This is a genomic window from Mycobacterium sp. NGS35, assembly GCF_059812855.1.
The window spans coordinates 1-115,343 of the sequence record NZ_JCALDL010000012.1; the positions used below are offsets into that span (position 1 = coordinate 1).

General features: G+C 66.5%; 98 protein-coding genes, 2 tRNA genes and 1 pseudogene (1 of these 101 running past the window's edge). 63 read left to right on the top strand and 38 right to left on the bottom strand.

What is annotated here, in order from left to right; translation table 11 throughout:
- Positions 1–874: thioesterase domain-containing protein (locus AC5Y4C_RS17675; RefSeq protein ID WP_499964096.1), on the top strand; the 874-nt coding region annotated here is incomplete at its 5' end.
- 104 nt (positions 875–978) lie between these two features.
- On the opposite strand, the gene AC5Y4C_RS17680 is transcribed toward AC5Y4C_RS17675, so the two are convergent.
- Positions 979–1,770 carry a GAP family protein gene (locus tag AC5Y4C_RS17680; RefSeq protein WP_499909888.1) on the bottom strand — a complete coding sequence of 264 codons (792 nt, stop codon included), beginning with the start codon at positions 1,768–1,770 and terminating at the stop codon, positions 979–981.
- Positions 1,771–2,468: 698 nt separating this feature from the next.
- Between AC5Y4C_RS17680 and AC5Y4C_RS17685 the strand changes: the two genes are divergently transcribed.
- Positions 2,469–3,215 (top strand): phthiotriol/phenolphthiotriol dimycocerosates methyltransferase, encoded by a 747-nt coding sequence (locus tag AC5Y4C_RS17685; RefSeq protein WP_499910106.1) that lies wholly within the window; start codon positions 2,469–2,471, stop codon positions 3,213–3,215.
- A 40-nt stretch (positions 3,216–3,255) separates the two neighbouring features.
- Here the strand turns inward: AC5Y4C_RS17685 and pks2 are convergent, their stop codons facing one another.
- Together pks2 and htpG are read right to left on the bottom strand one after the other, a co-directional pair.
- Positions 3,256–9,585, bottom strand: coding sequence for a sulfolipid-1 biosynthesis phthioceranic/hydroxyphthioceranic acid synthase (pks2, locus tag AC5Y4C_RS17690; RefSeq protein ID WP_499964094.1), 6,330 nt, complete (start codon positions 9,583–9,585; stop codon positions 3,256–3,258).
- A 260-nt stretch (positions 9,586–9,845) separates the two neighbouring features.
- Positions 9,846–11,777 carry a molecular chaperone HtpG gene (gene htpG, locus AC5Y4C_RS17695; protein WP_499964092.1) on the bottom strand — a complete coding sequence of 644 codons (1,932 nt, stop codon included), beginning with the start codon at positions 11,775–11,777 and terminating at the stop codon, positions 9,846–9,848.
- Between the two features lie 210 nt (positions 11,778–11,987).
- On the opposite strand from htpG, the gene AC5Y4C_RS17700 reads away from it, so the two are divergent.
- On the top strand, positions 11,988–13,727 hold the full coding sequence (locus AC5Y4C_RS17700; RefSeq protein WP_499964090.1) for an AMP-binding protein: 1,740 nt from the start codon (positions 11,988–11,990) through the stop codon (positions 13,725–13,727).
- An 11-nt stretch (positions 13,728–13,738) separates the two neighbouring features.
- On the opposite strand, the gene AC5Y4C_RS17705 is transcribed toward AC5Y4C_RS17700, so the two are convergent.
- Positions 13,739–14,473: a hypothetical protein gene (locus AC5Y4C_RS17705; RefSeq protein ID WP_499964089.1), complete on the bottom strand. Its 735-nt coding sequence runs from the start codon at positions 14,471–14,473 to the stop codon at positions 13,739–13,741.
- 54 nt (positions 14,474–14,527) lie between these two features.
- Positions 14,528–14,884, bottom strand: a complete 357-nt coding sequence (locus AC5Y4C_RS17710; protein ID WP_499909895.1) for a helix-turn-helix domain-containing protein — start codon at positions 14,882–14,884, stop codon at positions 14,528–14,530.
- Positions 14,885–15,019: 135 nt separating this feature from the next.
- Between AC5Y4C_RS17710 and AC5Y4C_RS17715 the strand changes: the two genes are divergently transcribed.
- The 3 genes from AC5Y4C_RS17715 (at position 15,020) to AC5Y4C_RS17725 (ending at position 20,506) form a co-directional block, all read left to right on the top strand.
- The gene (locus AC5Y4C_RS17715; RefSeq protein ID WP_499909897.1) at positions 15,020–15,658 is read left to right on the top strand and encodes a hypothetical protein; all 639 of its coding nucleotides are present in this window, start codon (positions 15,020–15,022) and stop codon (positions 15,656–15,658) included.
- A gap of 244 nt (positions 15,659–15,902) precedes the next feature.
- Positions 15,903–19,037, top strand: a complete 3,135-nt coding sequence (gene ileS, locus AC5Y4C_RS17720) for an isoleucine--tRNA ligase (protein ID WP_499964088.1) — start codon at positions 15,903–15,905, stop codon at positions 19,035–19,037.
- Between the two features lie 98 nt (positions 19,038–19,135).
- A complete protein-coding gene (locus tag AC5Y4C_RS17725; RefSeq protein WP_499964086.1) occupies positions 19,136–20,506 on the top strand; it encodes a DNA polymerase IV in 1,371 nt (456 codons plus the stop codon).
- Here AC5Y4C_RS17725 and AC5Y4C_RS17730 read toward each other — a convergent pair.
- Positions 20,471–21,409 carry an asparaginase gene (locus AC5Y4C_RS17730; protein ID WP_499964084.1) on the bottom strand — a complete coding sequence of 313 codons (939 nt, stop codon included), beginning with the start codon at positions 21,407–21,409 and terminating at the stop codon, positions 20,471–20,473. The two genes, AC5Y4C_RS17725 and AC5Y4C_RS17730, sit on opposite strands and share 36 nt — an antisense overlap.
- Positions 21,410–21,451: 42 nt before the next feature.
- Here AC5Y4C_RS17730 and lspA point away from each other — a divergent pair, with 42 nt between their 5' ends.
- From lspA to AC5Y4C_RS17755, 5 genes are all read left to right on the top strand, one after another.
- On the top strand, positions 21,452–22,084 hold the full coding sequence (gene lspA, locus AC5Y4C_RS17735; protein WP_499964082.1) for a signal peptidase II: 633 nt from the start codon (positions 21,452–21,454) through the stop codon (positions 22,082–22,084).
- Positions 22,084–23,007, top strand: a complete 924-nt coding sequence (locus AC5Y4C_RS17740) for an RluA family pseudouridine synthase (protein WP_499964081.1) — start codon at positions 22,084–22,086, stop codon at positions 23,005–23,007. The genes lspA and AC5Y4C_RS17740 overlap by 1 nt, the downstream gene beginning before the upstream one ends.
- The gene (gene rarD, locus AC5Y4C_RS17745; RefSeq protein WP_499909908.1) at positions 23,004–23,921 is read left to right on the top strand and encodes an EamA family transporter RarD; all 918 of its coding nucleotides are present in this window, start codon (positions 23,004–23,006) and stop codon (positions 23,919–23,921) included. Before AC5Y4C_RS17740 ends, rarD begins: the two co-directional genes overlap by 4 nt.
- 12 nt (positions 23,922–23,933) lie before the next feature.
- Positions 23,934–27,461 carry a DNA polymerase III subunit alpha gene (dnaE, locus tag AC5Y4C_RS17750; protein WP_499964079.1) on the top strand — a complete coding sequence of 1,176 codons (3,528 nt, stop codon included), beginning with the start codon at positions 23,934–23,936 and terminating at the stop codon, positions 27,459–27,461.
- A gap of 153 nt (positions 27,462–27,614) precedes the next feature.
- A complete protein-coding gene (locus AC5Y4C_RS17755) occupies positions 27,615–28,691 on the top strand; it encodes a GGDEF domain-containing protein (RefSeq protein WP_499964077.1) in 1,077 nt (358 codons plus the stop codon).
- Between the two features lie 8 nt (positions 28,692–28,699).
- On the opposite strand, the gene AC5Y4C_RS17760 is transcribed toward AC5Y4C_RS17755, so the two are convergent.
- Complete coding sequence (locus tag AC5Y4C_RS17760; protein WP_499909914.1) at positions 28,700–29,458, bottom strand: hypothetical protein; 759 nt, start codon at positions 29,456–29,458, stop codon at positions 28,700–28,702.
- A 21-nt stretch (positions 29,459–29,479) separates the two neighbouring features.
- On the opposite strand from AC5Y4C_RS17760, the gene fadD11 reads away from it, so the two are divergent.
- Positions 29,480–31,294: a fatty acid--CoA ligase FadD11 gene (gene fadD11 / locus AC5Y4C_RS17765; RefSeq protein ID WP_499964075.1), complete on the top strand. Its 1,815-nt coding sequence runs from the start codon at positions 29,480–29,482 to the stop codon at positions 31,292–31,294.
- On the opposite strand, the gene AC5Y4C_RS17770 is transcribed toward fadD11, so the two are convergent.
- Entirely contained in the window at positions 31,275–31,505 is a 231-nt protein-coding gene (locus AC5Y4C_RS17770) for a hypothetical protein (RefSeq protein WP_499964073.1), read from the bottom strand. The genes fadD11 and AC5Y4C_RS17770 overlap by 20 nt on opposite strands.
- A gap of 77 nt (positions 31,506–31,582) precedes the next feature.
- Between AC5Y4C_RS17770 and AC5Y4C_RS17775 the strand changes: the two genes are divergently transcribed.
- Complete coding sequence (locus AC5Y4C_RS17775) at positions 31,583–32,020, top strand: nitroreductase family deazaflavin-dependent oxidoreductase (RefSeq protein WP_499909919.1); 438 nt, start codon at positions 31,583–31,585, stop codon at positions 32,018–32,020.
- Between the two features lie 28 nt (positions 32,021–32,048).
- Positions 32,049–33,338, top strand: a complete 1,290-nt coding sequence (ilvA, locus tag AC5Y4C_RS17780) for a threonine ammonia-lyase IlvA (protein ID WP_499964071.1) — start codon at positions 32,049–32,051, stop codon at positions 33,336–33,338.
- A 3-nt stretch (positions 33,339–33,341) separates the two neighbouring features.
- Here ilvA and AC5Y4C_RS17785 read toward each other — a convergent pair whose 3' ends face one another.
- From AC5Y4C_RS17785 to glgX, 5 genes are read right to left on the bottom strand one after another with little or no spacing between them, the layout of a single operon-like run.
- Positions 33,342–33,737 carry a type II toxin-antitoxin system VapC family toxin gene (locus tag AC5Y4C_RS17785; RefSeq protein ID WP_499909923.1) on the bottom strand — a complete coding sequence of 132 codons (396 nt, stop codon included), beginning with the start codon at positions 33,735–33,737 and terminating at the stop codon, positions 33,342–33,344.
- Positions 33,737–34,003, bottom strand: coding sequence for a type II toxin-antitoxin system Phd/YefM family antitoxin (locus AC5Y4C_RS17790; RefSeq protein ID WP_499909925.1), 267 nt, complete (start codon positions 34,001–34,003; stop codon positions 33,737–33,739). Before AC5Y4C_RS17790 ends, AC5Y4C_RS17785 begins: the two co-directional genes overlap by 1 nt.
- Before the next feature lie 53 nt (positions 34,004–34,056).
- Positions 34,057–35,781, bottom strand: a complete 1,725-nt coding sequence (treZ, locus tag AC5Y4C_RS17795; RefSeq protein ID WP_499964069.1) for a malto-oligosyltrehalose trehalohydrolase — start codon at positions 35,779–35,781, stop codon at positions 34,057–34,059.
- A complete protein-coding gene (treY, locus tag AC5Y4C_RS17800; protein WP_499964067.1) occupies positions 35,774–38,080 on the bottom strand; it encodes a malto-oligosyltrehalose synthase in 2,307 nt (768 codons plus the stop codon). The genes treZ and treY overlap by 8 nt, the downstream gene beginning before the upstream one ends.
- On the bottom strand, positions 38,077–40,248 hold the full coding sequence (glgX, locus tag AC5Y4C_RS17805) for a glycogen debranching protein GlgX (protein WP_499948896.1): 2,172 nt from the start codon (positions 40,246–40,248) through the stop codon (positions 38,077–38,079). Before glgX ends, treY begins: the two co-directional genes overlap by 4 nt.
- A gap of 40 nt (positions 40,249–40,288) precedes the next feature.
- On the opposite strand from glgX, the gene AC5Y4C_RS17810 reads away from it, so the two are divergent.
- The gene (locus tag AC5Y4C_RS17810) at positions 40,289–41,578 is read left to right on the top strand and encodes an adenosylmethionine--8-amino-7-oxononanoate transaminase (RefSeq protein WP_499964065.1); all 1,290 of its coding nucleotides are present in this window, start codon (positions 40,289–40,291) and stop codon (positions 41,576–41,578) included.
- Here the strand turns inward: AC5Y4C_RS17810 and AC5Y4C_RS17815 are convergent.
- On the bottom strand, positions 41,571–45,413 hold the full coding sequence (locus tag AC5Y4C_RS17815; protein WP_499964063.1) for an adenylate/guanylate cyclase domain-containing protein: 3,843 nt from the start codon (positions 45,411–45,413) through the stop codon (positions 41,571–41,573). The two genes, AC5Y4C_RS17810 and AC5Y4C_RS17815, sit on opposite strands and share 8 nt — an antisense overlap.
- Before the next feature lie 118 nt (positions 45,414–45,531).
- On the opposite strand from AC5Y4C_RS17815, the gene AC5Y4C_RS17820 reads away from it, so the two are divergent.
- The 3 genes from AC5Y4C_RS17820 to AC5Y4C_RS17830 are packed head-to-tail and all read left to right on the top strand — an operon-like array spanning position 45,532 to position 47,892.
- A complete protein-coding gene (locus AC5Y4C_RS17820) occupies positions 45,532–46,704 on the top strand; it encodes an 8-amino-7-oxononanoate synthase (protein WP_499964061.1) in 1,173 nt (390 codons plus the stop codon).
- The gene (bioD, locus tag AC5Y4C_RS17825; protein ID WP_499964059.1) at positions 46,701–47,381 is read left to right on the top strand and encodes a dethiobiotin synthase; all 681 of its coding nucleotides are present in this window, start codon (positions 46,701–46,703) and stop codon (positions 47,379–47,381) included. Before AC5Y4C_RS17820 ends, bioD begins: the two co-directional genes overlap by 4 nt.
- A gap of 1 nt (position 47,382) precedes the next feature.
- Positions 47,383–47,892, top strand: coding sequence for a 2'-5' RNA ligase family protein (locus AC5Y4C_RS17830; protein ID WP_499909939.1), 510 nt, complete (start codon positions 47,383–47,385; stop codon positions 47,890–47,892).
- Positions 47,893–47,918: 26 nt separating this feature from the next.
- Here AC5Y4C_RS17830 and AC5Y4C_RS17835 read toward each other — a convergent pair whose 3' ends face one another.
- Entirely contained in the window at positions 47,919–48,512 is a 594-nt protein-coding gene (locus tag AC5Y4C_RS17835; protein WP_499909941.1) for a TetR family transcriptional regulator, read from the bottom strand.
- Between the two features lie 90 nt (positions 48,513–48,602).
- Between AC5Y4C_RS17835 and bioB the strand changes: the two genes are divergently transcribed.
- Genes bioB through AC5Y4C_RS17850 form a run of 3 tightly spaced genes read left to right on the top strand, consistent with a single transcriptional unit; the run spans position 48,603 to position 50,366 of the window.
- Positions 48,603–49,598 carry a biotin synthase BioB gene (gene bioB / locus AC5Y4C_RS17840; RefSeq protein WP_499909943.1) on the top strand — a complete coding sequence of 332 codons (996 nt, stop codon included), beginning with the start codon at positions 48,603–48,605 and terminating at the stop codon, positions 49,596–49,598.
- 4 nt (positions 49,599–49,602) lie between these two features.
- On the top strand, positions 49,603–49,803 hold the full coding sequence (gene bsaP, locus AC5Y4C_RS17845) for a biotin synthase auxiliary protein BsaP (RefSeq protein ID WP_499909944.1): 201 nt from the start codon (positions 49,603–49,605) through the stop codon (positions 49,801–49,803).
- Entirely contained in the window at positions 49,800–50,366 is a 567-nt protein-coding gene (locus AC5Y4C_RS17850; protein ID WP_499909945.1) for a DUF2567 domain-containing protein, read from the top strand. The genes bsaP and AC5Y4C_RS17850 overlap by 4 nt, the downstream gene beginning before the upstream one ends.
- Here the strand turns inward: AC5Y4C_RS17850 and AC5Y4C_RS17855 are convergent.
- The 3 genes from AC5Y4C_RS17855 to AC5Y4C_RS17865 form a co-directional block, all read right to left on the bottom strand.
- The gene (locus AC5Y4C_RS17855; protein WP_499964057.1) at positions 50,343–51,464 is read right to left on the bottom strand and encodes an NAD(P)H-dependent flavin oxidoreductase; all 1,122 of its coding nucleotides are present in this window, start codon (positions 51,462–51,464) and stop codon (positions 50,343–50,345) included. The two genes, AC5Y4C_RS17850 and AC5Y4C_RS17855, sit on opposite strands and share 24 nt — an antisense overlap.
- A 96-nt stretch (positions 51,465–51,560) precedes the next feature.
- Complete coding sequence (locus tag AC5Y4C_RS17860) at positions 51,561–52,910, bottom strand: lipase family protein (RefSeq protein ID WP_499909949.1); 1,350 nt, start codon at positions 52,908–52,910, stop codon at positions 51,561–51,563.
- Positions 52,911–52,999: 89 nt separating this feature from the next.
- Positions 53,000–53,692 (bottom strand): NUDIX hydrolase, encoded by a 693-nt coding sequence (locus AC5Y4C_RS17865; RefSeq protein WP_499909951.1) that lies wholly within the window; start codon positions 53,690–53,692, stop codon positions 53,000–53,002.
- Positions 53,693–53,738: 46 nt separating this feature from the next.
- Between AC5Y4C_RS17865 and nadA the strand changes: the two genes are divergently transcribed.
- From nadA to hisI, 11 genes are all read left to right on the top strand, one after another.
- Positions 53,739–54,740, top strand: a complete 1,002-nt coding sequence (gene nadA / locus AC5Y4C_RS17870) for a quinolinate synthase NadA (RefSeq protein ID WP_499909953.1) — start codon at positions 53,739–53,741, stop codon at positions 54,738–54,740.
- Entirely contained in the window at positions 54,737–56,299 is a 1,563-nt protein-coding gene (locus tag AC5Y4C_RS17875; RefSeq protein ID WP_499964055.1) for an L-aspartate oxidase, read from the top strand. The genes nadA and AC5Y4C_RS17875 overlap by 4 nt, the downstream gene beginning before the upstream one ends.
- Positions 56,299–57,156 (top strand): carboxylating nicotinate-nucleotide diphosphorylase, encoded by an 858-nt coding sequence (gene nadC, locus AC5Y4C_RS17880; protein ID WP_499964053.1) that lies wholly within the window; start codon positions 56,299–56,301, stop codon positions 57,154–57,156. The genes AC5Y4C_RS17875 and nadC overlap by 1 nt, the downstream gene beginning before the upstream one ends.
- Before the next feature lie 66 nt (positions 57,157–57,222).
- Positions 57,223–58,536, top strand: a complete 1,314-nt coding sequence (hisD, locus tag AC5Y4C_RS17885; RefSeq protein ID WP_499964116.1) for a histidinol dehydrogenase — start codon at positions 57,223–57,225, stop codon at positions 58,534–58,536.
- On the top strand, positions 58,533–59,669 hold the full coding sequence (locus tag AC5Y4C_RS17890; RefSeq protein ID WP_499964052.1) for a histidinol-phosphate transaminase: 1,137 nt from the start codon (positions 58,533–58,535) through the stop codon (positions 59,667–59,669). The genes hisD and AC5Y4C_RS17890 overlap by 4 nt, the downstream gene beginning before the upstream one ends.
- Complete coding sequence (gene hisB / locus AC5Y4C_RS17895) at positions 59,666–60,280, top strand: imidazoleglycerol-phosphate dehydratase HisB (RefSeq protein ID WP_499909961.1); 615 nt, start codon at positions 59,666–59,668, stop codon at positions 60,278–60,280. Before AC5Y4C_RS17890 ends, hisB begins: the two co-directional genes overlap by 4 nt.
- Entirely contained in the window at positions 60,277–60,897 is a 621-nt protein-coding gene (hisH, locus tag AC5Y4C_RS17900) for an imidazole glycerol phosphate synthase subunit HisH (protein ID WP_499909963.1), read from the top strand. The genes hisB and hisH overlap by 4 nt, the downstream gene beginning before the upstream one ends.
- Positions 60,894–61,631, top strand: coding sequence for a bifunctional 1-(5-phosphoribosyl)-5-((5-phosphoribosylamino)methylideneamino)imidazole-4-carboxamide isomerase/phosphoribosylanthranilate isomerase PriA (priA, locus tag AC5Y4C_RS17905; protein WP_499964050.1), 738 nt, complete (start codon positions 60,894–60,896; stop codon positions 61,629–61,631). Before hisH ends, priA begins: the two co-directional genes overlap by 4 nt.
- 6 nt (positions 61,632–61,637) lie before the next feature.
- A complete protein-coding gene (locus tag AC5Y4C_RS17910) occupies positions 61,638–62,447 on the top strand; it encodes an inositol monophosphatase family protein (RefSeq protein ID WP_499909967.1) in 810 nt (269 codons plus the stop codon).
- The gene (hisF, locus tag AC5Y4C_RS17915; RefSeq protein ID WP_499964049.1) at positions 62,447–63,223 is read left to right on the top strand and encodes an imidazole glycerol phosphate synthase subunit HisF; all 777 of its coding nucleotides are present in this window, start codon (positions 62,447–62,449) and stop codon (positions 63,221–63,223) included. The genes AC5Y4C_RS17910 and hisF overlap by 1 nt, the downstream gene beginning before the upstream one ends.
- A complete protein-coding gene (gene hisI / locus AC5Y4C_RS17920; protein ID WP_499964047.1) occupies positions 63,223–63,576 on the top strand; it encodes a phosphoribosyl-AMP cyclohydrolase in 354 nt (117 codons plus the stop codon). The genes hisF and hisI overlap by 1 nt, the downstream gene beginning before the upstream one ends.
- Here the strand turns inward: hisI and AC5Y4C_RS17925 are convergent.
- Entirely contained in the window at positions 63,573–64,034 is a 462-nt protein-coding gene (locus AC5Y4C_RS17925; protein ID WP_500008506.1) for a peroxiredoxin, read from the bottom strand. The genes hisI and AC5Y4C_RS17925 overlap by 4 nt on opposite strands.
- Positions 64,035–64,243: 209 nt before the next feature.
- On the opposite strand from AC5Y4C_RS17925, the gene AC5Y4C_RS17930 reads away from it, so the two are divergent.
- From AC5Y4C_RS17930 to AC5Y4C_RS17980, 11 genes and pseudogenes are all read left to right on the top strand, one after another.
- Entirely contained in the window at positions 64,244–65,716 is a 1,473-nt protein-coding gene (locus AC5Y4C_RS17930) for an anthranilate synthase component I (protein WP_499964114.1), read from the top strand.
- On the top strand, positions 65,713–66,321 hold the full coding sequence (locus AC5Y4C_RS17935) for a TIGR02234 family membrane protein (protein ID WP_499964045.1): 609 nt from the start codon (positions 65,713–65,715) through the stop codon (positions 66,319–66,321). Before AC5Y4C_RS17930 ends, AC5Y4C_RS17935 begins: the two co-directional genes overlap by 4 nt.
- A gap of 79 nt (positions 66,322–66,400) precedes the next feature.
- A complete protein-coding gene (gene trpC / locus AC5Y4C_RS17940) occupies positions 66,401–67,219 on the top strand; it encodes an indole-3-glycerol phosphate synthase TrpC (protein WP_499909977.1) in 819 nt (272 codons plus the stop codon).
- Positions 67,207–68,478 (top strand): tryptophan synthase subunit beta, encoded by a 1,272-nt coding sequence (gene trpB / locus AC5Y4C_RS17945; protein WP_499964112.1) that lies wholly within the window; start codon positions 67,207–67,209, stop codon positions 68,476–68,478. The genes trpC and trpB overlap by 13 nt, the downstream gene beginning before the upstream one ends.
- Positions 68,471–69,271: a tryptophan synthase subunit alpha gene (trpA, locus tag AC5Y4C_RS17950; protein ID WP_499964043.1), complete on the top strand. Its 801-nt coding sequence runs from the start codon at positions 68,471–68,473 to the stop codon at positions 69,269–69,271. The genes trpB and trpA overlap by 8 nt, the downstream gene beginning before the upstream one ends.
- Positions 69,268–70,123, top strand: a pseudogene (lgt, locus tag AC5Y4C_RS17955) (prolipoprotein diacylglyceryl transferase); the annotation flags it as partial. The gene trpA and the pseudogene lgt, both read left to right, overlap by 4 nt.
- A 1,400-nt stretch (positions 70,124–71,523) precedes the next feature.
- Entirely contained in the window at positions 71,524–71,886 is a 363-nt protein-coding gene (locus AC5Y4C_RS17960; protein WP_499909983.1) for a TM2 domain-containing protein, read from the top strand.
- The gene (locus tag AC5Y4C_RS17965) at positions 71,876–72,289 is read left to right on the top strand and encodes a DUF2752 domain-containing protein (RefSeq protein WP_499964041.1); all 414 of its coding nucleotides are present in this window, start codon (positions 71,876–71,878) and stop codon (positions 72,287–72,289) included. The genes AC5Y4C_RS17960 and AC5Y4C_RS17965 overlap by 11 nt, the downstream gene beginning before the upstream one ends.
- Before the next feature lie 78 nt (positions 72,290–72,367).
- The gene (pyk, locus tag AC5Y4C_RS17970; protein ID WP_499964039.1) at positions 72,368–73,786 is read left to right on the top strand and encodes a pyruvate kinase; all 1,419 of its coding nucleotides are present in this window, start codon (positions 72,368–72,370) and stop codon (positions 73,784–73,786) included.
- A complete protein-coding gene (locus tag AC5Y4C_RS17975) occupies positions 73,782–74,666 on the top strand; it encodes an acyl-CoA thioesterase II (RefSeq protein ID WP_499964110.1) in 885 nt (294 codons plus the stop codon). The genes pyk and AC5Y4C_RS17975 overlap by 5 nt, the downstream gene beginning before the upstream one ends.
- Before the next feature lie 14 nt (positions 74,667–74,680).
- On the top strand, positions 74,681–76,102 hold the full coding sequence (locus AC5Y4C_RS17980; protein ID WP_499964108.1) for a bifunctional lysylphosphatidylglycerol flippase/synthetase MprF: 1,422 nt from the start codon (positions 74,681–74,683) through the stop codon (positions 76,100–76,102).
- Here the strand turns inward: AC5Y4C_RS17980 and AC5Y4C_RS17985 are convergent.
- The 3 genes from AC5Y4C_RS17985 to AC5Y4C_RS17995 all read right to left on the bottom strand — a co-directional run bounded on the left by AC5Y4C_RS17985 (position 76,080) and on the right by AC5Y4C_RS17995 (position 77,698).
- Positions 76,080–76,601: a DUF4190 domain-containing protein gene (locus AC5Y4C_RS17985; protein ID WP_499948920.1), complete on the bottom strand. Its 522-nt coding sequence runs from the start codon at positions 76,599–76,601 to the stop codon at positions 76,080–76,082. The two genes, AC5Y4C_RS17980 and AC5Y4C_RS17985, sit on opposite strands and share 23 nt — an antisense overlap.
- Positions 76,598–77,209, bottom strand: coding sequence for an HdeD family acid-resistance protein (locus tag AC5Y4C_RS17990; RefSeq protein WP_499948924.1), 612 nt, complete (start codon positions 77,207–77,209; stop codon positions 76,598–76,600). The genes AC5Y4C_RS17985 and AC5Y4C_RS17990 overlap by 4 nt, the downstream gene beginning before the upstream one ends.
- 111 nt (positions 77,210–77,320) lie before the next feature.
- Positions 77,321–77,698 carry an Rv1352/Rv1906c domain-containing protein gene (locus tag AC5Y4C_RS17995; RefSeq protein WP_499948927.1) on the bottom strand — a complete coding sequence of 126 codons (378 nt, stop codon included), beginning with the start codon at positions 77,696–77,698 and terminating at the stop codon, positions 77,321–77,323.
- Positions 77,699–77,821: 123 nt separating this feature from the next.
- Here AC5Y4C_RS17995 and AC5Y4C_RS18000 point away from each other — a divergent pair, with 123 nt between their 5' ends.
- From AC5Y4C_RS18000 to AC5Y4C_RS18010, 3 genes are read left to right on the top strand one after another with little or no spacing between them, the layout of a single operon-like run.
- Positions 77,822–78,721, top strand: coding sequence for an ABC transporter substrate-binding protein (locus tag AC5Y4C_RS18000; protein WP_499909994.1), 900 nt, complete (start codon positions 77,822–77,824; stop codon positions 78,719–78,721).
- Positions 78,722–78,723: 2 nt separating this feature from the next.
- Complete coding sequence (locus AC5Y4C_RS18005) at positions 78,724–79,638, top strand: amino acid ABC transporter permease (RefSeq protein ID WP_499964037.1); 915 nt, start codon at positions 78,724–78,726, stop codon at positions 79,636–79,638.
- 5 nt (positions 79,639–79,643) lie between these two features.
- Positions 79,644–80,396 (top strand): amino acid ABC transporter ATP-binding protein, encoded by a 753-nt coding sequence (locus AC5Y4C_RS18010; protein WP_499964106.1) that lies wholly within the window; start codon positions 79,644–79,646, stop codon positions 80,394–80,396.
- 23 nt (positions 80,397–80,419) lie between these two features.
- Here AC5Y4C_RS18010 and AC5Y4C_RS18015 read toward each other — a convergent pair whose 3' ends face one another.
- Entirely contained in the window at positions 80,420–80,950 is a 531-nt protein-coding gene (locus AC5Y4C_RS18015; RefSeq protein WP_500008507.1) for an Rv2240c family protein, read from the bottom strand.
- Between the two features lie 362 nt (positions 80,951–81,312).
- Between AC5Y4C_RS18015 and AC5Y4C_RS18020 the strand changes: the two genes are divergently transcribed.
- From AC5Y4C_RS18020 to AC5Y4C_RS18030, 3 genes are all read left to right on the top strand, one after another.
- On the top strand, positions 81,313–82,029 hold the full coding sequence (locus tag AC5Y4C_RS18020; RefSeq protein WP_499910000.1) for an MspA family porin: 717 nt from the start codon (positions 81,313–81,315) through the stop codon (positions 82,027–82,029).
- A 298-nt stretch (positions 82,030–82,327) separates the two neighbouring features.
- On the top strand, positions 82,328–82,999 hold the full coding sequence (locus tag AC5Y4C_RS18025; protein ID WP_499910001.1) for an MspA family porin: 672 nt from the start codon (positions 82,328–82,330) through the stop codon (positions 82,997–82,999).
- 51 nt (positions 83,000–83,050) lie between these two features.
- Positions 83,051–83,626, top strand: coding sequence for a hypothetical protein (locus tag AC5Y4C_RS18030; protein WP_499964034.1), 576 nt, complete (start codon positions 83,051–83,053; stop codon positions 83,624–83,626).
- Between the two features lie 10 nt (positions 83,627–83,636).
- On the opposite strand, the gene AC5Y4C_RS18035 is transcribed toward AC5Y4C_RS18030, so the two are convergent.
- The 4 genes from AC5Y4C_RS18035 to AC5Y4C_RS18050 form a co-directional block, all read right to left on the bottom strand.
- Positions 83,637–84,959, bottom strand: a complete 1,323-nt coding sequence (locus AC5Y4C_RS18035; protein ID WP_499948935.1) for an adenylate/guanylate cyclase domain-containing protein — start codon at positions 84,957–84,959, stop codon at positions 83,637–83,639.
- Between the two features lie 55 nt (positions 84,960–85,014).
- Entirely contained in the window at positions 85,015–85,395 is a 381-nt protein-coding gene (locus AC5Y4C_RS18040) for a hypothetical protein (protein ID WP_499964032.1), read from the bottom strand.
- Positions 85,396–85,620: 225 nt separating this feature from the next.
- Positions 85,621–85,694: transfer RNA gene (locus AC5Y4C_RS18045), tRNA-Leu, on the bottom strand.
- Between the two features lie 8 nt (positions 85,695–85,702).
- Positions 85,703–86,947 (bottom strand): glycosyltransferase family 87 protein, encoded by a 1,245-nt coding sequence (locus tag AC5Y4C_RS18050; RefSeq protein WP_499964030.1) that lies wholly within the window; start codon positions 86,945–86,947, stop codon positions 85,703–85,705.
- 76 nt (positions 86,948–87,023) lie between these two features.
- On the opposite strand from AC5Y4C_RS18050, the gene AC5Y4C_RS18055 reads away from it, so the two are divergent.
- The 6 genes from AC5Y4C_RS18055 (at position 87,024) to AC5Y4C_RS18080 (ending at position 92,802) form a co-directional block, all read left to right on the top strand.
- Complete coding sequence (locus AC5Y4C_RS18055; RefSeq protein ID WP_499964028.1) at positions 87,024–87,671, top strand: ANTAR domain-containing response regulator; 648 nt, start codon at positions 87,024–87,026, stop codon at positions 87,669–87,671.
- Between the two features lie 100 nt (positions 87,672–87,771).
- On the top strand, positions 87,772–88,977 hold the full coding sequence (locus AC5Y4C_RS18060; RefSeq protein ID WP_499910015.1) for a branched-chain amino acid ABC transporter substrate-binding protein: 1,206 nt from the start codon (positions 87,772–87,774) through the stop codon (positions 88,975–88,977).
- 79 nt (positions 88,978–89,056) lie between these two features.
- Positions 89,057–90,094: a branched-chain amino acid ABC transporter permease gene (locus AC5Y4C_RS18065; RefSeq protein WP_499964026.1), complete on the top strand. Its 1,038-nt coding sequence runs from the start codon at positions 89,057–89,059 to the stop codon at positions 90,092–90,094.
- Positions 90,091–91,254, top strand: coding sequence for a branched-chain amino acid ABC transporter permease (locus AC5Y4C_RS18070; protein WP_499964024.1), 1,164 nt, complete (start codon positions 90,091–90,093; stop codon positions 91,252–91,254). Before AC5Y4C_RS18065 ends, AC5Y4C_RS18070 begins: the two co-directional genes overlap by 4 nt.
- Positions 91,251–92,078 (top strand): ABC transporter ATP-binding protein, encoded by an 828-nt coding sequence (locus tag AC5Y4C_RS18075; RefSeq protein WP_499948948.1) that lies wholly within the window; start codon positions 91,251–91,253, stop codon positions 92,076–92,078. Before AC5Y4C_RS18070 ends, AC5Y4C_RS18075 begins: the two co-directional genes overlap by 4 nt.
- Positions 92,062–92,802: an ABC transporter ATP-binding protein gene (locus tag AC5Y4C_RS18080; RefSeq protein WP_499948950.1), complete on the top strand. Its 741-nt coding sequence runs from the start codon at positions 92,062–92,064 to the stop codon at positions 92,800–92,802. The genes AC5Y4C_RS18075 and AC5Y4C_RS18080 overlap by 17 nt, the downstream gene beginning before the upstream one ends.
- Before the next feature lie 60 nt (positions 92,803–92,862).
- Here the strand turns inward: AC5Y4C_RS18080 and AC5Y4C_RS18085 are convergent, their stop codons facing one another.
- The 4 genes from AC5Y4C_RS18085 to AC5Y4C_RS18100 all read right to left on the bottom strand — a co-directional run bounded on the left by AC5Y4C_RS18085 (position 92,863) and on the right by AC5Y4C_RS18100 (position 95,547).
- The gene (locus AC5Y4C_RS18085; RefSeq protein ID WP_499948954.1) at positions 92,863–93,075 is read right to left on the bottom strand and encodes a hypothetical protein; all 213 of its coding nucleotides are present in this window, start codon (positions 93,073–93,075) and stop codon (positions 92,863–92,865) included.
- 106 nt (positions 93,076–93,181) lie between these two features.
- Complete coding sequence (locus tag AC5Y4C_RS18090) at positions 93,182–94,381, bottom strand: lipid-transfer protein (RefSeq protein ID WP_499910026.1); 1,200 nt, start codon at positions 94,379–94,381, stop codon at positions 93,182–93,184.
- A complete protein-coding gene (locus AC5Y4C_RS18095; RefSeq protein ID WP_499964022.1) occupies positions 94,378–94,815 on the bottom strand; it encodes a Zn-ribbon domain-containing OB-fold protein in 438 nt (145 codons plus the stop codon). The genes AC5Y4C_RS18090 and AC5Y4C_RS18095 overlap by 4 nt, the downstream gene beginning before the upstream one ends.
- Before the next feature lie 57 nt (positions 94,816–94,872).
- Positions 94,873–95,547, bottom strand: coding sequence for an alpha/beta fold hydrolase (locus AC5Y4C_RS18100; RefSeq protein WP_499910030.1), 675 nt, complete (start codon positions 95,545–95,547; stop codon positions 94,873–94,875).
- A 126-nt stretch (positions 95,548–95,673) separates the two neighbouring features.
- Here AC5Y4C_RS18100 and polA point away from each other — a divergent pair, with 126 nt between their 5' ends.
- Positions 95,674–98,337, top strand: a complete 2,664-nt coding sequence (polA, locus tag AC5Y4C_RS18105; protein ID WP_499910123.1) for a DNA polymerase I — start codon at positions 95,674–95,676, stop codon at positions 98,335–98,337.
- On the opposite strand, the gene AC5Y4C_RS18110 is transcribed toward polA, so the two are convergent.
- Together AC5Y4C_RS18110 and AC5Y4C_RS18115 are read right to left on the bottom strand one after the other, a co-directional pair.
- Complete coding sequence (locus AC5Y4C_RS18110; RefSeq protein ID WP_499910032.1) at positions 98,334–99,881, bottom strand: adenylate/guanylate cyclase domain-containing protein; 1,548 nt, start codon at positions 99,879–99,881, stop codon at positions 98,334–98,336. The genes polA and AC5Y4C_RS18110 overlap by 4 nt on opposite strands.
- A gap of 144 nt (positions 99,882–100,025) precedes the next feature.
- Positions 100,026–101,183 carry a PrsW family intramembrane metalloprotease gene (locus AC5Y4C_RS18115; protein WP_499910125.1) on the bottom strand — a complete coding sequence of 386 codons (1,158 nt, stop codon included), beginning with the start codon at positions 101,181–101,183 and terminating at the stop codon, positions 100,026–100,028.
- Between the two features lie 215 nt (positions 101,184–101,398).
- On the opposite strand from AC5Y4C_RS18115, the gene rpsA reads away from it, so the two are divergent.
- Together rpsA and coaE are read left to right on the top strand one after the other, a co-directional pair.
- Positions 101,399–102,841 (top strand): 30S ribosomal protein S1, encoded by a 1,443-nt coding sequence (rpsA, locus tag AC5Y4C_RS18120; protein ID WP_499910034.1) that lies wholly within the window; start codon positions 101,399–101,401, stop codon positions 102,839–102,841.
- 6 nt (positions 102,842–102,847) lie between these two features.
- Positions 102,848–104,044, top strand: coding sequence for a dephospho-CoA kinase (coaE, locus tag AC5Y4C_RS18125; protein WP_499964021.1), 1,197 nt, complete (start codon positions 102,848–102,850; stop codon positions 104,042–104,044).
- 5 nt (positions 104,045–104,049) lie between these two features.
- Here coaE and AC5Y4C_RS18130 read toward each other — a convergent pair whose 3' ends face one another.
- A complete protein-coding gene (locus AC5Y4C_RS18130; protein ID WP_499913878.1) occupies positions 104,050–104,547 on the bottom strand; it encodes a hypothetical protein in 498 nt (165 codons plus the stop codon).
- A 10-nt stretch (positions 104,548–104,557) separates the two neighbouring features.
- Positions 104,558–105,061, bottom strand: a complete 504-nt coding sequence (locus AC5Y4C_RS18135) for a ribonuclease FAU-1 family protein (RefSeq protein ID WP_499910127.1) — start codon at positions 105,059–105,061, stop codon at positions 104,558–104,560.
- An 89-nt stretch (positions 105,062–105,150) separates the two neighbouring features.
- Here AC5Y4C_RS18135 and uvrB point away from each other — a divergent pair, with 89 nt between their 5' ends.
- From uvrB to AC5Y4C_RS18150, 3 genes are all read left to right on the top strand, one after another.
- A complete protein-coding gene (gene uvrB / locus AC5Y4C_RS18140; protein ID WP_499948961.1) occupies positions 105,151–107,319 on the top strand; it encodes an excinuclease ABC subunit UvrB in 2,169 nt (722 codons plus the stop codon).
- A gap of 118 nt (positions 107,320–107,437) precedes the next feature.
- A complete protein-coding gene (locus AC5Y4C_RS18145; RefSeq protein WP_499964019.1) occupies positions 107,438–108,838 on the top strand; it encodes an MFS transporter in 1,401 nt (466 codons plus the stop codon).
- 94 nt (positions 108,839–108,932) lie between these two features.
- Positions 108,933–109,003: transfer RNA gene (locus tag AC5Y4C_RS18150), tRNA-Cys, on the top strand.
- 44 nt (positions 109,004–109,047) lie between these two features.
- On the opposite strand, the gene AC5Y4C_RS18155 is transcribed toward AC5Y4C_RS18150, so the two are convergent.
- Positions 109,048–109,707 (bottom strand): UdgX family uracil-DNA binding protein, encoded by a 660-nt coding sequence (locus AC5Y4C_RS18155; RefSeq protein ID WP_499948968.1) that lies wholly within the window; start codon positions 109,705–109,707, stop codon positions 109,048–109,050.
- 400 nt (positions 109,708–110,107) lie between these two features.
- Between AC5Y4C_RS18155 and AC5Y4C_RS18160 the strand changes: the two genes are divergently transcribed.
- Positions 110,108–110,551, top strand: a complete 444-nt coding sequence (locus AC5Y4C_RS18160; protein WP_499910046.1) for a universal stress protein — start codon at positions 110,108–110,110, stop codon at positions 110,549–110,551.
- On the opposite strand, the gene lnt is transcribed toward AC5Y4C_RS18160, so the two are convergent.
- Both lnt and AC5Y4C_RS18170 read right to left on the bottom strand, forming a co-directional pair.
- Entirely contained in the window at positions 110,539–112,026 is a 1,488-nt protein-coding gene (lnt, locus tag AC5Y4C_RS18165) for an apolipoprotein N-acyltransferase (protein ID WP_499964017.1), read from the bottom strand. The two genes, AC5Y4C_RS18160 and lnt, sit on opposite strands and share 13 nt — an antisense overlap.
- A gap of 52 nt (positions 112,027–112,078) precedes the next feature.
- Positions 112,079–112,750: an MBL fold metallo-hydrolase gene (locus AC5Y4C_RS18170; RefSeq protein WP_499948972.1), complete on the bottom strand. Its 672-nt coding sequence runs from the start codon at positions 112,748–112,750 to the stop codon at positions 112,079–112,081.
- A gap of 185 nt (positions 112,751–112,935) precedes the next feature.
- Here AC5Y4C_RS18170 and uvrA point away from each other — a divergent pair, with 185 nt between their 5' ends.
- Positions 112,936–115,343, top strand: partial view of an excinuclease ABC subunit UvrA gene (gene uvrA, locus AC5Y4C_RS18175; protein ID WP_499964015.1) — the 5' portion only. Its footprint extends 478 nt past the window's final position; the window shows 2,408 of its 2,886 coding nt (coding positions 1–2,408); it begins with the start codon at positions 112,936–112,938; its stop codon lies beyond the right edge, outside the window.

The following is a 115,343-nucleotide window of genomic DNA, read 5'->3' on the forward strand; positions in this document are numbered from 1 at the left end:
GTTTGAAGCGCCGTCCGTTAGAGGCTTGAGCCAACAGCTCAACAGGGACCAGAACACGCTGGCAATTGCTCCTGTCGAGCTTTTTCAGGACGGAACGGGTGTTCCGTTGTGCTGTATCCATGACGGTCTCGGGCTCAGCTGGTCATATGCGTCATTAGGGCGTTATCTGAATTGCCCGATTATCGGGATCAACCAGGTCAATCGTGACGGCGAAGCTGACCCACGATCAATCAACGCCATGGCGGCTCGCTACGCGGACAGGCTACGAGCGGTGCACCCTTCGCCCGCATACAAGCTTCTTGGGTGGTCGTTCGGAGGTGTGGTGGCGCACGCACTTGCCGTTGAGCTGCAACGCCGGGGATGCACGGTCGAACGTCTGGTTCTGCTCGACCCGTCTTTCACGGGCAAACGGATCATGGCAGGGAACCAAGCCGTTGATCAGAGTCGAATTCTGGAACACATCTTGCGAAGTAACGGCATCGCGATCCCGAAGGATGTCCGACCTCTCACTTACGAGAAAGCACAGCAACTACTCTCGGAGCAGGCAGCACTCGAATCCGCACTTCCGCCCCGTCACTTGGTGGAGTTCATGGTCAACAACCTGAAAGCGAATCAACGCTATCTGCTCAGGCACAGACCGCCTCGGTTCGACGGTGACATCGTGATCTTTTCCGCATCGCGCATCCCTAGGGTGAGTGCGAGGTTCCCAGAGCTGCGAGCCAGACTCGCGATGCGTGCCCATCTGCACAGGTGGCGGCGGCATGTTGCCGACGAGATCACGACATACTCTGTCGACTGCACACATTACGAGTTGCTCAGCCCCACAACGCTGACGATGTACGGGGAACAACTCAAACGCGCATTAGAGGCCTAGCGATCGAGCTCAACCCACAAGGGCGAAGGCATTGGCGCTCGATAGGTGGGTCGGGTCTTGCGTACTAGCGGGCTGCTGCCGGAGCGGCACTCACGCTTCGGTGGTCAAAGCTTGCTGATGCCTTGAAGCACTAGGGACACTCCGACCAATAGGCAGATACCAAGAACAATGCGGCTACGGTTCGCCAGCACCCAGTCGTGTACTCGGCGCAGTACTGCTTCTGTTCTTACCGGTGCGATCAGGTATCCGACGAGGATCAGTTCGGCAACCGCATACATCACAAGAGCGAATGCGATTGCGCCGGCGACCTGTGTGCCTATCGCAACTCCGGAGGAGGCGATCAACGCAACGACAAAGAGAGTGCCGTCCAACGGCATGGTCCAAAAGCCGATGAAGAACGCAATCCACAGAGAGCCGTTCTCCCAGGCGTTGCGGGCGCGGCCGAGCAACCGCCGCATAGCAGATGCCCCGTCCAGCGTCTCGTCTTGCGGGCGGCCAAGAATCCGCAGGATCGGAATCTGCCGGTGCGATTCCAGAGTCAGGGTAGAAATGTTGGCTGCATGTGCCGGTACGGTTGTGCGCTGAGCGGCAAGGAAACGCACGATGAGCAGCGCGGTGATCACCAGCGTCACAGATCCCAGGCCGATCTGAATGTGGGGCACAATCGAGCCCTTAGCGGGACTCGACAAATACTGCTCAAACGAGCGAAATGTCGGCATGAAATGCAGCAACATCAGTGGTACAAGCGAGTCGAACAGGCAGACCGTCATGCTGCCCAGCCAGTAGGCGAGCAGGTTCTGCACAGGACGCGGGCGAGAAATCATCAGGAGCACCAGGCCGAGTCGTACTGGATTGAGCGCGGCAAGGCATGCGAACCCCAGCACGGAACCCCACATGTTTAGCACCCTACCGTGTCCGAGGAACCCTTTTGCTGTTTTGGGGCGGGCAGGCGGTTCCCGGCCTGGAGCGGCGGCGGTTCGTGGAGATGGTGAGCGCGGGGCTGGAGCAGCGTATTGGCGCCCGCAGAACCGCACAAGCCGGTGCGGGTGCTGTCGTTGGGTTCGTTTAGCGCTGCCGCGATGAAAGACGCTGTTCGACCAATTGGTACAAAGGCACAGCTAGAACACCTGTAACACCGATCAGCACTGTGTGGCTGCGCCATGTGTGCGGCATGAGCGGCATAAAGGCGGCAACAACACTTGTTGCGGCCTCAATTGAGTCGTACCCTGCACGGACTAGCTTAGGTGCGCCCCTCGCAATAGGCAGAGGTCAACGCTCGCCCTGTGGTGAGTGACCTTTGCTGAAGGTTGAGCCAGAGAGCCGACGCAGCCGCTGCGACACCTACCCGAACCAGGGGGTGTCATTCGCAAACCAGTCGGCCATCGCCACGGTTCACCCCGTTGAGAACACAGCCACACAGGCCCTGCCAACCAATGGCGCCAAGAATGGCCGGTAGTACAAAAAATTACGTTCAAAACTAACCGAACCATCGTTTCCTCCTGCCATACTCCCGTGTATGACAGCAAATGCACGTGTTGCTGGCCGATCGACCGGAAAGTTCCGGGAAAAGGCGGTGACATTGATTCAGAAGGGCATGACCCGCACCCAGAAGTACATCTATCCCATCGTCACCCGCCGGTACGCCGGAGACGACATCTTGTTCATCAACTACGGGTACGAAGAAGACCCGCCCATAAATCTGCCGCTCGATCCTGCCGACGAGCGCAACCGGTACGCGATCCAGATGTACTACGCCACGGCAACGCAGGTCGACATCTCTGGCAAGCGGGTGCTGGAGGTCGGTTGCGGCCACGGGGGAGGCGCCTCGTTCATCATGCGAACCCTGCACCCGGCCTCGTACACGGGCCTCGACCTGAATCCGGCCGGCATCGAGTTCTGTCGGCGGAAACATCAAATCGAGGGCCTCGACTTCGTCCAGGGCGACGCCCAGAACCTGCCGTTCCCCGACGAATCGTTCGACGCGGTCATCAACATCGAATCCTCACAGCACTATCCCGACTTCCCTCGTTTTCTCGCCGAGGTGGCCCGCGTGCTGAAACCCGGTGGGCACCTGCTCTACACCGATGCCCGCGGACCCGTAGGCCTTCCCACTTGGGAGGCCGACCTGGCGGCCGCGCCGCTGCGGATCGTCTCGCAACGAGATATCAGCACCGAGGTCGCGCGCGCCATGGAACGAAACTGGCAGCAGGCGCAGGACGACGTCGACAAGCGGCTGCCGAAGCTTGTCCGCCCCATCAGCCACTCAATGCACCGCAAGATCTACGAAGGCTTCAAGACCGGCCAAACCCCGTACCGCATGTACTGCCTGGCCAAGGACTGAGCAGGCGGTTATCTCGCCGCAGGCGAGAATCCGCATCTGCTCACCCGGTTTTCGCGGGCGCAAGCTTCTCGCACAGTTGCCCCGCCAAGTCCCGAATCGTCGTCGACATGTCGGTGGCACTGATGCGCACGCCCGTCTCGGTCTCGATGCGGGTACGTAGCTCCAGCGCGCCCAGTGAGTCCATCCCGTACTCCGCGAGCGGACGGTCCGGGTCGATGCTGCGACGCAGGATCAGGCTCACCTGATCGGAGATCAAACGCCGCAGCCGGGTCGGCCACTCGTCGAGAGGCAGCTCGTCCAGCTCAGCGCGCAGTTTGCTTGTGCCCGAACCTTTTTGGCCGGTGTCGCGGAACGCCTCGGCGAACGGGCTCTGCGCAGCGAACGCCGCCAACCACGGCGCGTCGGTGATCGGCGCATACCCGGTGTAGGCGCGCTCGTGGCGCAACAGCGTTTCGAACGCGTACGCACCCTCGTCGGGCGTGATCGCCGTACCCATTCCCTCGGCCAGCGCCGTGCCTGCCCCGATCTGGCCCCAGGCGCCCCACGCGATCGCGGTGGCCGGAAGACCTCGAGCCCGCCGCCACAACGTGAAAGCGTCCAGCCAGCTGTTGGCCGCCGCGTACGCGCCCTGTCCCGGGGAGCCCACCAGTGCGGCCGCCGAGGAGAATGCACAGAACCAGTCCAACGGCTGGTCGGCGGTGGCGGTGTGCAGATTCCAGGCACCGTACACCTTTGGCGCCCAGTCTCTTTCGACCAGCTCGTCGGTGATGTTGGCCAGGGTGGCGTCCTCGATCACCGCGGCTGCGTGCAGCACGCCCCGCAGCGGAAGACCCGTGTCCGTCGCCACCGACACCAAGCGCTCCGCCGTCGCCGGTTCGGCGATATCGCCGCACTCCACCACCACGTCAGAGCCCATCGAGCGGATCATGTCGATGGTCTCCTGCGTCTTCTCATCCGGCTGGGAACGCGACGACAGCACGATCCGACCGGCACCGCCCGAGGCCATCTTCTCGGCGAGGAACAAACCCAAGCCACCCAAGCCGCCGGTGACGATGTAGGAACCGTCGGTGCGGAACACCGGAACCTGCTCCGGCGGCACCACAACGGTGCTCTGCCCCGAACGCGGAATGTCCAGGATCAGCTTCCCGGTGTGCTGGGCGCCGCTCATCATCCGAATCGCGGTGGCGGCGTCGGCAAGCGGATAGTGCGTGGTCTCCGGCATCGGCAGCTTGCCCTCCGCAGTGAGCTCATACACCGTCTTGAGCAGCTCCCGCACCCGATCGGGATGGCTCACCGACATCAACGCCAGGTCGACGGCATAGAACGACAGATTGCGCCGGAACGGGAACAAGCCCAACCGGCTGTCGCCGTAGATGTCGCGCTTACCGATCTCGATGAATCGCCCACCGAATGCCAGCAGCTCCAGGCCCGCGCGCTGGGCGGCACCAGTCACCGAGTTCAGCACGATGTCCACGCCGTACCCGTCGGTGTCGCGGCGGATCCCGTCGGCGAACTCGAGGCTTCGCGAATCGTAGACATGCTCGATTCCCATGTCCCGCAGCAACTGTCGACGCTGTTCGCTGCCGGCGGTGGCGAAGATCTCTGCACCGGCGGCGCGTGCAATCGCAATCGCCGCCTTGCCCACACCGCCGGTGGCGGAATGGATCAGCACCTTGTCGCCGGCCCTGATGCGGGCCATATCGTTCAGCCCGTACCAGGCCGTGGCGGTCGCGATCGTCAGCGCAGCCGCCTCAGCGTCGCCCAGACCGTCCGGCAGAGTGACGGCGAGGTTCGCGTCGCACGTGATGAACGTGCCCCAGCAGCCGTTGGCGGACAGACCGCCGACGCGGTCACCGACCTTGTGGTCGGTCACGTCGGGCCCGACCGCCGTCACGACTCCGGCGAAGTCGATGCCAAGCTGTGGCAGACGACCGTCGAAAGCGGGGTAACGGCCGAACGCCACCAGCACGTCGGCGAAGTTGATGCTCGACGCGGTGACCGCAACTTCGATCTCACCCGACCCGGGCGGAACGCGGTCGCAGGCCACGAGTTCCAGCGATTCCAAGTCACCCGGCGTGCGGATCTGCAGCCGCATCCCGTCGCGTTCGTTGTCGGCGACCGCCGTCTTACGCTCCTCCGGGGACAGAGGAGTGGGGTACAGCCGCGCGGTGAACCACTCACCGCCACGCCAGGCGGTCTCGTCTTCTTCAGACTCGCTGATCAGCTGGTGCGCCAGTTGCTCGGCGTCGCTCTCGTCGTCCAGGTCGATCTGAGTGGGACGCAAGTGCGCCTGCTCGGTGCCCATCACCCGGATCAACCCGCGCAGTCCCGCCTGCTCGAGGTTGGGCTGCTCGCCGGGCAGCACAGCTTGGGCATTTCGGGTAACGACGAACAAGCGGGGCGGCTCACCTGCAATCTCCGGCAGTTCACGCATGATGCGCACCAGATGCTGCACATATTCACGCCCGAGTGAAGGCGATTCACCGTCTGCGTCGCCGTTCTTCGGTCCGGTGAGCACCACCACCCCGGTGAAGCCGCCGCCACGCAGATGCGCCGCGAGTTGCTCGGTGTTGGCGCCGTGGTCGGCATGCAACGGCCAGCACATCGACGTGCATTGCGCCCCAAGGTTTTTCAGCGCATCGGTCAAGGCGGTGGCCACCTGGTCGGTGTTGACGGTGCTGATCAGCAACCACGATCCGGCCTCGGCGTGCTCGATCTCCGGCAGCTGACGGTGCTGCCATTCGGTGGTCAGCAACCGCTCGGCGAGCACCCGGTCACGGCGGCCCTCCTCGGACACCGAGGTACCCAAGCGCAGCCCCTGCACCGACAGCAGCACGGCGCCGTGTTCGTCGAGCACGTCGATGTCGGCCTCGATACCGGAAGCGTCCGCCTTCGTCACCCGCGTGCAGCAGTAGTGCGCGTTGCGGGCAGCGGTGTAGGACCGCAGCCGGCGAATTCCCAACGGCAAGCCCAGCACCCCTTCACCCAACGCGCGAACCGCCGGATGCGCCTCGACCGACTGGAAGCAGGCATCCAGGAGCGCGGGGTGCACGGTGTAGGCGTCTTGCTGCGAGCGGATCTGGCGCGGCAGAGCGACCTCGGCGAGCACCACGTCGGTCTGGTCGTCGCCGGTGTGGACCGCACCCAGACCGCTGAACGCCTGGCCGTATTGCATACCCCGCTCGTCCATGCGCCGGCGGACCTCGTCGCCGTCTTCGCGTTCGGGGTTCTTCGCGAGCAGAGCAGCGATGTCGTGCGCAGGAGGCTGCTGGTCTTCGGCGACCGTGAGGGTCGCGCTGGCCTGCCGCGCAGTCTCCCCACCCTGACTTGTCTCCACCGTGAACTCGACGACACCGGGTGCCGACGATGACGCCGACGCGCCGACAGTGGTCTGCTCGTCGAGCAGCAGCGCCTGCTCGAAACGGATGTTGCGAACCTCGGACGACTCGCCCAGCACCGCTCGTGCGGCCTCCAGCGCCATCTCGCAGTAGGCGGCGCCCGGCAGCACGGCCACGTTGCGAATCTGGTGATCGCCCAGCCACGGATGGGCAGCGGTACCGACTTCGCCTTGCCAGACGTGCCGTTCCGGTTCCTCCTGCAAGCGCACATGCGCACCGAGCAGCGGGTGGACCGTCAACGTGTAAGCGCCGTGCATCGGGGCGTCCTGCCCGCCACCGGTCAACCACAGGTGGCGATGCGTCCAGCAGGGCAGCGGCGCGTCCACCAGGCGACCCGTCGGATACAGCACGGAGAAGTCGACCTGAGCGCCTGCGCTGTGCAGGTCGGCGACGACGCCACGCAGCCCGTGCGGCATGTTTTGTTCGCGGCGCATACTCGCCACCGCAGCCAACGGCACGTCGACGCTGCGAGCGATCTGGTCAAGCGCGCGGGTGAGCAGCGGGTGCGGAGACACTTCCGCGAACACGCGATAGCCGTCCTCGAGCGCGGCCTGCACTGCCGTGGCGAACCGCACCATGCGGCGCACATTGTCGGCCCAGTAGCCGGCATCGAACACCGGCTCTTCGCGGGGGTCGAACAGCGTCGCCGAGTAGAACGGGACCTCAGGCTTGCGCGGCTGCAGATCCTTCAGGGCGTCGGTCAGGTCGCCGAGGATCGGGTCAACCTGTGGCGAGTGGAACGCGACGTCGGTCGGAACCTCGCGGGCCATCACGTCGCGCTGCTCCCACACCGCGATCATCTCGCGGACCTTCTGCGCGTCACCTGCGATCACTGTGGACTGCGGCGAGGCCACCACCGCCACCACCACGTCGTTGATGCCGCGGGCCATCAGCTCTGAAAGGACCTGTTGTGCAGGCAATTCCACCGACGCCGTCGCGCCGTTGCCGGCGATGCGGTTCATCATCCGGGACCGGCGGCAGATGACCCGCAACCCGTCTTCCAGCGACAGCGCGCCCGCCGCGACGGCCGCCGCGGCCTCACCGAGGGAATGCCCGATCACCGCACCCGGCCGCACCCCGTATGACTTCAAGGTCTCGGCCATGGCGATCTGCATGGTGAACAGGGTCGGCTGAATGCGCTCTTGGCCGGTCACCACCTCTGGTGACGTCATCGCCTCGGTCACCGAGAACCCGGACTCGCTGGCGATCACCGGCTCGGCCTTGGCGACGGTCGCGGCGAACACCGGCTCCGTCGCAAGCAGCTGTGCCCCCATCGACTTCCATTGCGAGCCTTGGCCGGAGAACACCCACACCGGGCCGCGATCGTCGTGCCCGACCGCGGGCTCATACGGCGCGTCTCCCTCGGCGACCTCCCGCAGGACCTCGACGAGCTCGGCGTGACTGCTCGCTATCACGCCGGTGCGCACCGGGCGGTGTACGCGGCGGCGCGACAGCGTGTAGCCGAGATCCGGCAACGAAACATCGTGCGTCTGAACCCAATTGGCGAGCCGGCCGGCGGTGCGGCGCAGCTCGCCGGCCGAGGTGGACGACAACGGGAACAGCAAAGAATGGGCGGACGGCTGGGTCTGCGGTGCCTGCGCAGCGGTGTCGGCCGTCTCCGGGGCCTGCTCCACGATCGCGTGCACATTGGTGCCCGAGATGCCGTACGCCGACACGGCCGCGCGCCGCGGCCCCTGGCCGTTCGTCGGCCACGGCGTATTCTCCTGCGGCACAAAAAGATTCGTTTCAATCTTCGCCATCTTGTCAGGCAGGCGATTGAAGTGGAGGTTCTGCGGGACCACTCCGTGCTGCAGGGCGAGCACGGCCTTCATCAGTCCTAGGGCGCCGGAGGCTGACTGGGTATGCCCGAAATTCGTCTTGGAAGAGGCCAGGGCGCAGGGCCCGTCGACCCCGTATACCTCGGCGAGGCTGGCGTATTCGACGGGGTCGCCGGTGGGTGTTCCGGTGCCGTGCGCCTCCACCATGCCGACACTGGCCGGGTCCACGTCCGCCGCAGCCAACGCCTCCCGGTAGGCCGCGACCTGGGCGGCCCGCGACGGGGTTGCGATGTTCACCGTCCGCCCGTCCTGGTTGGCCGCAGTGCCGCGGATCACGGCCAGGATCCGGTCGCCGTCGCGCTGCGCATCCGCCAAGCGCTTGAGCAGCATGACGACGCAGCCCTCGCCGCCCACGAACCCGTCGGCGTCGACGTCGAACGCGTGGCAACGGCCGGTGGGCGACAACATGCCCTCGGCCGAGCCGGCCGACCACTTCCGTGGGTCCAGCGCCAGCGTCACACCACCGGCGAGCGCGAGGTTGCTCTCGCCTTCGTGCAGGCTGCGGCAGGCCAGGTGCACCGCGGTCAGGCCCGACGAGCAGGCGGTGTCGACCGTGAGCGCGGGGCCGTGCAGCCCGAGGACATAGGCGATCCGCCCGGACGCCAAGCTGAAGCTGTTGCCGGTGAAGCCGTAGGGCTGCTCGACGGCGTTGGCGTCGGCGGCCAGCAGCTGGTAGTCGCCGTGAGTGAGCCCCACGAACACGCCGGTGAGCGAGTCGGCCATCCGCTCGCGGGTGAGTCCCGCGTGTTCCATGGCCTCCCATGAGGTTTCCAACAAGATCCGGTGCTGCGGATCGGCGGCGGTGGCTTCCCGCTCGTTGATGCCGAAGAAGTCGGCGTCGAAACCGGCGACGTCGTCGAGGAAGGCGCCCCACTTGGAGACGGACCGACCGGGCACCCCCGGTTCGGGGTCGTAGAAGTCGTCGGCGTCCCACCGGTCGGCCGGGATCTCGGTGACCAGATCCTCGCCGCGCAGCAACGCGTCCCACAGCTTGTCAGGGGAGTCGATACCGCCGGGCAGCCGGCAGGCCATGCCGATCACGGCGATCGGAGTGACCCGTGTGGTGCCCACCGTCGTCGACGTTACGGCTGACTCCGAGCCCGACGAATCATGCCCGGTCCCGACCGAAGCCATGTGCCCTCCTCATAGCAAACATTGCGTTGCCCTTGCCCCCGCCAGGCTCGATATCCCCGCCCGCGCAAGATGGCCAAGATACCCGCGTCGCGATGGTCCCTTGCTCACCTCAGCGGCTTCGGGCGCGCCTCAGCAGGCAGTCACAACCGCCCACGTTAATTTCGCGCATGCCGAGTTGTCCCGAAATCCACCGAATCCGTCCCGGAAGTGACACTAGCAAAATCCCGTCGCGGTGTTTGCTGGACGGCGGTTTGTCGTGGCTACACGGTGCGGGCTAGGCGCTGCGCGAGCAGGCTGGCGAACTTCGCCGGGTCTTCGGGGATATCGCCTTCGGCGAGAAGCGCTGTGCCGTAGAGCAACTCCGCCGTCTCGGCCAGCTCCGACTGGTCACCGCCCGACTTGTGCGCCTCGTGCAAACCGGTCACCAGCGGATGGTTCGGGTTGAGTTCCAGGATTCGCTTGCCGACGGGCACCGACTGGCCGGATGCGCGGTACATGCGTGCCAGCGCCGGGGTGATGCCGAAGGTCGGAGTGATCAGGCATGCCGGTGACTCCGTCAGCCGGGACGACAACCGCACTTCGGACACGTGTTCGCTCAGGGTCTCTTTCAGCCACGTCAGCAGGTCGGCGAACTCGCGCTGCTGCTCTTGGCGCTCGGCCTCGTGAGCCGCCTTCTCCTCCTCGGAGTCGAGGTCCACCTCGCCCTTGGCCACCGACTGCAGCGGCTTGCCGTCGAACTCGGGCACCGACCCCACCCACAGTTCGTCGACCGGGTCGGTCAGCAGCAACACCTCATAGCCCTTGGCCTTGAACGCTTCGAGGTGCGGCGATTTCAGCAGCTGCTCGCGCGACAGCCCGGTGGCGTAGAAGATCTGCGTCTGGCCGTCCTTCATCCGCTCTACGTATTCGGCCAGCGTGGTCAATTCCTCGTCGCTGTGCGTCGAGGCGAACGACGAGATGCGCAGCAGCGTGTCGCGGTTGTCGACGTCGGACATCAGGCCTTCTTTGACGACCGCGCCGAACTGCGTCCAGAACGTGCGGTAGTCATCCGGCCGCTCCGCCTGCATGTGCTGAATGGTCGACAACACCTTCTTGGTCAGTCGCCGACGGATAGCCGTCACCTGCCGGTCCTGCTGCAGGATCTCCCGAGAAACGTTGAGCGACATGTCTTCTGCGTCGACCACGCCCTTGACGAAGCGCAGGTATCTCGGCATGAGCTGGTCACAGTCAGCCATGACGAACACGCGCTTGACGTAGAGCTGCACCCCGATCTTGGCGTCTCGGGTGAACAGGTCGAACGGGGCGTGCGACGGAATGAAGAGGAGTGCCTGGTACTCGAAGGTGCCCTCGCCCTTCATCGCGATGATCTCGAGCGGTTCGTCCCACGCGTGCGCGATGTGCTTGTAGAACTCCTTGTACTCCTCGTCGGAGACCTCGTCTTTGGACTTGGCCCACAACGCCTTCATCGAGTTCAGCGTCTGCGTTTCGACGGTGACGGTCTCTTCGCCGCCCTCCTCGGTGGCCGGGCTGCGCCGCTCGACCTGCATACGGATCGGCCAGGAGATGAAGTCCGAGTACTTCTTCACCAGCTCCCGGATCTTCCACTCCGCGGTGTAGTCGTGCAGCTGGTCTTCTTTGTCTTCGGGCTTGAGGTACAGCGTGACCGACGTGCCCTGCGGCGCGTCCTCGACCGATTGGATGGTGTAGGTGCCGTCCCCGCTGGACACCCACCGGGTGGCTTCGCTTTCCCCGGCCTTGCGGGTGAGCAGCTCCACTTTGTCGGCCACCATGAACGTCGAGTAGAAGCCGATGCCGAACTGACCGATCAATTCCGCTGAGGCGCTGGCATTTTGGGCCTCGCGCAGCCGCTGGCGCACTTCGGCGGTGCCCGACTTGGCCAGGGTGCCGATCAGGTCCACCACCTCCGCGCGCGTCATACCGATGCCGTTGTCGCGAACGGTGAGCGTGCGCGGATCCTTGCCTACCTCGATCTCGATGTGGAGGTCGGAGGTGTCGACGTCGAGGTCTTTGTTCCGCAGCGCTTCAAGACGAAGTTTGTCCAGCGCGTCGGAGGCGTTGGAGATCAACTCGCGAAGAAAAGAATCCTTGTCGGAGTAGACCGAGTGCACCAATAAATCCAGCAGTTGGCGTGCCTCGGCCTGAAACTCCAATTGCTCGGCGTGTGCAGGCATGCGATTCCCCCAACAGAAGTGTCGGTACCGCAACGAATAATACCGAGCGTCATCGATCGGCGGGACGCCGCCCGAACCGCGGCTGCTCCCATGCCGCCGCGTACGCACCCAGGACGTCCTGGGCGCTGGGGTGACCGCAACAAGGTAGCCAACTCGACTTTGCTGCCGGTTCCCGAGTGCGCCGGCAACGCCCACTGTAACCTGATACGCGTGACACAGACTTCCCTTACTGACGTGCTGCGCGAGCGCGCCAGTCTGCAGCCCAACGAGAAGGCGTTCACGTACATCGACTACGACCAGGACTGGGAAGGCGTTGCCCAAACCCTGACCTGGTCGCAGCTGTATCGGCGTGTGCTGAACGTGGCGCGGGCGCTCGACGAGCACGGATCGCCTGGTGACAGGGTGCTGATCCTGGCACCTCAGGGCTTGGAGTACATCGTTTCGTTCTTCGGTGCGCTGCAGGCCGGCCAGATCGCGGTTCCGCTCGCCGTTCCGCTGGGCGGCGCCGCTGACGACCGTGTCGACTCCGTGATGCAGGACGCGTCGCCATCGGTGGTGCTCACCACGTCGTCAGTCGCGGGAATCGTCACCGAACACCTCAAGGCGCAAGGCGGTCAATCCGTTCCGGCGGTCATCGAGGTGGATTTGCTAGATCTCGACGGGCCGCCAGGGTCGAGTTCCCGCAGAGCTGACTACCCGGAGACCGCCTATTTGCAGTACACCTCCGGGTCCACCCGTTCGCCCGCCGGCGTCATGATGTCGCACAGAAATGTGCTGGCGAATTTCGAGCAAGTGATGTCCGACTACTTCGGCCATTACGGAAAAATTGCGCCGCCGGATACCACCATTGTGTCGTGGCTGCCGTTCTACCACGACATGGGTTTGTATTTGGGAGTCTGCGGGCCAGTGCTCTCCGGAATTCACGCGGTGCTCACCAGCCCGGTGGCCTTCTTGCAGAGGCCGGCGCGATGGATTCAACTGCTCGCCCGCAACAGCAAGGCCTACACGGCCGCACCGAACTTCGCGTTCGAGCTCGCGGCCAAGAAGACCTCCGACGACGACATGGCCGGCCTCGACCTGAGCGACGTGCTCGTCATCGCCACCGGCAGTGAGCGGGTACACCCGGCCACGCTTCGGCGTTTCACTCAGCGGTTCTCCCGCTTCAACCTGCCCGAGGCCGCGATCCGGCCGTCGTACGGTCTGGCTGAGGCGACGGTGTATGTCGCCACGCGCGACGCCACCCAGCCACCGGCCATCGTGCGGTTCGACACCGAGAAGCTGACCGCCGGCAACGCCCAGCGCAGCGAAAACAGCGGTGGCACACCGCTTGTCAGCTACGGGGTGCCGCGCTCGCCGATGGTCCGCATCGTCGATCCGGACAAGCACACCGAGTGCGCGGCCGGAACGGTCGGCGAGATCTGGGTGTACGGCGACAACGTCGCGTTGGGCTACTGGGGCAAGCCGCAGGAGACCGAGAACACCTTCCGCGGCAACATCGTCGCTCCGTCAGCCGGCACGCCGGAGGGTCCGTGGCTGCGCACCGGCGACTCGGGTTTCCTCTTCGAAGACGAGCTGTTCGTCATCGGCCGGATCAAAGACCTGTTAATTGTCTACGGCCGCAACCACTCTCCGGACGACATCGAGGCGACCATCCAGGAGATCACCCGCGGCCGCTGCGCCGCGATCGCGGTTCCGGACAGTCACACCGAAAAGCTCGTCGTGATCATCGAGGCCAAGAAGCGAGGGGAGACGCCCGACGAGGTCGCCGAGCAGCTCGACTCGATCAAGCGGGAAGTCACGTCGGCGATCTCGAACTCCCACGGGCTTGCCGTCGCGGATCTGGTCCTCGTGGCGCCGGGCTCCATTCCGATCACCACCAGCGGCAAGGTGCGGCGGGCCACCTGCGTCGAGCATTACCGGCACGGTCAGTTCGAGCGCCTGGACGCATAGCCTGTTTGCCCTCAGCGCGACGCGCTGGTGAACCACTTCGTCTTGATGCGCCACGAGTGCGCCGACGCCAACGCGAAGCCGGCGCCGCAGATGCACGCAAAGAACCACACCAGCGTGCCGCCTTCGATGGATTGAAGCGGCGTCACGTACGCGGTGATGATGCGCACGAGGCAGGCCAGGATGCCGCTGGCCGACGCGGCGAGGTACACATTGGCGATGCGCCGGGAACGCGGATCCTTACGCAGCACCAAGAGCGCCCGCGAGCCGTATGCGAGCAGATAGATCAGCGTGCCGCACAGCAGCAGCCAATAGGTGTCGAGCCAGAAATCGGTGGGCACCTCGAAGAAGTCGGCCCGGTAGATCGCGGCGCCGTTGCCTATGGAGAACGTGGCCAGCAGCAGCGGGATGCACAGCGTGGCTGGGCGCTCGACGTACTGCTTGAACGAGGCCTGCATGGCGTCGTCGTCTTGGAGCCGCCCCAGGGCGTTGTAGACGATGGCCGATGCCGCGACGATGTAGCAGTCGTGGCCGATGTAGTCCTCGAGATTCCACTTGCCGGTCAGCGCATGGAGCGCATGGCCGAGGGTGGCCGAGGCCAGCGGAGACATCAGTAGCACGGCGAGGCCCTGCAACGCGATGTTGAGGGTTGCCGCGACCTCCCAGCGGCATGACCAGGTGAGGCGACGAATCCACAGACTCCACGAAACGCACGCCAGCGTGATCGTGATGAGCGTTGCTAATGCCATGGGCTCTTGCCTTTGTGCCGGGCCAGTGTCAGCAAATGCTACAGCTAACCGGCGCTACAGCGGGGGTGCATCGGCGCGCGGTTTCAATTCAGACAGCTTCGGGCGGCGCTGAGTGGGGGGCGCCTGTCGCACGGTGGCAACGTGGAAAGGAGTGGATTGGAGGTAGCTGGCCACCTCGTCATGGCTCATCAACCCGAACCTGATCTGCAGATCTGGGTAGCTGAGGTGGAACCTGTCGGCCACGCGGCGCAGCTCCTCGGCGTCGGGATAGTCGTCCTCCTTGATCCGCCGGTAGTAGGTGCTGCTGGAGATGCCGAGCGCGTCGTAGATCTCCTTGGCATCGACATCCCCGTCGAGCAGGTAGCTGAGCAGGGCCTTTAATTGCCTGCCGTTCTCGTCTGTCCGTGGCACTCCCTCACGATAGACGCTTGGGCCCCGTTTGGGCAGCCCCCAGCAAACGTCGGACGGTGTTCTCGTTATTGACGTTGCCGTTGGACTTCTGGCACAGGACTCCCAAAACTGGGACAGTGGCGTACGGTAAGCCCCATGTCTGAGATCTCCGTCGACAGCTCTTTGCAGATCGTCGATCACGACGTTGCTGGCGCGGCCCGCCCCGAGAACCTGGCAAAACTTTCCGCTCCGTTGACCAGCATGGTGACGGCCGAGCTCGACGAGGCCCAGAGCTATCTGGGCCTGAGAACCGACGAGCTACTGATCGCGGCGTTGGGCCGCGCCATCGCCAGAACGTTCGGAGACGGCGAGGTGGGCGTCGACGTCTTCGGCCACGGTTCCTCGATCGCCCTGGCCTGCCCGGCCGACCGGGAGCTGGACGCCACCAAGCTGCTGCAAAGTGTTCAGCGCTCGCTCGCGGGAGCGTCGCGCCGGATCGCGCCGCGGGCCGCGGTCTTCTTCTCCAACGTGGGCTTTGCGAACGTCGGTGCCGCGGCCGAATCGTCGTTCGCCGAGCTGCCGCCCGCCGAGACCCTTTCCGACACCGGTCACACGCTGGCGCTTCGGGTGTACCGCAGCAGCGATGTGCTGCAGATGGATTGGTGGTACGACAGTCGCCGGCTGGACGCAGCAACAGTCGAAGAGCTCGCCGAGCAGTTCCCGCTGGCACTGATCGAGTTGACATCGGAAGCGACGCCGCCACTTCACCAGGACAGCCAGCTGGCCATGGCCTGAACTGCGCGGATCAGCCGGCTCGGTAGAATCGGTCCAACGGCGTCGAACCGGCCATCACCGGGGAGCCTTCGGAAGAACAGCCCAACCGGCCCAGTAGAACCGAACGGGTAGGCCCGTCACAGCCCACAACGAAGCGGCCACACCTCAACGTGGCAAGCGGGGTGGTACCGCGGCGCTCGCGCACCGGCGCGTCGTCGTCCCCGTGCCTAACGATCGACCATCGGGCACAGGAGAACACGCACCCGTGAGCCAATCCGCTTATCCGCGTACCGAACTCGGCGCTGACCAACGCGGCGGGTCGCCCGATTTCCCGGCGCTCGAAAAGCAGGTCCTCGACTACTGGGCGGCCGACGACACATTCCGCGCCAGCATCGCGCGCCGCGACGGCGCACCCGAGTACGTCTTCTACGACGGGCCCCCTTTCGCCAACGGCCTGCCGCACTACGGCCACCTGCTCACCGGTTATGTCAAAGACATCGTGCCGCGCTACCGCACGATGCGCGGCTACAAAGTCGACCGCCGATTCGGCTGGGACACCCACGGGTTACCGGCTGAACTCGAGGTCGAGCGACAGCTCGGCATCACCGACAAGTCGCAGATCGACGCGATGGGCATCGCCGAGTTCAACGACGCCTGCCGTGAGTCGGTGCTGCGCTACACCGACGAATGGCGCGAGTACGTCACCCGGCAGGCGCGCTGGGTGGACTTCGACAACGACTACAAGACGCTGGATCTGACCTTCATGGAGTCGGTGATCTGGGCGTTCAAGCAGCTCTGGGACAAGGGCCTGGCGTACGAAGGCTATCGGGTGCTGCCGTATTGCTGGCGCGACGAGACTCCGCTGTCCAACCACGAGCTGCGCATGGACGACGACGTGTACCAGAGCCGGCAGGACCCGGCGCTGACCGTCGGGTTCAAGATCGTCGACGGTGGCGAGCTCGACGGCGCCTACCTGTTGATCTGGACGACCACGCCGTGGACGCTGCCGTCGAACCAGGCTGTCGCGGTGCACCCCGACATCGAGTATGTGCTCGTCGACGTCGGCGAGCGGCGCTATCTGCTGGCCAAGGCGCGCCTGGCCGCCTACGCGCGGGAACTCGGGGCGGAGCCGGAGATCGTCGGCACCTACCGCGGCGCCGACCTGCTCGGCGTGCGCTATCTCCCGCCGTTTCCGTACTTCCTGGACGCGCCCAACAGCTTTCAGGTGTTGGGCGGCCAGTTCGTGTCCACTGAAGACGGCACCGGGATCGTGCACATGTCACCGGCGTACGGCGAAGACGACATGGTCACCGCCGATGCAGCCGGCATCGTGCCCGTCACTCCCGTCGACTCCAAGGGCCGCTTCGACGACACCGTGCCCGACTACGCGAATCTTCATGTGTTCGAAGCGAATCCGAGGATCATCCGCGACCTGAAGAATGGCACCGGCGCCGCGGCAGTCAACGGTGCGGTGCTGCTGCGCCACGAAACCTACGAGCACTCCTATCCGCATTGCTGGCGATGCCGCAACCCGCTGATCTACCGGGCGGTGTCGTCGTGGTTCATCAGGGTCAGCGCGTTCCGCGACCGCATGGTGGAGCTCAACCAGCAGATCACCTGGCATCCCGAGCACGTCAAGGACGGGCAGTTCGGCAAGTGGCTCGAAGGTGCCCGCGACTGGTCCATTTCCCGAAACCGCTACTGGGGCACGCCGATTCCGGTGTGGAGATCCGACGACCCCGCCTACCCGCGTATCGACGTCTACGGCAGCCTCGACGAACTCGAGCGGGACTTCGGTGTGCGTCCGGACAACCTGCACCGGCCCTACATCGACGAGCTGACGCGGCCGAACCCGGACGACCCGACCGGCCAGTCCACCATGCGCCGCATTCCGGACGTCTTCGACGTCTGGTTCGATTCCGGCTCGATGTCATACGGGCAGGTGCACTACCCGTTCGAGAATGCCGAGTGGTTCGAAAGCCACTTCCCGGCCGATTTCATCGTCGAGTACATCGGCCAGACCCGCGGCTGGTTCTATACGTTGCACGTGCTGGCCACTGCGCTGTTCGACCGGCCCGCGTTCACCACCTGCGTGGCGCACGGGATTGTGCTGGGCAACGACGGGCAGAAGATGAGCAAGTCGCTGCGCAATTATCCCGACGTCAACGAGGTGTTCGACCGCGACGGCTCCGACGCGATGCGGTGGTTCCTGATGGCGTCGCCGATTCTGCGGGGCGGCAACCTGATTGTCACCGAGCAGGGGATCCGCGACGGCGCTCGGCAAGTGCTGCTGCCGCTGTGGAACGCGTACAGCTTCCTGGCGTTGTATGCGCCGAAAGTGGCTGAGTGGCGGACGAATTCGACACATGTGCTGGACCGGTACATCTTGGCGAAGCTCGCCCAGTTGCGCGAGGACCTGACGGCCGCGCTCGACGTCTGCGACATCTCCGGCGCATGCGAACAATTGCGGTTGTTCACCGAGGCGCTGACGAACTGGTACGTGCGGCGGTCGCGGCAACGGTTCTGGGACGAGGAACCCGACGCGATCGACACCTTGCACACCGTGCTGGAGGTGACCGCGCGGCTGGCCGCTCCGCTGCTGCCGCTGGCCACCGAGGTGATCTGGCGCGGCGTCACGGGGGAGCGGTCCGTGCATTTGACCGACTGGCCCGCCGAAGGGGAGCTGCCCGCCGACCCTGATCTGGTTGCCGACATGGATTTGGTGCGTGACGTGTGCTCGGCAGGGTCGTCGCTGCGCAAGGCCAAGAAGCTTCGCGTTCGCCTGCCGCTGCCCAAACTGACTGTGGCCGTTGATGATCCACAGCGGTTACAGCCGTTCGTCGGCCTGATAGCCGACGAGCTCAACGTCAAGAGCGTCGAGCTCACCGACGACATCGCGACACATGGGCGTTTCGAGCTGACCGTGAACGCCCGCGTGGCCGGACCACGGCTCGGTAAGGACGTGCAGGCGGCGATCAAGGCCGTCAAGGCTGGCGAGGCCGTCGTCAACTCGGACGGCACGCTGACGGCGGGGCCCGCGGTGCTGAGGCCCGAGGAGTTCTCGTCGCGGCTGGTGGCGGCGGACCCAACCTCGACGGCGGCGCTGCCCGACGGAGTTGGCCTGGTGGTGCTCGACGGCACCGTCACCCCGGAACTCGAGGCAGAGGGCTGGGCCAAGGACCGCATCCGTGAGCTGCAGGAATTGCGCAAATCGACCGGCCTGGAGGTGTCCGACCGCATCACCGTTGTCATGGCGGTTCCAAAGGAACGCGCCGACTGGGCCAGCACCCACCGCGAGCTGATCGCGCGCGAAATCCTCGCTACTCGTTTCGATTTCGGCGAGCTCAGCGACGGCGTCGAAATCGGCGACGGGGTGCGGGTGGCCATCGCGAAGGCCTGACATCCGCTCGCCGAGTCTGGACTCGATCACGCTTTTCGACGTTCGGCGTGGATCAACCCACCACTCGGCGGCAGAGATGTCTCCATAGCATGACTCGCATGAGCCGGTGGGTGCTCCACATCGACATGGACGCGTTCTTCGCCTCGGTCGAGCAGCTCACCCGGCCCACGCTGCGGGGACGGCCCGTGCTGGTCGGGGGGCTCGGCGGACGGGGCGTCGTCGCCGGCGCCAGTTACGAGGCCCGCGTGTTCGGCGCGCGCTCCGCGATGCCGATGCACCAAGCTAGGCGTCTGGTCGGCATCCATGCGGTGGTGCTGCCGCCGCGCGGTGTGGTCTATGGGGTGGCGAGTCGTCGCGTGTTCGACACGGTACGCGCGATCATGCCTGTGCTGGAACAGCTTTCGCACGACGAAGCGTTCGGTGAACCGGCCGAACTCGCCGGCGCGTCCGCCGCCGACGTGGAGCGCTTCTGCGAGGAACTTCGCGGCCGCGTGCGGGAGGCGACCGGGCTTGTCGCGTCGGTGGGCGCAGGTTCCGGGAAGCAGGTCGCGAAGATCGCCTCGGGGCTGGCCAAGCCCGACGGTGTGCGGGCGATCCCGCGCGACCAGGAACGTGCGCTGCTCGGTGGGCTTCCGGTGCGCAAGCTGTGGGGGATCGGCCCCGTCGCGGAGGAGAAGCTGCACCGGCTCGGCATCCAGACCATCGGCCAGTTCGCCGATCTCACTGAGACAGAAGTTGCCGACGTCCTGGGTGCGACGGTGGGCCCCGCGCTGCACAAGCTGGCCCGCGGCATCGACGAGCGTCCCGTCGCCGAACGCGCGGAGGCCAAGCAGATCAGCGCCGAGTCGACGTTCCCGGCCGACCTGACGACCCTGGAGCAGTTGCAGCAGGCGGCGGGCCCGATCGGCGAGCATGCGCATCGGCGGCTGCTCAAAGACGGCCGAGGTGCCCGCACCGTGACGGTCAAGCTGAAGCGTTCCGACATGAGCACGCTGACTCGGTCGCTGACTCTGCCGTACGCCACAACAGACGCCACCACGTTGATCGCCGCAGCGCGTCGGCTCCTTCTCGATCCAGTCGACGTCGGCCCCATCCGCCTTGTGGGCGTTGGCTTTTCGGGGTTGTCGGAGGTGCAGCAGGAGCCGTTGTTCCCGGACCTCGATGCGTGGGACGCGCCGACGGACACCCGCTCGGCCGGCACACCGGCCACCACGGCCGGCGGGTGGCGCGTCGGCGACGACGTCCACCACGCACGGTGGGGGCACGGCTGGGTGCAGGGATCCGGACACGGCGTGGTGACGGTTCGGTTCGAAACCCGCGCCAGCGGTGCAGGCGCCGCCCGCACATTGCCCGCCGACGATCCCGAGCTGAGGCGCGCGAATCCCGTCGACAGTCTGGACTGGCCGGAATTCGTCAACGCCCTTGCCGACGAGTCAGCCCCAGCGGGCGACGACTTCACCGACGGGTGACCCGGCGGCCAGCGCGGCCATCAGCAGCACCCGCGCCTGAGGAGGCCGCAGCCGCGGCATCTCGAATGCGCCCGCTTCCATCAGCTTCAGTCCGGGCCCGTACCGGGCGCTGACGCCGCCGAACGGTACCCGGGTCGACACCGCGACCGTGACGCCTGCTGCGCAGTGGCGGGCGACGGCGTCGACGACGGCGTCGCCGACATTGCCGGCGCCGAGTGCCTCGAGCACCACGCCGCGCGCGCCGGCGGCTACGCAGGCGTCGAGCGCGACTGCGTCGGCGCCCAGGTAGCAGGCCACCACGTCAACACGCGGCGCAGACTCCGCGGCAACGGCGCCCACAAACGGCCGCTCCTTGATTGCGTGCAGCTGCAGCCGGCCGTCGGCGATCGCGCCGACGGCCGGACCGTCGAAACCCGCCCACGGCCCGCTGCCCACTTTCCGCGTTCCGAGCGGGGCGAGGACGGCGCCGCTCAGGCACACCAGCACGCCGAGACCGCGCGCATCAGGGCTGGTGGCCAGCGCGATCGCGTCGCGCAAATTGCCCGGGCCGTCCGCCTGCGGGTGGTCGGCGCTCTTGGCGGCCCCGGTGAGCACCACCGGCGCCGCGCCGTCGTACGTCAGCTCCAACCACAGCGCGGACTCTTCCATCGTGTCGGTGCCGTGGGTGACGACGACGCCGTCGGCACCGTCGTCGACGGCGCGACGGATGGCGGCGCCGATCCGGTCCCAATCCGCAACGGTCAACTGCGAACTGTCTTTTGCCATCACGTCGACGACGTCCACGTGCTGGCCGCCGGCCCCGCACAGCAGTTCCGCTCCGCTGCGCACCGGCTGCAGGATCCCGCGGGCGTCGGCGACCGATGCGATGGTGCCGCCGGTGGTGACGAGGGCGACGCGGCTCATGGCCGAATCATGCCCCAATCGCTCTTTGGGATGATGAGAGACGTGAGTGACGAGTCCGCGGGCGAACCGGCGACGGCAACCGAGGGTGCCGGGCCGCGGCCGCGCCGACAGGTCAGGTTGCTGGTGTCGGTCGCCGCGGTGATCCTCGCCGTCGACGTTGTCACCAAGGTGCTCGCCGTGCACTGGCTGAACCCGGGGCAGCCGGTGTCGATCATCGGCGACACGGTGACGTGGACGCTGGTGCGGAATTCGGGCGCGGCGTTCTCGATGGCGACCGGGTACACGTGGATTCTGACGTTGATCGCGACCGTGGTGGTGATCGGCATCGTCTGGATGGGGCGCCGGTTGGTGTCGCCGTGGTGGGCGCTCGGGCTGGGCATGATTCTCGGTGGCGCACTTGGCAATTTGGTCGACCGGTTCTTCAGGTGGCCCGGGCCGCTGCGCGGGCACGTCGTCGATTTCCTGTCGATCGGCTGGTGGCCGGTGTTCAACGTTGCCGACGCGTCGGTGGTCGGCGGGGCGGTGCTGTTGGTGGCGCTGTCGGTGTTCGGCTACGACTTCGACACCGTCGGGAGGCGCAAGCCGAACGACGCATCGGGTGAAGTCGGGAGGCGCAAGCCGAACGAGTCGCGCAAGCCGAACGAGTCGGGCGAGCCGGGAAACGAAGCGCGCTGATGCCGGAGCGGTCGATGCCAGTACCCGAGGGGCTGGCCGGAATGCGGGTGGACGCCGGGCTGGCACGGCTTTTGGGACTGTCGCGCACCGCCGCGGCCGCGCTGGCCGAGGACGGCGCCGTCGACATCGACGGCACCCGCGCAGGCAAATCCGACCGGCTGACCGCCGGGGCATGGTTGGAGGTGCGGTTACCGGAGCAGCCCGCGGCGCCCGAGAACCGGGTCGAAGAAGTGGTCGGCATGAGCGTGCTCTACGCCGACGACGACATCGTCGCAGTGGACAAGCCGCCCGGTGTGGCTGCGCATGCGACGGTCGGCTGGCACGGCCCGACCGTGCTCGGCGGACTGGCCGCCGCCGGTATCCGGATCAGCACGTCGGGCATTCATGAACGTCAGGGGATCGTTCACCGTCTCGACGTCGGCACCTCGGGCGTCATGGTGGTGGCCCGCTCTGAGCGGGCGTACACAGTGCTCAAGCGCGCGTTCAAGCAGCGCACCGTCGACAAGCGCTATCACGCTCTGGTGCAAGGACATCCGGATCCGTCAAGCGGCACCATCGACGCGCCGATCGGCCGGCATCGCGGTCACGACTGGAAGTTCGCGGTCACCGAGCAAGGCCGGCACAGCATCACCCATTACGACACGCTCGAGATGTTCCGAGCGGCAAGCCTTCTCGACATCCACCTGGAAACCGGACGAACACACCAGATCCGGGTGCATTTCGCCGCACTGCACCATCCCTGCGTCGGGGACCTGACCTACGGCGCAGACCCGACATTGGCGAAAAAGCTTGGGCTGCAACGACAATGGTTGCACGCGGGGTCGCTGGCATTCACCCACCCCGCTGACGGGCGCCAAATGGAGATCACCAGCCCGTATCCGCACGACCTACAGCATGCCCTAGACCTGTTACGCGGCCAGTGACCGACAGGCATCGGTCCGGGCTGGTTTCGGGCGTCGGCGCCTACGTCTGGTGGGGCCTGTTCCCGGGGTTTTTCCCGCTGTTACTGCCCGCCGGGGCGCTGGAAATCTTGGCGCATCGCTACCTGTGGACCGCGGTCTTTTTGCTCGTCGTGCTGGTCGGCGCGCGCAGGGTCGGCGAGTTGCGCAGACTCAGCGGGCGAACCTGGCTGTTGCTCGCGGCAGCGTCAGCATTGATCGGCATCAATTGGGGCACCTACATCTTCGCGGTCACCAACGGCCACGTCGTCGACGCGGCGCTCGGCTACTTCATCAATCCGCTGGTCTCGGTGGCGCTGGGGGTGCTGGTTTTGCGGGAACGCATCCACGCGCTGCAGCTCACAGCGCTCGTCATCGCGGTCGCCGCGGTTGGCGTGCTGACTGCACAGGTCGGCGGAGTGCCGGTGATCGCGCTGGCGCTGGCGACGTCGTTTGGCTCGTACGGGCTGGTGAAGAAAATCGTGACGGTCGACCCCCGCGTGAGCGTGGCCGTCGAGTCGTTGTTGGCGCTGCCGCTGGCCGGCGGCTACCTGATCGCATTGCAGGCCGCCGGGCATGCCCACTTCGCAGGATTCGGCACCGGACACACCGCGCTGATGATGCTGTCCGGGCCGGTGACCGCGATCCCACTGCTGATGTTCGCCGCGGCCGCTCAGCGGCTCTCGTTGATCACGCTGGGTCTGCTGCAGTACCTCAACCCCGGCCTGCAGATGGCGTGGGGGGTGCTGATCAACCACGAGCCCATGCCGACTGCCCGCTGGATCGGGTTCGGCCTCATCTGGGTGGCTCTCGCGGTGCTCACGCTCGACGGCCTGCGCCGCGGACGCCGCAAGACACACGAGCACGACACGCCGAAACTCGTCGGTGGGCCGCCATAGACTGGCCTGCCTATGGACCGCTCGTTCGTGCACCTGCACAACCACACCGAATACTCGATGCTGGACGGTGCCGCGAAGATCGCGCCGATGCTGGCCGAAGCGCAGCGCCTGGAGATGCCCGCCATCGGCATGACCGACCACGGAAACATGTTCGGCGCCAGCGAGTTCTACACCAAGGCCACCGCCGCCGGCATCAAACCGATTATCGGCATCGAGGCCTACGTCGCGCCCGGCTCGCGGTTCGACACCCGCCGCGTCACCTGGGGCGATCCCAGCCAGAAGGACGACGACGTCTCCGGCAGCGGGTCCTACACCCACCTCACGATGGTGGCCGAGAACGCGACCGGTCTGCGCAACCTGTTCAAGCTGTCGTCGCTGGCGTCGTTCGAGGGCCAATTGGGCAAGTGGGCCCGCATGGACGCCGAGCTGATCGCCGAGCACGCCGAAGGGATCATCGCCACCACCGGCTGCCCATCCGGCGAGGTGCAGACCCGGCTGCGGCTCGGCCAGCACCGCGAGGCGCTGGAGTCCGCGGCGCGGTGGCGCGAAATCTTCGGCCCTGACAACTACTTCCTCGAGCTCATGGACCACGGGCTGACCATCGAGCGCCGGGTCCGCGACGGGCTGCTCGAGTTGGGCCGCACGCTCGGGATCGCGCCGCTGGCCACCAACGACTGTCACTACGTCACCCGCGACGCCGCCCACAACCACGAGGCGCTGCTGTGCGTGCAAACCGGCAAGACGCTGTCTGACCCCACGCGCTTCAAGTTCGACGGCGACGGCTACTACCTCAAGTCGGCAGCGGAGATGCGGGCGCTGTGGGACGCCGAGGTGCCCGGCGCCTGTGACTCCACCCTGTTGATCGCCGAGCGGGTGCAGTCCTACGAGCAGGTGTGGCAGCCGCGCAACCGGATGCCGGTGTTCCAGGTTCCCGACGGCCACGACGAGGCGTCCTGGCTGCGCCACGAGGTCAACGCCGGCTTGCGACGGCGCTTCCCCGACGGGCCGCCCGACGGTTATGAACAGCGTGCCGCCTACGAGATCAAGGTCATCTGCGACAAGGGCTTCCCGTCGTACTTCCTGATCGTCGCCGACCTGGTCAGCTACGCCAAGTCGGTGGCGATCCGGGTAGGGCCCGGCCGTGGGTCGGCCGCGGGGTCGCTGGTGGCCTACGCGCTGGGCATCACCGACATCGACCCGATCGAACACGGGCTGCTGTTCGAGCGGTTCCTCAACCCCGAGCGCGCGTCGATGCCCGACATCGACATCGACTTCGACGATCGCCGGCGCCCGGAGATGCTGCGGTACGCCACCGAGAAGTACGGCCATGACCGCGTCGCCCAAGTGATCACCTTTGGCACCATCAAAACCAAAGCGGCCCTAAAAGATTCGGCCCGCATTCATTTCGGCCAACCGGGCTTTTCGATCGCCGACCGGATCACCAAGGCGCTGCCGCCGCCGATCATGGCCAAAGACATCCCGCTGTCGGGCATCACCGACCCCAGCCATGAGCGGTACAAGGAAGCCGCCGAAGTACGCGGGCTGATCGACACCGACCCCGAGGTGCGGACCATCTACGACACCGCGCTGGGTCTGGAGGGGCTGATCCGCAACGCCGGCGTGCACGCCTGCGCGGTGATCATGAGTTCCGAGCCGCTGCTCGACGTGATCCCGCTGTGGAAGCGTCCACAGGACGGCGCCGTGATCACCGGCTGGGACTACCCGTCCTGCGAAGACATCGGCTTGTTGAAGATGGACTTCCTCGGGCTGCGCAACCTGACGATCATCGGCGACGCGATCGACAACATCCGGGCCAACCGCGGCGTGGACGTCGATCTGCAGTCGTTGCCGCTCGACGATCCGGCCACCTACGAACTGCTGGGCCGCGGCGACACGCTGGGGGTGTTCCAGCTCGACGGCGGTCCGATGCGTGACCTGCTGCGGCGCATGCAGCCGACGAAGTTCGACGACATCATCGCGGTGATTGCGCTGTATCGGCCGGGCCCGATGGGGCAGAACGCCCACAACGACTACGCCGACCGCAAGAACGGCCGCCAGGCCGTCAAACCCATCCATCCGGAACTGGCCGAGCCGCTGGAGGACATTCTCGCCGAGACGTACGGCTTGATCGTCTACCAGGAGCAGATCATGCGCATCGCGCAGAAGGTCGCCGGGTACTCGCTGGCCCGAGCCGACATTCTGCGCAAAGCCATGGGCAAAAAGAAGCGCGAGGTACTCGACAAAGAGTACGAAGGCTTCGCAGAAGGCATGCGCGCCAACGGCTTTTCCGCGGCAGCCATCAAGGCGCTGTGGGACACGGTGCTGCCGTTCGCCGACTACGCGTTCAACAAGAGCCACGCCGCCGGCTACGCGATGGTGTCGTACTGGACCGCATACCTCAAGGCCAACTATCCGGCCGAATACATGGCGGGGCTGCTGACATCCGTCGGCGACGACAAAGACAAGGCCGCGGTGTATCTGGCCGACTGCCGCCGCCTGGGCATCACGGTGCTGCCACCCGACGTCAACGAGTCGGGCCTGAACTTCGCGTCGGTGGGCAACGACATCCGCTACGGCCTGGGCGCGGTGCGCAACGTCGGCGCCAACGTGGTCAGCTCGATCATCCGAGCCCGCAACGACAAGGGCAAGTTCACCGATTTCTCGGACTACCTCAACAAGATCGACATCGCGGCCTGCAACAAGAAAGTCACCGAGTCGCTGATCAAGGCAGGGGCGTTCGATTCGCTCGGTCATCCGCGCAAGGGCCTGTTCCTGGTTCACACCGATGCCGTCGATTCGGTGCTGGGCACCAAGAAGGCCGAGGCGATGGGTCAGTTCGACCTGTTCGGCGGCGGCGACTCGAGCTCCGACGCGGTGTTCTCGATCAAGATTCCCGACGACGAATGGGAGGACAAGCACAAGCTTGCCCTCGAGCGCGAGATGCTGGGTCTGTACGTGTCGGGGCATCCGCTCAATGGGGTCGCCCACCTCCTTACCACCCAGGTGGACACGCAGATTCCCGCGATCCTCGACGGCGATGTCGCCAACGACACGCAGGTGCGCGTCGGCGGAATCCTGGCCTCGGTGAACCGCCGGGTCAACAAGAACGGATTGCCTTGGGCCTCAGCACAATTGGAGGATCTGACGGGCGGCATCGAGGTGATGTTCTTCCCGCACATGTACTCTACCGTCGGCGCAGAAGTGGTCGACGACGCGGTGGTGCTGGTCAGCGCGCGGGTGAAAATCCAGGACGACCGCATCTGCCTGATCGCCAACGACCTTGTGGTGCCGGACTTCTCGAACGCCGCGGCCAACCGGCCGGTGGCGGTGAGCCTGCCCACCCGACAGTGCACACTGGACAAGGTCACTGCCCTCAAGCAGGTGCTCGCCCGCCATCCGGGCACCGCGCAGGTGCATCTGAGGCTGGTCAGCGGCGACCGCATCACCACACTCGAGCTCGACCAGTCATTGCGGGTCACCCCGTCCTCGGCGTTGATGGGCGATCTCAAGGCGCTGCTGGGACCGGGGTGCTTGAGCTGAGGCCGTCGAACGGCCAGCGGGCTCGCCGATGATGTGACTAGTTTCTGAACTCTGGAAGCACAACGCTCTCCCTCTGGCAAACTACCGATGGGAGTTGCGCCCGTCAGGCCACCATCGTGTCAGGCGTGGTCCTGATTGCGGAGGCGGTTTTTCATGCGGTGGGTGCGCTGGTGGTGGCGACAAAAGGACCGGTTCGACTGGTTCACCAGCTACCTCGCCGAACGGCACCTGCAGGATGCGGCCCGCAGCGCCGTCGTCATGGTCACGTTGACGTTCGCGGCGGTCGCTGCGGCGATGCTCGCCAGCGAACTGGGGCCGCAGACCGGCTGGCAACGCGGCACATCCGCCGCCGCCGCTCTCGTCGGCGTGTGCCTCGCCGGGTTGTGGGTGTGGCGATGGCCGACGCTCACACAATCGCGGATCTTCGTCGCTGCCTGCATCGTGTGCATCGCGGCGGCGTGCCTGAGTCAAGCCGACCCGCTGGCAGGTCTGACGGGCTGCTTCACCTTCGTCGTGTTGGGTGTCTACGCCGCGCTGATGCACTGCGCGAAGGCGACGAGCTTCAACTTCGCCGTCAGCGTCGCGGTCGCGGGGGTGCTGGTCTGGCGGGTGTACGAGGGCGGGGGCGACGTCGTGTTTGCGCTGTGCGAGGCGGCGGTGCTGGGGCTGGCCGGCATCGGGGCGCCGGTAGCGCTGAACACACTGCTACACGTCATGGCCACCGACATCCTGGGCTCCGACCGCGACCCACTGACCGGGCTGCTGAATCGACGCGGCTTCTACCGCCAGGCCAGACGGCTCCTCGAAGCGTCGGCCGACTCGCAAAGCAGTTACCTGACCGTCGCGATGATCGACCTCGACGACTTCAAACGGCTCAACGACCACCACGGTCATTCCGCAGGGGATCAGGCGCTCATCGACGTCGGTCATGCGCTCACCCAGCACACCAGCAAGACCGCCGTCGTCGCGCGGGCGGGCGGCGAGGAGTTCTTGGTCGCCGAGGTGTCCGACGATGCGATGCCCGCAGCGAAGCTGTGCCGGGCCGTCGCAGAAACACCGCACGACGTGACAGCCAGCGTGGGAACCACCAGTGTGCCGCTCGCAGCGCTGGACCACCAGAACCGCCTCGCCCTGCTGGATCGACTCATCGCACACGCCGACGCCGCCATGTATGCCGCCAAATCAGCCGGCGGCAACCGCCACTTCCACCACCGCGGGCCTCCTCTGTAGCGCAGAACTCAGCGCAACACGTTCACCGCGCGGGCGAACACCAGCGCGATCGTCGACACCGCGACGAGCGCCTGCAGCGTCATCATCGCCTTCGCTCGATGCGTCAAAGGCATTGTGTCCGTTGGGGAGAACGCCATCACATTGGTGACGCTGACGTAGAGGTAGTCCAGGAACCGCGGCTCCCATTCCGCCGATGCGAGCTCGCGCGTGCCCGTCTGCGGGAACATGAAATCCGGATAGCACCGCTTCGGACTGCGCTCAGTGACTCCGGCCCGGGCGAACGGGCCGCCGAGATCGATCTCCCAGTACCAGATACCGAACACGATGATGTTGGTGACGAACACCGCTGCGCCGCTGCCCAACAGCACGGCGGGATCGTTGCTCACCTCACCCGACAGAATGTGGTAGTCCAGTACCACCGCTGAGGCGGTGTTGTCGATGGTGATCGCCGCCAGCAGCAGCACGCTTGCCGTCCTGCCGAGCGTGGTCGAGCGGGTGAGGTGGCGGGGGTTGATCACCAGCAACACCACGACCAGCAGCAGCTCCATCGCGATCAGCGGCCAGCGCGGCACCACGGTGTAGCGCTCGGGGATCGCGCGCTGCATCGCGATCGCGGCGATCAGCGCCACCAGCACCGGCCACCGGCTCTCCGGATTGCCGGGACGAAGCCACGCCGGCAGCCGCTGTTCGGCCTCGCGGGCCAGCTGTTCGGCCCTGCGCACCACGTCTTCCCTTGGGCGTTGCGGTTTTCCGCTGTCGTCGCTCATCCCCGCCGTACGCTACCCGTCATGACCGAGCGACCGGCCACTCTTTGCGAGGCCTTTCAGCGAACCGCAAGCATCGATCCGGACGCCGTCGCGCTGCGCACCCCGGGCGACACCCAGACCCTCACCTGGCGCCAGTACGCCGACCAGGTCCGGCGGGTGACCGCAGGACTGGCGGGGCTGGGTGTCAAACGCGGGGACACCGTGTCGCTGATGATGGCCAACCGGATCGAGTTCTATCCACTCGATGTCGGCGCGCAACACCTGGGCGCGACCTCGTTTTCGGTGTACAACACCTTGGCGGCCGAGCAGTTGGCGTACCTGTTCGGCAACGCGGAAACCAACGTGGTGATCTGCGAACAGCAGTACGTCGACCGCATCAAAGCCAGCGGCGTGGCCCTGGACCATATTGTCTGCATCGACGGCTCGCCGCCGGGCTCCGTGCCGCTCGAGGACGTGCTGGCCGCCGCGCCTGCCGACTTCGATTTCGAATCAGCTTGGCGGGCAGTCGAATCCGACGACATCGCGACATTGATCTACACCTCGGGCACCACGGGAAACCCGAAAGGCGTGGAGATGACCCACGCGAACCTACTGTTCGAGTCGTTCGCAGTCGCGAGCGTGCTCGACGTCCGTTTCGGCGACCGGATCACGTCGTTTCTGCCGTCGGCGCACATCGCCGACCGGTGGAGCTGCCTTTACAGCCAAGAAGTGTTCGGCACGCAGGTCACCGTCGTCTCGGACACGAAGGCGATCGCCGCGGCGCTGCCTGACGCGCGTCCCACGATCTGGGGCGCGGTGCCGCGGGTATGGGAAAAGCTCAAGGCCGCAATCGAATTCGCCGTCGCTAACGAGTCCGACGAGACCCGGCGTCAGGCCTTGCAGTGGGCGATGGCCGTCGGCGCGAAGAAAGCCGCAGCGCTGCTCGCCGGTACGGAAGTGCCCGACGTCCTGGCCGCCGAGTGGGCGCAGGCCGACGAACTGGTCTTGTCAAAGCTGCGGGCCAAGCTGGGTTTGGACCAGGTGCGGTGGACGGTGTCGGGTGCGGCGCCCATCCCCAAGGAGACGCTGGCCTTCTTCGCCGGGCTCGGCGTGCCGATCGCGGAGGTGTGGGGCATGTCGGAGCTCAGTTGCGTCGCCAGCGTGAGCCATCCGCGGGAGGCGAAGCTCGGCACCGTCGGCAAGCTGCTGCCGGGTTTGGAGTACAAGATCGCCGACGACGGCGAGTTCCTGGTGCGCGGTCCGCTGGTGATGAAGGGCTACCGCAAGGAGCCGCAGAAGACGGCGGAGGCCATCGACGCCGACGGCTGGCTGCACACCGGAGACATCCTGGAAGTCGACGACGATGGTTTCCTGCGCGTGATCGACCGCAAGAAGGAATTGATCATCAACGCCGGCGGCAAGAACATGTCACCGGCCAATATCGAGAACACGATCAAGGCTGCCTGCCCGCTGATCGGTGCGATGGTCGCCATCGGCGACGCGCGGCCGTACAACACCGCGCTGATCGTGCTCGACGCCGAGTCGGCGGTGCCGTACGCCGCGCAGCACGGGCTGGCGGACGCGTCGCCGCAGACGCTGGCCAGCCATCCGGACGTGATCGCTGAGATCGCGGCGGGGGTGGCCGAAGGTAACAGGAAGCTGTCCCGGGTGGAACAGATCAAACGGTTCCGCGTGCTGCCGACGTTCTGGGAGCCGGGCGGCGATGAAGTCACGCTCACCCTCAAGCTGCGCCGGCGTCAGATCAACGAGAAATACGCCGCGGAGATCGAGGAGTTGTACGCCCCGCGACCGGGGGAGCGGGTCTACGAGCCGGCTGTCAGCGGTGTGCCTGCGTAACGGCGCCGACCACCAGCCAGGCGGCGGTGCCGGCGGCCGCACCGGCCAACACGGCTACCGCCACGTCCGTCGTCACCAGCCCGGCCACCACCGCGACCAGGAAGCCGACGAGCAGGCCCACGACCTTGTAGAGCGGCCACGGCACGCCGGCGATCGTCACCTCCGTGCTCTTCGGAGAGGCGATCGCAGGGATGCGCTCGGCCGTCGTCATAGGTTCAGGTTACGCCCAGAGGAAGATTTCGGGCAACCGAAACGCCGTGTGTCGACGCCTGCGCATATGGTGGGCGGATGCCTCTGTCTGGTGAATATGCCCCGAGCCCGTGGGACTGGTCTCGAGAGCAAGCCGAGAAGTACATGGAATCCGGCGGCACCGAGGGCACCGACATGCAAGGCAAGCCGGTGGTCCTGCTGACCACGGTCGGCGCCAAGACCGGCAAGCTGCGCAAGATCCCGCTGATGCGCGTCGAGCACGACGGCCAGTACGCGATCGTCGCCTCGCTGGGCGGCGCACCGAAGAACCCGGTCTGGTACTACAACGTCAAGGCCAATCCCCGAGTGGAGTTGCAGGACGGCACCGAGACCCACGACTACGAGGCCCGGGAAGTCTTCGGGGACGAGAAAGCCGTCTGGTGGGAGCGTGCCGTGCAAGCCTGGCCGGACTACGCGAAATATCAGGAGAAGACCGACCGCCAGATCCCGGTGTTCGTGCTCACCCGAGTGGATTGACCTGCATGGTTGCTGGCACCATTGACCGGTGTCCGCCGAACCGAGCCTGACCCGCACCGATGGGCCGCTGTCCGCGGCCGACGTCGACGCGGCGGTGAAGCGAATTTCCGGCGTGGTGGCGCCGAGTCCGCTTCAGCTCAGCGAACGCCTGTCCGCGGCGACCGGCGCCACGGTGTACTTCAAGCGCGAAGATCTGCAGTCGGTCCGGTCGTTCAAGCTGCGCGGCGCGTACAACCTGCTGATGCAGTTGACCGACGAGGAGCGTAAGGCGGGTGTGGTGTGCTCGTCGGCCGGCAACCATGCGCAGGGATTCGCTCACGCCTGCCGCTCGATGGGCATCAAGGGCCGCGTCTACGTTCCGCGCAAGACGCCCAAGCAGAAGCGTGACCGCATCCGCTACCACGGCGGCGAGTTCATCGAACTGATCGCCGTCGGGTCCACCTACGATCTGGCTGCCGAAGCCGCACTCGAGGACGTCGCCCGGACCGGGGCCACGCTGGTGCCGCCGTTCGACGACGTGCGCACCATCGCCGGGCAGGGCACGATCGCCGTCGAAATCCTCGAACAGCTCGACGAAGAGCCCGATCTGGTGATCGTGCCGGTCGGCGGCGGGGGGCTGATCGCGGGCATCACTACCTATCTGGCCGAGCGCACGTCGAACACCGCGGTGCTGGGCGTGGAGCCGGCGCGGGCCGCGGCGATGATCGCCGCGCTGGCTGCCGGTGGGCCGGTGACGCTGGAGCACGTCGACCAGTTCGTCGACGGCGCCGCAGTCAACCGGGCCGGCACGCTGACCTACGCCGCACTGGCCGCTGCCGGCGACATGGTGTCGGTGACGCCGGTCGACGAGGGCGCAGTGTCCACCGCGATGCTGGACCTGTATCAGAACGAGGGCATCATCGCCGAGCCGGCGGGTGCGCTGTCGGTGACGGCGCTGCTGGAAACTGATGTGGTGGAACCGGATTCGACGGTGGTGTGCTTGATCTCCGGCGGCAATAACGACGTATCACGCTACGGCGAGATCCTGGAACGGTCTTTGGTGCACCTTGGCCTCAAGCACTACTTCCTGGTGGACTTCCCGCAGGAGCCGGGTGCGCTGCGGCGCTTCCTCGATCAGGTCCTCGGGCCCAACGACGACATCACGTTGTTCGAATACGTCAAGCGCAACAATCGCGAGACCGGGGCGGCCCTGGTCGGCATCCAGCTCGGATCGGCGGAGGACTACGACGGACTGCTCACCCGGATGGCCGCGTCCGACATGGACGTCGAAGTGCTGGCGCCCGAATCGCCGGCGTATCGCTACCTGATCAACCCGTAGCGCTCACGCCGGCTGTGCCACCGAAATCCCATGAGCATCAACAGCATCCGCTAGACGACTGTCGTAGGTGACGACAGCCCGAAGATCAGGCGCAGTGAGCGCGGCGGCGAGGTGGATAGCATCGAGCGTCCGCAGTCTTAGAGGCGGTAGAGTTGCCGCGTTTTCGAGGAGCCTGTTGCTCAGCGGTACGAGGTGAAGCGTAGCGATAACGTTGCGCGCGTTGTGAGCAGCTTCGCTGGACCCACGCAGCGCAGCGGCTCTGAGCAATTCCGTCCGAGCCAAGGCGGCGCTCATCTGGACATCGGAGCGGTATTGACGGAGATACGCTCTGAGCGCGGACGTCTCGGCTTCGACGACGGCGAGCTTTACCAGCGCAGAACTATCGAGGTACAGCTGCATCACCGTTCGTCAGCCCGCAATTCCGCCAGCGCCCCCGAGAGATCAATTCCACAGTCCAAAGGCTGCACGTCGAGCAGTTGGTCCGACGACTCCGGCGGAGTGATTTCGCCGCGAAGGATGAGGTCGCGCCATGGGTCTTCCACGGCCGGGACAATTCTGGCCACCAAACGACCTCGCTGAGTCACTTCGACAGTTTCTCCCTGCGCGACACGGGCGATGTAGCGGCTCGCGTTCTGGCGGAGTTCGCGAAGACCGATCCTGTCCATGTAGCACACCGTAGCACAATGCCGCTGCCCCGTGTTGACCAAGCCGTAGCCGCCTACGCCGCGCGCACGATCGCAAACGAGTGCCCCGCGAGACGTATCCGCGAGCCGTCGACCACCGGTTCTCCCCAGGCCAGCACCACCTCGCCGCTGACCGGCACCAGCGCCGGCTCGGCGCCGATGTTGCAGGCGATCGACAGCGCCCCGCGCCGCATCACCAGCCAGCCCTGCTCCTCGTCGTAGTCGACGCCGAGGTGCTCGAGCCACGGGTCGCGAAGGTCAGGCTCGTTGTGCCGCAATGCAATCAGCTGCCGGTAGACGTGCCACAGCTGGGCGTGCTCACCGACGGTCACCTCGTCCCAGTCCAGCTTGGACCGCAGAAACGTCTGCGGGTCCTGTGGATCGGGGATCTCGTCGGCATCCCAGCCGTGGTGAGCGAACTCCGCCTTGCGCCCCTCAGCGGTGGCCCTGGCCAGCTCCGGCTCCGGATGCGAAGTGAAGAACTGGAACGGATGCGACGAGCCCCACTCCTCGCCCATGAAAAGCATTGCCGTGTAGGGGGATCCGAGCGCCAGCGCGGCCTTGACCGCCAGCTGCCCGAAGTCGAGGTTCTGCGACGGCCGGTCACCGACGGCGCGATTGCCGACCTGATCGTGGGTGCAGGTGTAGGCCAGAAGCCGGGTCGCGGGGATGGTCTTCTTGTCCAGGGGTCTGCCGTGCCGGCGACCGCGGAACGACGAATAGGTGGCGGCGTGAAAGTAGCCGTTTCGCAGCGTGGTGGCCAGCACTTCCAGCGTGCCGAAATCGCCGTAGTAACCCTGCCGTTCACCGGACACCGCGGCATGGATGGCGTGGTGGATGTCGTCGTCCCATTGCGCGGTCATGCCGTAGCCTCCCGCCTCGCGCGGGGTGATCAGCCGCGGGTCGTTGAGGTCGCTTTCGGCGATCAACGACAGCGGGCGGCCGAGTTCGGCTGAGAGGGCGTCGGTTTCGGCGGACAACTCCTCGAGGATGTGGATGGCCGTCGTATCCACCAAGGCGTGCACCGCGTCCAGACGCAGGCCGTCGGCGTGGAAGTCGCGCATCCAGCGCAGCGCGCAGTCGATGATGTAGCGGCGCACTTCGTCGGCGCCCGCGTCGGACAGGTTGAGACCTTCGCCCCACGGGTTGCTGCCCGAGGACAGGTACGGACCGAACCGGGGCAGGTAATTTCCCGACGGCCCAAGGTGATTGAACACCGCGTCGATCAGCACACCCAAGCCGTGCCGGTGGCAGGCGTCGACGAACCGCACCAGCGCGTCGGGTCCGCCGTACGGTTCGTGCACCGCATACCAGAGCACCCCGTCGTAACCCCACCCGTGAGTGCCGGCGAACGCGTTGACAGGCATCAGCTCGACGAAATCCACGCCCAGGCGCACCAAGTAGTCGAGCTTGTCGATCGCCGAGTCCAGCGTGCCCTCGGGGGTGAACGTGCCGACGTGCAGCTCGTAGATCACCGCACCTTCGATGGAGCGGCCAGACCAGTTCTGGTCCGACCATGCGTCAGCCGCCGGCTTCCACAGCTGTGAGCGTTCGTGTACGCCGTCGGGCTGCCGCGGTGAGCGGGGATCCGGCAGCACCTTCGGGTCGTCGTCGAGGACGAACCCGTACCGCGCATCGGGTGCGGTGTCCACGGTCGCGCGCCACCAGCCGTCGTCTGCGCGGTGCATCGGATACAGCGTGCCTTCGACGTCGAGCTGCACCCGCTCGGGAATCGGCGCCCATACCGCAAATTCAGTCATCGGCGCGCTCCAACAACGCCACTGGCAACTCGCCGAACAACTCGACGGCCGACACGTCACCCTCGAACAGCTTGCCCGTCAAGACGTCGGTCCACCGACCGGTCGGCAGCGCGAGACTGGTGTCATCCCAACCGGTTTCGGCTAACCGTAACGTCCAGCGGCTGACCGCCACCACGACGTCGTCGCCCCGGCCGAACGCGACCAGATGCGCGCGAGACCGCCCCGTCGCAAGCATCGGCAGATAGCCGCCGGCCAGGAAGGTGTCGGGACGCCGGCGCCTCAGTCGCAACGCGGAGGCGGTCACGCGCATCTTCGGATGTTCGAGCGCCGCAAGGGCGGACCGCCGCAGCGCATAGTCGACAGGCCGGCGGTTGTCCGGGTCGACCAGGCTGTCCTCCCACAGCTCGGTGCCCTGGTAGACGTCCGGCACACCGGGCGCGGTGAGCTGCACGAGTTTCTGGCCCAGCGCGTCGTTGCGGGCATGCGGGTCGAGGCGGGCCACCAAGCCGGTGAGCTCCGCGGCGATATCCCCGGAGATCACCGTATCGAGCCATCGGTGCACAGCGGATTCGAAGTCGTCGTCCGGGTCGTTCCACGACGTGCGGGTGGCTGCCTCGCGCATCGCCTTTTCGGCGTATCCGTGCAGCCGATCGCGCAGCTCCTGCGTGACCACACCATTTGCCGGCCACACGCCGAAGATGTTCTGCCACAGAAACATTCCGGTCGTCCGGTCCGGTGCCGGCGATCGCTGCTCCCAGCCGCCGACGAACTCCGCCCACAGCGACGGGACTTGCGACAGCACGCCGATCCGGGCGCGCACGTCCTCGCCACGTTTGGTGTCGTGGGTCGACAGCGTCGTCATGGCCGATGGCCACAGCCGCGCCCGGTCGGCGGCTCGCTGGTGGAATTCGGCTGCGCTGACGCCGAAGCGGTCCGGTTCGCCGCCGACTTCGTTGAGTGACACCAGCCGGGCGTCGCGGTAGAACAGGCAGTCCTCCACCGACTTGGCCGTCGCGGCACCGCACAGCTGCTGCAGGCGCACCGCGGGCTCGTCGTGCGCGAGAGCAGCCGTCACGATCGCCAGCGCCTCGGCCAGTTGCGGTTCCGCCTCGACTGTTTCGGCCAGGGCGGCGGGCAGCACCGCCGCAAGGCACAGGTAATCGCTGCGGTACAACGGAATCCGGCTGACCAGCGCGGCCACCGCATCGGCCAACTGCGGATGACCGGTGCCGGTGACCCGGACTATCGCGCGGCACAGCCGGCGCAACTCGCTGGCCAGTGTGCGGGTCACAGTGGTGGCTTTCAGTGTGCGGGCCAGCTGCGGCATGGTCGCGTAGTCGGTGCCTGCGGTCTCGAACAGTGTGGTGAGCGCGGGCTCGCCGGTGGGGTCGACGAACAGGCCGCCGATTTCGCGCAACGCGTCATAGCCGGTGGTGCCGGCGATCGGCAAGGTCGGATCCAGCGCCTCGTCCACGGCGAGGATCTTCTCGATGACGATCCACGCGCCCGGGCCGGCAATTTCGCGCAGCCACGCGAGATATCCCGCCGGATCAGACAGCCCGTCGGGATGGTCCACGCGCAGGCCGTCGACCAGGCCGTCGGCGCACCACCGCCGGACCTCGACATGGCTGGCGTCGAACACTTCACGGTCTTCCTGTCGCAGCCCGGCCAGTGAGGTGATCGCGAAAAACCGCCGATACCCGCACAATCCGCGCCGCCATCCGATCAGCCGGTAGTGCTGGCGGTCGTGCACTTGTGGTCCGGTGCCGTCACCGGTGCCCGGTGCGATAGGGAACGCGAGGTCGCCGAGGCGCAGCAGGTCGCCGTCGACGGTCAGCTGGTCGACGTCCTCGTCGGAGCCGAGCACCGGCAGCGCCAGCTTGCCGTCGACACCGTTGTCCGGTGCCCAGTCGATGTCGAAGTACGTGGCGTACTGCGATTCCCGGCCGCGGCGCAGCACATCCCACCACCACGGATTCTGTTGCGGCGCATCGACACCGAGGTGGTTGGGCACGATGTCGACCACCAACCCCAGTCCGCGCTTGCGGGCGGCGGCGGACAGCTGCGCGAATCCGTCGGCGCCGCCCAACTCGTCGAAAACCGACGTCGGATCGGTCACGTCGTAACCGTGCGTGGAGCCTTCGACCGCGGTGAGGATCGGCGACAGGTAGACGTGGGTGACGCCGAGGTCGTCGAGGTAGTCGAGCAGGGCTTCGGCATCGGCGAAGGTGAACGCCTCGCCGCTGGCCGGCCCGCGCATCTGCAGCCGGTAGGTGGACACCACCGGGTGGGGACTCACGCTGCTCTTCTCAACACGATCACGGAACGCGCCTCCATCGTGATTTTCTCGCCGGCCCGCACTGTCAGATCGGTGTTTCCCACCGGGTCCGCGGTGTCCAGGCATCCCTGCCATAGGCTGCCGTAATTTCCTTGTGGCACAACGACATCCAAGTCGTGGTCGTGTGCGTTGAAGCACAGCAGAAACGAGTCGTCGACGACGGGATATCCCCGCGCGTCGGGCTCGGGAATGGCCGCACCATTGAGGAACACAGTGACGGCTTTGCCGAATCCACTGTCCCAGTCCTCGAGTGTCATCTCCTGGCCGGCCGGGGTGAGCCACGCGATGTCGCGGATCTGCGCGCCGGTGCGGATCGGCGTGCCCGCGAAGAAGCGGCGCCGGCGGAACACCGGGTGGTCCTTGCGAAGCTTGGTCACCTTGCGCGCGAACGCCAGCAGGTCGGCGTTCTTCTGCGTGAGCGACCAGTCGATCCAGGACAGCTCGGAATCCTGGCAGTAGACGTTGTTGTTGCCCCGCTGGGTGCGGCCCATCTCGTCGCCGTGCGCGATCATCGGCGTGCCTTGGGAAACCATCAGTGTGACAAGGAAATTGCGCATCTGCCGGCAGCGCAGCTTGATGATCGCCGGGTCGTCGGTGGGGCCTTCCACGCCGCAATTCCACGACCGGTTGTAGCTTTCGCCGTCGCGGTTGTCCTCGCCGTTGGCCTCGTTGTGCTTGTCGTTGTAGGACACCAGATCGTGCAGTGTGAAACCGTCGTGCGCGGTCACGAAGTTGATGCTGGCGCTGGGCCGGCGCCCGGTCGCTTCGTACAGGTCCGACGATCCGGTCAACCGCGATGCGAACTCGCCGAGAGTGGCCGGCTCGCCGCGCCAGTAGTCACGCACCGTGTCGCGGTACTTGCCGTTCCACTCCGTCCACAGACCCGGGAAGTTGCCGACCTGATAGCCGCCCTCGCCGACGTCCCACGGTTCGGCGATCAGCTTCACCTGGCTCACCACGGGGTCCTGCTGCACCAGGTCGAAGAACGCCGAAAGCCGGTCCACGTCGTGTAATTCCCGCGCCAGCGTCGCCGCCAGATCGAACCGGAAGCCGTCGACGTGCATCTCCAGCACCCAGTAGCGCAACGAATCCATGATGAGCTGAAGAGTGTGGGGGTGACGCGCGTTGAGGCTGTTGCCTGTGCCGGTGTAGTCCCTGTAATAGCGCAAATCCTCGTCGACGAGCCGGTAGTAGGCGGCGTTGTCGATGCCGCGGAAGTTGATGGTGGGCCCCAGCTGATTGCCCTCGGCGGTGTGGTTGTAAACCACGTCGAGAATCACCTCGACACCCGCCTCGTGAAACGTGCGCACCATGGTCTTGAACTCCGCGACGGCGGCACCGGGCTGGCGGATCGACGCGTAGGCGTTGTGCGGCGCGAAGAAGCCGAAAGTGTTGTAGCCCCAGTAGTTCCGCAGACCGAGGTCGAGCAGCCGGAAGTCGTGCATGAACTGGTGCACCGGCATCAGCTCGATCGCGGTGACGTTCAACGACAGCAGATGCTCGATCACCGCGGGATGGCACAGGCCCGCGTAGGTGCCGCGCAGCTCCTCCGGCAGGCCGGGATGGGTCTGCGTCATGCCCTTGACGTGCGCCTCGTAGATGATCGTCTCGTTGTACGGCCGCCGCGGCGCGCGGTCGGAGCCCCAGTCGAAGAAGGGGTTGACCACGACGCTTGTCATGGTGGAGCCCAGTGAGTCGAGCATCGGGCCCTTGACCGACGCGGAGTCGTCGTGTTCGGCGGCGGCAAGATCGTAGGAGAACAGCGCCGGGCCCTTTGTGAACTCGCCGTCGAAGGCCTTGCCGTAGGGGTCGAGCAGAAGCTTGCTCGAATCGCAGCGGTGCCCGGCGGCCGGCTCCCACGGCCCGTACACCCGGAATCCGTACCGCTGGCCCGGCGTGATGCCCGGCAGGTAGGCGTGCCAGACGAAACCGTCGACCTCGTCGAGCCGGATGCGGTCTTCGGTCCCGTTCCGTTCGATCAAGCAGAGCTCGACTTTCTCGGCGACTTCGGAGAACAGCGAGAAGTTGGTGCCAGCGCCGTCGTAGGTTGCGCCGAGCGGATACGGAGTGCCGGGCCACACTGTCGCCAGGATCGGCCCGGTGTTCGGATTCGAGTCACTCGCGGCCACGATTCGACCCTATCGGCCCGCGTCCGTACTCTCAGTCTTCGTGCCGTTGACTCCCGACGAGATCGGCGCGATCGACGCAGCGCACATCTGGCATCCGTACAGCCCCATCGGCGCGCAGGCGCTGGCGCCGACGGTCGCGGTGGGCGCCCGCGGCGCGTCGCTGATTGTGGTGCGCGACGGTCGCCGGGTCGAGGTGCTGGACGCGATGAGCTCGTGGTGGACGGCGATTCACGGTCACGGCCACCCGGTGCTGGACAAGGCGATCACCGACCAGCTGGCCACGATGAACCACGTGATGTTCGGCGGGCTCACCCACGAGCCGGCGGCGCGCCTGGCGCAGCTTCTGGTCGACATCACCCCGCCCGGATTGGAGACCGTGTTCTTCAGCGACTCGGGCTCGGTGTCGGTGGAGGTGGCGGTCAAGATGGCGCTGCAGTATTGGCGCAGCCTCGGGCGGCCGGCCAAGCACCGGTTGATGACGTGGCGCGGTGGCTACCACGGCGACACCTTCACCCCGATGAGCGTCTGCGACCCGGACGGCGGCATGCACGCGTTGTGGACGGACGTGCTGGCCAGGCAGGTGTTCGCGCCGCAGGTGCCCACCGACTACGACGCCTCCTACAGCGCCGCGTTCGAGGAGCAGCTGGCCGGTCACGCCGACGAGCTGGCCGCGGTGATCGTCGAGCCGGTGGTCCAAGGCGCCGGCGGGATGAGGTTCCACGACGCCCGCTATCTGGCCGACCTGCGCGACATGTGCCGGCGTTACGGTGTCCTGCTGATCTTCGACGAGATCGCGACGGGGTTCGGGCGCACCGGAGAGCTATTTGCCGCCGACCACGCCGGGGTCGCGCCGGACATCATGTGCGTGGGCAAGGCGCTGACCGGCGGTTACATCACGCTGGCCGCGACGCTGTGCACGGGCGAGGTGGCGCAGACCATCAGCAGCCACGAGCCGGGCGCGCTGATGCACGGCCCGACGTTCATGGCCAACGCGCTGGCGTGTGCGGTCTCGGTGGCGTCGGTGGAGCTGCTGCTCGGCCAAGACTGGCGGTCGCTGGTGGGGGAGATCGAAACGGGTTTGCGGTCGGGTCTGGAACCGGCGCGACGGCTCGACGGCGTCGCGGACGTGCGGGTGCTCGGCGCGATCGGGGTGATCGAGACGCGTGAGCCGGTGGACCTCGCGGTCGCCACGCCTGTCGCACTGGACCACGGCGTGTGGCTGCGGCCGTTCCGCAACCTGATCTACGCCATGCCGCCCTACATCTGCTCACCCGACGAGACCGAGCGCATCACCGCCGCGATGGTCGCCGTCGCCGCTTCGGTCAGCTGATCAGCGCCCGCGCTCGCGACACGTCGGGAAACTCGCAGTCCACCGGGAAGCGGCCGACGGCAGTCGTGAGGGCCTCCCGGGCAGGCGCACCGCGCAACTCGAAATCGTCTGTCGCAGCGCGTAATTCGAACAGCGGTGCGTCCTGGTGGTGGGCGAGTTGAATTGCCGTGGCCAGATCGGCAGCCCGCTTATCGTCGTCGGGCTGCGTGCGGGCGCGTACCCGAAGAAGCTCAGCGTCATAGAAATGCATCCCGGTGTCCTCGGCGATCTGAAGCCCGGTGCTAATCCGGTCTCGCGCCTCATCGGTGCGGCCCGCCGCGATCAACAGCTCGGCGAGTAGGCAGTCGTAGTGGGTCTGATAAGCGACCAGACCGAGCGCGCGCCAGAGCTCCACCCATTGCGTCATCGCCTCGATCGCAGCGGAAAGGGCAGCCGAATCCGGCTCGTCTGAGGACAGCAACCGGTAGGCCTGCACCAGAGATTGCTCCGTCATGCCGAACATCTGCCAGAAGTCGAAGCCGTGCCGCTCCGACCTTTCGAGCATCTCGTCGACGAGCTTCTCGGCGCGGTCGAATTGGCCGGCCTCCGCCCGCATCCAGATCTCCATGTCGACGGCGTAGACGTAGTTGTACGGACCCGTCGGGAACGCCAGCCGCTCCGATCGGCGCTTGGCTTTCTCCATCTCGGCCTCTGCTGCGGCGATGTCGCCGTGCAGGACCCGGTCGATGGCCAAATGCTCGTGGCTTATTGCCACGGAGTCGTGCGGGATGAACCACAGCGCCTCGAGGTGGGGCGCCTCTGCTTCGGCGACACCTGCGGCCGCGGTCGTGAACCAGGACCGGGCCGTGGGGAAATCACCGCGCTGAAACGCCACCATGCCGAAGAACCCGTCGATCACTGGCCGGAACCACGGCCGGTCGGCGGCCTGGCCGGTTTGGACGAGCTCGATGAGTTCCTCGGTTTTCCGCAATTCGGCGCGCGAACAATGGAACGACGCGACGGCCAACAGCGTGGCAAGCCCTTGGTCGTCGCTCATGTCCTCCCCGACCAGTTCCCGGCAACGCTCGAAGTCGGCGACGACCGCTGGACTCATGTAGCCCTCGGCGGCTGACGTCAGGAATCCGCGATCGAGCCGCAGCCCGATTTGCCGTCGGTCTCGTTCGGGGCTCGGCGAGCACTTCTCGAGCTGCGTCAGGCCATGCGTGAGGTAGGTGCGAGCCTCCGTCAGCGCTCCCCGGCGCCGCGCGTCGGCGGAGGCTCGCTGGTAAGCCGACGCGGCGTCGTCGTAACGCTCGGCCCGTTCATAGTGGCCGGCGACAAGTCGCCAATCAGGATCGCCGCTCCCGTCGACCAGTGTGTCGGCCACCCGTGCGTGCAAGTTGCGGCGCACGCTCGGAGGAGCGAGTTCAGCGGCGACTTCGCGGAGCAACTCGTGGCGGAACCGCCAGGCGTCGGCGCCCCACGGCTCGAGCACCGCGGCTTCTTCCAGTTCGTCGAGCACGTCGTCGACCTCTTCGGAGGACAACCCCGACACGGCGATCAACAACGACCGCTCGACGTGCCGTCCGATCGCCGCGGCCGCCTCGACGACCGGTACGACGTTGCGGCTCGCCAACAGCCGGGAGAACAGCGGCTCGTACAGCGGGTCGGGCACCGTCGGTCCCTGTCCGTCGCCGGTCATGCCCAACCCGGCAGTCACCTGCTCGATGTAGAACGGCACGCCGTCACAGCGTTCACGCACCGATACGCGCTCGTCTTCCGATACGGCCGGATTGAGTAAGACGATCAACTCCTCCGACTCCTCGGGAGTCAATGCAGCCAGGTCGAAGGTCTTCACCTGCCAGTCGGGGGACAACCAATTCCCGTCCCGGCCGGTGAGCACCACCATCATCCGGGTGCCGGAGCGCCGCAGCAGCCCACCGAGGATCTCCAGCGTCGACGGGTCGAACCAGTGCACGTCTTCGCCGATCAGAAGGCCAGGGGAGCCGTCAAGGCACGCGTCCAGATAACGCTGCACCACATCGGCGATCAGCTCTTGCAGCTTTCGGCCTTCGACGGGCACCGGCTGGTAGCCGTGTTCGGGGCCGATGGCGAGTACCGGCGCCAACAACGGCAGCACGGTCGACGAATCGAGTCCCACCGCGTTGATCTCGGCGCGCAGCAGTGCAAGTCGCTGTTGCGGGGTGCTGTGCCGATTGATGCCGCATCGCCGCTCCAACAGCGAGCGGACCGGGTGCAGCCCGACCTCCGGGTGGAACGGGGACCCGACCAACTCGAGCACGATCCCGCCGTCGGCTCGGACCAACTCGGCCGCCGCCGCGGCCAACCGGCTCTTGCCGATGCCGGCCTCACCGCGAAAGACCACCCCCGGCGTTGTCATTGTGCCTGTCTGGGCGCGGGTCCAGGTCTTGTGCAGCCGCGCCATCTCTCGCTCGCGACCCACCAGCGGGGCCAGAGTGATTTGCGCTCCGTCCGTCCGCTCGCACACGACGCGGAAGTGAGTGATCAGCCCGTCGACACCTTTCACGGGCGCTGGAGTCAGGGCCTCCAGTTCGAACGTCTGCCGGATCAACGGCTCGACGGTGTCGGAGACAACGAGGGATCCGGGGGGTGCCAGGCCTGATACGCGTGCCGCCAGGTTGGCGGCCAAGCCGTAGACATCGTCCTGTGCGGTGTCGAGGTACACCGGGCCGCGGTGGATTCCGACCCGCACGTTCAGCTGGGCGCCGAAGCGGCGCTGGGCGTGAGCGCTCAGCCGCGCCACCTCACGCGTGATGTCCAGGCCGGCCTGCACTGCCCGGCGCACGTCGTTTTCGTGGGGATGCGGATGTCCGAACACCACCAGCAGACCGTCGCCCTTCGTCGAACCGACGTGGCCTTCATAGCGGTTGACCACCCGCAGCACTTCGTCGCGATAGCGGCCCACAAGCAGTCGGTAGACCTCGGGTTCGACTGTCGTCGACAGCACGGTCGAGTCGACAAGGTCAGCGAACATGATCGTCAGCCGCCGGATCTCGCCGGCGACTGCCGGCGTCGAGAACACGTCCTCGGCGTCGGCCTCGGAGCCGCCGGTGGCCAGCGTCTCGTGCTGCCTGGGGACAGTGTGGGCCACGCCGGCGACGGCCACCTCCGCCGGCACCGCGACCGGCGAGAGAATTTCGTCGATCTCTCTGGCAACCGCGAACGTCACGTCGGCGCGGGCGCGCAACTCGCACAGCAACTGCCGGATGTCGTTGCGGACCGAGTCCTCCCTCTCGGAGTCGAAAGCCGTGCGGAGCTCGTGCAGTAGGGATGCCTGTTCTGACGCTGCGATCTCCTGTTGGCCGCGGAGGACGGTGCCGGATCGGAGCAGATATTCGTAGGGCGTGGGCGGCGGCTCAGGCAGCGGATCAGGCAGGGCCCTTCGCTGGCTGGAGCATTCGTGCAGGGCCGATATCAGAGCGATTCCGCTGTCCTTCGTCGATTCTCGGTAATCGATCTGTGGCACCGACGAGATCGGCTCGGTCCTCGCGCTACTCAGGCGCCCGATTTGCACTGGAAGGACGGGAACACCAAGCGATTTGGCGTAGGCCAGTTCGGTCCGGCAGAGCTTGGACGAGAGTGAATTGTCCGACAATGCGAACAGGAACACGCTGCAGTTGCGGATTTCACTGAGAACCTTCGCCCACCAGGCGTCGCCGCCCACGCGTTGCGCGTCGAACCAGAAGTCTTGCCTCGCGCGGCTCAGGTCGGTGACCAAGGATGTCTCGACCGCAGCCTGGTCGAGACTCGAGTAGCTGATGAAGACCTTCAACGCGGCGAACTCCCGCCCGGCTTCGAGCCTGGATCTGTGCACTTGCTGTGAGACTAGCCGTGTTCGGTTCTGCGCGAGGTACCAATTTTCGAACCCGTCAATGTTTGCTGACGGGGAGCAGGACGCTGGGGTGCGCGGGGCTGGCTTAGGGTAAGTCGGGATGACGCCGCTGAACCGCACCGAAATATCGCCGCTGGCGTGGCTCGACGAGGTCGAAGCGCAACGCCGCAGCGCGGGGCTGCGACGGTCGCTTCGCCGCCGCTCACCGGTGGGCGCCGAGGTGGACCTGGCCTCCAACGACTATCTGGGTCTGTCGCAACACCCCGCGGTGATCGACGCGGGTGTGCAGGCGCTGCGCACCTGGGGCGCGGGGTCCACCGGCTCGCGGCTGGTCACTGGCAACACCGAGCTGCACGAGGAGTTCGAGACCGCGATCGCCGAATTCGTCGGCGCCGCTTCGGCTTTGGTGTTCTCGTCGGGATACACGGCGAACCTCGCGGCGGTGGTCGCGCTGTCCGGCCCCGGCTCGCTGGTGGTGTCGGATGCGCACAGCCACGCCTCTCTGGTGGACGCGTGCCGGCTGTCGCGGGCGCGCGTGGTGGTGAGCGCGCACCGCGACGTCGACGCAGTCGACGCCGCACTGGCCTCACGAACCGAAGAACGCGCGGTAGTGATCACCGACTCGGTGTTCTCCGCCGACGGCGCGCTGGCGCCGCTGTTGTCGTTGCACGAGGTGTGCCGACGCCACGGCGCGTTGCTGATCGTCGACGAGGCGCACGGGCTTGGCGTACGCGGCGACGGCGGCCGTGGCCTGCTGCACGAGGTCGGCCTGGCCGGCGCCCCTGACGTGGTGATGACGACGACGATGTCGAAGGCGCTGGGCAGCCAGGGCGGCGTCGTGCTCGGCCCCGTCGCGGTCCGCAACCATTTGATCGACGCGGCCCGGCCGATGATCTTCGACACCGGACTGGCGCCCGCCGCCCTCGGTGCGGCGCTGGCGGCGCTTCGCGTGCTGATCGCCGAGCCGCAGCGGCCGCGGGAGGTGCTGCACACCGCGGCGCTGCTAGCCGAGACCTGCGGGGTGGCTGAGCGGCCGGAATCCGCCGTGGTGTCGGTGATACTCGGCGCGCCGGAGGTGGCCGTGGCCGCGGCCGCAGCATGCCTCGAACGCGGCGTGCGGGTCGGCTGCTTCCGGCCGCCGTCGGTGCCGGCGGGCACGTCGCGGCTGCGGCTGACAGCCAGGGCGTCGCTCTCCGGTGACGAACTCGACACCGCGCGCCGTGTGCTGGCAGAAGTGCTCGGTGCGGCTCGCAGCCGCTCGACACGCGCGTGAGCCACCTCTTCGTCACAGGCACCGACACGGGCGTCGGCAAGACTGTCGCGACCGCCGCGCTGGCATGCCGTGCCCGGCTGGCGGGCATCGACGTGGCGGTGTGCAAGCCGGTGCAGACCGGCACCATCGACGGCGACGACGACCTCGCGGAGGTCGCCCGGCTGTCGGGCGTCGAGAAGACGTTCGGGTCGTGGCGCTACCCCGAGGCGCTGGCGCCGGCTGCCGCAGCGCAACGGGCGGGTCTTGCGCTGCCCAACCGCGTCGAGTTGGACGTGTTCCTGCGCGTCGTCGACCACAGCCACCAGCTCACGCTGGTCGAGGGCGCCGGCGGGCTGTTGGTCCAGTTGGGGGAGGACGGCGCCACGCTGCGGGATCTGGCCCGGGATTCGCACGGTTCCGTGCTCGTCGTCGTCAGGGCCGCATTGGGTACGCTGAACCACACCGCGCTGACTCTGGAAGCCCTTGAGGCGCAGGGGGTTTCGTGCGCCGGGTTGATCATCGGCGCGTGGCCCGCGGAGCCGGGACCCGTCGAACTCGGCAACCGCGAGGCATTGGCGAAGATGGCGCCGCTGCGTGCGGTGCTGCCGGCGGGCGCCGCTCGGCTGTCCCCGCAGGAGTTCGAGCAGATGAGCGCGTCGGCGCTCGACAGCGACTGGTTGGCGGAGCTGGCCGGCTGACATGGTGCACTCGCTCGAGCTGCTGTTCGACCAGGACACCGAGGCGGCGATCCGGCGGGTGTGGGCGGCGCTGGCCGACGTCGGCTTGCGGACCCCGGCCTCGACCAGCAGGCCACATGTGACATTGCTTGTGGCGGACGGTATTTCGGCTGGGGCCGACGAACCGCTCCGGCAGGTGCTGCAACGGCTGCCGCTGGACTGCCTGATCGGTGCGCCGATGGTGTTCGGGCGCTCGCCGTTCGTCCTGGTGCGTCAGGTGGTGCCCTCGGTGCAGCTGCTGGCGGCCCATGCCGACGTGGTGCAGATCTGCTCGCCGTACCTGGAGCCCGGTCCCGCACCGAATACCGTTGTAGGCCAATGGAGTCCGCACACCACACTGGCGCGGCGCGTGGAGGCGTCGCAGCTGGCCGAGGCGCTGGCCATGCGCACGATGACTCGGGACATCAGCGGGCAGTTCGTCGGGCTACGGCACTGGGACGGCAACAAGCGCGTCGAGCACCTCATCACTTGACGCCGAAACGGTATTCCGCGTGGCTCTTACTCCACATTCTCCGCGGCAGTTACCGCCTCGGCGCAAGCCGCCATTCCGTCGACCAGCAGCCGCAACCCGAACGCGAACCGGGCGCTCGGATCCGTCGTCAACACCGATTGTGTCTCGGGCAACGCACCGGCGGCGTCCCACTGCAGCCGGGACTGCTCGTCGGCGGTGAAGCCCAACACGTAGTACACGGCGGTGCGGGCCGCCAGCTCGGCTTGGCCCGGTGGGACCCCGGCCTCGGCAGCAGCGCACGTCAGGCGCATCACGACAGAGGTCATCGCCGCAGATTGACCGGCGGCGAAGCTGGCCGACACGAGCTCCGCCCCATCGGTGTGGGAAAGCAGCGCCTCACGCAACTGTCCACAGACCCCGGCCACGCGCTCGCGCCAGCTGCCGGCAACGTCGCCGACAGGCAGCAAGATCCGGTCGGCGACCGCACCCAGAAGCGCCTGCTTGCTAGGAAAGTGCCAGTACAGAGCTCCAGGCGTGACGTCGAGTTCGCGGGCCAGCCGGCGCATGGTCAGGTCGGCGATGCCGTAGCTATCGAGGAGAGCGGTCGCGGCGTCGACCACGTCGCTTTTGCGCAGCTGCACCCACGTACCCTAACCTGAACACCGTTCAATTGTCGGCCCGCCGACGTGTTCAACTGGCGGCGTGACGAGCAGAGGCACGAGGAGGCCTACATGATCGACATCCTGGCCGAGGCCCGCGAGCAGGTGCTCGAGCGTGGTGAGGGCCTGACACAGGATCAGGTGCTTGCAGTGCTGCGACTCGACGACGACCGGCTCGACGAACTGCTGGCGCTGGCGCACGAGGTGCGGATGCGTTGGTGCGGTCCCGAGGTGGAGGTCGAGGGCATCATCAGCCTCAAGACCGGCGGCTGTCCCGAAGACTGCCACTTCTGTTCGCAGTCCGGGTTGTTCAGCTCGCCGGTCCGCAGCGCATGGCTGGACATCCCGAGCCTGGTCGAGGCTGCCAAGCAGACGGCGAAAACAGGCGCCACCGAGTTCTGCATCGTCGCGGCCGTGCGCGGACCCGACGAGCGGCTGCTGGCACAGGTGGCCGCCGGCATCGAGGCGATCCGCAACGAGGTCGACATCCAGATCGCCTGCTCCCTGGGCATGCTGACCCAAGAGCAGGTCGACCAGCTCTCCGCGATGGGCGTGCACCGCTACAACCACAATCTGGAGACCGCACGGTCCTACTTCACCAACGTTGTCACCACCCACACCTGGGAAGAACGCTGGCAGACGCTGCAGATGGTGCGCGACGCCGGCATGGAGGTGTGCTGCGGCGGAATTCTCGGGATGGGCGAGACGCTCGAGCAGCGGGCCGAATTCGCTTGCCAGCTAGCGGAATTGGAGCCCGACGAGGTTCCGCTGAACTTCCTCAACCCGCGGCCCGGCACGCCGTTCGGCGACCTCGAGGTGCTGCCCGCCACAGAGGCGCTCAAGGCTGTCGCCGCGTTCCGTCTCGCGCTACCGCGGACCATGCTTCGCTTCGCCGGCGGCCGCGAGATCACGCTCGGCGACCTCGGCGCCAAGCAGGGGATCCTGGGCGGCATCAACGCGGTGATCGTCGGCAACTACCTCACCACGCTGGGCCGTCCGGCGGAGGCCGACTTGGATCTGCTCACGGATCTGCAAATGCCGATCAAGGCCTTGAACGCGACGCTGTGACGTCATGCAGGGCAAGTTCAACGTCTACACCGGCGAACCGGCCGGCACGGCGGTGCCCACGGCTGCGCAGCTGGGGCTGGAGCCGCCGCGTTACTGCGGCGAGTGCGGCCGGCGGATGACCGTGCAGGTGCGTCCTGACGGCTGGTCGGCCCGCTGCTCACGGCACGGGGTCACGGATTCCAAGGACGTGGAGACCGCCCGGTGAGACCGGCCCTGGCCTTCGCCGCAGGCATGGCCGTCGCGGGCGCGGGGGCGGGCGCGCTGTGGGCGTGGCTCGCGCCGTCGATCCGCAGCGCGGTCGCGGTGACCAAGTCCGGCGACCCGGTTCAGCAGTACCTCGGTCACGAGGCCGACCACTACTTCGACGCCGCGGTGATGATGGCCGGGCTGTTGGTGGGGCTCGCGGTGATCAGCGCGGTGCTGGCCTGGCAGTGGCGACGAACCCGCGGACCGGAGATGGTCATCGGCGTCACGGCGGGCGGAGTCGCCGCGGCAGCCGCAGCGGCCGGAGTCGGTGCCTGGCTGGCTCGGATTCGCTACGGGCACGTCGACATCGACGCCACCCCACGGGACCACAAGATCCACTACGTCACCGAGGCGCCGGCGGTGTTCTTCGGGCACAGCCCGCTGCAGATCCTGACGAGCCTGCTGTTGCCCGCGGCGTCGGGGGCGTTGACCTACGCCGTCATGGCAGCCGCATCGGCCCACGACGATCTGGGCGTGGCGCCGGAAGCCGTGACATCCTCAGTCTCCGAGGCTGTTCTGTAGGCGCTCGGCGGCCGCGAGATAGTCCTGTGCGAACTCGTAGACCACCTGCCGCGCGGGTTTGACGGAGTTCATCAGCCCGACGCCCTGACCCACCCAGTAGGTGGCCAGCGCGCGGGCGCCTTCGTCGCCCTTGGCTGCGAGCGTGTCGATGCGCCGAAGCACCGGCTCGCTGATGATCGACTGCAACGGCATCGGCAGCGGCTTGGGGCCCCGCCCGGATTCCCACGCCTCGGTCCAGTCCGACTTCAGTTGCCGCGTCGGCTTGCCGGTCCGGCATGTCGAGCGGACGGTGTCGCGCGACGTCGCGGTCAGCATCCGCTGTTTGGTGTAGGGCGCGGTTTCGGCTTCTTCGGTTGTGAGCCAGACCGATCCGGTCCACGCACCGGCGGCGCCCATCGCCACCGCGGCGGCCATCTGCCGGCCGGTCACGATGCCGCCCGCGGCGAGCACAGGCACCGGCCGTAGCGGTGCGATGGCCTCGATGACTTCGGGCACCAGCACCATCGTCGTCACCTCGCCGCAATGGCCGCCGGCCTCGGTACCCGCGGCGACGATCACGTCGACGCCGGCGTTGACGTGTTTGACCGCATGCTCTTTGGCACCTGCCAGCGCGGCGACGGGCACACCGTGGGCCTTGGCGGCGTCGAGCATCGACTGCGGCGGGCGGCCCAACGCGTTGGCGATCAGCTTGATCGGGTGCTTGAACGCGACCTCCATCAAGCTTTCGCTCGCGTCGTCGGTGGTCGCCACCCGCGGTGTCTTGGTGGTCGCCATCGGCGGAAGGCCGTGCTCGGCCAACAGCGCGTCGACGTACGCGCGGTGCTCGGCGGGAATCATCTCCGCGAACTGTTCAGCGGTCAGCCGCTGTCCCTTGCCCACCGACGTCTCGGGGACGATCAGGTCGACGCCGAACGGCTTGCCCCTGACTTCCGCTTCGATCCAGCGCAGCTCCTGCTCCAGCTGCTCGGGGGTGAGCGTCACGGCACCCAGCACGCCGAACCCGCCGGCGTTGGTCACCGCAGCGACCACGTCGCGGCAGTGGCTGAACGCAAGCAGCGGAATGTCGATGTCCAGCATGTCGCAGATCGCTGTTCTCATGGCCACTCCTCGTCCCGCCAGCGTGGACTTGATGCACGGTTCGCCACGAACAACCGTGTCACAACTCGACGTTCGACGGCGACGGGTCGCGCCGCGTCAGGCGTCTGAATATGACAGCGGCTTACGCCGCAGTTTCCGGCCCGTCATCACCCGGCCGGCAATGGTCAAAAGCTTCAGCATGCCCGTGTAGGTGGACGGGTTGAACATCGTCGGCCACGTGGTGCGCACCAGGTGCTCGGCGAGTGGCCGGCCGGCGAATCGGTCGCGCAGCCAGCGCAGCGTCATCGGCGCCGACATCGGATGCAGCAGCATGTGCTCGCTGAACATGTCCCGGTGGTAGGTCACCGGGGCGCCGCCGGCGCGGTAGCTCTCGGTGAGTTCGTCGATGTCGTCGACGGACACGATCTTGTCGTGTACGGCCTGAACGATCAGCACCGGCCGGCTGGGTGCGGCCGTGCCGAGTTTGATGTCGTCGAACACGTATTGAAGATCCGGCTCGGCCAAGATGTCCTCGAGCGGACGATCGACATAGTGGTCGATGTCCTTGCGCATCAGCCGAAGCACCGCGATGGCCGTCGTCATCTTCTCCGCCGACTTCAGCAGCGCGCGGCCCTCGTCGGTGGCATGCCGATCGATGACCCGCTGCAGTTCGGGATAGATGTGCCACAGCGCGGCGATCACCATGGTCGGCAGACCCGCCCAGATGGAGCCGTTGAGCCGCTTGAACGCGTTCCCCAGATCACCCACGGGCGAGCCGAGCACCGCGCCCACGATGTTGAGCTCGGGCGCGTAGTCCGCGCAGGTCTCCACGGCCCACGCGGTGGCGAGTCCGCCACCGGAATAGCCCCACAGGCCGATAGGGGAGTCGGCCGAGATGCCCAGACGCTCACAGCTTGTTGCTGCGCGCAACCCGTCGAGGATCCGGTATCCCGGCTCGTAGGGCGCGCCCCACATGCCGCGGGTGCCCTCGTGGTCGGGCACCGACACCGCCCAGCCTTCGGCGAGCGCGGCGGCGATCAGCAGGAATTCGAACTGCGCCAGCGCGCCGGGCGCGAACGCCCCACGCCGCATCGCATACGACGGGAAGCATCGGGACGTGACCGCGTCGATCGCGCACTGGTAGGACACCAGCGGGCAGACTCTCTCCGGCCCACGCTCGGTGGGCACCAACACCGTCGTCACTGCGGCTTCTGGCAGGCCGTTGCGATCGCTGCTGCGGTACAACAGTTGGGTCGCGTGGAACTTTTGCCGGACGACCCCTAAAAAGCCCAGCTCCACGTCACGACTGCGCAGCACGGTGCCGGGATCGGCGTGCTCGAAGCCTGGCGGGGGTTCGTAGAACGGGTCGTTCTCGGGCAATACCGGCCGGCCCCGCCGCAGCTCTTCGTGCGGTACCGCGCCGATCCACTCAGCACGGGCCGCGTGGGCCAGGCCGGCAGGATCCATGTGAACACTCCTTCGTGATCAACCAACCGGCAGGTTACTTTAAGAGAGCGTTAAGAATCCAGTCGGGTTGCGGTGCTGTTAGCGCCCCGTTACCCGGGCGGTCGCAGCGCGGCGAATTCGTCGGTGACCCGATATTGGGCATCGGTGAACCGGTACAACGCGGCGGGGCGCCCGCCGCTGCGGCCGCTGCGGGCAATCGTGCCGGTCCGGGTGATGACGTTGCGCCGCGCGAGCACCCTTTGCAGGTTGGTGGCGTCCACCTGATACCCCAGCGCGGCACTGTAAATGTCGCGCAGCGTTGAGAGCGCGAATTCCGTTGGCGCAAGCGCGAATCCGATGTTCGTGTAAGACAGCTTGGCCACCAGCCGGCTGTGCGCGTGGGTGACCATCGGCCCGTGGTCGAAAGCCATCGGCGGCAGCCCGTCGACCGGATGCCAGCGGGTGTCCGGGGGTAGCGCCGGCGTCGCGGGGGAGGGCACCAGGCCCAGAAACGTCGAGGCGATGGTGCGGGTGCCGGGCACCCGGGCGGGATCGGAGAACACAGCCAGCTGCTCCAAGTGAGCTATCTCACGCACGTCGACTTTCTCGGCCAGTTGACGACGAATCGAACTGGTCATGTCCTCGTCGTTGCGCAGCTTTCCGCCGGGCAGCGCCCACGCGCCGCGCTGCGGATTCATTGCGCGCTCCCACAGCAGGACACTGAGCTGCGGTTTCGGTGTGCCCAACTGGCGAACCTGGAACACGACGGCGAGCACCTCGTGCTCGGTGCTAGTATGAGCCATGTTTTCGATTGTAAGTCGAAAACCGATCGGGCTGAAGGAGACGGCGATGACGGTCCTCGACGACGGCGTCTACACAGGCGTCGAACCTGACGCCGCATGGGCCGCAGAGGTCCGCCGACTCGCCGAGCAGCGCAACGCGACGCTGCTGGCGCACAACTATCAGATCCCGGCGATCCAGGACGTTGCGGACCATGTCGGCGACTCACTGGCACTGTCGCGCATCGCGGCAGAGGCGCCCGAGCAGACGATCGTGTTCTGCGGCGTGCACTTCATGGCTGAGACCGCCAAGATCCTCAGCCCCGACAAGACCGTGTTGATTCCGGACCAGCGGGCCGGCTGCTCGCTGGCCGACTCGATCACCGCCGACGAGCTCGCGGCCTGGAAAGCCGAACACCCGGACGCCGTCGTGGTCTCGTACGTCAACACCACCGCAGCGGTCAAAGCGCTCACCGACATCTGCTGCACGTCGGCCAACGCCGTGGACGTCGTGGCGTCCATCCCCGATGACCGCGAGGTGCTGTTCTGCCCCGACCAGTTCCTCGGAGCGCATGTCCGGCGGGTGACGGGGCGTAAAAACCTGCACATCTGGGCCGGCGAGTGCCACGTGCACGCCGGCATCAACGGCGACGAACTCGCAGCGCAGGCGCGCTCACATCCGGACGCCGAACTGTACGTGCATCCAGAGTGCGGCTGCGCCACGTCGGCGCTGTACCTGGCCGGTGAGGGCGCCGTCCCGGCCGACCGGGTCAAGATTTTGTCGACGGGCGGCATGCTCGAGGCCGCGCGTAACAGCCGGGCCCGCGAGGTCCTGGTCGCCACCGAAATCGGCATGCTTCACCAATTGCGCAGGGCCGCACCAGAAGTCGATTTCCGCGCGGTCAACGACCGGGCGTCGTGCAAATACATGAAGATGATCACGCCGGCCGCGCTGCTGCGGTGCCTGGTCGAAGGCGCCGACGAAGTCGACGTCGATCCCGAGACCGCACGGCTGGCCCGGCGCAGCGTGCAGCGGATGATCGAGATCGGCCAGCCGGGCGGCGGCGAATGACCCGCTGGCACGCCCGTGCCGACGTGGTGGTGATCGGCACCGGGGTGGCGGGTCTGGCCGCCGCGCTGGCCGCCCACCGACGCGGCAGCCGGGTGATAGTGCTGAGCAAAACCTCCGACACCGCAACGTTTTACGCGCAGGGCGGCATCGCGGTGGTGCTGCCGCGCACCGACGACTCGGTCGATGCGCACGTCGCCGACACGCTTGCCGCGGGCGCCGGGATGTGCGACCCCGACGCGGTGCGCTCGATCGTCGCCGACGGGTATCGCGCAGTAGCCGAATTGGTCTCTGCCGGTGCGCGGTTCGACGAGGCTGAACCGGGCCGCTGGCATCTGACCCGCGAAGGCGGCCACTCTCGGCGCCGGATCATTCACGCCGGCGGCGACGCAACCGGTGCCGAGGTGCAGCGCGCCTTGGACCATGCCGCCACGCTGCTCGACATCCGCCACAATCACGTTGCGCGCCAGCTGATTCACGACGGCGACGGCATCACCGGCGTCGAGGTCATCAACGAAGACGGCGCTGGGATCGTGCACACGCCGGCGGTGATTCTGGCCACCGGCGGCCTCGGGCACCTTTACCGAACCACCACGAACCCAGAGGGTTCCACGGGCGACGGAGTCGCGCTGGCGCTGACGGCCGGTGTGGCCGTGAGCGACATCGAGTTCATCCAGTTCCACCCGACCATGCTCTACGACGCGCGCGTCGCGGGACGCCGACCGCTGATCACCGAAGCGCTGCGCGGCGAAGGCGCGAAACTCGTTGACGCACAGGGAAACTCCGTGGCTGCAGGAGTGCACCCGATGGGCGATCTCGCCCCACGCGACGTGGTGGCCGGTGCCATCGACGCGCGGCTGCGCGAGACCGGCGATGCGTGCGTCTACCTCGACGCCCGGGCGGTAGCCGATGTCGCAGCCCGGTTCCCAACCGTCACCGCGGCCTGCCGCGCCGCGGGAGTCGACCCGGCACGCGACCTGATTCCCGTTGCCCCGGGCGCGCATTACAGCTGCGGCGGTGTGATCGTCGACGTCCACGGCCGCACAGAGCTTCCGGGACTGTTCGCAGCCGGCGAGGTCGCGCGCACAGGCATGCACGGGGCGAATCGACTGGCCTCCAACAGCCTGCTCGAGGGATTGGTGGTCGGCGGCCGCGCCGGCCGGGCGGCCGCCGAGCACGCGGTAGCCCGAGGGCCCGTCGTCGCCGAGCCACCCGACCTTGGCACCCGCGCCGCGATGCCGCGCCGCGAGCTGCAAGCCCTGATGTCCGGGCACGCGTCGGTGGTGCGTGACGCCGACGGGCTGCATCTGCTGCAGCAGCAGCTGGACGCCGCGCCGCGTCGCGTGATGCGGACACGGGCCGACATCGAAGACGCCGCACTGACGACGACGGCCCGCGCGGTCGCCGCGGCCGCTCTGGCGCGAGCCGAGACACGCGGGTGCCACCACCGCGCCGACCATCCCGACACCGACGGCGGGCAAGCACATGGCATCCGAGTGCGGTTGTCGTGCGATGGGCACGTCGTCGCCCGCGCGCCTGAGCCCGTGGGTGCCTGTCACTGATGCGGCTGAGCGAACACGAGGTCGTCGACGCTCGTGCGGTGATCCGACGAGCGCTCGACGAAGACCTGCGGTACGGGCCGGACGTCACCACGGAGGCCACCGTGCCCGCAGACGCCACCGCCACCGCGGCCCTGGTCACGCGTGAACCGGGTGTCGTCGCCGGGTGCGACGTCGCGCTGCTGGTGCTTGACGAGGTGCTGGGTATGGGCGGCTACCGCGTGCTCGACCGCGTCGCCGACGGCGAACACGTCGGCGCGGGCGCCGCGGTGCTGCGGGTGCAAGCACCGACACGGAAGCTGCTGACCGCCGAGCGCACGCTGTTGAACTTGGTGTGTCACCTGTCCGGGATCGCAACGACCACGCGGCAGTGGGTGGACGCGGTCGCCGGCACACGCGCAGTCGTGCGTGACACCCGCAAGACACTGCCCGGTTTGCGTGCGCTGCAGAAGTACGCGGTGCGCGTCGGCGGCGGTCAAAACCACCGGATGGGCCTGGGCGACGCCGCGTTGATCAAGGACAATCACGTCGCTGCTGCGGGTTCGGTGGTTGCCGCGTTGCGGGCGGTCAGCGCTGCGGCACCCGGGCTGCCGTGCGAGGTAGAGGTCGATTCGCTCGAGCAGCTCGACGAGGTGCTGGCCGAGCCGGTGGAGCTGGTGTTGCTGGACAACTTCCCGGTGTGGCAGGCGCAGATGGCGGTGCAGCGGCGTAACGCGCGCGCTCCGGGCGTGAAACTGGAGGCCTCGGGTGGCCTGTCACTCGAAAACGCCCACGCCTACGCGTCAACGGGCGTCGACTACCTGGCCGTCGGCGCGCTCACCCATTCCGTGCGCGTGCTCGACATCGGCCTGGACTTCTAGCCGGTTCAATCAATTTTTCTTCGGGTGCGTCGATCGGGGACAATCGACGTAATGCCCACCTTCGAGATGGCCCGGATCGACCTGCGCAACCGCACGCTCAGCGCTGCGCAGTTGCGTGCTGCGCTGCCCCGCGGCGGCGTGGACGTCGACACGGTGCTGCCCGTCGTGCGCCCGGTCGTCGACGACGTGGCACAGCGCGGGGTGGAGGCCGCGCTCGATTACAGCGAGACGTTCGACGGTGTCCGGCCGGCAACCGTGCGGGTGCCCGTCGGCCGGCTCGACGATGCGCTCGCCGAGTTGACGCCCGATGTGCGGGCGGCGCTCGAAGTTGCCATCCAGCGGGCCAGGACCGTGCACGCCGATCAGCGCCGCACCGACACCACGACCACGCTCGGACCAGGTGCGACGGTCACCGAGCGCTGGGTCCCGGTCGCGCGGGTCGGGCTGTACGTGCCCGGCGGCAATGCGGTCTACCCGTCGAGCGTGGTGATGAATGTCGTGCCCGCGCAAACCGCGGGTGTCGAGTCTCTGGTGATCGCCAGTCCGCCGCAGGCCCGATTCGGCGGTCTACCGCATCCGACGATCCTGGCCGCCGCGCGGCTGCTGGGCGTCGACGAGGTGTGGGCGATCGGCGGTGCGCAGGGCGTTGCGCTGCTGGCCTACGGCGGCACCGACACCGGCGGCGCGGAACTGGAACCGGTCGACATGATCACCGGCCCGGGAAACATCTATGTCACCGCCGCGAAGCGGATCTGCCGCAGCCACGTCGGCATCGACGCCGAAGCCGGGCCCACCGAGATCGCGATCCTCGCCGACCACACCGCGGATCCCGCGCACGTCGCCGCCGACCTGATCAGCCAGGCCGAGCATGACGAGATGGCGGCCAGTGTCCTGGTGACACCCAGCGCCGACCTGGCCGATGCAGCCTCCAAAGAGCTTGCCGCGCAAGTGGAATCGACGGTGCACCGCGAGCGGGTCACTGCTGCGCTGACCGGCCGGCAATCGGCGATCGTGCTCGTCGACGACATCGACGCCGGAGTGCGGGTGGTCAATTCCTATGCCGCCGAACACTTGGAGATCCAGACGGCCGACGCGCCCACGGTCGCGAGCCGCATCCGTTCGGCAGGTGCGATTTTCGTCGGCCCCTACTCGCCGGTGAGCCTCGGCGACTACTGCGCGGGCAGCAACCACGTGCTGCCGACCGCCGGGTGCGCGCGCCACTCCAGTGGCCTTTCCGTGCAGACGTTCCTGCGCGGCATTCACGTCGTCGAGTACGACGAAGCCGCGCTCAAAGACGTGTCCGGCCATGTGATCACGCTGGCCAAGGCCGAGGACTTGCCTGCTCACGGCGAAGCGGTGCGCCGGAGGTTCGAGCGGTGAGCGTTCCGGGGCAAGACGTCACCCTCGACGACCTGCCGTTGCGCGACGATCTGCGCGGCAAGACGCCCTATGGTGCACCGCAACTCGACGTGCCAGTGCGGCTGAACACCAACGAGAACCCGCACCCGCCCACACCTGCGCTCGTCGACGACGTCGCCCGGGCGGTCCGCGAGGCGGCGGTCACCTTGCACCGCTATCCCGACCGCGACGCGGTTGCGCTGCGTGCCGACCTCGCGGCCTACCTGGCACGCCAAACCGGCGTGCCCGTCGGCGTCGAGAACCTCTGGGCGGCAAATGGTTCCAACGAGGTGCTGCAACAGTTGCTGCAGGCGTTCGCCGGGCCCGGTCGCAGCGCGCTGGGCTTCGTGCCGTCGTACTCGATGCACCCGATCATCTCGGGCGGCACCCAGACCCGTTGGCTGGAGGCGTATCGCGCCGACGACTTCCGGCTCGACACCGATACCGCCGTCGCCGCAATCGCCGAGCACCGCCCGGACGTGGTGTTCGTTGCGAGCCCCAACAACCCGTCGGGACAGAGTGTTTCACCGGCGGAGCTGCGCGCGCTGCTCGATGCCATGGATACCGGCATCTTGATCCTCGACGAGGCGTATGGCGAATTCTCGTCGGTGCCGAGTGCGATCAACCTCATCGGTGAGTACCCGGCGAAGCTTGTCGTGTCGCGCACGATGAGCAAGGCGTTCGCGTTCGCCGGCGGCCGTCTTGGGTATCTGATCGCCGCGCCCGCCGTCATCGACGCGATGCTGCTGGTGCGGCTCCCGTACCACCTCTCGGTGCTCACTCAGGCTGCGGCGCGCGCGGCGCTACGCCACGCGGACGAGACGCTGGGCAGCGTCGCTGCGTTGATCGCCGAACGTGAGCGGGTATCGGAGGCATTGGCGGACATGGGGTTTCGGGTGATTCCCAGCGACGCCAACTTCGTGCTGTTCGGCGAGTTCGCCGATGCGCCCGCCACCTGGCGTCGCTACCTCGACGACGGGGTGTTGATCCGCGACGTCGGCATTCCAGGCTTTCTGCGCACCACGATCGGCCTGGCGCACGAGAACGACGCGTTCCTCGCATCCAGTGCGCGTCTGGTGGCCACCGAACTTGCCGCACCGTTAGGAGCATCATGACCGAGAACCGCCGCGCCCGCGTGGAGCGCTCCACCAAGGAGTCCGACATCGTGGTCGAACTGGACCTCGACGGCAGTGGGGAGGTCGACATCGACACGGGCGTCCCGTTCTACGACCACATGCTGCACGCGCTCGGCGCCCATGCGAGCTTCGACCTGACCGTGCGCACCAAAGGTGACGTGCACATCGAGGGCCACCACACCATCGAGGACACCGCGATCGTGCTCGGGCAGGCGCTGGGTCAAGCGCTGGGCGACAAGAAGGGTATCCGCCGGTTCGGAGACGCATTCATCCCGATGGACGAGACTCTGGCGCACGCCGCGGTCGACGTCTCCGGGCGGCCGTACTGCGTGCACTCCGGCGAACCGGATCATCTGCGCCACTTCACGATTGCCGGCAACACCGTGCCTTACCACACCGTCGTGAACCGGCACGTGTTCGAGTCGCTGGCCATGAACGCGCGCATCGCCCTTCACGTGCGCACGCTCTACGGCCGGGATCCGCACCACATCACCGAAGCCCAATATAAGGCGGTGGCCCGGGCGCTGCGCCAGGCTGTCGAACGCGACTCTCGAGTCACCGGGGTGCCGTCCACGAAAGGTGCACTGTGACAAGCAAATCCGTTGCGGTGCTTGACTACGGCTCAGGCAACCTGCGGTCGGCTCAGCGTGCGCTGCAACGGGTCGGCGCCGAGGTCGAAGTGACCGCGGACCCGGCCGCCGCTACCGCCGCCGACGGCCTCGTGGTGCCGGGCGTCGGCGCGTTCGAGGCCTGCATGAGCGGGCTGCGCGGGATCGGCGGTGACAAGATCATCGCCGAGCGGCTCTCGGCCGGAGCCCCGGTACTGGGCGTGTGCGTGGGAATGCAGATCCTGTTCGACCGCGGCGTCGAGTTCGGCGTGGAAAGCCGTGGCTGCGGGCAGTGGCCCGGCGCCGTCACGCGATTGGACGCGCCGGTGATCCCGCACATGGGATGGAACACCGTCGAGGCGGGTCCAGGCAGCAGGCTTTTCGCCGGTCTCGACCGCGACACGCGGTTCTACTTCGTGCACTCGTACGCCGCGCAGCAGTGGGAAGGAAACGACGACGCCGTGCTCACCTGGGCCACCCACCACGTGCGATTCCTGGCGGCCGTCGAAGACGGGCCGTTGTCGGCGACACAGTTTCACCCCGAAAAAAGCGGTGACGCCGGCGCGGCGCTGCTGAGCAACTGGGTGCGGGCACTATGACGAAACTCGTCCTACTGCCGGCAGTCGACGTCGTCGGCGGCCGCGCGGTGCGCCTGGTGCAGGGCAAGGCGGGCAGCGAAACCGAGTACGGCTCAGCGCTGGAGGCGGCGCTGACGTGGCAGCGCGACGGTGCGGAGTGGATTCACCTGGTCGACTTGGACGCAGCGTTCGGCCGGGGCTCCAACCGCGAACTGCTCGCGGAAGTGGTCGGACGTCTCGACGTCAGTGTCGAACTGTCCGGCGGCATCCGCGACGACGCGTCGCTGTCGGCCGCACTTGCAACCGGTTGTGCGCGTGTGAATATCGGCACAGCGGCGCTGGAGAATCCGCAGTGGTGCGCGAAGGTGATCGCCGAGTACGGCGACAAGGTGGCCGTCGGACTCGACGTGCAGATCGTCGACGGCCAGCACCGGCTGCGGGGACGCGGCTGGGAAACCGACGGCGGCGATCTGTGGGAAGTGCTGGAACGCCTTGACCGCGAAGGCTGTTCGCGGTTTGTGGTCACCGACGTCACCAAAGACGGCACGCTGACCGGACCCAACATCGAGCTGCTGGCCGGCGTGGCCGAGCGCACCGATGCTCCGGTGATCGCCTCCGGCGGTGTGTCGAGCCTCGACGACCTGCGCGCCATCGCGACGCTGACCGACCTCGGCGTCGAGGGCGCGATCGTCGGAAAAGCGCTCTACGCCGGACGTTTCACGCTGCCGCAGGCGCTCGAAGCGGTCGGTCGGTAGGCCGCAATGGACACCAACGACCTCAACGCACTGGTGGCCGAGGCCGCAAAGATCCTCGACAAAGCGGCCGAGCGGTTCGTCGAGGGCCACGCCGCCGACCCGGCCGTGCGCAAGAAAGGCAACGACTTCGCCACCGAGATCGACCTGGCCATCGAGCGCCAAGTGGTCGACGCATTGACGTCGGCCACCGGCATCGAGGTGCACGGCGAGGAATTCGGCGGAGCCGACCTCGACTCACCATTGTTCTGGGTCCTCGATCCGATTGACGGCACGTTCAACTACGCGGCCGGTCTGCCGCTGGCGGCGATGCTGCTGGGCCTCGTCCGCGACGGAGAGCCGGTCGCAGGGTTGACGTGGCTGCCGTTCACCAATGAGCGGTTCACCGGCGTCGTCGGAGGACCGTTGCGCTGCAACGGCGTCGACCTGCCACCGTTGGAGCCGGCGGACCTCGAAGACGCTGTCGTCGGTGTCGGCACGTTCAACGTGGACTGGCGTGGCCGGTTCCCGGGACGGTATCGGCTGGCAGTGTTGGAAAGCCTGAGCCGGGTGTCGTCAAGGCTGCGCATCCATGGCGCCACGGGCATCGACCTGGCGTACACCGCAGCCGGAATCCTCGGCGGCGCAATCAGTTTCGGAGATCACCTCTGGGACCACGCGGCCGGAGTAGCGCTAGTGCGAGCGGCCGGCGGCATCGTCACCGATCTGGCCGGCAATGACTGGACCATCCAATCGCAGGCGGCGCTGTCGGGTGTGCCGCGTTGTCATCAGCAGATCCTGGAGATCCTGCGCGACGTCGGCGACCCGAAGGACTACTGATGGGAGACGTCGCGGTTCGCGTCATCCCGTGCCTCGACGTCGACGGCGGCAGGGTGGTCAAGGGCGTGAATTTCGCCAACCTGCGTGACGCCGGCGATCCGGTCGAGCTGGCCGCGGTGTACGACGCCGAAGGCGCCGACGAGCTGACGTTCCTCGACGTCACCGCATCGTCGTCGGGGCGGGCGACGATGCTCGACGTGGTCCGGCGCACCGCCGAGCAGGTGTTCATCCCGCTGACCGTCGGCGGGGGAGTGCGATCGGTGGCCGACGTCGACATGCTGCTGCGTGCGGGCGCCGACAAGGCGTCGGTGAACACCGCCGCGATCGCACGCCCGGAGTTGCTCGAGGAGTTGTCGCGGCGGTTCGGCTCGCAATGCATCGTGCTGTCGGTGGACGCGCGTACCGTGCCAGCGGGGTCCCCGCCGACGCCATCGGGATGGGAGGTCACCACGCACGGGGGACGGCGCGGCACCGGCATCGACGCCGTCGAATGGGCCGTGCGCGGAGCCGAACTCGGCGTGGGTGAAATATTGCTCAACTCCATGGACTTCGACGGCACCAAGGCTGGGTTCGACCTGCCGATGCTGCGCGCGGTGCGCGCGGCGGTCACGGTGCCAGTGATCGCCAGCGGCGGAGCGGGCGCTGTCGAGCATTTCGCGCCTGCGGTCATGGCGGGCGCGGACGCGGTGCTCGCCGCGAGCGTGTTCCATTTCCGCGAGCTCTCGATCAAGGAGGTCAAGGCGGCGATGGCGGCAGAAGGGATCACGGTGCGGTGATGAGCGCATTGGACTCCGCGATTGCCTCGCGGCTCAAGCGCGACGCCAACGGGCTGATCACCGCCGTTGCGCAGGAGCGGGGCACCGGCAAGGTGCTGATGGTCGCCTGGATGGACGACATGGCACTGGCCCGCACGCTCGAGACACGTGAGGCGACCTACTACTCCCGGTCGCGCCAGCAGCACTGGGTCAAGGGCGCCACCTCTGGCCACACCCAGCACGTGCACTCGGTGCGACTGGACTGTGACGGCGACACCGTCCTGCTGGAGGTCGACCAGGTCGGCGGCGCCTGCCACACCGGTGACCACAGCTGCTTCGACGCGGACGTCTTGCTGGCCGACGACGCGGGCTAACGCTTCCGCGCGCGCAAGACCTCCAGCGCCTTATCGGCGTGGGTGTTCATGTTGACCTCACTCGAGATGACGTCAAGCACTTTGCGGTCGGTGTCGATGACGAACGTTGTCCGCTTCACGGGCAGGAACTTGCCCAAAAGGCCCCGCTTGACGCCGAATTCGGCGGCGACGGTCCCGTCGGCGTCGGACAGCACCGGAAAGTCGAAGTGGTGGTTGTCGGAGAATTTCGCCTGCTTGTCCACCGGATCGGTGCTGATGCCCACCCGCGACACACCGACGTCGGCGAATTCCTTTGCCAGATCGCGGAAGTGACAGGCCTCACGGGTGCAGCCCGGGGTTCCGGCGGCCGGATAAAAGAACAGCACCACGGGGCCGTCGGCCAGAAACTCGCTGAACTGGCGCACCTTGCCGGTCTGATCTGGCAGTTCGAACTCGTCGACCAGGTCACCACGTTTCATAAGTGCACAGGCTACGCCCGCCCGGGCACGCCGCCGGAAAGTGGGAAGATACACCCGTGACCTCGACCGCCGATCTCACCGGAGCTTCTGCTCTTCGCGCAAGCGGCTCATCGCTTTCTTCTGCTCTTCGCGCAAGCGGCTCATCGCCGTCTTCTGCTCTTCGCGCAAGCGGCTCATCGCCGACCACCACGCGCGAGCAGTTCCGGGCGCTGGCGGCTGAGCATCGGTTCGTGCCGGTCACCCGCAAGGTGCTCGCCGACAGCGAGACGCCGCTGTCCGCGTATCGCAAGCTCGGTGCCAACCGGCCCGGCACCTTCCTGCTCGAGTCCGCCGAGAACGGCCGGTCGTGGTCGCGGTGGTCGTTCATCGGTGCGGGCGCGCCGTCGGCGCTGACCGTGCACGACGGCGAGGCGGCCTGGATCGGGGCCACACCGCAGGACGCCCCCCGCGGCGGCGACCCGTTGCAGGCGCTGCGCGCGACGATGAACCTGCTTGCCAGCGAGCCGTTGCCCGGCTTGCCGCCGCTGTCGGGCGGCCTGGTGGGGTTCTTCGCCTACGACATGGTGCGCCGGCTCGAGCGGCTGCCGTCGCTGACGGAGGATGACCTGAAGTTGCCGGACATGGTGTTGCTGCTGGCCACCGACATGGCTGCGGTCGACCACCACGAGGGCACGATCACCCTGATCGCCAACGCGGTGAACTGGAACGGCACCGACGAGCGGGTGGACTGGGCCTATGACGACGCCGTCAAGCGGCTCGACGTGATGACGCAGGCGCTGAGCCAGCCGCTGCCCTCGACGGTTGCGACGTTCGACCGCCCGCAGCCGCTGCACCGCTCCCAGCGCACGGTCGAGGAGTACTGCGCGATCGTCGAGCGGTTGGTCGGCGAGATCGAGGCGGGGGAGGCCTTCCAGGTCGTGCCGTCGCAGCGCTTCGAGATGGACACCAGTGCCGAGCCGATCGACGTGTACCGCATGTTGCGCGTGTCCAACCCCAGCCCGTACATGTATCTGCTGCATATCCCCAAAGCCGATGGCAGTCTTGACTTTTCGATCGTCGGCTCCAGTCCTGAGGCGCTGGTCACCGTCCAGGACGGATGGGCGAGCACGCATCCCATCGCGGGCACGCGCTGGCGTGGCCATACCGAAGAAGAGGATCTGCTACTCGAGAAGGAGCTGCTGAGCGACGAGAAGGAACGCGCCGAACATCTGATGCTGGTCGATCTCGGCCGTAACGACCTCGGTCGCGTATGTGTGCCCGGCACCGTTCGCGTCGACGACTACAGCCACATCGAGCGGTACAGCCACGTCATGCACCTGGTGTCGACGGTCACCGGCCAACTCGCCGAGGACAAGACGGCGCTGGACGCCGTCACCGCCTGCTTTCCGGCGGGCACGCTGTCGGGCGCGCCGAAGGTTCGGGCGATGGAGTTGATCGAAGAGGTGGAGAAGACCCGGCGCGGGCTCTACGGCGGCGTGGTCGGCTACCTCGACTTCGCGGGCAACGCCGACTTCGCGATCGCGATCCGCACCGCGCTGATGCGCGACGGCACCGCGTACGTGCAGGCGGGCGGAGGTGTCGTCGCAGACTCCAACGGCCCCTACGAGTACACCGAGGCGGCAAACAAGGCCAAGGCCGTGCTGAGTGCGATCGCCGCTGCCGAGACGCTGCGGTCGCCGTGATCCGATTCGCGCAATTCCTCCTGGTGCTTGGCGCCGCGGGCCTTTGGGTTGCCTCGCGTCTGCCGTGGGTTGTGCTGAGGTCGTCCGACGGGCTGGGCCAGCCCCGCACGACGACGCTGTCGGGCGGTACCTGGGCCCCGGCGCTGGTGCCGCTCGCGGTGCTGTTGCTGGCAGCGGCGGTCGCGGCACTGGCGGTGCGGGGATGGCCGCTGCGCATCTTGGCGGTGCTGATTGCGCTGGTCAGCGCGGGCGCGGCCTATCTGGCGCTCACGCTGTGGACCATTCGCGACGTCGCGGTGCCTGCCGTACGGCTGGTTGATCTTCCGGTCGCCTCGTTGGTGGGCAGTTCCCGGCAGTATCCGGGCGCGGTGATCACGATGGTCGCGGCGGTGGTGACGCTGGCGGCCGCGGTGTTGTTGATGCGGGTCGCGGTGAAAGGCTCGGCTCGGGCGGACAAATACGCCTCGCCGTCGCAACGGCGTGCCGTGACCGTCCAGGGAGACTCGTCGGCGACGATGTCAGAACGGAAGTTGTGGGATGCGTTGGACGAAGGCGCTGATCCGACCGGCGACCCGACCCGGGACTCGCCTAGCGAGGGTCGGTGAGGGGCCGCACGCCCGTGGCGGCTACCCTTTCGATGTTGATCGCACGTCGGCTGTAGCGCAGGAGGGAGTCGACAGGGCCATGAGTTCGGCGACGGTGCTCGACTCCATTCTGGAGGGAGTTCGCGCCGATGTTGCCGCTCGTGAAGCCGTCGTCCCGCTGGCCGAAGTAAAGGCCAAAGCCAAGGATGCGCCGCCGCCGCTCGACGTGATGGCAGCGCTGCGTGAGCCCGGCATCGGTGTGATCGCCGAAGTCAAGCGCGCCAGTCCGTCACGTGGCGAATTGGCTTCGATCGCCGATCCGGCGAAGCTGGCCCGTGCATACGAGGAAGGTGGCGCACGCATCGTCAGCGTGCTCACCGAGCAGCGCCGGTTTCACGGCTCGCTGGAGGACCTCGACGCGGTACGCGCTGCGGTGTCAATTCCGGTGCTGCGCAAGGACTTTATTGTTCGTCCCTACCAGATCCATGAGGCACGCGCACACGGCGCCGACATGCTGCTGCTGATCGTCGCGGCGCTGGATCAGCCCGCATTGGCGGCGATGCTCGACCGCACCGAATCGCTGGGCATGACTGCTCTGGTCGAGGTGCACACCGAAGAAGAGGCCGACCGGGCGCTGCAGGCAGGCGCCAAGGTGATCGGCGTCAACGCGCGAGATCTCAAGACTCTCAAGGTCGATCGGGATTGCTTTGCGCGGATCGCGCCCGGCCTGCCGTCGAACGTTATTCGCATCGCCGAGTCGGGCGTCCGCGGCACCGCCGACCTGCTGGCCTACGCCGGCGCGGGTGCAGACGCTGTGCTCGTCGGCGAAGGGTTGGTGACCAGTGGTGATCCGCGAAGCGCGGTAGCGGATCTCGTGACGGCCGGCACCCACCCGTCGTGCCCGAAATCGGCTCGGTGAGCAGCCCGGAACTACCTCGGTCCAGTGCGGCCGTCGCCGAGCCGACTGCCCACGACCCAGACGCGCGCGGCCATTTCGGTGTCTACGGCGGCCGATTCGTGCCTGAGGCGCTGATGGCGGTGATCGAAGAGGTCACCGCCGCGTACGAAAAAGCACGCACCGACCAGGAATTCCTCGACACCTTAGACCGTCTGCAAACCCACTACAGCGGGCGGCCGTCGCCTCTGTACGAAGCCCGTCGGCTCAGCGAGCATGCCGGCGGCGCGACAATCTATCTCAAGCGAGAAGACCTGAACCACACCGGTTCTCACAAGATCAACAACGTGCTGGGTCAAGCGCTGCTGGCACAGCAAATGGGCAAGACACGGGTGATCGCCGAGACCGGTGCGGGTTCGCACGGGGTCGCCACCGCGACGGCCTGCGCACTGCTTGGGCTGGAGTGCGTGATCTACATGGGCGCCGTCGACACGGCCCGACAGGCTTTGAACGTTGCGCGGATGCGGCTTCTGGGCGCTGAGGTGGTGTCCGTGACGTCCGGTTCGCAGACGTTGAAGGACGCGATCAACGAGGCGTTCCGCGACTGGGTGACCAATGCTGAGCGGACCTACTACTGCTTCGGTACGGCAGCTGGACCGCACCCGTTTCCTATGATGGTCCGCGACTTTCAGCGGGTGATCGGATTGGAGACCCGCGCGCAGATCCTGGCTCAGGCCGGCCGCTTACCCGACGCCGTCACGGCCTGCGTGGGCGGTGGCTCGAACGCGATCGGCATATTCCACGCGTTCATCGACGACCCGGGCGTGCGGCTGCTCGGCTTCGAAGCCGCCGGTGATGGTGTCGAAACCGGAAGGCATGCAGCCACTTTCACCGGTGGCTCACCGGGTGCCTTCCAAGGCTCCTACTCGTATCTGCTGCAGGACGAAGATGGGCAGACCATCGAAAGCCATTCGATTTCAGCGGGTTTGGACTACCCCGGGGTGGGCCCGGAGCACGCGTTGTTGAAGGACATCGGCCGAGCCGAATACCGCCCGATCACCGACACCGAGGCCATGGACGCGTTCCGGCTGCTGTGCCGCACGGAAGGCATCATCCCGGCGATCGAGTCGGCACATGCGGTGGCGGGAACGCTTCCATTGGCGGCCGAGATTGGCCGCGGTGGGATCGTCGTCGTGAACCTGTCCGGGCGCGGCGACAAAGACGTCGCCACTGCCGCGAAATGGTTCGGGCTGCTCGACGACGAGGGCGGCGTCCGTGGCTGAGCAAGCCCGGCTGACCGAACTGTTCGACTCGTGTCGGCAGCATGACCGGGCGGCACTGATCGGATACCTGCCGACGGGCTACCCCGACGTGCCGACGTCGCTGGACGCCATCCGGGCACTAGTTGAAAGTGGTTGCGACATCGTCGAAGTCGGGGTGCCCTATTCGGATCCGGGCATGGACGGCCCGACGATTGCGAAGGCGACGGAGGTTGCGCTGCGCGAAGGGGTGCGAGTGCGGGACTCGCTGCGCGCCGTCGAAGCGGTCAGCGATGCCGGTGGCCGTGCGGTGGTGATGACGTACTGGAACCCGGTGCTGCGCTATGGTGTCGACGCGTTCGCCCGGGACTTGGCCGGGGCGGGCGGGTTCGGGATGATCACACCTGATTTGATCCCCGACGAAGCGGCACAGTGGCTGGCCGCATCCGATGAGCACCGGTTGGATCGCATCTTCTTGGTGGCGCCGTCGTCGACGCCGCAACGGCTGGCCGCGACGGTTCAGGCGTCCCGGGGATTTGTCTACGCCGCGTCGACGATGGGTGTCACCGGGGCGCGAGACGTCGTGTCGAACACCGCCCCGGAGTTAGTGCGCCGAGTGAAGGAAGTGTCCGACATCCCCGTCGGCGTCGGACTCGGCGTGCGCTCCCGCGAGCAAGCGGCCGAGATCGCCTCTTACGCCGACGGAGTGATCGTAGGGTCGGCGCTGGTGTCCGCGCTGGGTGACGGTGGAATCGCGAAGGTCCGTGAACTCACAGAGGAATTGGCAGACGGCGTGCGACAGAGGATTTCCGCGTGACGAGTTATCTGGCTTCGTTCCCGAGCCCACCGCAAGGTGTGTGGCATCTGGGTCCCCTTCCTATTCGTGCCTACGCGTTGTTCATCATCGTCGGCATCGTCGTCGCGCTGGTCATCGGTGATCGTCGCTGGGTGGCACGCGGAGGAGAACCGGGCGTCGTTTACGACATCGCCTTATGGGCGGTGCCGTTCGGGCTGGTCGGTGGCCGGCTGTATCACGTGATGACAGATTGGCGCACCTATTTCGGCGACGAGGGTTTGGGATTTGTTGCGGCGCTCCGTATTTGGGACGGCGGCCTGGGCATTTGGGGTGCGGTTGCGCTAGGCGCAGTGGGTGCGTGGATTGGTTGCCGACGGCGCGGGATTCCGTTGCCCGCCTTCGGCGACGCGATTGCGCCGGGGATCATCCTGGCCCAGGCGATCGGCCGGTTGGGCAACTACTTCAATCAGGAGCTGTACGGACGCGAGACCACGTTGCCGTGGGGATTGCGGATCTACGAGCGCCGCGACGCGTCGGGTGCGGTGGATTACCTCAACGGCGTGTCGACCGGCCTCGTCGAGAAGGTGGTGCAACCGACGTTCCTCTACGAGTTGATCTGGAACATCTTGGTTTTCGGGCTGCTGATCGTCGCGGACCGGCGGTTCAAGCTCGGACACGGACGCTTGTTCGCGCTGTATGTGGCGGCCTACTGCGTCGGCCGGTTCGGGGTCGAGTTGCTGCGTGACGACACGGCCACGCTGATCGCCGGAATCCGGATCAACTTGTTCACGTCGACGTTCGTGTTCATCGGCGCGGTGGTGTACATCATGGCTGCGCCGAAGGGCCGCGAGGACCCGGCGGCTCTTTCTGGCAAGCCGCGTGAAGAGCAGCAAAAGCCGCCGGTCGAGGCCGAAGAGGAAGCGACCGAAGTTCCGGCGTCGTCGGAGGATTCGGCGTTGGTCGAGTGGACCAAAGAGCTTGCGGCTGCGGCCGCGACGACCGGTGTGGTGGCGGGCACGATCGTCGCGGCTGAGGACGAAGACTCGGACCGGGCCCGCGAGGACGAGCAGGCAGACGGCGCTCCAGCTGATCGGGAGTCCATCACGGAGGCCACTTCTGAGCCGGCTATCGAGGAGGCGCCTGCAAAGCCTCAGGCCGCCGAGCACGAAGAGCCGGTCGAGGACCTGGCCGAGCCAGAGATCGTCGCTGATAAGGAGGCCGTCGACAGCGCGGCGGAGCCTGTGGGTGAGGCCGCGGCTGGAGAGCCCGTCGAAGAGGCAGGCGCGGTTGAGCAGTCGGACGTCGAAGCGGCTGAGCCCGAGGTTCTCGCTGATGAAGACGCTACTGAAGGTGCGGTCGAGCCAGAGGGAGTTGAGGCCGCTTCTGAAGAGCCCGTCGAAGAAGCGGGCGCTGTTGAGCAATCGGACGTCGAAGCGGCTGAGCCAGAGGTCGTGGCTGATGAAGAGGCCGTCGACAGCGCGTCGGAGCCTGTGGGTGAGGCCGCGGCTGAAGAGCCCGTCGAAGAGGCGGGCGCCGTTGAGCAGTCGGACGTTGAATCGGCTGAGCCTGAGGTCGCCGCTGATGAAGAGGACGCCGACGAGGCCGCGGCTGGAGAGCCCGTCGAAGAAGTGGGCGCCGTTGAGCACACGGACGTCGAACCGGCTGTCGCTGATGAAGAGGACGCCGACGAGGCCGCGGCTGAAGAGCCCGTCGAAGAAGCGGGCGCCGTTGAGCAATCGGACGTCGAACCGGCTGAGCCTGAGGTCGTCGCTGATGAAGAGAACGCCGACGAGGTCGCGGCTGAAGAGCCCGTCGAAGAAGCGGGCGCCGGTGAGCACACGGACGTCGAACCGGCTGAGCCTGAGGTCGCCGCTGATGAAGAGGCCGCCGACGAGGTGGCCGAGCCTGCTGTGCAGGAGCAACCAGAGCAAGCTGTCGAAGAACCCAGTGACACGTCACCCGAATCCGACGAACCGGACGGTACAGACTCGAAAGTTTCTGATACCGGGGAACTTTCCGAGCCTTCGGAGGGCGCAGAGCGTGAGCAAAGTGCCGCGGACGGAAAGCCTGCTCGTGAGCCTGCAGCCGGTCGAGCACGGCGGTGGCGACTGCCCAGATTCAGGAGCCGCACCAGATAGCGCCCTCTCATGGGTCGCCCAGACAGGCTCTGGACTGGTGCCTATGTGACTGATGCGGCCGACGCCGGTGTCTAAACGTCGAACCTCGCGCCAAACACGCACCACGGCAAGAGCACCGAGTGGCATGCTGGGCCCATGACCGATCCGCAGTTCGGCCGCAGCGAGCAAGCGACTCCGCCGCCCGCCGGATACCCCTATCCGCCGCCATATCCCGGTGTAGACCCCGCCGCGCCTTACGGCCGCCACCCCGTCACAGGTGAGCCCTACTCCGACAAGTCGAAGCTCACCGCAGGGCTGCTGCAGCTACTCGGCATCATCGGCGTCGCAGGCATCGGCCGCATGTACCTCGGCCAGGTCGGCCTCGGCGTCGTGCAGTTGATCGTCGGTCTCGTGACCCTCGGTGTGGGTGCGTGGATCTGGGGCATCATCGACGCGATCCTGATCCTCACCGACAACGTCCGCGATCCACAGGGCCGGCCACTGCGCGATGGCACCTAGCTCTAAGCAGATCTCCATAGGCCGGGCCTCGGCAGCAATCGCGGCGGGCGCCGGGTTCACCGCGGCGATGGTCTATACCGGTCTCAACGACCCGCACCGCGCCGGCTCGCTGTTCCCGCCATGCCCGTTCAAACTTCTCACCGGATGGAACTGCCCGGCTTGTGGCGGCCTGCGCATGACGCACGACCTGCTCCACGCGGACCTGTCGGCAGCCGTCGTCGACAACGTCTTTCTGCTCGTCGGCATCCCGGCGCTTCTTGCGTGGTTCCTGTGGCGCCGCCGCACTGGAAGACCAGCGATGACGGTCACAGTCATCGCGGTCCTCACCGCTCTTGTGTTGTCCTGGACCCTGATCCGCAACGTACCCGGCTTCCCGCTGGTCCCGACGATCTACCGCGCATAGCACCCGCTCACGCCGGCGCGGCTGTCAACCGTTCTGCTTCCCGTCGGCTAACGGGGCCAAGGACTATGCTCGGAATTCGTGAATAGACGCGGGAAGATCGTCTGCACACTTGGCCCCGCCAGCAGTTCCGACGAGGTGGTGCGAGCTCTGGTCAAGGCCGGCATGGACGTTGCCCGTATGAATTTCAGTCACGGCGACCATGCCGACCACAAGGCCGTCTACGACCGCGTCCGAGCCGCTTCAGACGTCACTGGCCGAGCCGTGGGCGTGCTGGCCGACCTACAGGGACCGAAGATCCGGTTGGGCCGCTTCGCCGCGGGCCACGCGTTCTGGCAAAGCGGTGACACGGTGCGGATCACCGTCGAGGAATGCGACGGCACCCACGACCGGGTGTCGACGACGTACAAACAGCTCGCCCACGACGCCGCGCCGGGGGACCGGCTGCTGGTCGACGACGGCAAGGTGGTGCTCGTCGTCGAACGCATCGACGGCAACGACGTGGTGTGCACCGTCACCGAGGGCGGCCCGGTATCCAACAACAAAGGCCTGTCGCTTCCGGGCATGAACGTGTCGGTGCCCGCACTGTCCGACAAGGACGTCGACGACCTCGAATTCGCGTTGGAGCTCGGTGTCGATCTGGTGGCGCTGTCGTTCGTGCGGTCGCCCGCCGACATCGAACTCGTTCACGACGTGATGGACCGTGTCGGCCGACGGGTGCCGGTGATCGCCAAGCTCGAAAAGCCCGAAGCCATCGACAATCTCGAAGCGATCGTGCTGGCTTTCGACGCGGTGATGGTCGCTCGTGGCGATCTCGGTGTGGAGCTGCCGCTCGAGGAAGTGCCGCTGGTGCAGAAGCGGGCGATCCAAATGGCAAGGGAGAACGCCAAACCCGTGATCGTCGCGACCCAGATGCTCGAGTCGATGGTGGAAAACCTGCGGCCCACCCGCGCCGAGGCGTCCGACGTCGCCAACGCCGTGCTCGACGGAGCCGACGCGCTGATGATGTCGGGGGAGACGTCGGTGGGCAAGCACCCGGTGGAGGCCGTCAAGACGATGGCGCGAATCATCACTGCGGTCGAACAGAATTCGACGGCCGCGCCTCCGCTGACCCATGTACCGCGCACCAAACGCGGCGTCATCTCCTACGCCGCCCGCGACATCGGCGAACGCCTCGACGCCAAAGCGCTGGTGGCATTCACCCAGTCCGGAGACACGGTGCGTCGCCTAGCCCGCCTGCACACACCACTGCCGTTGCTGGCCTTCACCGATCGCCCGGAAGTGCGCAGCCAGCTTGCGCTCACCTGGGGCACAGAGACATTCATCGTGCCGCACATGCACACCACCGACGACATGATCCGCGTGGTGGACAAGTCGCTGCTCGAGTTGGGCCGCTACAAGCGAGGCGATCTTGTGGTGATCGTTGCAGGCGCCCCACCGGGCACGGTGGGCTCCACCAACCTCATCCACGTCCACCGGATCGGAGAGGACGACCATTAGCTCAGCAGACGAGCGCCGCAGCGATTTCGACCAGCTCCTGGCCACGCTCGATCTGACGCGCGTCGACGACCATACTTTCCTCGGCTCCCACCCCAGCAAGACCCCGGTCCGCACGTTCGGCGGTCAGATGATGGCGCAATCCCTGATCGCCGGCACCGGCACCGTCACATCGCATCTGCCGCTCGCGGCGCTGACCGCTACCTTCATCAACGGCGGCGACCCGACTGCCGACATCGAGTACCGGGTAGTCAACCTGCGCGACGAACGCCGATTCGCCAATCGGCGCGTCGATGCCACGCAGAACGGCAATCTGCTTGCCTCCGTGATGCTTTCGTATCTATCCGGCGGTCGGGGGCTGGAGCATGGCGTCGAGCCTCCGCAGGTGCCGGACCCGAACACGTTGCCGCCCATCGAGGAATACCTGCGCGGCTACGAGGACACCGTCCCGGGATTCGTCAACGCATTGCGACCGATCGAGTGGCGTTACGCCAACGACCCGGCATGGGTGATGCGCAGGAAGAAGGGCCGGCTGCCGCACAACCGCGTCTGGATGAAAGCCCACGGCAAGCTGCCCGAAGATCCGACACTGCATGCGGCGGCCATGGTGTACGCCTCGGACACCACGATTTTGGACTCGATTATCACCACCCACGGATTGTCGTGGGGATTCGACCGCATCTTCGCAGTCACCGTCAACCACTCAGTGTGGTTCCACCGCCAAGTCAACTTCGACGACTGGGTGTTGTATTCGACGACTTCCCCTGTCGCGGCGAATTCGCGCGGCCTGGGCACCGGCCACTTCTTCAACCACGGTGGTGCGGTGCTCGCCACCGTCGTGCAGGAGGGCATCGTGAAGTATTTCCCCGGATCACCGCGCTGACAGCGGGTAATCTTCTGGTGGTGACACAGCTGGTCAAAGTCGCGAAAGTACGCGCCCGCGAACGCGTTGTCGTCAGTGTCGACAGGCCGGCGGCACGGTGGATCGGCGCGCTGGCTGTTCTCAGCTTGTTCTGCTGGCTCGTGGTGTTACTCGCCCATGACTACCACCACGCCGACTGGGCGGCATCCGGCCGCCTGGCGTGGTCATTGGTGATCTTGACCACTGTCGCGCTGATCGCGCGCGGCATCTTCCTGGGCCGCCCCGTGACCACAGCGCACGCGACAGCCGCAATGGTGGTGCTGCTCGTCGGCTTCGGTGCGCATCTGCTGTCGTTCGGCGTGCTGGGCAATGTGCTGGTCGCCGGCGCCGGCTGGGTCCTGATGTGGCCCACGGCGTCGCGACCGCAGCCGGACGACCTTCCCCACGTGTGGCGGCTGATCAACGCCACCGAAGGCGACCCGCTCGCACCTTTCGCGATGCAGACCCAGAAGAGCTACTTCTTTAACGTCGACGGGACGGCGGCGATCGCGTACCGCACCCGCATCGGATTCGCTACGGTCAGCGGGGATCCGCTCGGCGACGAAAGCCAATTTCCCCAGCTGATCGCCGACTTCGTCGCGATGTGCCACACCAGGGGCTGGCGGATCATCGTGCTCGGCTGCAGCGAGCGGCGGTTGCCGCTGTGGCGCAATGACGCGGTGGTGGGCCAACGGATGCGCAGTGTGCCGATCGGGCGCGATGTCGTCATCGACGTGCAGAACTTCGACATGGTGGGACGCAAGTACCGGAATCTGCGCCAAGCCGTGCAGCGTACTCACAACTTCGGCATCACCACCGAAGTTGTCGCCGAGCAGGATCTCGACGACGCGCTGCAAGCGGAGCTGGCAGAGGTGTTGATCGCTTCGCACAGCGGTGCGCGTACCGAGCGGGGCTTCTCGATGATTCTCGACGGCGCACTCGAGCGCCGGTATCCCGGCATCCAGTTGATCGTCGCCCGTGACCGTGACGGGCAGGTGCAGGGTTTCCACCGCTACGCGACGGCCGGCGGCGGCAGTGACATCACCCTCGATGTGCCGTGGCGTCGTCCAGGAGCGCCCAACGGCATCGACGAACGGCTCAGCGTCGACATGGTGCTGCAAGGTAAAGCCCTTGAGGCAGAACGGGTTTCGCTCGCCTTCGCAGCATTCCCGGAAGTCTTCGACAACAAGAACCGCAACTGGCTCCAAGACGTCGTCTACCAGGCGATCCACCTGCTGGATTCGCTGATCGCGCTGGAGTCGCTGTACCGGTATCTGCGCAAGTTCCACGCGCTCGGACAGCGGCGATTCGTGCTGCTGTCACTGCGGCACGTGCTGCCGGCGGCTGTGGTGCTGTTGTCGCTGGAGTTCATGCCGCGCAGGCGTCGGCTCGAGCTCACGGCGTGTTCGTCAGCGTGACGCTGTACTTGGTCTCCAAGCTCTCGCGGAACTGGTCCTCGCACTGCTGCTGTGCGCTCGTATCGTTGCCTGCCTTGTTCATGCAGTCCATGAAGTCCTTGCCGCCACCCTCTTTGAAAATCGCGACGCCGACGACCGCGTAGATGGCAAGGAATGCCAGCGCGGCCACGATCGACAGGAATCCCAGGATGATGCCGGCCAGCGCGACGCCCCCGTTGTTCGCTTCCCCGCGGTTGACGCGGCCGCGCCCGACGAACCCCAGGATCACGGCGATGATGCCGAGGATGACGCCCCCGACGACGCTCCAGCACGACAGCAAGCCGATGATCGCCAGCACCAACGCCGCAGTGCCGAGCCCGTTTCGGGGCGGGACAGGCGGCGGGGCCTGACCGGCGTAGGGCATCGGCGGCGGCGGCGGATACTCGCCGTACTGTCCCTGTTGCGGATATCCGCCGTACTGTCCCGGGGGCGGTGTTTCCGGCTGGTTCGGCTCCGTCATGCGTTCGTTCCTTCCGCGGTGACACGTCGTTCGACGAATTCGTCGACCCTCTTCGAGGCCTTACGGATTCCGAAGGCTGACACGATCTCGAACACACCCATCACGATGAGCCAAATGCCGGTCACCAGAGCCAAGATGACGAGCGAGCGGAACGGAGAAGCCATCACGACGATGCCCGCGATGATGCTGACGATGCCGAAGAAGATCTCCCAGCCGCGGCCGGGCATGCCCGGATCGCTGATCGCCGAGGTTGTTGTCGCGACACCACGGAAGATGAAACCCACCGCGATCCAGATGGCCAGCAGCAGAACAGCAGTCGCTTCATCTGTACCGAAATGACGGAAAGCCAGAATGCCGAGAATGAGAGCGGCCGCACCGCTGATGAACAGTAAGACCCTGCCGCCCGCTGAAATATGCAGGGTGAGTGCGAAGAACACTTGGAAGATACCGCTGACAAGCAAATAGGCACCCAACAGAATCGCGGCTACGAGGATCGTCTTGCCGGGCCACCAGAGGACGAGAACACCGACAATCAGCGACGCGATGCCGGAGATCAGCGTCGTCCACCAGAGATGTTTGAGCAGCTTCGGGCGTTGGGGAGCAGTCATGCGTGAAGTGTTCCACAGGCCCAGTCGGCCGGTGAGCATTTCGCCGTCGCGGTCAACACGTCGAGTCAATGGCACGCATCGAATGCGTTGCTCGGCATGGCCGAACGGCATTTAGCGCGGACGCCAGGCCTTGCAACCCTTCGTTTCGAACACTGCCCCGTCGGGACCTAACACAACGTCCGTGGCGCCCGAATTGCTTCGGTGAATGATCGCGGCCATTGTCTGCACTCCGTGGTCGAGCTGAGGCCACCCGATCCGCCATCCGCACCGCACCGTTGCCGCCATACCCACGGCGTTGACGCTTCGCGGCCCGTCGGTGTGCCACCTTCCGGCGGGAATGTCCTTGCCGATGGTGTAAGTGCCATCGGTCACCGGTTCGGCGGTGGCTTGACGCGCAGGACCGGCCGATTCGCCTGCGAGAAGTGAGGGCCCACCGACCAGGAGCAAGGAGGCGGCACCGATGAAGCCCACGGCTCGCAGCCCGTTCACGGCGCAAGACGGTACATCACCCGCTTTGCGGGCTGGAAAACGTTCACCCCGCTAGTGTTCACGTACTGGCTCCCGCCGTCGTCGACGTCAGGTGGTCGACGGCCCCGACCGAAAAGAGAGGCAATGAGGAGATCACGCGCATGGCTGGTGGCCGGAGCGATCGTCGTCTCCGCGGCCCTGGCCCTCACCGGCTGTACCAGCAACACGGAAAGCTCCGGGCCGGGCGGATCGACCACGTCGGTGAAGCCGGCCAAGGTCGACGAGATCGCCAACCTGTTGCCGGACAAGATCAAGAACGCGGGCAAGATCGTCGTCGGCACCGATCCCACTTACGCGCCCAACGAATTCAAGGACGCCAACGGCAACATCATCGGCTTCGACGTCGACCTGCTCAATGCCGTCGCAGCGGTGCTTGGTGTCACCCCCGAGTACCGGGCATCGGCTTTCGACAAGATCATTCCGTCGATCCAGGGCGGCACCTATGACATGGGGATGTCGTCGTTCACGGACAACAAGGAACGCGAGCAGCAGGTCGACTTCGTCGACTACTTCCGCGCCGGATCGCTTTGGGCGCAACGTCCCGGCGCGCCGATCGACCCCAACAACGCGTGCGGGAAGAAGGTGGCGGTGCAGACGGGCACCGTGCAAGACACCGAAGAGCTGCCGGCCAAGAACGCTGACTGCCTCAAGAAGGGTCAGCCGCCGATCAACGTGCTGAAGTTCGACGGCCAGGACGCGGCGACCAATGCAGTGATGTTGGGCCAAACCGACGCCATGACAGCCGATTCCCCGGTCACCGCGTGGGCGATCAAGCAGAGCGGCGGCAAGCTGGAGGCAGCCGGTGAGCTGTTCCAGTCAGCCCCGTACGGCTGGGCGGTGCCGAAGGGCTCGCCGCTGGGACAGGCGCTGTTGAGGGCACTCGAGCACGTGATCCAGACCGGTGATTACAAGAAGATCCTGGACAATTGGGGCGCCCACACCGGCGCGATCGACAAGCCGGTGATCAACGGCGCAGTCGGCTGATCGTGGCCGCCGAGGCATCGCCACCGCCTGCCATCGATGCCGTGCCGCTGCGGCATCCGTGGCGGTGGGTGACAGCCATCGTCATCGCCGTGCTGGTGGCGCTGTTCTTGTGGGGAGCCGCCACCAACCCGGCCTATTACTGGTCCACGTACGCGAAATACCTTTTCGATCAACGGATTTCGATTGCAGCGTGGAACACGATCCAGCTGACGATCCTGTCGATGGTGTTGGCCGTGGTACTGGGCGTGACCCTGGCCGTGATGCGGTTGTCGCCCAACCCGGTGCTGCGGTCGGTGTCCTGGGTGTACATCTGGATCTTCCGCGGCACCCCGGTGTACGTCCAATTGGTGTTTTGGGGCCTTTTTCCGGTGCTGTACAAGAACATCCAAGTTGGTATCCCGTGGGGGCCGACGTTCTTCCACTTCACATTGCAGAACTTCTCGTTCTACTTCGTGATGGCGGTCATCGGGCTGGGGCTCAACGAGGCGGCCTATATGGCCGAAATCATCCGGGCCGGCATCAATTCGGTGCCCGAAGGCCAAACGGAGGCGTCGATCGCGTTGGGGATGTCGTGGTGGATGACGATGCGCCGCACCGTGCTTCCCCAGGCCATGCGCGTGATCATCCCGCCTACGGGAAACGAGGTCATCAGCATGCTGAAGACCACGTCGCTGGTGATCGCCGTGCCGTACACCCTCGAGTTGTATGGCCGCGCCCATGACATCGGCTTGGCGCTGTTTCAACCGATTCCGCTGCTGCTCGTGGCGGCGACGTGGTACCTGGCCATTACCAGCGTGCTGATGGTGGGGCAGCACTACCTGGAGCGGTACTTCTCGCGGGGGGCGTCACGCAAGCTCACCTCCAAGCAACTCGAGGCGCTCGCGCAGGCCAAGCGCGCATTCGAGGAGCACGTATGACGGCGATGGTGGTCGCCGAGCAGGTGTGTAAGAGCTTCGGTGCGCTCGAGGTGCTCAAGGGTGTGACGCTGACGGTCGAGCGCGGGCAGGTGTTGTGCATCGTCGGTCCGTCCGGCTCGGGCAAGTCGACGTTTCTGCGCTGCATCAACCACCTCGAGAACATCACCGCGGGCCGGCTCTACGTGGACGGTCAGCTGGTGGGGTATCGGGAGAAGGGCGGCAAGCTGCACGAGTTGGCGCCGCGTGAGGCGGCCAAGCAACGCCGCGACGTCGGAATGGTGTTCCAGCACTTCAACCTTTTCCCGCACCGCACCGCGCTGCAGAACATCGTCGAGGCACCCATCCACGTCAAGAAGGTGAAGAAGGACGTCGCGGTGAACCGGGCACGCGAGTTGCTGGACCGGGTTGGGCTTTCCGACAAAGCCGACGCCTATCCGGCGCAGCTGTCGGGTGGACAGCAGCAGCGCGTCGCGATCGCCCGGGCACTGGCCATGGACCCGAAGTTGATGCTGTTCGACGAGCCGACTTCGGCGCTGGACCCCGAGCTCGTGGGCGAGGTGCTTTCTGTGATGCGAGACCTCGCGCGTGGGGGCATGACGATGCTGGTGGTTACCCACGAGATGGGCTTCGCACGTGAGGTCGCCGATCAACTGGTGTTCATGGACGAAGGCGTGATCGTGGAGAGCGGCAACCCACGCGAGGTGCTCGCCTCACCTAAACATCAACGCACCCAAGCGTTTTTGTCCAAGCTGTTGTGATGCTGTCCCGTAGAGATACTGGATCAGGCGCGGGCACCGGCCGCCGCGCACGCCAGCTGGACCTCATGAGCGTCGTTGTTGAGGCTGGACGCGGCCGAGTTGAGCGCGTCGCCGCCGCCGCGCAGCCCCATGGTGAGGACCAGCCGCGCGGCGTTCAGCGACCACTTTCGCATCGGGTCTGCGATCTCCGGCGCCAATCCCGGTGTGGCCGAAGCGTTTAGCGCCACCGCGGCGGCTTGCCGCAATGCCGTCCGGCCGACGACATTGGAGTCCGAGACTTCGGGATCCTGGTAATTCACCAGGTTGCCATTGCCTGCGGTGGCGTACGCGAAGTCTTCGTAGTTGACCGCGGCGTAGTTCCACGCAGTCGAGAACTGCCGGCAGGCGTCCGCGGCGGCCGCATCGGCACCGTCGGCGATCGGAGGGGCGGCAGCCGGGGCGGCGATCGTCGAACCCGGCAACGTGGGGTGGGGCTCGTCGGCCGCGGCTGGGTCTGCAACGGCGCAGGGTGCGACCGATAGGCCGACACCGAGCGCCAAGAGGGTAGCGGCCAATCCCTGTCCGCGTACTCGTGATGACTTCATCATTTCCTTCCAGAGACTCGAACGTCTCAAGGCTAGGTCGAGGTGAAATGGTGCGGGCGCCAACTGTCCGCATCGTGAACAGAAATCAAACAGCGGATGGCCGGGGGTGAGCGAGTGCAGACAGGGCGCCGCGGCCTTATCCCGCGAGCCTTGCTGAGCGCTGCGATTTCCGGGCATTTCACGCCAGCCGACGTGGCGTATCTTGCATGCTCAGTAGTTGGTAACCGGGCGCGAACTGTTGACGCACCGTTTACCGTTTGGACACCCGGCCCATCGAAGATTCCCGGGACAGATGCCATGGGGATTCAGATGATGAGAGGCGCCACCACGACATGTTGAATCGATTTGCCACGCTGGCTGCCGTTAGCCTGCTGGTCCCGGTCGGGACGGCTCCACTCGCTCTTGCCGACCCACCCCCCGCACCCGTTGTGCCGGCCGCCGACACCGCTCCACCGCCCGGCGAGCCCGGCGGCCCGGGCCCTGCCGGTCCCGTGCCGTCTGCTCCACCCGGAGTGCTGAAAACCCCTGACGGCTACACCCTGACGGTCGTCGGCAAGAACGAGTCGATGGAGCCGGTGGCGCCGCTGACCGGCGCGCCGACCTCTCGCGAGTACCTCGTCGACGGAACGTTCACCGGATCGGTGACGGGTTCGGGTGGACCGAAGCTCGCCGGCGGGACGCTGGAAGCCGGATACCAAATCGGCTGCGGCATTGCGCAGGACGATATCGAGAGCATTGTCTCGGCGGGTATCCAACCGGGCATATCGCTTCTCAGTCCGAGCAGTGTGTTGCCGATCTTCCCGGTCACCATCAACCCCTCGCTGTCGTACCAGATGAAGATCGACCTCAAGCCCGGCACGGTGAACATCGTGCCGATCGACAAAAAGAAGTTCAAAGGCACGTCGCCGGTGATCAATATCACCGGTTTGCGTGTCAAGTTCGATCAATGCGCAGGTGCGTCGTTCATTCGGTCCTACGCGACGCTGACCAGCTCCACCGACGACACCGATGACGTCGTCACCTACACCGGCGTCACCAAGATGGTCTGACAGCGGTCGCAATCGCCCCTCGGGTCGCATGCCCCTCGCCCACGGCGGGGGGCATGCGGCTGTTCGCGCGGATGCCACTCGATGTGGCGCAGAACGCAGCCCTTCCGGATGCAACAAGTTTGCCGGTGTGCTATACCCGCATCGAATTCGGATGATTTCCAGCGCTTTTCGAGCTTCGCAGTGGTCGGCAATCGGGTGCGAACTGTTGGCGCGCCGTTTACCGTTTGGACACCCGGTCCATTGAAGATTCCACGGACAGATCCCACGGGATTCGAGATATGAGAGGCGCCGACACGACATGTTGAATCGTTTTGCCATGGTGGCCGCTGCTTGCACCCTGGTCCCGCTGAGCGTCGCTCCGTTCGCTCTGGCGGACCCGCCGCCGCCTCCGCCGGCGGAGCCGGTCGCCGACGCAGGACCACCGCCTGACACCGGAGCCGTGCCGTCGGGGCCTCCAGGCATCGCTCACACAACCGACGGGCGCACGTTGACCGTGGTCGCGAAAGACGAGACGCAGCTGCCGGTGGCGCCCCTGACGACGTCGTTGGCATCACGTGACTGGCTGGTGGGCGCCACCTTCACCGGGACAGGAATGGGCTCAGCGAAAGGCGGCACGCTCGAGGTCGGCTACCAGATCGGTTGCGCCATCGAAATGGACAAGGTGAAGCTGAACGGCAGCATCGGCATCGGCGGCAGTAACTCACTCGCCACCAGTGGTCTGACTTCGGGAATCAACTTCCCCATTCAGGGTCAGATCGAAATCGAGCCCAGGCCCGGCACCGTGACGAGCGTTCCCGTGGACAAAAAGGAATTCAAGGGCAACTCGACCCGAGTCACGGTGAGGGATGTCCACATCAAGATCGACAACTGCGTTGGAGCGTCATCGCTGCGCTCTTATGCGATATTGACCAGCTCCAACGGTGACACCGACGACGTGGTCGCGTACTACGGCGTCGCCAAGGTCTTCTGAGGCGAGATGGCCCGGACAAGACGAAGCACCAGGTCGGCGGCTCTTGCGGCGGTGAGTCTGCTCGCCGTAGGCGGTGCGGTCGCGTCGTCGGCTACCGCCGCTGCCGATCCACCACCGCCGCCGCCACCTGCACCGGCTGAGCCGCCGCCCGCGCCCAACGCCGCACCGGTCGGCCTGCTGCCGCCACCAGGAGTGCTCCAAGGGTTTCTACCGAACGGTGCGATGGCACCCGGGTCGGGCTATGACTTCCTGCTCGGCCAGGCACCCGTCCCCACGGTCGCCAGCGGTACACCCGACCAGCCTGCGCAGCCACTTCTAGTGGACCAGAACGCAATTCAAGCGCTGCGGCCCATCAACTTCGGGCTGACCGGACAGGGGCAGGAATCGCTCTACAGCTATACGCCCGCCGCGCCCGACGCGCCGCCCGGTGGTCTTCTCGACAACATCAGGGGAGCGCGCGGCCTCTTCCACTATCCGATGGGCAAGCTCGACCCGTCTCAGCTAGGCGAGCCGCTTCCCGGCACCGCACCGCCCCCGGGGACCAACATTCCATTGGGGCTGAACTGGCCCGAGCCACCGCCTGCTCCAGAGGCTGCGCCGCCATCGGCTCCACCGCCCGGCGGCTGATCACAGAGCACTATCGGATCACGGCTTCCTTTGTGGCGGAGTGGATTTCGCTCTCTGGGGGACCGTCACGTTCGGCCACGAGGAACCACGTACGCATGACGCCTTTGCCTTTGACCTGCACCTCGCCGCGCGGCTCGAACACGAACGTGTCTTTGAGACGCTCGTAAACCTCTTGCGGCACTTGAATACGGCCCAGGACGCCGGTGGACTCCATCCGCGATGCGACATTCACCGCGTCGCCCCACACGTCGTAGAAGAAGCGGCGGGTCCCCACCACGCCGGCCACCACCGGACCGACGCCCATGCCGATCCGCATCGGAACGGATTGTCCTGCTTCGTCTTTGAGATCGGCGATGGTGCCGGCGATTTTCAGCGCCAGGCATGCCAGCGCTTCGAGGTGGTCAGGCCGCGGTTCGGGCACCCCGCTGACCACCATGTAGCAGTCGCCGCTGGTCTTGATCTTCTCGAGCCCGTGCTGCTCGACCAGACGGTCGAATTCGGTGTAGAGCACGTTGAGGAATTCGACCAGGTCCGCGGGGGTCGACCGGCTGGCCCGCTCTGTGTAGCCGGCGATGTCGGCGAACAGGACCGAGGCGTCGTCGTACTTGTCGGCGATGATCGTGGTGGCCGGGTTCTTCAGCCGCGTCGCGATGCTCTCGGGCAGGATGTTGGCCAGCAATTGTTCCGAGCGTTCGTATTCTTCTTCCATCGCTGCTTCAGCGCGCCCGATCTCCCGCAGCGCGTACCAGACTGTGGCGACAGCCATCACGCACGCGGACACCACCGAGGTGACGAAGCCCGCCGGCAGGGCCCAGGGTGCTTGCAGTCCCGTGTCGGCGGGGACGGTGAACTGCAGCGCGATCACGATGCCCGCGCCGATCGCGACGATGACGCATGCGAGCACGATGTGCTCGATTCCGAGCACCAGCACCGCGACGGTGGCCGCGACGAGGAAGTAGAACTGCAAGCCGGCACCCGTGCCGACATTCCAGATCAGCACCGAGAGCACCACGTACGACGTCAGGGTCAGCGTGAGCTGCGATACCACCAGGCCGTATCGATGCAGCAGCGGGATCGCGAGGAAGATGACCCCGGCCACGACGTTGATCATCGCCACGCGCCAGATCCCGTTCTCGGTCACAAGCTGAACCACCGCGAAGCCGATGGTGACGACCGCTGCGATGGTGGTGGTGATGTTGATGACTTTGCGGCTGCGCGCTTCGCGGTCGGCATAGTGCCGGCTACGCGCCGTGGCTTGGGGCCGAAGGTGCATCGGGGGACCGCAGAAGGTCCGGGTGGGGCCTGCTGCCGCGTCGTCGACCTCGGCGGCCATCCTGACAGCTTATCGGGCGACGCCCGCGACGGCGGGTCTCCGCAGAGATCGACGGCTATCCGATGGCGCCGGCGGGTTCACCGCCGTCCTGCAGGCCAGGGTCGGTGTCGACGTCCACCGGCATCGTCGGGCCGGAATCCAGACCCGTGCTGCCCGCAGGCTGGCCCATGCCGGGCCCGCTGGCGACGTCAGGTTCGGTTTGCGGACCGGTCGACAGCCCGGTGCTGCCGGCGGGGTCGCCGGGATTGCATTCACTGGAGGTGGCCTCGACACAGTCGACCGGGTCGACGGGTTCGTTGACGAACACGCCGAGGTGACGTGCCGAAGTGTCGGTGATCGCGGGGCTTGCCCCGGCGGCTGGTGCGACGGCGAGCGTAATCGCCAGTGCAATACTGCCGAAGGCGGCCGAGGCGATCGTCGCTGCTTTGGTGTTCATGTGCAATCCCTTCGTGATTGCTGTCCATCTTGAGGTCAACGGGACCGCGATCTGACGACTTTGGCGAAATTGTCGGGTAAGCAAGTGCGGCCAGGCTCCGCGCGAATTGTCCTCTGGCCGTGCGCAACCAGCGTGGGCCATGCGAAAGGCGTTGAGAGTCAATCGAATTCGCAACAGCGCACGAGAAATCAGTGTCACCCTCGAGCGGCGATGCTGCGCCGGGAGTGCCCTCGGTGGGATTCGAACCCACACTGTCTGGGTTTTGAGTCCAGTTCCTCTGCCAGTTGGGATACGAGGGCGCAGCACCTCACGATAGCGATGCTCGCACAGGCTCCTCCACTTCGGTGCCCGCCTCGACTGACGCCGACGGTGACGGACGTCGGCTGCCGTAGGCGATGATCCCGATCGCGAGGACGCCGAGCAGCATCAGCATTTCGCGCAGCAGCCAGCCGACGACCGCCTCGATGAGCGAGGCGTCGACCAGCCAGTCCTGCCCGACTTCGGGGGTGGCGAAGACCGTCACCAGCGTGCCGCCGATGACTACTGCACGGGCGCACCAGCCGCGGTGGAACCAGATGAACACGGCGGCCGGTACGAGGTACACCCAGTGGTGCACCCAGCTGATCGGAGAGATCAGCGTCGCTGTCATGCCGATGACCAGGCCGCCGGCCAGCAGGCCCGAATGAGCCGTGGCTCGTCGGGCCAACAGCAGCCCACCCACGGCGGCGACGGCCGTCAGGATCAGCGCCAGCGGCCGCGTCCAGTCACCCACGGCCGCGAGCAGGCCCTGGATCGAGTTGTTGCCCGACGTGGCGAACTTGGTGCCCAGCGCCACCTTGTCCGTCAGGTGCCACAGGCCGTGGGTGAAGAACGCGATGCTCAGCGAGGGCCGGGCAAGGAACGCCAGGACGAAGGCGCCCGCGCAGCTGGCCAGGCTCCACCAGAACATCCGCCACCGCCTGGCCGCGGCGAGATAGATGATGAACAGCCCCGGCGTCAGCTTGATCGCAGCGGCCAGTCCGATCAGCACTCCTCGGGGTATGAGGCGTCCGAGCGCGGTGTCGTCGCGTCGGGTGAGATCGGCCACCACCAGCAGCATCAAGAGGATATTGATCTGGCCGAAGAAGAAGTGCGCGTACACCATGATCGTGGCGCACGCGGCCGATGCGATGCCGAACACGGCGATCCAGCGGTACCGCAGCTGCGACGGCGTCACCATCGCGATCACCGCCACCAGCGCCAGCATCGACGCGATGCTCCACGCCCACAGCCCGACTTCTTGGCTGCCGAGGTTCGTGGGCCACAGCACCAGCGCGCCGAACGGCGTGTACGTGAACGGCAGGCCCTCGTCGGCGATGTGCTGGCCGTGCAGGTTGCCGGCGTACAGGTCGACACCCCGCCATGCCGCTGCCGAGCCATAGCGGTAGACCGCCCAGTCCACCGGGTAGACGTCACGGATTCGCTCGTAGATCCACGTTGCCGCCACTGCCATCAGCACCGCCGCGACGACGACCCAGGGCTGCGCAGCTGACCGCAGCAACCGGGCATTCACACAGCGGATGGTACCCACGTTGCATGTCGCAACCCCCCGGTCGCCGCGCCGCGTGTGCCACGACACAATGGCATCCATGACCGGGTCATCGTCGGAGCCACGAGCGACGAACACAACGCCGCGCCGCGTACTCGTGGCCGAAGACGAGGCCCTCATCCGGCTCGACTTGGCCGAGATGCTCAAGGAAGAGGGCTATGAGGTCGTCGGGCAAGCCGGCGACGGGCAAGAAGCGGTGGAGCTTGCCGATTCGCTGCGGCCCGACCTGGTGATCATGGACGTCAAGATGCCCCGCCGCGACGGCATCGACGCGGCCCGGGAAATCGCGCAGAAGCGGATTGCGCCGATCGTGGTGCTGACTGCGTTCAGTCAGCGAGAGCTCGTCGAGCGTGCTCGGGACGCCGGCGCGATGGCCTACCTGGTCAAGCCGTTCTCGGCGACCGACCTCGTTCCGGCCATCGAGGTCGCCGTCAGCCGGTTCAACGAGATCGCCGAGCTGGAGCGGGAGGTGGCGAGCCTCTCGGATCGATTGGAAACCCGCAAACTCGTCGAACGTGCCAAAGGCCTGCTACAGAGCAAGCAGGGGATGACCGAGCCGGAGGCGTTCCGCTGGATCCAGCGGGCCGCGATGGACCGCCGGACCACGATGAAGCGGGTGGCCGAAGTGGTGCTGGAGACGCTCGGCGAGCCCCCACCGGAAGCGAAGGACGCCTCGTCGGCCAGCTGACGGCTCGGACAACACCGCGCACGGCAGCAAGGTGTTGGCTATGGTTCTATCCCAACGTTCTAGACGTTCTAGCCATCGCATGCTGACCTGGAGGTGACACGTGCGCGGTCGCGCGACGCGGAGTGCTTGGGTGATCGGTGCTGTCGGGCTGCTGGTCGTCGGCATGGCCGGCTGTACCCAGTCGAAAGACGAGAGCAGCGGCACGAACCTCAAGATCGTCGAGCAGGTGCCAATCGACGACAACGGTAAGCAGATCAAGCCGCCGGACACCTCCGCCGCTGCGGATCCCGCCGGCACCGGAAAGGCCACCTGCCCGACGGTCAGCATCGCGATGGCAGGAGCGCTCAACGGCCCCGACGCCGCGCTCGGCATCAACATCAGAGACGGTGTGCAGCTGGCCGTCGACAAGCACAACGCTGCCAACCCCGGCTGCCAGGTTCAGCTCAAGCCGTTCGACACCGAAGGCGATCCGCAGAAAGCGACCGCGATCGCTCCGCAGATCGTCGACGACGCGAGCATCATCGGGTTGATCGGCCCGGCCTTCTCCGGTGAGACCAAAGCCACGGGCGGTGTCTTCAACCAGGCCGGCCTGGTGGCCGCGACCGCGTCGGCGACCAACGTCACGCTGTCCCAGAACGGCTGGAAGACGTTCTTCCGTGGCCTGGGCAACGACGGCGCGCAGGGCCGCGCAGTCGCCAACTATCTGAAGAACACGCTCAACAACAAGAAGGTGTGTGTCGTCGACGACAGCACCGATTACGGCGTCGGCCTGGCCAATGTGGTGCGGCAGACCCTCGGGCCGGTCGCCGACAGCGCCTGCAACATCTCGGTGAAGAAGGGCGACAAGGACTTTTCCGCCGCGGTCACCCAGGTGAAGAACGCCAGCCCGGATGCGCTGTTCTACAGCGGCTACTACGCCGAAGCCGCTCCGTTCGTGCAGCAATTGCGCGACGGCGGCGTCGCCGCAACGTTCGTATCCGCCGACGGCACAAAGGATCCGGAGTTCGTCAAGCAGGCCGGCAGCGCATCGAAGGATGCGATCCTGTCATGCCCCTGCAGCCCCGCCCCGCCTGCCTTCGCCGACGAGTACACCAAGAAGTTCAACCAGGCGCCCGGCACGTACAGCACCGAGGGATACGACCTGGCCACCATCCTGCTCAAGGGCATCGACTCGGGCGCCGTCACGCGTCCGCAGCTGCTCGATTACGTCCGCACGTACAACGGCCCCGGCGTCGCGCGCCAATACCAGTGGGATCCGACAGGTGAACTGACCAACACACTGATCTGGATCTACAAGGTTCAGTAGCCGCACAGGGCGAGATGCGCGTCCGAGACCCGACAACGGCGACTCGGACGCGTTCTCGTAATCGAGGAGCCGCCACCGGATGATCGACGATTGCCTCGGCCAGTGCGCCGTGTACGCCGCCAACATCACGTTCAATCTGGACGGTCTGCGGCACGGCTTCGGGCAGTTGACAATTGACGGCCTGGCCTGGGGCGCAATCTATGCATTGGTGGCGGTCGGCTACACGCTGGTGTTCGGTGTGCTGCGGCTGATCAACTTCGCGCATTCCGAGATCTTCATGCTCGGCATGTTCGGCTCCTACTTCGCGCTCGACATGATTCTCGGCTTCGCCCCGAGCGGCAACGCATACGGCAAGGGAATCGCGCTGACGGTGCTGTATCTCGGGATCGCGATGATTGTCGCGATGGCCGTATCCGGTTCGGCTGCAATCGGTTTGGAAGCAGTGGCATACCGGCCGCTGCGCCGGCGAAACGCCCGCCCGCTCACCTTCCTGATCACCGCGATCGGTATGTCGTTCGTGCTGCAGGAATTCGTGCACTTCGTGCTGCCGCAGTTGCTGAAGGGCTACGGCGGCAGCAACGCCCAGCAGCCGATCATCCTGGTGGTGCCCAAGATTCAGTTCAGGGTGTTCGGGGCCAACATCTCGAACATCACTCTGGTGGTCATTGCCGCCGCGCTGATCTTCGCGGCGCTTACCGACGTGGCGATCAATCGGACGAAATTCGGTCGTGGCATCCGCGCGGTGGCCCAAGATCCCACGACGGCCACTCTGATGGGCGTGTCGCGAGAACGCACCATCATGACCACATTCCTCATCGGTGGCCTGCTGGCCGGCGCAGCGGCGCTGCTGTACGCGCTGAAGGTGCCGCAGGGAATCATCTACTCGGGCGGCTTCCTGCTCGGTATCAAAGCCTTCTCTGCCGCCGTGCTGGGCGGCATCGGCAATCTGCGAGGCGCACTGCTGGGCGGTCTGCTGCTGGGAGTCATGGAGAACTACGGGCAGGCCGTCTTCGGAACCCAGTGGCGTGACGTCGTGGCGTTCGTGCTGCTGGTGTTGGTGCTGCTGGTCCGTCCGACGGGGATACTGGGCGAAAGTCTCGGGAAGGCACGGGTATGAGCTGGACCCAGCGGCTCAGCCGCCCCGGCGACGCGCTGCGCCAGTGGTGGAACGGACTGAGCCGATACGCGAAATGGGTTGTCGGCGTTGGCTGTTTCGTGCTGGTCGCATTGTTGCCGCTCCACACGCCCGGCTTCCTGGACACTCCGGGCATCAGCTTCGGCGGGGTGATGGCGCAGTTCGCGATGGTGGCGCTGATCGCGATCGGACTCAACGTGGTGGTCGGCCAGGCGGGTCTGCTCGATCTTGGCTACGTCGGGTTCTACGCCGTCGGTGCCTACACCGTCGCTCTGCTCACCAGTCCGGACAGCCCATGGAACAAGATGGGGCCCACTGGCTTCTTCAGCACCGACTGGGCGTGGCTGTCATGTGTGCCGATCGCAATCTGCGTCACCGCATTCGCGGGACTGGTCCTCGGCACACCGACGCTGCGGCTGCGCGGCGACTATCTGGCGATCGTCACGCTCGGCTTCGGTGAGATCATCCGGCTGCTCGCGGACAATCTGCAGGACATCACCAACGGATCGCGCGGCCTCAACCAGATCGCGTACCCGCGGCTGGGGGAGCGCGACAACGTGCCGCAAGGCGTGTTCTCCAGCGGCAATTCGGGCGGCGACGCCAACTACGGCACCTGGTGGTTCTGGCTGGGGCTGGTGTTGGTGGCGGTGGTGCTGCTGGTGGTCGGGAACCTGGAGCGAAGCAGGGTGGGACGGGCCTGGGTGGCGATCCGGGAAGACGAAGATGCCGCAGAGGTCATGGGCGTCAACACCTTTCGCTTCAAGCTGTGGGCGTTCGTCATCGGCGCCGGCATCGGCGGGCTGTCCGGTGCGCTCTACGCCGGCCAGGTGCAGTACGTGGCACCCACCAACTTCAACATCATCAACTCGATGCTCTTTCTGTGCGCGGTCGTGCTCGGCGGTCAAGGCAACAAACTGGGCGTCATATTCGGCGCGTTCGTGATCGTCTACCTGCCCAACCGATTGCTCGGCGTGCACTTCCTCGGCATCAATCTCGGTGACCTGAAGTACTTGTTCTTCGGGCTCGCACTGGTGGTGCTGATGATCTTCCGCCCGCAGGGCCTCTTCCCGGTGCGTCAGCAGCTGCTGGCATACGGCAAGTCAGCGCGCGAGTTGCTGCGGCGCAGTGAGTCCCCCGTATGAGCGTCGATGAGGTCGCCGGGCTGCACCGTGAGGTGCATGCGGCTGAGGGCGAAACTCTCCTGGAGACACGAGATCTCACGGTCCGCTTCGGTGGTCTGGTGGCGCTCGACGCGGTGAGCTTCAGCATCCGGCGCGGCGAGATCCTCGGGCTCATCGGGCCAAACGGTGCCGGCAAGACGACGTGCTTCAACGCGATCACCGGCGTGTATCGGCCCAGCGCGGGCACGGTGATCTTCGACGGCGCGCCGCTGGGTCGCATCAAACGCCACCAGATCACTCGCCGCGGCATCGCCCGTACGTTCCAGAACATCAGGCTCTGGGGCGAGATGACGGCCCTGGAGAACGTCGTCGTGGGCACTGATGCACGTCACAAGACCTCGGTGCCTGGTGCGGTTTTTCGTGGCCCACGCCATCGCCGCGAGGAGAGCGATGCGATCGAACGCGCCGCCGCGCTTCTGAAATTCGTCGGAATCGCGTCGCGCGGCGAGGAAAAGGCCAAAAATCTGCCCTATGGCGACCAACGGCGGCTAGAAATTGCCCGGGCGCTGGCCACCGAACCGAAGCTGCTGTGCCTCGACGAGCCGGCAGCCGGATTCAACCCCGCCGAGAAGGCGGCACTGATCGAGTTGATCAACAAGATTCGCGACGACGGATATACCGTGCTGCTCATCGAGCACGACATGCGACTGGTGATGGGTGTCACCGACCGGATCGTGGTGCTGGAGTTCGGCCGCAAAATCGCCGAGGGCGTTCCATCGGCGATCCGTGACGACCCGGCGGTGATTGCCGCCTATCTGGGAGTGCCGGATGACGACATCCGATAACAGCGCGGCGTTGCTCGAATTGCGCGACGTCGTCGTGCATTACGGCCGGATCGAGGCGCTGCACGGCGTGTCGTTACAGGTGCGGGAGGGTGAGCTGGTCACGCTCTTGGGTTCCAATGGCGCCGGCAAGACCACCACCATGCGAGCGATCTCCGGTCTGCGGCCGCTGACTCGCGGCTCCATCTGGTTCGAAGGCCGCGACATCTCCCGGGTGAAGGCCCATCAGCGGGTCGTCGACGGGCTGATCCAGGCGCCCGAGGGCCGCGGTGTGTTCCCGGGGATGTCCGTCGTCGAGAACCTCGAAATGGGCTGCTACGGTAGGACTTTCCGGTCACGAGCCGAGCACCGGGCGAAACTCGAGTGGATCTTCGAGACGTTCCCCCGGTTGGCGGAACGGCGTCAGCAGGTGGGCGGCACACTGTCCGGCGGCGAACAGCAGATGCTCGCCATCGCGCGAGCTCTGATGGCCAGGCCAAAGGTGCTGCTGTTGGACGAACCGTCGATGGGCCTGGCGCCCATGATGATTCAGCAGATCTTCCGGATCATTTCCGAGATCAACTCCCAAGGCACCACGGTGCTGCTGGTCGAGCAGAATGCCCAGCAAGCCTTGAGCCGTTCGGACCGCGCCTACATCCTCGAGACCGGGACCATCACGCGCGAAGGGCAGGCGCAGCAGCTCCTCAACGACGACAGCATCCGGGCCGCCTACCTCGGCGTTGCCTGACGTGCGATGCGCGCAGGACGACAAGGCGCGTTGCGAGCCGCAGCCGCAACGGCCGCACCGTCACAGCGTCGAGCCGGCCGTGGTCGGCTGACTCGGTGGGGCAACAGACCGGCCGGCGGCTGACCGGCGCCGCAGCCACCATCCCAAGCCGGCCAGCCCGGCCGCCGCAACCACGACCAGCGTGGGCCAGAACGCCGCTTCGAGCAGCCAAAGTCGTCGCTGAGCCTTGAACACGCGGCGCTGTGCCTCGCGCAGCCTGGCTATAGCTGTCATGGTCGTCCTTTTCGAGAAGCGGTGAGCGATCCACACCGGTTCTACCCGAGCGACAGCGGTACAAACGTCGCAGCACGACGAGATCGACCAAGCTCTATAGGAGCGGTCAGCGCGCGACGATCACCGACGACCCGTGACCGAACAGGCCTTGATTGGCCGTGATGCCGACGGCTGCATTCTCGACTTGACGCCCTGTAGCCTGCCCGCGCAGTTGCCAATTCAATTCGCACACTTGGGCAATGGCCTGCGCTGGTATGGCTTCTCCGAAGCACGCCAGTCCGCCGGATGGATTCACCGGCACGCGGCCGCCGATCGTCGTCGCCCCGGTGCGCAGCAGCGACTCGGCCTCCCCCTTCTCGCACAGTCCCAGGTGTTCGTACCAGTCAAGTTCCAAGGCGGTCGAGAGATCGTAGACCTCGGCCAAGCTGACGTCCTCTGGCCCGATGCCCGCCTCCTCGTACGCCGCGTCGATGATCTGGTCCTTGAACACCCGATCCGGAGCAGGCACGACCGCGGTGGAATCCGTTGCAATGTCGGGCAATTCGGGCAGATGCTGCGGATACCGCGGGGTGACGGTGCTGACCGCCCGCACCGACGGCACTCCCTCCAGCGAGCCGAGATGCTTGCGGGCGAACTCGGCGCTGGCCACCACCAGCGCGGCGGCGCCGTCGGATGTCGCGCAAATATCCAGCTGCCGCAACGGATCTGCCACCACCGGGCTGGCGAGCACGTCGTCCACCGACGTCTCCTTGCGGTAGCGGGCGTACGGGTTCTGCACGCCGTGCCTGGCGTTCTTGACCTTGACCTGAGCGAAGTCCTCGGAGGTGGCGCCGTAGAGGTCCATTCGCCTGCGAGCGAGCAAGGCGAAGTACACGGGGTTCATCGCCCCGATGAGGTGGAAGCGCTGCCAGTCCGGGTCGTTTCTGCGCTCCCCGCCGACCGGCGCGAACGCGCCCTTGGGCGTGGTGTCTGCACCGACAACCAGCGCGACATCGCAGAAGCCCGCGAGAATCTGCGCGCGAGCACTCTGGAGGGCTTGCGAACCGCTAGCGCAGGCGGCGTAGTTCGAACTCACGGGCACGCCGTTCCAGCCGAGCTTCTGCGCGAACGTCGAGCCGGCGATGAAGCCGGGGTAGCCGTTGCGGATGGTGTCGGCGCCCGCGACGAATTGGATCTGCCGCCAATCCAGACCCGCCTCGGCCAACGCCGAACGCGCAGCGACGACGCCGTACTCGGTGAAGTCGCGGCCCCATTTGCCCCACGGGTGCATGCCGGCGCCGAGTATGTAAAGCGGTTCTGGGCTCATTGCGCAATCCTCCACGCGTGCACCACGCGCTCGACGCCGTCGTCGTCGACGAACAGGGGCATGGTGGTCAGTTCCATCTCCATGCCGACTTTCAAGTCAGCGGCCAACGTGCCCTCGACGACCTTCGCCAGGACGATCATTCCCTCGTCGGCGAGCTCCACTGCGGCAATGGCGAACGGCTCGAACGGATCTGGCGCCGGGTAGGGCGCCGGCGGTGGGTACCGGTTTTCGGTGTAGCTCCACAATGTGCCGCGGCGGGACAGCGGAACCTGCGCGAGCTCGTCGCCGTCACAGCCGGGATTGGGGCAGTTGTTGGCACGCGGCGGAAAGACGTAGGTGCCGCACTGGTGGCACTTCGAACCGATCAGGTACGGCGCACCTAATCCATCGGTGGCGAACCAGCCGTCGATCGCCGGTTGGGTGGATGTCGACACGTCGGTTAGCGTACCGACCACGACCCCAAAACTGAAACGTGTTCCAGTTTGGGCTCATCAGCTAGCGTCACCGGCTCCGATGAGAATCCGCTCCAGCTCGTCGGGACAATCGCGCATGAGGTTGTGGCCCCCGTCGAGGGGGTGAGTGTTCCACCGCGGATCGCTGCGCACCTGCTCGTAGGTCGCGCGGAACGGTGACTCGCCTTCCCACCCCTGTGCGAACACGTAATCGCGCCGCCGGAACCTGTTCAGGTCGCCGCGCAGCACGATCGGCTGGAGAAGAGAGGCCAGCGGGTGCGCCGTCGCCCGCTCGTCGAAGAATGGCAGCGGCGGAACGCCGTACCCCGTCTCGTCCACTCCGATGTACCACTCGCGCTGCTCGTCGGTGGTCAATGTCCAGCACGAATCGCCATGGCGGGGAACGAATGCGTCGATGTAAACCAGCGAATCAACGATCTGTGGCAGCTGATCGGCGACGCCGGTCATCACCATTCCGCCGTAGCTGTGCCCCACAAGGACGGCATCGCGCACTTGCTCAACGACGAGCGCCGACACCACGTCGCGGATATGGGTGTCCAGGTTCACGCCGGAATGCAGCAGGTGCGCGCGTTCGGAGACACCGGTCAACGTGTACGCCAAGACCCGGTGACCCCGGGAGCGCAGCCTTGCCGCGAGATCGTCGAAGCACCAAGCGCCGTGGCACGCACCGGGGATCAACACGAAGGTGGACATGGCCTCTTTATGCCACAGCGGTTGTGTGTCGGCGCGGCTGCCTAGAGTGATTCCGTGAGCCCCGCCAAGTCAGCGTCCCCTTCCGCCCCGCCTGCCGGAGCCGATACCGCGGCCAAGCCCACATTGATGCTGTTGGACGGCAATTCGCTGGCGTTTCGCGCGTTCTATGCGCTGCCGGCGGAGAACTTCAAGACCCAGGGCGGACTGACCACGAACGCGGTGTATGGGTTCACCGCGATGTTGATCAACCTGTTGCGCGACGAGACGCCCACCCATGTCGCCGCCGCGTTCGACGTGTCCCGGCAGACGTTCCGCGCCGACAAGTTCCCGGAATACAAAGCCAATCGGACGTCCACGCCTGACGAGTTCCGCGGTCAGATCGAGATCACAAAGGAGGTGCTCAACGCACTCGGCATCACGGTGCTCGCGGAACCGGGGTACGAGGCCGACGACGTCATCGCCACGTTGGCCACCCAGGCCGAGGAAGCCGGCTTCCGGGTGCTGGTGGTTACCGGGGATCGCGATTCCTTGCAACTCGTCAGTGACAACGTGACCGTGCTCTATCCCAGGAAAGGCGTCAGCGAACTCACCCGCTTCACGCCCGAAGCAGTGGTCGAGAAGTACGGGCTCACTCCCCAGCAGTATCCCGACTACGCGGCCCTGCGCGGCGATCCCAGCGACAACCTGCCCGGTATCCCCGGCGTGGGGGAGAAGACGGCCGCGAAGTGGATCGCCGAATACGGTTCCCTGCAGGCACTCGTCGACAACGTCGACTCGGTACGCGGCAAGGTCGGAGATGCTTTGCGCGCCAACCTATCTCATGTCGTACTCAATCGCGAACTCACCGACCTGGTGAAGGACGTGCCGCTGGCGCAGACGCCCGACATGCTGCGCATGCAGCCGTGGGACCGCGACCACATCCACCGGCTGTTCGACGACCTCGAATTCCGGGTCCTGCGCGACAGGCTGTTCGACACGCTCGCCGCAGTCGAGCCGGAAGTCGACGAGGGGTTCGACGTTCGTGGCGGCGCCCTGGCACCCGGTGAGGTTGCCGAGTGGCTGGCCGAGCACGCGTCCGATGGCCGCCGCGCAGGCGTATCCGTGGTCGGTCCGCACGTCGTGTGTGACGGTGACGCCACGTCGGTGGCCATCGCGGCACCCGACGGTGACTCCGGCTACATCGACACCGCGACGATGACCGCGGACGACGAAAACGCACTGGGTCGGTGGCTGGCCGACGAGAGCCAGCCGAAGGCCCTGCATGAGGCCAAGTGGGCGATGCACGACCTCGCCGCCCGCGGCTGGGATCTGCGCGGAGTCACGTCTGATACCGCGCTTGCGGCGTATCTGGTGCGGCCGGGGCAGCGCAGCTTCACCCTCGAGGACCTGTCGCTGCGGTATCTGCGCCGTGAACTGCGCGCCGACAACCCGGAGCAAGCGCAGCTGTCACTGCTCGACGACAGCGACGGCGTCGACGACCAGGCAGTACAGGCGCAAATACTGCGGGCCAGGGCGGTGGTGGACCTTGCCGAGGCTCTCGACGCGGAGCTGGAGCGCATGGAGTGCTCGTCGCTTCTCGGCGACATGGAATTGCCCGTGCAACGCGTGCTCGCCGAGATGGAAAAAGCCGGTATCGCGGTCGACCTCGACCAGCTGACCGACCTGCAGCGGCAGTTCGCCGACCAGATTCGCGATGCGGCGGAGGCCGCGTATGCGGTGATCGGCAAGCAGATCAACCTAGGTTCGCCCAAACAGCTGCAGGTGGTGCTGTTCGACGAGCTGCAGATGCCGAAGACCAAGCGCACCAAGACGGGCTACACCACGGATGCCGACGCGCTGCAGTCTCTCTACGAGAAGACGGGGCACCCGTTCCTGCAGCATCTGTTGGCGCACCGCGACGTGACGCGGCTCAAGGTCACCGTCGACGGGCTGCTGAATTCGGTCGCCGCCGACGGGCGAATTCACACCACCTTCAACCAGACCATCGCGGCCACCGGCCGGCTCTCGTCGACGGAGCCCAACCTGCAGAACATCCCCATCCGCACCGACGCGGGCCGGCAGATCCGCGACGCATTCGTGGTCGGCCGAGGCTATGACGAGCTGATGACGGCCGACTACAGCCAGATCGAAATGCGGATCATGGCGCACCTGTCGCACGATGAGGGCCTGATCGAGGCGTTCCGAACGGGTGAAGACCTGCACTCGTTCGTGGCCTCGCGCGCGTTCGGCGTGCCGATCGACGAGGTCACCGCCGACTTACGGCGCCGCGTGAAGGCGATGTCGTACGGGCTGGCGTACGGGTTGAGTGCCTACGGGCTCGCACAGCAGCTCAAGATCTCCACCGAAGAAGCCAAGGAGCAGATGGAGCAGTACTTCGCTCGCTTCGGCGGCGTGCGCGACTACCTGCACGAGGTGGTCGATCAGGCTCGGAAGGACGGTTACACCTCGACGGTGCTGGGTCGTCGTCGCTATCTACCCGAACTGGACAGCAGCAATCGCCAGGTCCGGGAGGCGGCGGAGCGGGCGGCGCTCAACGCCCCGATCCAGGGCAGCGCCGCCGACATCATCAAGGTCGCCATGATCAACGTCGATACGGCCCTCAAAGACGCCGGCCTCAAGTCGAGAATGCTGTTGCAGGTGCACGACGAACTGCTGCTCGAGGTCGCGCCCGGGGAGCGTGAGGCGCTCGAGAAGTTGGTGCGCGAGAAGATGGGCAGTGCTTATCCGCTCGATGTGCCGCTGGAAGTGTCCGTGGGATATGGCCGCAGCTGGGACGCGGCGGCGCACTAACTGTTCACGCCCGCCCGCTGCCGGAGGCGGGCCATCCCGCGCATGATCCACGGCGTCCGCCTCGCCATCAGTTCCAGGGCGCGGTCTGACCGACGCATGGTGGTTCGTGGCCCGGGAGTTGGTGTCGAAGCAAGTTTCGCCTCGACGGATCCCGCGTGCGAGCCTTCCTTGTTCACCGCAAGAAGCTCCCAGATGCCGGGCACCCCACGGAGTTCGACACTGCCACGCTCCTGGAAACTCGTGCCCGAGCCAACAACCAGGTCACGTACGGTTCGGGACACGAGTACTTCGCCGGCGCCGGCGTGCCCGAGAATCCGCGCTGCGATGTGGACTGCGATCCCGCCGATGTCACCGTCGAGAAGTTCGCATTCACCGGTATGAATGCCGGCGCGGATCTGGATGCCCAAAGTTTCGGCGTCGGCCCGCAATGCCTCGGCACAGCGGATGGCTTGCGTGGGGCCGTCGAAGGTGGCTAGGTGACCGTCGCCGGTACTCTTCACCACCATTCCGTTGAACCGTTGCGTCAGTTGGGCAGTGATCTCGCCGAAGCGGTGCAGCACCGCGCGCCACCGTTCGTCACCGGTGGCCGCGGCGTGCTGCGTCGATGCGACGATGTCGGTGAAGAGCACGGTGCGCAGCGCCCGTTGGGATTGCGGGGGCGCCGCATGGGTACCGGTGACGAATTCTTCGATCTCGGTTGCGATCAGGTCGGGGTGGCTCAGCCATGGCACGTGATCCGTGCCGTCCACCTCGAGTAATCGTGCACCAGGAATGTGGTCGGCGATATAGCGGCCGCCCTGAACCGGGACGAAATCGCCTGTGGCATGAATCACGAGCGTCGGTGCGCTGATCGTGGGCAGAATCGATCGCACGTCCATCCGGCATACCGCTTCCACCGTCGCGCGCGCCATTCCCGGGCTCGCGCTCATCCGTTCCAGCATTGCGAGTTGACGCTGCGAGGCGACCGACGGAACCAGAACCTGCAGGGCCGCGCCTGTACCCCACTGTGAGCGTGCGGCACGGGCGAAATCAAGCCACTTCGCTATCTGGTCTGTCGACGGCGTGTACTTTTCGCCCAGTTCGCGAACCAAGCGGGGCCGTATCTCGGCTGGGTCGCGTTCGACGTCGTTCCACTCGTCGAAGAAACCGATGAACGACGTTGTGCCAGTGAGGATCAACGCTTGCGTGCGTTCGGGTCGCGTGGCCGCAAACAAGATGCTCGCCGGGCCACCCTCGCTGATGCCGAAGAGGATCGCCTTCTCGAAGCCAGCAGCGTCCATCACGGCCTCGATCTCGGCGGCTCGGTCATCGAGCGTGCGGACTCGCGGGACGGGGTCCGAAAGGCCAACGCCTGCCTTGTCGAACAAGACAATGCGGCAGAACGTGGAGAGCCGCTCCATGAACGATTCGAATTCGGGCATCGTCCAGAACAGCTCGACGTGACTCACGAACGACCCGGCGTACACCAGTTCGGCAGGCCCGTCGCCGAACACCTGATACGCCAGGCTGAGATCGCCGCATTGCGCGTAGGCCGTTTCCGGCACGGTGCTGAGCGTAGCCTTGCCGGACGATCGAAATCGTGTCTTGAGCGTGCCGAGCGTGAAACAACGGCGGAAATTCGGCGGCCATTTCTTCGCGCTTACCGCACGCTCGGCGCCGGAAACGGCGACGCTCGGCGCGATGCCGGGCTAACCGGTCGGCACCCGGTAGCCGGCCAGCCGCTGCAGGATCGGCGCGGCGGCCCGGGCCGCGTAGACGCCGTACGCCTCTTCGGTCTGCAGCGCGAACACCCTCGGGTCGCCGTAGCCTCGCTCGATGCGGTCTCGGACGAACGCCAGCTCGACCACTTGTGCCGCGAAGTTCTTGACCGCTTTTCCGGCGTTCGGTCCGCCCAGCCGGGTTGCCTCCGCGATCGCCAGTTTGCGACTGCGAATCGAACCCAGCCAGGTGGCCTCGTTCGGCGTCACCAGACCCGCCGACACCATCCCGGGCAGCTTGGCGGCTACCACACGCTGCTCGCGGCGCCGGCTGGCAACTGCCAGCGCCACCGCGAACACGAAGATGGGCATCATCCACAAGAGGTAGACGCCGAAGTACGCCTGCGCGCTCAGCAGCGCGGACCCGTTCCACATGCCGTGCATGACCACGGCACCGATGTAGCCGAGCAGCAGCGACCCGGCCTTGGCTGCTGCGCTGCGCTGCTGGAGCGCGAAATACAGCCCGAGCGCTAAGAACGACGTGAACAGCGGATGGGCGAACGGGCCCATGACCAAGCGCATCGCTGCCGTCGTCAGTGTGCCGGCAAGCGATTCACCGTTCGCGATATAGAGGATGTCCTCGAGCCACGCGAAACCGGCCGCGGTGAGCCCCGCGTACACCAGGCAATCGGTCAACGAGTTGAGCTCGTTGCGCCGCACGCCGGTCATCATCAGCAGTAGAAAAAGGCCTTTCGCCGCCTCCTCGATCAGCGGGCCGCCAATTGCGACGGATGCGGCGCTGACATCTTCACCGCGATGGACCAGGGAGTCGAAGTACAGCTCCAGCACGACCGACAAGACGACGGCGATCGACGCGCCCCAGACGAAGGCGAACACGAGCAGCCTCGGCGGCTCCGGCTCCCACCGGTCCAGCCACAGGTAGGCGAGCACGACGCCGGCCATGGCCAGCGTGGAGAGCACAAAGCCGATCGCGGTCCCGGCAGGATTGAGCGCAGTCAGCAGAATGACGATCAACCCGGCGACGGTGCCCAGCGCGATGAGCAGCCCGAGCGGCGCGCCGACCTTGCGGATGCGCCGCTGAAACGGTGGAGCCGGGGGCGGACCCACGGTCGGCGGCCGGTGCGGCATCTCGGGTTGCGACACGACAGCAGGGTAGCGGCCACGGCCGACGAAGTCTGTCGGCTCTTGAGCGCGAGCGCTCATTGCAGTTTGTCCAGGATGTGCACAGTCGAGTAACCTCGGCAGATGGCTCGCGGCCTGTTCGCGAGCGCATAACGACACCGGCGCGCGCCGGGTCATCGAACTGTCCCTACGACCGAACCTGTCCGGAGCAACCCAACAACATGCCAAGTCCCTCCGTCGCCTCGCCCCAAGTAGCCGTCAACGACATCGGCTCGAGCGAGGACTTTCTCGCCGCCATCGACAAAACAATCAAATACTTCAACGATGGCGACATCGTGGAAGGGACGATCGTCAAGGTTGACCGTGACGAAGTCCTGCTCGACATCGGCTACAAGACCGAAGGTGTCATCCCGTCCCGCGAGCTGTCCATCAAGCACGACGTCGACCCCAATGAGGTCGTCAAGGTCGGCGACAAGGTCGAGGCTCTTGTTCTCACCAAGGAGGACAAGGAAGGCCGGCTCATCCTGTCCAAGAAGCGCGCACAGTACGAGCGCGCCTGGGGCACGATCGAAGCGCTCAAGGAGAAGGACGAGGCCGTCAAGGGCACCGTCATCGAGGTGGTCAAAGGTGGCCTGATCCTCGACATCGGATTGCGCGGCTTCCTGCCCGCTTCACTGGTCGAGATGCGGCGCGTCCGTGACCTGCAGCCCTACATCGGCAAGGAGCTCGAGGCCAAGATCATCGAGCTGGACAAGAACCGCAACAACGTGGTGCTCTCCCGCCGCGCCTGGCTGGAGCAGACCCAGTCCGAGGTGCGCAGCGAGTTCCTCAACCAGCTTCAGAAGGGCGCGATCCGCAAGGGCGTCGTCAGCTCGATCGTCAACTTCGGCGCGTTCGTCGACCTTGGCGGCGTCGACGGTCTGGTGCACGTCTCCGAGCTGTCCTGGAAGCACATCGACCACCCGTCCGAGGTGGTTCAGGTGGGCGACGAGGTGACCGTCGAGGTCCTCGACGTCGATATGGATCGCGAGCGGGTTTCGTTGTCGCTCAAGGCAACTCAAGAAGACCCGTGGCGTCACTTCGCCCGTACCCACGCGATCGGCCAGATCGTCCCCGGCAAGGTCACCAAGCTGGTGCCGTTCGGTGCGTTCGTCCGCGTCGAAGAGGGCATCGAGGGCCTGGTGCACATCTCCGAGCTGGCCGAGCGTCACGTCGAGGTGCCCGACCAGGTGGTTCAGGTCGGCGACGACGCGATGGTGAAGGTCATCGACATCGACCTGGAGCGCCGCCGCATCTCGCTTTCCCTCAAGCAGGCCAACGAGGACTACACCGAAGAGTTCGACCCGAGCAAGTACGGGATGGCCGACAGCTACGACGAGCAGGGCAACTACATCTTCCCCGAGGGCTTCGACCCCGAGACCAACGAATGGCTCGAAGGCTTCGAGAAGCAGCGCGCCGAGTGGGAGGCCCGCTACGCCGAGGCGGAGCGCCGGCACAAGATGCACACCGCGCAGATGGAGAAGTTCGCCGCTGCCGAGGCGGCCGCTGCCGAAAGGCCGGCCGGCAACGGTTCCGGGCGGTCCGACGAGTCGCAGTCCGGCGGTTCGCTGGCCAGCGACGAGCAGTTGGCCGCGCTGCGGGAGAAACTCGCCGGCAACGCCTAGCGCTCAATGCTTCGGATCGGGCTGACCGGCGGCATCGGCGCCGGAAAGTCCACGGTTTCAGCGGTTTTCGCAGAATGCGGCGGCATCATCGTCGACGGCGACGTGATCGCGCGGGAAGTCGTCGAACCCGGCACCGAAGGGTTGGCCAAACTCGTCGAGGCGTTCGGTGACGACATCCTGCTTCCCGACGGCGCACTGGATCGTCCAGCGTTGGCAGCAAAGGCTTTTCGCGACGAGAAAGCGCGCGCAACGCTGAACGGGATCGTGCATCCGCTGGTGGGGCGACGACGCGCCGAGATCATTGCCGCGGTCTCAGACGACGACGTGGTGGTCGAGGACATCCCGCTGCTGGTGGAAAGCGGCATGGCGCCGTTGTTCCCGCTCGTTGTCATCGTGCACGCCGAGGTCGAAGAGCGCGTGAGGCGGCTGATCAAACGCGGCATGGCCGAGGACGACGCGCGCGCCCGCATCGCCGCGCAGGCCACCGAGGAGCAACGGCGGGCCGTCGCCGACGTGTGGTTGGACAATTCCGGATCCGAGGACGACCTCGTGCAGCGCGCTCGGCAGCTGTGGCACCAGCGCATCGTGCCGTTCGCGCACAACCTTCGGACGGGCCGGGTCGCCGCGGCGCCCGCGGTGTTGGTGCCCGCCGATCCGACATGGCCTGCGCAGGCTCGCCGGATCGTCGAGCGGCTGAAGACCGCGTGCGGGCACAACGCCGTCCGCATCGACCACATCGGGTCGACAGCCGTACCCGGGATGGACGCCAAGGACGTGATCGACGTGCAAGTGACCGTCGCGTCGCTGGCGGTCGCCGACGAGATCGCCGACGCGCTCGCTCAGGCCGGGTACCCCCGCATCGACGCGATCACCGCAGACGTCGCCAAGCCCGACGCTCGCAGTACCGTGGGCGAATTCGACCACGCCGACGATCCGGCCTTGTGGGAGAAGCGGTTTCACGCCTCGGCGGATCCGGGGCGGCCCACGCACGTGCATGTGCGTGTGAACGGCTGGCCGAACCAGCAGTTCGCGCTGCTGTTCACCGAGTGGCTGCGGGCACATCCAGACGTGCAGGCCGATTACCTCGCCGCCAAGCGTGCTGCGCAGGGTGCACCGGAATGCGCCGATGCGAAAGAGCCATGGTTGCTCGACGCCTACCGACGGGCATGGGAGTGGGCTGACGCGACGGGCTGGCGGCCCTGACCACCTCAGCCGGCCGGTGACAAGCCGGCATCCGCCGATGCGGGGGGCGTGTCGGCAGAACCGTTGATCGGAGCGCCGGTCACCGGTGCTTGACATGTCAAGGCCCCGTAATCTGGGTCGTCTCGGACCGGCAGCGCCCGTGGGGCGATGAAATCGTCGGCTTGGGCGGCCACCGCGTCGTCGACCAAGATCTCGCAATGCAGATTCGCGGAGTACGGCCATTCGATGGAAACCCGAAGCTTGGCCTCTTGGGTCGCGGGCAGCACGGTGTTGGCTTCGAATACCCGTCCGGGAAGCATCGTCGGGGTCGCGGTTTCGGTCTGGTTGTTCTGGGCGGCGTAGCTGATCAACGCGCCACGCGACGCACCATCGATCCGGACGCGATAGGTGACGTTGTGCAAGTCGACATTGTCAGCTGCGGCGTGGGGCGCGATCACTTGACCGCCGGCCGCCGCGGCAACCACGCAGGCGACGCCCACGGCAATGCGGATGGCGGTAATCATGAAGAGGAGATTACCTGCGCCACGTCAGCTCGATGCCTTCGGTGGACAGCCACCGGTTCAGGTCATGTCCGTGCTGAGCGAGGCCTGTGATCGCCCGGACGGCTCGATGGAGGGCCTGCTCGGCTTTCCGGGATGTCACGAGCCCATGGTGGTGGGCGGCCAAGAGTTCGTCGACATCGAGCAGCTCAGTGCAGCGACCGGCGTGGGTGACCAAATCGAGGTAGTGGTCCTCGGTGCGCCAGACCGAGTCGCCCGCAACGATGTCGCCGATGTCGAGGTAGAAGTCCTGCTCGCGTTCGTGGCCGGGATTGAAGTGGAAGACGTTGACCCGCAACCCTAGCGCAGGCAACAGCCAGGATTGCAGGTAATGGAACTGGACGCGGCCGGGCGTCGGCCGGGCCATGTACAAACCCCACGGCGTGACGGTGTAGACGTCGACGGCGCGCACGATGCCTTTCGGGTCGGTGTTGGTGCGCGCGACGAGGTCGAACGTTTCACGTTTCGGCGGATGAATGGGCCCAGCTTACGTGCGGGAAGAGAACCTGTCGGTGGCTGGTTCTACGCTGGTGAACGCGGCTGAGTGCCGCGTGAAGGGGAGACTGCATGGCATTCGCGACCGAGCACCCTGTGCTTGCCCACTCGGAGTACCGCCCAGCCGCAGAGGCCGTCAAGGGGCTGGTGCGCACCGGCCGTCGCTTCGAGGTGGTCAGTCCGTATGAGCCGGCAGGAGACCAGCCCGCAGCGATCGACGAGCTCGAACGCCGGATCAAGGCCGGCGAGCGTGACGTGGTGCTGCTCGGGGCGACGGGCACCGGGAAGTCAGCTACCACCGCGTGGCTGATCGAACGCTTGCAACGGCCCACCCTGGTGATGGAACCGAACAAGACGCTGGCTGCTCAGATGGCCAACGAGCTGCGAGAGATGTTGCCGCACAACGCCGTCGAGTACTTCGTGTCGTACTACGACTACTACCAGCCTGAGGCGTACATCGCGCAGACCGACACCTACATCGAAAAAGACAGCTCGATCAACGACGACGTCGAGCGGCTGCGGCACTCGGCCACCTCCAGTCTGCTGTCGCGGCGGGACGTCGTCGTCGTGGCGTCGGTCTCTTGCATCTACGGCCTCGGCACCCCGCAGTCCTACCTCGACCGGTCCGTCGAGGTGCAGGTCGGCATGGAGGTTCCGCGCGACGCGCTGCTGCGGCTGCTGGTCGACGTCCAGTACACCCGCAACGACCTGGCCTTCACCCGCGGTTCGTTCCGGGTGCGCGGCGACACCGTCGAAATCATTCCGTCGTATGAGGAGCTCGCTGTGCGCATCGAGTTCTTCGGCGACGAGGTCGAAGCGCTGTACTACCTGCACCCGCTCACCGGCGACGTGATCCGACAGGTCGATTCGCTGCGGATCTTCCCCGCCACGCACTACGTGGCCGGCCCGGAACGGATGGCGCAGGCGATCTCGACCATCGAGGAGGAGCTGGCGGAGCGGCTGGCCGAACTCGAACGCCAGGGCAAGCTGCTGGAAGCACAGCGGCTGCGGATGCGTACCAACTACGACATCGAAATGATGCGGCAGGTCGGCTTTTGCTCGGGTATCGAGAACTACTCGCGGCACATCGACGGCCGGCCACCCGGTTCGGCGCCGGCCACGCTGCTCGACTACTTCCCCGAGGACTTCCTGCTGGTCATCGACGAGTCGCATGTCACTGTTCCGCAAATCGGCGGGATGTACGAGGGCGACATCTCGCGTAAACGCAACCTCGTCGAGTACGGGTTCCGGTTGCCGTCCGCTATCGACAACCGACCCCTCACCTGGGAGGAGTTCGCCGAGCGGATCGGGCAGACGGTCTACCTGTCGGCGACGCCGGGCCCATACGAACTCAGCCAGACAGGCGGCGAATTCGTCGAGCAGGTGATCCGCCCGACCGGGCTGGTCGACCCCAAGGTGGTGGTCAAGCCCACCAAGGGCCAGATCGACGACCTGATCGGCGAAATTCGCAAGCGTGCCGACGCCGACGAGCGGGTTCTGGTGACGACGTTGACCAAGAAGATGGCCGAAGACCTCACCGACTACCTGCTCGAGATGGGGATTCGCGTTCGCTACCTGCACTCGGAGGTCGACACCCTGCGCCGCGTGGAGTTGCTTCGGCAGCTGCGGCTGGGGGAGTACGACGTGCTCGTCGGCATCAACCTGCTGCGCGAAGGCCTCGACCTGCCGGAAGTGTCACTGGTGTCGATCCTCGACGCCGACAAGGAAGGCTTCCTGCGATCGACCCGAAGCCTGATCCAGACCATCGGCCGCGCCGCTCGCAACGTGTCCGGCGAAGTCCATATGTACGCCGACAACATCACCGAGTCGATGAAGGAAGCCATCGACGAGACCGAACGGCGCCGGGCCAAGCAAATCGCCTACAACAAGGAACACGGCATCGACCCAAAGCCCCTGCGCAAGAAGATCGCCGACATCCTCGACCAGGTGTACCGCGAGGCCGACGACACCGACACCGTGGAGATCGGCTCCGGCCGGGCCGTGTCGCGAGGCCGCAGAGCGCAAGGCGAGCCGGGACGCGCCGTCAGCGCCGGGATCGTCGAGGGCCGCGACACGTCGAACATGCCGCGCGCCGAGCTAGCCGATCTCATCAAAGACCTCACCGCGCAGATGATGGCCGCAGCGCGTGACCTCCAGTTCGAGCTGGCGGCCCGGATCCGCGACGAGATCGCAGACCTGAAGAAGGAACTGCGGGGGATGGACGCCGCCGGGCTGAAATAGGCACCGACAGCAACGTTTCGCAGAAGAACCTCGAGTGACTGCCTGCGAAACGTCACGCTCGGTGGCCGCCATGGCACTGCTTGATCTGAACCGCGGTTGAGGCCTTAGCGTGGCTCGAGTGAGCGAAGTGACCGTCGCAACGGGTACGTGGCGGCAGCTGCTGGGCCGGGAGCGATTCCGGACGTCTGCGCTGCTGGCCGGCGGCGTGGCCCTGTATGCGACCAACGAGTTCCTCACGATCAGCCTGCTGCCCAGCACGGTCGCCGACATCGGCGGCCAGCGGTTCTACGCGTGGGTGGTCACGGTGTATCTGGTCGGCTCGGTGATGGCGGCGACGGCGGTCAACCCGCTGCTCATGCGGTGCGGGCCGCGGATGTCATACCTGCTGACCCTCGTGCTCTTCGCCGTTGGCACCGTGGGGTGCGCAGTCGCCCCGAGCATGGAACTGTTGCTCGTCGCGCGCAGCGCGCAGGGCGCGGCCGGCGGAATTCTGGCCGGCCTCGGGTACGCCGTGATCAACGCCGCCCTGCCGCAGCACCTGTGGACCCGCGCGTCGGCGCTGGTATCGGCCATGTGGGGGGTCAGCGTGGTCGTCGGTCCTGCGATGGGCGGGGTGTTCGCCCAATTCGGTGTCTGGCGTTGGGCGTTCGGCGCGTTGGCGATCGCGACGGTCGCAATGGCGGCGCTGGTGCCGGGCGCCCTGCCGGCTCAGGAGCGAAGCGCACCGGCGCCGGCGGAGCTCGCGCGGATGCCGGTGTGGTCGCTGCTGATGCTTGGTGCGGCGGCGCTGGCGATCAGCCTTGCCGGTGTGCCGCACAACATTGCCGCCACTGCGGGACTGCTCGGGCTGGGTGTCGCTCTGGTCGCCGCCTTCCTGGTTGTCGACAGCAGGGGGCGAGCGGCGGTGCTGCCGCGCGCCGCATTTGGTCCCGGACCGTTGAAGTGGATGTACGTCAGTGTCGGCGTGCTGATGGCGGCGACGATGGTCGACATGTATGTGCCGCTGTTCGGGCAGCACCTTGCCGGCATGGCGCCGGTGGTCGCCGGATTCCTCGGTGCGGTCCTGGCGATCGGCTGGACCTTCTCCGAGATCGCCAGCGCGTCGGTGAACCGGACACGGGCTGTCGTGCGCATGGTGGCGCTAGCGCCGGTCGTCATGGCCACAGGCCTTGCGCTCGCGGCATGTTGTGTCGACGACGAGCCCGCCTGGCCGCGGCTGGCCGTCTGGGTCGCGGCGCTGTTCCTCACGGGCACAGGCGTCGGCATCGCGTGGCCTCACCTGTCGGCGTGGATCATGGGCGCGGTGGACGACCCGGTCGACGGCGGTGCGGCCGCGGCCGCGATCAACACCGTGCAGTTGATTTCCGGCGCCTTCGGAGCGGGCCTTGCCGGGGTAGTGGTCAACACCGCGACAGGCGGCGAAGTTGCGACTGCGCGTTGGCTTTTCGGTGTCTTTGCGGTGCTGGTGGTGGTCGGTGTGCTGGCGTCGTACAGGTCATGTGCCGGCCGGCTGGACTAGGGCTAGGCGAACACCGCTTACGCCCGCACATCTGAATCAGTGTGAGGGAAACGCTGGAAAGGTGCCGGGTTGGCTGGCATCGTCACGTCGCGTTGCGGGTGTGGCTGAGTGGCTAGGCACCGGCCTGCAAAGCCGTTTACGCGGGTTCGAATCCCGCCACTCGCTCGCAATGCCTCGGTTCGCCCGACGGCACCGTTTCGCCGTTGAGCTCAGGACAGCAGGGCCGCCGCGAACCGAAGGTCGGCGACCAGCGCGTCGAACGCCTTGTCACGATCTTCGGGGGGTCCGCGCAGCACCGACGACGGGTGCACCGTCGCGACCACCTGCGGATCGAGGTCCAGCTGGATGGCGGTGTCATCTGTGGGCAGGCGTAGCGCCTCACTGCGGTGGGCTGTCAACCGGAAGTCATTGCCTAGCAGAGCTTTTGCGGCTGTGGCGCCCAGCAACACCACCAGGTCAGGCCGCACAGCTGTCATCTCGGCGATCAGCCATGGGCGGCACGCGACCACTTCTGTGCGGCTGGGCGTCTTGTGGATACGCCGCTTGCCCCGCTCGGCCTGGGTGAATTTGAAGTGCTTGACGGCGTTGGTGACGTACACGCGCTGGCGGTCGATGCCAGCAGCGATCAACGCTTTGTCGAGCAGCTTGCCCGCGGGCCCGACGAACGGCAGGCCCGCGCGGTCCTCCTGGTCGCCGGGCTGCTCACCGACGAGCATGACCTGAGCGGACGGCGAACCGGCGCCGAACACCGCCTGCTCGGCATTAAGGTAGAGGTCACAGCCGCGGCATCCTTGGGCGGCGGCGGCAAGGTCCGCCAGGTCTCGAGTCTGCGGCACGAATTCCTGCGCGCCCACTACGGCCATCTGCATCACCCCTTCGTCGAGCGTATCGGGCGCAATCGGGGCACACGCGCGAAGTGAACCACTGTGTCAGAAGGACCGGAGGTGTCGAATACCCCTGCACTTCAACGCGATCGCGGCCACCGCCGGACCAACCGCCGTAGTAAGGCGAGGGGTGCCGACGAATCGCGCTGACACACAGGCGAATTGAGCGAGCGCAGACCTACTGCGGCCAGTATCGTGAGCTCGTTCGTCCGGCGGCACGCGTGTCGGCAATCTCACCTGGGCCCGCTTGCAGTCACCGTTTCGGCCGGTGAGCAGCTGAAATTGACACCTCCGAAGGACCGGGGTGTGGTCAATCGCTCACGTTGTCACTGGCCAACCGGCTAAGGTCATGGGTTGGTGTAGCAACCGACGACTGGGAGGGTAAATGAGCGCCTATCGGACCATCGTGGTCGGAACCGACGGCTCGGATTCATCACTGCGTGCGGTAGACCGGGCCGGCGCCATTGCCGCTCAATCGGGCGCCAAGGTTTATGTCGCAAGCGCGTACTTCCCGCAGCAGGATGACCCGCGAGCGGCCGATCTGCTGAAGAACGAAAGCTACAAGACCACGGGTGCGGCTCCGATCTACGCGATCCTCAAGGAGGCTCACGAGCGGGCGTCGGCGGCTGGGGCGAAGGACGTGGAAGAGCGGCCCGTCGTTGGTGCCCCCGTGGACGCGCTCGTAGAGCTCGCCGAAGAAGTCAATGCCGATCTGCTGGTCGTTGGCAACGTCGGGCTGAGCACCATCACAGGTCGGCTCCTCGGCTCGGTGCCGGCCAACGTTTCGCGTAAAGCCAAGACCGACGTGCTGATCGTTCACACCACCTGAGTCCGGCGCCGCACCCAGCCGACGCCTGCCTGAAGGGCCGCCGCCGCGAAGAGTGAAATGGCAAGCGGCACAACCCAATTGCCGAATCGCTGATACGGTGTGGTTGCAGAGGTGAGCGGAACGTCGACGACGACGGCGCCGCGAAAGCGCGGTGGACACCAGGCGAGTTCGCGTCCCTGAGCGTCGAACGCCGAGCTTTGGCCGGACAACCCGGCATGCAGCGCCGGCCGTCCCACTTCGACGGCGTGGACCGCAGGCTGGCTGGCGAGTTGCGGCTGCGCCCAACTGCCCTGAAACGTCGACGTGGAGCTTTGATACGCCAGCAGGTCGGCGCCAAGCTCGACGGCGCGCCGTGGCATGTCGGAGAAGGTCGCTTCATAGCTGATCAACGGAGCGACAGCGAGCGCGTCGGCGTGCAGCACGACGGGTCCGCTGCCGCGGCGACGGTCCTCGGTGGCGGCCTTGGTGTGGCGGGTGAGCGGGCCCAACACAGGCCGCAGGGGAACATACTCGCCGAATGGGACCAGCCGCGTCTTGCGGTACGAGCCTTGCGGGCCGAGGGGTCCGACCAGCACCGATGACTTCGAGATACCGCCTGCCGGTGCGGGCGCGTCGACGTTGACGAGGAGCAACGACCCGATCCGCCGCGATAACGCGGCCAGGCGTGCCGCGACGTCCGGATGCGTGGCGAGGTCGACGCCGACGCTGCTCTCACCCCAGACCACCAGGTCCAATCGCTGGCCAGTGAGCGTCGCGGTAATTGCCTCACCGGCCTTCTCACGTGCGGCGGAGTCGTCGATGTCGCCTGCTTGAACCAGTGCGACACGCACCGTCCGGCTGGGTGCGGGATCGGATTGCAGCAGGAACCACGTCGGGCCGACAACCACGCAGAGCAGCGCGACGCCCGCCCCCGCGAGGCGCCGCCGGCACACGCCCGGCGACACGACTCCGACGAGGGCGGTGTTGCAGGCGGCGACGAGAAAACTCGTGAGCCACACTCCGCCCACCGAAGCCGAAGCCATACTGGCCGGCTGATTCCACTGCGACGCACCAAGCAAAGCCCAAGGACCGCCCAGACTCTGCCAGGATCGCGCCGCCTCGGCGATCACCCATGCGCTCGGTAGAACAAGCACTGCGGCAAGCAACCTGGCGGTTGTCAGCGGTGACCTCAGCAGCCGCTGCGCGGCCCAGCCCCACGGCACCCACAAGATTCCGAGCAGCATTGCAATGCCGAGCAGCAGCGGTCCGGCGCTCGGAAGCAGCCAGTGCTGGCTGGCCAGCACGAAACCGCCGGCGCCGCACCAGCCGCGGATGCCGCCCTGCCAGCCGGTCGGTGCGGCACGCACCACGAGCAGCAGCGGAACCACACCGAACCAGGCCAGCCACCACCATGAAGGCGCAGGGAAGGCGAGGGCCGCCAACGCACCGAGAAGAAGGGCAAGCGCGCCGCCGCGCGCGGCGTCCGTGTGCCGCACGACCCGCAGGGCAGACCGTCGCCCACCCCCGTTTCGGGTCACCGCTGACCGGTCACCACCCGCGTTCTCGCCATTCCGGAAGATGCGGTCTTTCAGCGCCCAGCGTCGTGTCGTCGCCGTGGCCCGGGTAGACCACCGTGGAATCGGGATAGACCTCGAACACTTTTGTAGTGACGTCGGACAGCAACTGCTCGAAATCGCCCGGCTGCCAGGTCTTTCCGACACCGCCCGGGAACAGGCAGTCACCTGTGAACAGCTGTGTGGCATCACCGGCGCCGTCGAGCGCCAGCGCCACGGAGCCCGGCGTGTGCCCACGCAGGTGGATCACGTCGAACGTCAGCTTGCCGACGTTGATCTTGTCCCCGTCGTGCAGCAGGCGATCCGGTTTCACGGGCAGCCCTTCGGCGTCGACCTCGTGGGCGGCCGTCGGGGCACCGGTGGCGTCGGCCACGGCCTGCAACGCCTGCCAGTGGTCGAAGTGCTGATGGCTGGTGACGATCAGCGAAAGCTTCGGCGCATGCTCGCGGATCAGCGCGATCAGGTCGTCGGCGTCGTTGGCGGCGTCGATCAACAGCGTCTCGCCGGTCTCGGAACATGTGATCAGGTACGCGTTGTTGTCCATGGGACCCACTGAGGCCTTGATGACCGTGGCGCCGGGAAGCGTGCGGCGCGCGGCGGTCCCGGGCTCGACGTGGCCGGTGTAGTTGTCCGTGACGGCAGTCATGACGTCACGTTAGCGCCGGCGCGAGAACACGCCGAGTGCACCCGAACGTGAAACGCAGTGCGACGACACGCCGGTGAGCGCGCAGAGGATTCACACTCGCGGGGCAAGCCGACTGACAGCCCCGGCGTGTCTGTCGGTGGACCCACATAGCATGGGCAGGGATCGCGTCTATTGGAAGGAACCGGGTGGCTGACCGCCTGATCGTCAAGGGTGCGCGTGAGCACAATTTGCGAAGCGTCGACCTTGACCTGCCGCGCGACGCGCTGATCGTCTTCACCGGCCTGTCCGGGTCCGGCAAGTCGTCGCTGGCATTCGACACGATCTTCGCCGAGGGTCAGCGCCGATACGTCGAGTCGTTGTCCGCGTATGCCCGCCAGTTCCTCGGCCAGATGGACAAGCCGGACGTCGACTTCATCGAGGGCTTGTCACCGGCGGTCTCGATCGACCAGAAGTCCACCAACCGCAACCCGCGCTCCACCGTCGGCACCATCACCGAGGTCTACGACTACCTGCGGTTGCTGTACGCCCGCGCCGGCACCCCGCACTGTCCGGTCTGCGGTGAACGGATCGCCCGCCAGACGCCGCAACAGATCGTCGACCAGGTGCTCGCCATGCCGGAAGGCGCGCGCTTCTTGGTCTTGGCTCCGGTGGTCCGCACCCGCAAGGGCGAGTTCGCCGACCTGTTCGAGAAGCTGAACGCGCAAGGCTACAGCCGCGTCCGCGTGGACGGCGTCGTGCATTCGCTCACGGACCCGCCCAAGCTGAAGAAGCAGGAGAAGCATGACATCGAGGTGGTGGTCGACCGACTGACCGTCAAGCCGTCAGCCAAGCAGCGCCTCACCGATTCAGTGGAGACGGCGCTGCAACTCGCCGACGGCATCGTCGTGCTGGAGTTCGTCGACCACGAACACGACCATCCGCACCGCGAGCAGCGCTTCTCCGAGAAGCTGGCCTGCCCCAACGGTCATCCGCTGGCCGTCGACGACCTCGAGCCGCGGTCGTTTTCGTTCAACTCGCCGTATGGTGCCTGCCCGGAGTGCACCGGCCTGGGCATCCGCAAGGAGGTCGACCCCGAGCTGGTTGTGCCCGACCCGGATCTGACGCTGGCCGAAGGCGCGGTGGCGCCGTGGTCCAACGGCCACACCGCCGAGTACTTCACCCGGATGCTGGCCAGCCTGGGTGAGCAGATGGGTTTCGATGTCGACACGCCGTGGCGCAAGCTCCCGGCCAAGGCGCGCAGGGCGATTCTCGAAGGCTGCGACGAGCAGGTGCACGTCCGCTACCGCAACCGGTACGGGCGTACCCGGTCGTATTACGCGGACTTCGAAGGCGTCATGGCGTTCTTGCAGCGCAAGATGGAGCAGACCGACTCCGAAACCATGAAGGAGCGGTACGAGGGCTTCATGCGCGACGTGCCGTGCCCGGAATGCCAGGGCACCCGGCTGAAGCCGGAAATCCTCGCGGTCACGCTGACCGCGGGGGAGCACGGCGCGAAGTCCATCGCCGAGGTCGCCGAGCTCTCGATCTCCGACTGCGCCGCCTTCCTCAACTCGTTGACGCTCGGCCCGCGCGAGCAGGCGATCGCCGGGCAGGTTCTCAAGGAGATCCAATCGCGGCTCGGGTTCTTGCTCGACGTGGGTCTGGACTACCTGTCGCTGTCGCGGGCGGCGGCGACACTGTCCGGCGGTGAGGCGCAACGGATCCGGCTCGCCACGCAGATCGGCTCCGGCTTGGTCGGCGTGCTGTACGTGCTCGACGAGCCGTCGATCGGCCTGCACCAGCGCGACAACCGCAGACTGATCGAGACCCTGCTGAGGCTGCGGGATCTGGGCAACACGCTGATCGCCGTCGAACACGACTTGGACACCATCGCCCACGCCGATTGGGTGGTCGACATCGGTCCGGCGGCGGGCGAGCACGGCGGGCGGATCGTGCACAGTGGCACGTATGACGAGCTGCTTCGCAACAAGGAGTCGCTCACTGGCGCATACCTGTCCGGCAAGCAGAGCATCGACGTGCCGGCCATGCGGCGGCCGGTGGATCGCCGCCGGCAGCTGACCGTCGTCGGCGCCCGGGAGCACAACCTGCGCGGCATCGACGTGTCGTTCCCACTCGGAGTTCTGACGTCGGTGACTGGTGTGTCCGGCTCGGGGAAGTCGACCTTGGTCAACGACATCCTCGCGGCGGTGCTGGCCAACAAGCTCAACGGTGCGCGACAAGTGCCGGGCCGGCACACCCGGGTCACCGGCCTCGACCACGTCGACAAGCTGGTCCGCGTCGACCAGTCACCGATCGGGCGCACCCCGCGGTCCAACCCGGCCACCTACACCGGCGTGTTCGACAAGATCCGCACCCTGTTCGCGGCCACCACTGAGGCCAAGGTGCGCGGCTATCAGCCGGGGCGGTTCTCGTTCAACGTCAAGGGCGGCCGCTGCGAGGCGTGCACGGGTGACGGCACCATCAAGATCGAGATGAACTTCCTGCCGGACGTCTATGTGCCCTGCGAGGTCTGTCACGGAGCCCGGTACAACCGGGAAACTCTGGAGGTGCACTACAAGGGTAAGACGATCGCCGAAGTGCTCGACATGTCGAT

What these genes read in the sequence shown, in the direction of transcription:
- AC5Y4C_RS17740 (WP_499964081.1), top strand. Translation starts at nt 22,084, where the DNA reads ATGCCGGAGCGGTCGATGCCAGTACCCGAGGGGCTGGCCGGAATGCGG.
- AC5Y4C_RS17860 (WP_499909949.1), bottom strand. Translation starts at nt 52,910, where the DNA reads ATGGATCCTGCCGGCCTGGCCCACGCGGCCCGTGCTGAGTGGATCGGC.
- polA (WP_499910123.1), top strand. Translation starts at nt 95,674, where the DNA reads ATGCTGTTGGACGGCAATTCGCTGGCGTTTCGCGCGTTCTATGCGCTG.
- AC5Y4C_RS18020 (WP_499910000.1), top strand. Translation starts at nt 81,313, where the DNA reads ATGTTGAATCGATTTGCCACGCTGGCTGCCGTTAGCCTGCTGGTCCCG.
- AC5Y4C_RS18080 (WP_499948950.1), top strand. Translation starts at nt 92,062, where the DNA reads ATGACGACATCCGATAACAGCGCGGCGTTGCTCGAATTGCGCGACGTC.
- rpsA (WP_499910034.1), top strand. Translation starts at nt 101,399, where the DNA reads ATGCCAAGTCCCTCCGTCGCCTCGCCCCAAGTAGCCGTCAACGACATC.
- hisD (WP_499964116.1), top strand. Translation starts at nt 57,223, where the DNA reads ATGGCCCGGATCGACCTGCGCAACCGCACGCTCAGCGCTGCGCAGTTG.
- AC5Y4C_RS18090 (WP_499910026.1), bottom strand. Translation starts at nt 94,381, where the DNA reads ATGAGCCCAGAACCGCTTTACATACTCGGCGCCGGCATGCACCCGTGG.
- hisB (WP_499909961.1), top strand. Translation starts at nt 59,666, where the DNA reads ATGACCGAGAACCGCCGCGCCCGCGTGGAGCGCTCCACCAAGGAGTCC.
- AC5Y4C_RS17820 (WP_499964061.1), top strand. Translation starts at nt 45,532, where the DNA reads ATGACGCCGCTGAACCGCACCGAAATATCGCCGCTGGCGTGGCTCGAC.
- uvrB (WP_499948961.1), top strand. Translation starts at nt 105,151, where the DNA reads ATGGCATTCGCGACCGAGCACCCTGTGCTTGCCCACTCGGAGTACCGC.
- hisI (WP_499964047.1), top strand. Translation starts at nt 63,223, where the DNA reads ATGAGCGCATTGGACTCCGCGATTGCCTCGCGGCTCAAGCGCGACGCC.
- coaE (WP_499964021.1), top strand. Translation starts at nt 102,848, where the DNA reads ATGCTTCGGATCGGGCTGACCGGCGGCATCGGCGCCGGAAAGTCCACG.
- AC5Y4C_RS17725 (WP_499964086.1), top strand. Translation starts at nt 19,136, where the DNA reads ATGAGCCGGTGGGTGCTCCACATCGACATGGACGCGTTCTTCGCCTCG.
- AC5Y4C_RS17830 (WP_499909939.1), top strand. Translation starts at nt 47,383, where the DNA reads ATGGTGCACTCGCTCGAGCTGCTGTTCGACCAGGACACCGAGGCGGCG.
- trpC (WP_499909977.1), top strand. Translation starts at nt 66,401, where the DNA reads ATGAGTTCGGCGACGGTGCTCGACTCCATTCTGGAGGGAGTTCGCGCC.
- dnaE (WP_499964079.1), top strand. Translation starts at nt 23,934, where the DNA reads ATGGACCGCTCGTTCGTGCACCTGCACAACCACACCGAATACTCGATG.
- AC5Y4C_RS17775 (WP_499909919.1), top strand. Translation starts at nt 31,583, where the DNA reads ATGCCTCTGTCTGGTGAATATGCCCCGAGCCCGTGGGACTGGTCTCGA.
- AC5Y4C_RS17855 (WP_499964057.1), bottom strand. Translation starts at nt 51,464, where the DNA reads ATGAGAACAGCGATCTGCGACATGCTGGACATCGACATTCCGCTGCTT.
- AC5Y4C_RS18000 (WP_499909994.1), top strand. Translation starts at nt 77,822, where the DNA reads ATGAGGAGATCACGCGCATGGCTGGTGGCCGGAGCGATCGTCGTCTCC.
- AC5Y4C_RS17785 (WP_499909923.1), bottom strand. Translation starts at nt 33,737, where the DNA reads ATGCAGCTGTACCTCGATAGTTCTGCGCTGGTAAAGCTCGCCGTCGTC.
- bsaP (WP_499909944.1), top strand. Translation starts at nt 49,603, where the DNA reads ATGCAGGGCAAGTTCAACGTCTACACCGGCGAACCGGCCGGCACGGCG.
- AC5Y4C_RS17965 (WP_499964041.1), top strand. Translation starts at nt 71,876, where the DNA reads ATGGCACCTAGCTCTAAGCAGATCTCCATAGGCCGGGCCTCGGCAGCA.
- AC5Y4C_RS18170 (WP_499948972.1), bottom strand. Translation starts at nt 112,750, where the DNA reads ATGACTGCCGTCACGGACAACTACACCGGCCACGTCGAGCCCGGGACC.
- pks2 (WP_499964094.1), bottom strand. Translation starts at nt 9,585, where the DNA reads ATGGCTTCGGTCGGGACCGGGCATGATTCGTCGGGCTCGGAGTCAGCC.
- AC5Y4C_RS17985 (WP_499948920.1), bottom strand. Translation starts at nt 76,601, where the DNA reads ATGACGGAGCCGAACCAGCCGGAAACACCGCCCCCGGGACAGTACGGC.
- AC5Y4C_RS18155 (WP_499948968.1), bottom strand. Translation starts at nt 109,707, where the DNA reads ATGCAGATGGCCGTAGTGGGCGCGCAGGAATTCGTGCCGCAGACTCGA.
- AC5Y4C_RS18160 (WP_499910046.1), top strand. Translation starts at nt 110,108, where the DNA reads ATGAGCGCCTATCGGACCATCGTGGTCGGAACCGACGGCTCGGATTCA.
- AC5Y4C_RS17865 (WP_499909951.1), bottom strand. Translation starts at nt 53,692, where the DNA reads ATGGCTCATACTAGCACCGAGCACGAGGTGCTCGCCGTCGTGTTCCAG.
- AC5Y4C_RS18115 (WP_499910125.1), bottom strand. Translation starts at nt 101,183, where the DNA reads ATGCCGCACCGGCCGCCGACCGTGGGTCCGCCCCCGGCTCCACCGTTT.
- AC5Y4C_RS17760 (WP_499909914.1), bottom strand. Translation starts at nt 29,458, where the DNA reads ATGAGCGACGACAGCGGAAAACCGCAACGCCCAAGGGAAGACGTGGTG.
- AC5Y4C_RS18055 (WP_499964028.1), top strand. Translation starts at nt 87,024, where the DNA reads ATGACCGGGTCATCGTCGGAGCCACGAGCGACGAACACAACGCCGCGC.
- priA (WP_499964050.1), top strand. Translation starts at nt 60,894, where the DNA reads ATGACGAAACTCGTCCTACTGCCGGCAGTCGACGTCGTCGGCGGCCGC.
- fadD11 (WP_499964075.1), top strand. Translation starts at nt 29,480, where the DNA reads ATGACCGAGCGACCGGCCACTCTTTGCGAGGCCTTTCAGCGAACCGCA.
- AC5Y4C_RS17910 (WP_499909967.1), top strand. Translation starts at nt 61,638, where the DNA reads ATGGACACCAACGACCTCAACGCACTGGTGGCCGAGGCCGCAAAGATC.
- AC5Y4C_RS18075 (WP_499948948.1), top strand. Translation starts at nt 91,251, where the DNA reads ATGAGCGTCGATGAGGTCGCCGGGCTGCACCGTGAGGTGCATGCGGCT.
- AC5Y4C_RS17685 (WP_499910106.1), top strand. Translation starts at nt 2,469, where the DNA reads ATGACCCGCACCCAGAAGTACATCTATCCCATCGTCACCCGCCGGTAC.
- AC5Y4C_RS18040 (WP_499964032.1), bottom strand. Translation starts at nt 85,395, where the DNA reads ATGAACACCAAAGCAGCGACGATCGCCTCGGCCGCCTTCGGCAGTATT.
- AC5Y4C_RS17755 (WP_499964077.1), top strand. Translation starts at nt 27,615, where the DNA reads ATGCGGTGGGTGCGCTGGTGGTGGCGACAAAAGGACCGGTTCGACTGG.
- AC5Y4C_RS17990 (WP_499948924.1), bottom strand. Translation starts at nt 77,209, where the DNA reads ATGACTGCTCCCCAACGCCCGAAGCTGCTCAAACATCTCTGGTGGACG.
- AC5Y4C_RS17730 (WP_499964084.1), bottom strand. Translation starts at nt 21,409, where the DNA reads ATGAGCCGCGTCGCCCTCGTCACCACCGGCGGCACCATCGCATCGGTC.
- AC5Y4C_RS18100 (WP_499910030.1), bottom strand. Translation starts at nt 95,547, where the DNA reads ATGTCCACCTTCGTGTTGATCCCCGGTGCGTGCCACGGCGCTTGGTGC.
- AC5Y4C_RS17875 (WP_499964055.1), top strand. Translation starts at nt 54,737, where the DNA reads ATGACCCGCTGGCACGCCCGTGCCGACGTGGTGGTGATCGGCACCGGG.
- AC5Y4C_RS17925 (WP_500008506.1), bottom strand. Translation starts at nt 64,034, where the DNA reads ATGAAACGTGGTGACCTGGTCGACGAGTTCGAACTGCCAGATCAGACC.
- AC5Y4C_RS17680 (WP_499909888.1), bottom strand. Translation starts at nt 1,770, where the DNA reads ATGTGGGGTTCCGTGCTGGGGTTCGCATGCCTTGCCGCGCTCAATCCA.
- hisF (WP_499964049.1), top strand. Translation starts at nt 62,447, where the DNA reads ATGGGAGACGTCGCGGTTCGCGTCATCCCGTGCCTCGACGTCGACGGC.
- nadA (WP_499909953.1), top strand. Translation starts at nt 53,739, where the DNA reads ATGACGGTCCTCGACGACGGCGTCTACACAGGCGTCGAACCTGACGCC.
- AC5Y4C_RS17705 (WP_499964089.1), bottom strand. Translation starts at nt 14,473, where the DNA reads ATGGCATTAGCAACGCTCATCACGATCACGCTGGCGTGCGTTTCGTGG.
- AC5Y4C_RS17790 (WP_499909925.1), bottom strand. Translation starts at nt 34,003, where the DNA reads ATGGACAGGATCGGTCTTCGCGAACTCCGCCAGAACGCGAGCCGCTAC.
- AC5Y4C_RS18010 (WP_499964106.1), top strand. Translation starts at nt 79,644, where the DNA reads ATGGTGGTCGCCGAGCAGGTGTGTAAGAGCTTCGGTGCGCTCGAGGTG.
- AC5Y4C_RS17960 (WP_499909983.1), top strand. Translation starts at nt 71,524, where the DNA reads ATGACCGATCCGCAGTTCGGCCGCAGCGAGCAAGCGACTCCGCCGCCC.
- AC5Y4C_RS17715 (WP_499909897.1), top strand. Translation starts at nt 15,020, where the DNA reads ATGTCTGAGATCTCCGTCGACAGCTCTTTGCAGATCGTCGATCACGAC.
- AC5Y4C_RS18130 (WP_499913878.1), bottom strand. Translation starts at nt 104,547, where the DNA reads ATGATTACCGCCATCCGCATTGCCGTGGGCGTCGCCTGCGTGGTTGCC.
- AC5Y4C_RS18070 (WP_499964024.1), top strand. Translation starts at nt 90,091, where the DNA reads ATGAGCTGGACCCAGCGGCTCAGCCGCCCCGGCGACGCGCTGCGCCAG.
- treZ (WP_499964069.1), bottom strand. Translation starts at nt 35,781, where the DNA reads ATGACTGAATTTGCGGTATGGGCGCCGATTCCCGAGCGGGTGCAGCTC.
- bioB (WP_499909943.1), top strand. Translation starts at nt 48,603, where the DNA reads ATGATCGACATCCTGGCCGAGGCCCGCGAGCAGGTGCTCGAGCGTGGT.
- htpG (WP_499964092.1), bottom strand. Translation starts at nt 11,777, where the DNA reads ATGCCTGCACACGCCGAGCAATTGGAGTTTCAGGCCGAGGCACGCCAA.
- AC5Y4C_RS18035 (WP_499948935.1), bottom strand. Translation starts at nt 84,959, where the DNA reads ATGGCCGCCGAGGTCGACGACGCGGCAGCAGGCCCCACCCGGACCTTC.
- AC5Y4C_RS18025 (WP_499910001.1), top strand. Translation starts at nt 82,328, where the DNA reads ATGTTGAATCGTTTTGCCATGGTGGCCGCTGCTTGCACCCTGGTCCCG.
- AC5Y4C_RS18065 (WP_499964026.1), top strand. Translation starts at nt 89,057, where the DNA reads ATGATCGACGATTGCCTCGGCCAGTGCGCCGTGTACGCCGCCAACATC.
- AC5Y4C_RS17770 (WP_499964073.1), bottom strand. Translation starts at nt 31,505, where the DNA reads ATGACGACGGCCGAGCGCATCCCTGCGATCGCCTCTCCGAAGAGCACG.
- nadC (WP_499964053.1), top strand. Translation starts at nt 56,299, where the DNA reads ATGCGGCTGAGCGAACACGAGGTCGTCGACGCTCGTGCGGTGATCCGA.
- AC5Y4C_RS18085 (WP_499948954.1), bottom strand. Translation starts at nt 93,075, where the DNA reads ATGACAGCTATAGCCAGGCTGCGCGAGGCACAGCGCCGCGTGTTCAAG.